The 115,343-nt window shown below is 39.4% G+C and carries 108 protein-coding genes, 9 tRNA genes, 1 other RNA gene and 1 pseudogene (1 of these 119 cut by a window edge); 70 read left to right on the top strand and 49 right to left on the bottom strand.

Translation table 11 applies throughout. The features are described from left to right. Positions 1-1,122, bottom strand: partial view of an amino acid permease gene (locus tag FXN70_RS08005; protein ID WP_324646927.1) — the 5' portion only. 297 nt of this gene lie to the left of the window's left edge; 1,122 of the gene's 1,419 nt are visible here — the first part of the coding sequence; it begins with the start codon at positions 1,120-1,122; its stop codon lies beyond the left edge, outside the window. Positions 1,123-1,375: 253 nt separating this feature from the next. On the opposite strand from FXN70_RS08005, the gene radA reads away from it, so the two are divergent. After that, the gene (gene radA, locus FXN70_RS08000; RefSeq protein WP_324646926.1) at positions 1,376-2,761 is read left to right on the top strand and encodes a DNA repair protein RadA; all 1,386 of its coding nucleotides are present in this window, start codon (positions 1,376-1,378) and stop codon (positions 2,759-2,761) included. Positions 2,762-2,965: 204 nt separating this feature from the next. Further along, the gene (locus tag FXN70_RS07995; protein ID WP_324646925.1) at positions 2,966-3,967 is read left to right on the top strand and encodes a Tim44-like domain-containing protein; all 1,002 of its coding nucleotides are present in this window, start codon (positions 2,966-2,968) and stop codon (positions 3,965-3,967) included. A 137-nt stretch (positions 3,968-4,104) separates the two neighbouring features. On the opposite strand, the gene FXN70_RS07990 is transcribed toward FXN70_RS07995, so the two are convergent. Continuing rightward, positions 4,105-5,280 (bottom strand): S1C family serine protease, encoded by a 1,176-nt coding sequence (locus FXN70_RS07990; protein ID WP_324646924.1) that lies wholly within the window; start codon positions 5,278-5,280, stop codon positions 4,105-4,107. A 165-nt stretch (positions 5,281-5,445) separates the two neighbouring features. Here FXN70_RS07990 and FXN70_RS07985 point away from each other — a divergent pair, with 165 nt between their 5' ends. Together FXN70_RS07985 and FXN70_RS07980 are read left to right on the top strand one after the other, a co-directional pair. Then, on the top strand, positions 5,446-6,204 hold the full coding sequence (locus tag FXN70_RS07985; RefSeq protein ID WP_324646923.1) for a Nif3-like dinuclear metal center hexameric protein: 759 nt from the start codon (positions 5,446-5,448) through the stop codon (positions 6,202-6,204). A gap of 128 nt (positions 6,205-6,332) precedes the next feature. Beyond that, on the top strand, positions 6,333-6,959 hold the full coding sequence (locus FXN70_RS07980) for a superoxide dismutase (protein WP_324646922.1): 627 nt from the start codon (positions 6,333-6,335) through the stop codon (positions 6,957-6,959). Between the two features lie 188 nt (positions 6,960-7,147). Here FXN70_RS07980 and FXN70_RS11985 read toward each other — a convergent pair. Continuing rightward, positions 7,148-7,288 (bottom strand): annotated as a pseudogene (locus FXN70_RS11985) (IS982 family transposase); the annotation flags it as partial. Positions 7,289-7,511: 223 nt separating this feature from the next. On the opposite strand from FXN70_RS11985, the gene FXN70_RS07975 reads away from it, so the two are divergent. Together FXN70_RS07975 and FXN70_RS07970 are read left to right on the top strand one after the other, a co-directional pair. Then, positions 7,512-7,587: transfer RNA gene (locus FXN70_RS07975), tRNA-Asn, on the top strand. Positions 7,588-7,592: 5 nt separating this feature from the next. Beyond that, a tRNA-Asn gene (locus FXN70_RS07970) sits at positions 7,593-7,668 on the top strand. A gap of 78 nt (positions 7,669-7,746) precedes the next feature. Here the strand turns inward: FXN70_RS07970 and FXN70_RS07965 are convergent. Genes FXN70_RS07965 through FXN70_RS07955 form a run of 3 tightly spaced genes read right to left on the bottom strand, consistent with a single transcriptional unit; the run spans position 7,747 to position 10,087 of the window. Beyond that, positions 7,747-8,961 carry an amino acid aminotransferase gene (locus FXN70_RS07965; protein ID WP_324646921.1) on the bottom strand — a complete coding sequence of 405 codons (1,215 nt, stop codon included), beginning with the start codon at positions 8,959-8,961 and terminating at the stop codon, positions 7,747-7,749. A gap of 21 nt (positions 8,962-8,982) precedes the next feature. Further along, positions 8,983-9,612, bottom strand: a complete 630-nt coding sequence (locus FXN70_RS07960) for a YitT family protein (RefSeq protein ID WP_324646920.1) — start codon at positions 9,610-9,612, stop codon at positions 8,983-8,985. Then, on the bottom strand, positions 9,605-10,087 hold the full coding sequence (locus FXN70_RS07955) for an Lrp/AsnC family transcriptional regulator (protein ID WP_324646919.1): 483 nt from the start codon (positions 10,085-10,087) through the stop codon (positions 9,605-9,607). The genes FXN70_RS07960 and FXN70_RS07955 overlap by 8 nt, the downstream gene beginning before the upstream one ends. A 422-nt stretch (positions 10,088-10,509) precedes the next feature. Between FXN70_RS07955 and FXN70_RS07950 the strand changes: the two genes are divergently transcribed. The 3 genes from FXN70_RS07950 to FXN70_RS07940 all read left to right on the top strand — a co-directional run bounded on the left by FXN70_RS07950 (position 10,510) and on the right by FXN70_RS07940 (position 11,596). Beyond that, a tRNA-Asn gene (locus FXN70_RS07950) sits at positions 10,510-10,585 on the top strand. A 104-nt stretch (positions 10,586-10,689) separates the two neighbouring features. Continuing rightward, positions 10,690-11,082, top strand: coding sequence for a DUF2726 domain-containing protein (locus FXN70_RS07945; RefSeq protein ID WP_420714394.1), 393 nt, complete (start codon positions 10,690-10,692; stop codon positions 11,080-11,082). 112 nt (positions 11,083-11,194) lie between these two features. After that, a complete protein-coding gene (locus tag FXN70_RS07940) occupies positions 11,195-11,596 on the top strand; it encodes a DUF962 domain-containing protein (protein WP_324646917.1) in 402 nt (133 codons plus the stop codon). A gap of 95 nt (positions 11,597-11,691) precedes the next feature. On the opposite strand, the gene tsf is transcribed toward FXN70_RS07940, so the two are convergent. Further along, positions 11,692-12,567, bottom strand: coding sequence for a translation elongation factor Ts (gene tsf / locus FXN70_RS07935; RefSeq protein ID WP_324646916.1), 876 nt, complete (start codon positions 12,565-12,567; stop codon positions 11,692-11,694). 135 nt (positions 12,568-12,702) lie between these two features. Continuing rightward, a complete protein-coding gene (rpsB, locus tag FXN70_RS07930; protein WP_324646915.1) occupies positions 12,703-13,449 on the bottom strand; it encodes a 30S ribosomal protein S2 in 747 nt (248 codons plus the stop codon). Between the two features lie 213 nt (positions 13,450-13,662). On the opposite strand from rpsB, the gene map reads away from it, so the two are divergent. Both map and FXN70_RS07920 read left to right on the top strand, forming a co-directional pair. Beyond that, entirely contained in the window at positions 13,663-14,487 is an 825-nt protein-coding gene (gene map / locus FXN70_RS07925) for a type I methionyl aminopeptidase (RefSeq protein ID WP_324646914.1), read from the top strand. A gap of 154 nt (positions 14,488-14,641) precedes the next feature. After that, positions 14,642-14,953 (top strand): hypothetical protein, encoded by a 312-nt coding sequence (locus FXN70_RS07920; RefSeq protein WP_324646913.1) that lies wholly within the window; start codon positions 14,642-14,644, stop codon positions 14,951-14,953. A 107-nt stretch (positions 14,954-15,060) separates the two neighbouring features. On the opposite strand, the gene FXN70_RS07915 is transcribed toward FXN70_RS07920, so the two are convergent. The 6 genes from FXN70_RS07915 to FXN70_RS07890 form a co-directional block, all read right to left on the bottom strand. After that, entirely contained in the window at positions 15,061-16,665 is a 1,605-nt protein-coding gene (locus FXN70_RS07915; protein WP_324646912.1) for an isocitrate lyase, read from the bottom strand. 365 nt (positions 16,666-17,030) lie between these two features. Next, positions 17,031-18,149 carry an acyltransferase gene (locus tag FXN70_RS07910; RefSeq protein WP_324646911.1) on the bottom strand — a complete coding sequence of 373 codons (1,119 nt, stop codon included), beginning with the start codon at positions 18,147-18,149 and terminating at the stop codon, positions 17,031-17,033. A gap of 151 nt (positions 18,150-18,300) precedes the next feature. Continuing rightward, positions 18,301-18,714 (bottom strand): poly-beta-1,6-N-acetyl-D-glucosamine biosynthesis protein PgaD, encoded by a 414-nt coding sequence (gene pgaD / locus FXN70_RS07905; RefSeq protein WP_324646910.1) that lies wholly within the window; start codon positions 18,712-18,714, stop codon positions 18,301-18,303. 14 nt (positions 18,715-18,728) lie between these two features. Next, positions 18,729-19,994 carry a poly-beta-1,6-N-acetyl-D-glucosamine synthase gene (pgaC, locus tag FXN70_RS07900; RefSeq protein ID WP_324646909.1) on the bottom strand — a complete coding sequence of 422 codons (1,266 nt, stop codon included), beginning with the start codon at positions 19,992-19,994 and terminating at the stop codon, positions 18,729-18,731. An 8-nt stretch (positions 19,995-20,002) separates the two neighbouring features. After that, positions 20,003-22,009 carry a poly-beta-1,6-N-acetyl-D-glucosamine N-deacetylase PgaB gene (pgaB, locus tag FXN70_RS07895; protein ID WP_420714387.1) on the bottom strand — a complete coding sequence of 669 codons (2,007 nt, stop codon included), beginning with the start codon at positions 22,007-22,009 and terminating at the stop codon, positions 20,003-20,005. Positions 22,010-22,496: 487 nt separating this feature from the next. Then, positions 22,497-22,835, bottom strand: a complete 339-nt coding sequence (locus FXN70_RS07890; protein WP_324646908.1) for an FKBP-type peptidyl-prolyl cis-trans isomerase — start codon at positions 22,833-22,835, stop codon at positions 22,497-22,499. A 376-nt stretch (positions 22,836-23,211) separates the two neighbouring features. On the opposite strand from FXN70_RS07890, the gene FXN70_RS07885 reads away from it, so the two are divergent. Continuing rightward, on the top strand, positions 23,212-23,475 hold the full coding sequence (locus tag FXN70_RS07885; protein ID WP_324646907.1) for a hypothetical protein: 264 nt from the start codon (positions 23,212-23,214) through the stop codon (positions 23,473-23,475). Positions 23,476-23,610: 135 nt separating this feature from the next. On the opposite strand, the gene FXN70_RS07880 is transcribed toward FXN70_RS07885, so the two are convergent. Continuing rightward, on the bottom strand, positions 23,611-24,141 hold the full coding sequence (locus FXN70_RS07880; RefSeq protein WP_324646906.1) for an acyl-CoA thioesterase: 531 nt from the start codon (positions 24,139-24,141) through the stop codon (positions 23,611-23,613). Between the two features lie 358 nt (positions 24,142-24,499). Further along, a complete protein-coding gene (locus FXN70_RS07875) occupies positions 24,500-25,501 on the bottom strand; it encodes a patatin-like phospholipase family protein (protein ID WP_324646905.1) in 1,002 nt (333 codons plus the stop codon). A 130-nt stretch (positions 25,502-25,631) separates the two neighbouring features. Here FXN70_RS07875 and FXN70_RS07870 point away from each other — a divergent pair, with 130 nt between their 5' ends. After that, a complete protein-coding gene (locus FXN70_RS07870; protein ID WP_324646904.1) occupies positions 25,632-26,423 on the top strand; it encodes a YdcF family protein in 792 nt (263 codons plus the stop codon). Between the two features lie 49 nt (positions 26,424-26,472). Here the strand turns inward: FXN70_RS07870 and eat are convergent, their stop codons facing one another. Then, positions 26,473-27,846 carry an ethanolamine permease gene (gene eat, locus FXN70_RS07865; protein ID WP_324646903.1) on the bottom strand — a complete coding sequence of 458 codons (1,374 nt, stop codon included), beginning with the start codon at positions 27,844-27,846 and terminating at the stop codon, positions 26,473-26,475. A 233-nt stretch (positions 27,847-28,079) separates the two neighbouring features. On the opposite strand from eat, the gene FXN70_RS07860 reads away from it, so the two are divergent. From FXN70_RS07860 to FXN70_RS07845, 4 genes are all read left to right on the top strand, one after another. Continuing rightward, complete coding sequence (locus tag FXN70_RS07860; protein ID WP_324646979.1) at positions 28,080-29,081, top strand: phosphotransferase enzyme family protein; 1,002 nt, start codon at positions 28,080-28,082, stop codon at positions 29,079-29,081. A gap of 107 nt (positions 29,082-29,188) precedes the next feature. After that, positions 29,189-30,523: a haloacid dehalogenase-like hydrolase gene (locus tag FXN70_RS07855; RefSeq protein ID WP_324646902.1), complete on the top strand. Its 1,335-nt coding sequence runs from the start codon at positions 29,189-29,191 to the stop codon at positions 30,521-30,523. Between the two features lie 188 nt (positions 30,524-30,711). Beyond that, positions 30,712-31,746 (top strand): AraC family transcriptional regulator, encoded by a 1,035-nt coding sequence (locus tag FXN70_RS07850; RefSeq protein ID WP_324646901.1) that lies wholly within the window; start codon positions 30,712-30,714, stop codon positions 31,744-31,746. Positions 31,747-32,137: 391 nt separating this feature from the next. Next, complete coding sequence (locus tag FXN70_RS07845; RefSeq protein WP_324646900.1) at positions 32,138-32,356, top strand: hypothetical protein; 219 nt, start codon at positions 32,138-32,140, stop codon at positions 32,354-32,356. Positions 32,357-32,424: 68 nt separating this feature from the next. Here FXN70_RS07845 and FXN70_RS07840 read toward each other — a convergent pair whose 3' ends face one another. Next, complete coding sequence (locus FXN70_RS07840; RefSeq protein WP_324646899.1) at positions 32,425-33,768, bottom strand: aspartate aminotransferase family protein; 1,344 nt, start codon at positions 33,766-33,768, stop codon at positions 32,425-32,427. Between the two features lie 183 nt (positions 33,769-33,951). Here FXN70_RS07840 and FXN70_RS07835 point away from each other — a divergent pair, with 183 nt between their 5' ends. Continuing rightward, positions 33,952-34,728: a DeoR/GlpR family DNA-binding transcription regulator gene (locus tag FXN70_RS07835; protein ID WP_324646897.1), complete on the top strand. Its 777-nt coding sequence runs from the start codon at positions 33,952-33,954 to the stop codon at positions 34,726-34,728. A gap of 39 nt (positions 34,729-34,767) precedes the next feature. Here FXN70_RS07835 and FXN70_RS07830 read toward each other — a convergent pair. The 4 genes from FXN70_RS07830 to coaD form a co-directional block, all read right to left on the bottom strand. Further along, a tRNA-Met gene (locus FXN70_RS07830) sits at positions 34,768-34,844 on the bottom strand. 59 nt (positions 34,845-34,903) lie between these two features. Next, an RNA gene (gene rnpB / locus FXN70_RS07825) (RNase P RNA component class A) lies at positions 34,904-35,260 on the bottom strand. A 20-nt stretch (positions 35,261-35,280) separates the two neighbouring features. After that, a complete protein-coding gene (locus tag FXN70_RS07820) occupies positions 35,281-35,550 on the bottom strand; it encodes a YfhL family 4Fe-4S dicluster ferredoxin (RefSeq protein WP_324646896.1) in 270 nt (89 codons plus the stop codon). 10 nt (positions 35,551-35,560) lie between these two features. Continuing rightward, the gene (gene coaD / locus FXN70_RS07815; RefSeq protein WP_324646895.1) at positions 35,561-36,049 is read right to left on the bottom strand and encodes a pantetheine-phosphate adenylyltransferase; all 489 of its coding nucleotides are present in this window, start codon (positions 36,047-36,049) and stop codon (positions 35,561-35,563) included. A 148-nt stretch (positions 36,050-36,197) separates the two neighbouring features. Between coaD and smpB the strand changes: the two genes are divergently transcribed. The 9 genes from smpB to FXN70_RS07770 all read left to right on the top strand — a co-directional run bounded on the left by smpB (position 36,198) and on the right by FXN70_RS07770 (position 44,891). Next, a complete protein-coding gene (smpB, locus tag FXN70_RS07810; protein WP_324646894.1) occupies positions 36,198-36,674 on the top strand; it encodes an SsrA-binding protein SmpB in 477 nt (158 codons plus the stop codon). 102 nt (positions 36,675-36,776) lie between these two features. Next, positions 36,777-37,424: a TonB family protein gene (locus FXN70_RS07805; RefSeq protein WP_324646893.1), complete on the top strand. Its 648-nt coding sequence runs from the start codon at positions 36,777-36,779 to the stop codon at positions 37,422-37,424. A 148-nt stretch (positions 37,425-37,572) separates the two neighbouring features. After that, a complete protein-coding gene (locus FXN70_RS07800) occupies positions 37,573-38,025 on the top strand; it encodes a BLUF domain-containing protein (RefSeq protein WP_324646978.1) in 453 nt (150 codons plus the stop codon). Positions 38,026-38,524: 499 nt separating this feature from the next. Further along, complete coding sequence (locus FXN70_RS07795) at positions 38,525-39,715, top strand: SfnB family sulfur acquisition oxidoreductase (protein ID WP_324646892.1); 1,191 nt, start codon at positions 38,525-38,527, stop codon at positions 39,713-39,715. Between the two features lie 9 nt (positions 39,716-39,724). Then, the gene (locus FXN70_RS07790; protein WP_324646891.1) at positions 39,725-40,948 is read left to right on the top strand and encodes an SfnB family sulfur acquisition oxidoreductase; all 1,224 of its coding nucleotides are present in this window, start codon (positions 39,725-39,727) and stop codon (positions 40,946-40,948) included. Beyond that, positions 40,948-42,339 carry an LLM class flavin-dependent oxidoreductase gene (locus FXN70_RS07785; RefSeq protein ID WP_324646890.1) on the top strand — a complete coding sequence of 464 codons (1,392 nt, stop codon included), beginning with the start codon at positions 40,948-40,950 and terminating at the stop codon, positions 42,337-42,339. The genes FXN70_RS07790 and FXN70_RS07785 overlap by 1 nt, the downstream gene beginning before the upstream one ends. 70 nt (positions 42,340-42,409) lie before the next feature. Next, complete coding sequence (locus FXN70_RS07780; RefSeq protein ID WP_324646977.1) at positions 42,410-43,177, top strand: MetQ/NlpA family ABC transporter substrate-binding protein; 768 nt, start codon at positions 42,410-42,412, stop codon at positions 43,175-43,177. Positions 43,178-43,186: 9 nt separating this feature from the next. After that, on the top strand, positions 43,187-44,251 hold the full coding sequence (locus tag FXN70_RS07775) for a methionine ABC transporter ATP-binding protein (protein ID WP_324646889.1): 1,065 nt from the start codon (positions 43,187-43,189) through the stop codon (positions 44,249-44,251). After that, a complete protein-coding gene (locus tag FXN70_RS07770; protein WP_420714386.1) occupies positions 44,235-44,891 on the top strand; it encodes a methionine ABC transporter permease in 657 nt (218 codons plus the stop codon). The genes FXN70_RS07775 and FXN70_RS07770 overlap by 17 nt, the downstream gene beginning before the upstream one ends. An 84-nt stretch (positions 44,892-44,975) precedes the next feature. On the opposite strand, the gene pgeF is transcribed toward FXN70_RS07770, so the two are convergent. After that, the gene (gene pgeF, locus FXN70_RS07765) at positions 44,976-45,713 is read right to left on the bottom strand and encodes a peptidoglycan editing factor PgeF (RefSeq protein ID WP_324646887.1); all 738 of its coding nucleotides are present in this window, start codon (positions 45,711-45,713) and stop codon (positions 44,976-44,978) included. A gap of 46 nt (positions 45,714-45,759) precedes the next feature. Next, entirely contained in the window at positions 45,760-46,812 is a 1,053-nt protein-coding gene (gene rluD / locus FXN70_RS07760) for a 23S rRNA pseudouridine(1911/1915/1917) synthase RluD (RefSeq protein WP_324646886.1), read from the bottom strand. Between the two features lie 72 nt (positions 46,813-46,884). On the opposite strand from rluD, the gene FXN70_RS07755 reads away from it, so the two are divergent. Beyond that, positions 46,885-48,075, top strand: a complete 1,191-nt coding sequence (locus FXN70_RS07755) for an outer membrane protein assembly factor BamD (RefSeq protein ID WP_324646885.1) — start codon at positions 46,885-46,887, stop codon at positions 48,073-48,075. Between the two features lie 119 nt (positions 48,076-48,194). After that, entirely contained in the window at positions 48,195-50,081 is a 1,887-nt protein-coding gene (locus FXN70_RS07750) for a DNA primase (protein WP_324646884.1), read from the top strand. 44 nt (positions 50,082-50,125) lie between these two features. Here FXN70_RS07750 and FXN70_RS07745 read toward each other — a convergent pair whose 3' ends face one another. Continuing rightward, the gene (locus FXN70_RS07745) at positions 50,126-50,404 is read right to left on the bottom strand and encodes a hypothetical protein (protein ID WP_324646883.1); all 279 of its coding nucleotides are present in this window, start codon (positions 50,402-50,404) and stop codon (positions 50,126-50,128) included. Positions 50,405-50,663: 259 nt separating this feature from the next. Next, the gene (gene hemA, locus FXN70_RS07740) at positions 50,664-51,953 is read right to left on the bottom strand and encodes a glutamyl-tRNA reductase (protein WP_324646882.1); all 1,290 of its coding nucleotides are present in this window, start codon (positions 51,951-51,953) and stop codon (positions 50,664-50,666) included. A gap of 84 nt (positions 51,954-52,037) precedes the next feature. Here hemA and FXN70_RS07735 point away from each other — a divergent pair, with 84 nt between their 5' ends. The 11 genes from FXN70_RS07735 to panD all read left to right on the top strand — a co-directional run bounded on the left by FXN70_RS07735 (position 52,038) and on the right by panD (position 58,108). Then, positions 52,038-53,777, top strand: a complete 1,740-nt coding sequence (locus FXN70_RS07735; protein WP_420714393.1) for a tetratricopeptide repeat protein — start codon at positions 52,038-52,040, stop codon at positions 53,775-53,777. Beyond that, positions 53,761-54,357 carry a lipoprotein insertase outer membrane protein LolB gene (gene lolB, locus FXN70_RS07730; protein ID WP_324646881.1) on the top strand — a complete coding sequence of 199 codons (597 nt, stop codon included), beginning with the start codon at positions 53,761-53,763 and terminating at the stop codon, positions 54,355-54,357. The genes FXN70_RS07735 and lolB overlap by 17 nt, the downstream gene beginning before the upstream one ends. 12 nt (positions 54,358-54,369) lie before the next feature. After that, the gene (ispE, locus tag FXN70_RS07725; RefSeq protein ID WP_324646880.1) at positions 54,370-55,200 is read left to right on the top strand and encodes a 4-(cytidine 5'-diphospho)-2-C-methyl-D-erythritol kinase; all 831 of its coding nucleotides are present in this window, start codon (positions 54,370-54,372) and stop codon (positions 55,198-55,200) included. Positions 55,201-55,202: 2 nt separating this feature from the next. After that, a tRNA-Gln gene (locus FXN70_RS07720) sits at positions 55,203-55,277 on the top strand. 25 nt (positions 55,278-55,302) lie between these two features. Further along, positions 55,303-55,377 (top strand) — tRNA-Gln (locus tag FXN70_RS07715). 18 nt (positions 55,378-55,395) lie between these two features. Beyond that, a tRNA-Gln gene (locus tag FXN70_RS07710) sits at positions 55,396-55,470 on the top strand. 75 nt (positions 55,471-55,545) lie between these two features. After that, positions 55,546-55,620, top strand: a tRNA-Gln gene (locus FXN70_RS07705). Between the two features lie 38 nt (positions 55,621-55,658). Beyond that, entirely contained in the window at positions 55,659-56,612 is a 954-nt protein-coding gene (locus FXN70_RS07700; RefSeq protein WP_324646879.1) for a ribose-phosphate pyrophosphokinase, read from the top strand. Between the two features lie 98 nt (positions 56,613-56,710). Further along, positions 56,711-57,007, top strand: coding sequence for a 50S ribosomal protein L25 (rplY, locus tag FXN70_RS07695; RefSeq protein WP_324646878.1), 297 nt, complete (start codon positions 56,711-56,713; stop codon positions 57,005-57,007). A 22-nt stretch (positions 57,008-57,029) separates the two neighbouring features. After that, complete coding sequence (gene pth / locus FXN70_RS07690; protein ID WP_324646877.1) at positions 57,030-57,611, top strand: aminoacyl-tRNA hydrolase; 582 nt, start codon at positions 57,030-57,032, stop codon at positions 57,609-57,611. Positions 57,612-57,727: 116 nt separating this feature from the next. Further along, entirely contained in the window at positions 57,728-58,108 is a 381-nt protein-coding gene (panD, locus tag FXN70_RS07685; RefSeq protein ID WP_324646876.1) for an aspartate 1-decarboxylase, read from the top strand. Between the two features lie 248 nt (positions 58,109-58,356). On the opposite strand, the gene FXN70_RS07680 is transcribed toward panD, so the two are convergent. After that, the gene (locus tag FXN70_RS07680) at positions 58,357-58,899 is read right to left on the bottom strand and encodes an HPP family protein (protein ID WP_324646875.1); all 543 of its coding nucleotides are present in this window, start codon (positions 58,897-58,899) and stop codon (positions 58,357-58,359) included. An 85-nt stretch (positions 58,900-58,984) separates the two neighbouring features. Here FXN70_RS07680 and FXN70_RS07675 point away from each other — a divergent pair, with 85 nt between their 5' ends. Next, entirely contained in the window at positions 58,985-59,536 is a 552-nt protein-coding gene (locus tag FXN70_RS07675) for a TetR/AcrR family transcriptional regulator (protein ID WP_324646874.1), read from the top strand. Here FXN70_RS07675 and FXN70_RS07670 read toward each other — a convergent pair. Then, complete coding sequence (locus tag FXN70_RS07670) at positions 59,533-60,018, bottom strand: DUF1289 domain-containing protein (RefSeq protein ID WP_324646873.1); 486 nt, start codon at positions 60,016-60,018, stop codon at positions 59,533-59,535. The genes FXN70_RS07675 and FXN70_RS07670 overlap by 4 nt on opposite strands. A gap of 270 nt (positions 60,019-60,288) precedes the next feature. Between FXN70_RS07670 and FXN70_RS07665 the strand changes: the two genes are divergently transcribed. Both FXN70_RS07665 and tmpT read left to right on the top strand, forming a co-directional pair. Further along, a complete protein-coding gene (locus FXN70_RS07665; protein WP_324646872.1) occupies positions 60,289-61,221 on the top strand; it encodes a rhodanese-related sulfurtransferase in 933 nt (310 codons plus the stop codon). 160 nt (positions 61,222-61,381) lie between these two features. Continuing rightward, positions 61,382-62,035: a thiopurine S-methyltransferase gene (gene tmpT, locus FXN70_RS07660; RefSeq protein WP_324646871.1), complete on the top strand. Its 654-nt coding sequence runs from the start codon at positions 61,382-61,384 to the stop codon at positions 62,033-62,035. Between the two features lie 74 nt (positions 62,036-62,109). Here tmpT and FXN70_RS07655 read toward each other — a convergent pair whose 3' ends face one another. Both FXN70_RS07655 and FXN70_RS07650 read right to left on the bottom strand, forming a co-directional pair. After that, positions 62,110-62,634, bottom strand: a complete 525-nt coding sequence (locus FXN70_RS07655; protein WP_324646870.1) for a YecA family protein — start codon at positions 62,632-62,634, stop codon at positions 62,110-62,112. A 66-nt stretch (positions 62,635-62,700) separates the two neighbouring features. Continuing rightward, a complete protein-coding gene (locus tag FXN70_RS07650) occupies positions 62,701-62,907 on the bottom strand; it encodes a PA3496 family putative envelope integrity protein (RefSeq protein ID WP_324646869.1) in 207 nt (68 codons plus the stop codon). 248 nt (positions 62,908-63,155) lie between these two features. On the opposite strand from FXN70_RS07650, the gene rpoD reads away from it, so the two are divergent. From rpoD to FXN70_RS07620, 6 genes are all read left to right on the top strand, one after another. After that, a complete protein-coding gene (rpoD, locus tag FXN70_RS07645) occupies positions 63,156-65,144 on the top strand; it encodes an RNA polymerase sigma factor RpoD (RefSeq protein ID WP_324646868.1) in 1,989 nt (662 codons plus the stop codon). A 110-nt stretch (positions 65,145-65,254) separates the two neighbouring features. Next, positions 65,255-65,545: a DUF493 domain-containing protein gene (locus tag FXN70_RS07640; protein WP_324646867.1), complete on the top strand. Its 291-nt coding sequence runs from the start codon at positions 65,255-65,257 to the stop codon at positions 65,543-65,545. A gap of 105 nt (positions 65,546-65,650) precedes the next feature. Further along, on the top strand, positions 65,651-66,310 hold the full coding sequence (lipB, locus tag FXN70_RS07635; RefSeq protein ID WP_324646866.1) for a lipoyl(octanoyl) transferase LipB: 660 nt from the start codon (positions 65,651-65,653) through the stop codon (positions 66,308-66,310). A 51-nt stretch (positions 66,311-66,361) separates the two neighbouring features. Beyond that, the gene (locus FXN70_RS07630) at positions 66,362-66,892 is read left to right on the top strand and encodes a hypothetical protein (RefSeq protein WP_324646865.1); all 531 of its coding nucleotides are present in this window, start codon (positions 66,362-66,364) and stop codon (positions 66,890-66,892) included. A gap of 2 nt (positions 66,893-66,894) precedes the next feature. Further along, complete coding sequence (locus tag FXN70_RS07625) at positions 66,895-68,079, top strand: iron-containing alcohol dehydrogenase (protein WP_324646864.1); 1,185 nt, start codon at positions 66,895-66,897, stop codon at positions 68,077-68,079. A gap of 250 nt (positions 68,080-68,329) precedes the next feature. Continuing rightward, positions 68,330-69,721: an APC family permease gene (locus FXN70_RS07620; RefSeq protein ID WP_324646863.1), complete on the top strand. Its 1,392-nt coding sequence runs from the start codon at positions 68,330-68,332 to the stop codon at positions 69,719-69,721. A 99-nt stretch (positions 69,722-69,820) separates the two neighbouring features. Here FXN70_RS07620 and FXN70_RS07615 read toward each other — a convergent pair whose 3' ends face one another. Next, a complete protein-coding gene (locus FXN70_RS07615) occupies positions 69,821-70,375 on the bottom strand; it encodes a flavodoxin family protein (protein WP_324646862.1) in 555 nt (184 codons plus the stop codon). 108 nt (positions 70,376-70,483) lie between these two features. Here FXN70_RS07615 and FXN70_RS07610 point away from each other — a divergent pair, with 108 nt between their 5' ends. Then, a complete protein-coding gene (locus FXN70_RS07610; protein ID WP_324646861.1) occupies positions 70,484-70,858 on the top strand; it encodes a helix-turn-helix domain-containing protein in 375 nt (124 codons plus the stop codon). A gap of 78 nt (positions 70,859-70,936) precedes the next feature. Here FXN70_RS07610 and FXN70_RS07605 read toward each other — a convergent pair whose 3' ends face one another. From FXN70_RS07605 to rplU, 7 genes are all read right to left on the bottom strand, one after another. Beyond that, positions 70,937-71,407, bottom strand: coding sequence for a tRNA (cytidine(34)-2'-O)-methyltransferase (locus FXN70_RS07605; protein WP_324646860.1), 471 nt, complete (start codon positions 71,405-71,407; stop codon positions 70,937-70,939). 37 nt (positions 71,408-71,444) lie between these two features. Next, a complete protein-coding gene (gene cysG, locus FXN70_RS07600) occupies positions 71,445-72,818 on the bottom strand; it encodes a siroheme synthase CysG (RefSeq protein WP_324646859.1) in 1,374 nt (457 codons plus the stop codon). Between the two features lie 64 nt (positions 72,819-72,882). Then, the gene (serS, locus tag FXN70_RS07595; RefSeq protein WP_324646858.1) at positions 72,883-74,154 is read right to left on the bottom strand and encodes a serine--tRNA ligase; all 1,272 of its coding nucleotides are present in this window, start codon (positions 74,152-74,154) and stop codon (positions 72,883-72,885) included. Between the two features lie 99 nt (positions 74,155-74,253). Further along, entirely contained in the window at positions 74,254-75,024 is a 771-nt protein-coding gene (locus FXN70_RS07590) for an RsiV family protein (RefSeq protein ID WP_324646857.1), read from the bottom strand. A 146-nt stretch (positions 75,025-75,170) separates the two neighbouring features. Continuing rightward, the gene (lolA, locus tag FXN70_RS07585) at positions 75,171-75,863 is read right to left on the bottom strand and encodes an outer membrane lipoprotein chaperone LolA (protein WP_324646856.1); all 693 of its coding nucleotides are present in this window, start codon (positions 75,861-75,863) and stop codon (positions 75,171-75,173) included. 205 nt (positions 75,864-76,068) lie between these two features. Then, positions 76,069-76,326, bottom strand: coding sequence for a 50S ribosomal protein L27 (rpmA, locus tag FXN70_RS07580; protein WP_324646855.1), 258 nt, complete (start codon positions 76,324-76,326; stop codon positions 76,069-76,071). Between the two features lie 18 nt (positions 76,327-76,344). Then, positions 76,345-76,656, bottom strand: a complete 312-nt coding sequence (gene rplU, locus FXN70_RS07575; protein WP_324646854.1) for a 50S ribosomal protein L21 — start codon at positions 76,654-76,656, stop codon at positions 76,345-76,347. A 333-nt stretch (positions 76,657-76,989) separates the two neighbouring features. Between rplU and sdsA the strand changes: the two genes are divergently transcribed. The 6 genes from sdsA (at position 76,990) to adeC (ending at position 86,723) form a co-directional block, all read left to right on the top strand. After that, entirely contained in the window at positions 76,990-77,967 is a 978-nt protein-coding gene (gene sdsA / locus FXN70_RS07570) for an All-trans-nonaprenyl-diphosphate synthase (protein ID WP_324646853.1), read from the top strand. After that, positions 77,964-80,009: a site-specific recombinase gene (locus FXN70_RS07565; protein ID WP_324646852.1), complete on the top strand. Its 2,046-nt coding sequence runs from the start codon at positions 77,964-77,966 to the stop codon at positions 80,007-80,009. The genes sdsA and FXN70_RS07565 overlap by 4 nt, the downstream gene beginning before the upstream one ends. A gap of 217 nt (positions 80,010-80,226) precedes the next feature. After that, on the top strand, positions 80,227-80,826 hold the full coding sequence (locus FXN70_RS07560; RefSeq protein ID WP_324646851.1) for a phosphatase PAP2 family protein: 600 nt from the start codon (positions 80,227-80,229) through the stop codon (positions 80,824-80,826). Positions 80,827-80,850: 24 nt separating this feature from the next. Continuing rightward, positions 80,851-82,080 carry an efflux RND transporter periplasmic adaptor subunit gene (locus tag FXN70_RS07555; protein ID WP_324646850.1) on the top strand — a complete coding sequence of 410 codons (1,230 nt, stop codon included), beginning with the start codon at positions 80,851-80,853 and terminating at the stop codon, positions 82,078-82,080. A 12-nt stretch (positions 82,081-82,092) separates the two neighbouring features. Next, on the top strand, positions 82,093-85,272 hold the full coding sequence (locus tag FXN70_RS07550) for an efflux RND transporter permease subunit (RefSeq protein WP_324646849.1): 3,180 nt from the start codon (positions 82,093-82,095) through the stop codon (positions 85,270-85,272). After that, a complete protein-coding gene (gene adeC, locus FXN70_RS07545) occupies positions 85,272-86,723 on the top strand; it encodes an AdeC/AdeK/OprM family multidrug efflux complex outer membrane factor (RefSeq protein ID WP_324646848.1) in 1,452 nt (483 codons plus the stop codon). Before FXN70_RS07550 ends, adeC begins: the two co-directional genes overlap by 1 nt. Positions 86,724-86,778: 55 nt before the next feature. Here the strand turns inward: adeC and FXN70_RS07540 are convergent, their stop codons facing one another. Next, positions 86,779-87,576, bottom strand: a complete 798-nt coding sequence (locus FXN70_RS07540; protein ID WP_324646847.1) for an SDR family oxidoreductase — start codon at positions 87,574-87,576, stop codon at positions 86,779-86,781. A gap of 15 nt (positions 87,577-87,591) precedes the next feature. After that, on the bottom strand, positions 87,592-88,287 hold the full coding sequence (locus tag FXN70_RS07535; protein ID WP_324646846.1) for a hypothetical protein: 696 nt from the start codon (positions 88,285-88,287) through the stop codon (positions 87,592-87,594). A gap of 146 nt (positions 88,288-88,433) precedes the next feature. Between FXN70_RS07535 and FXN70_RS07530 the strand changes: the two genes are divergently transcribed. The 3 genes from FXN70_RS07530 to FXN70_RS07520 all read left to right on the top strand — a co-directional run bounded on the left by FXN70_RS07530 (position 88,434) and on the right by FXN70_RS07520 (position 94,308). Continuing rightward, on the top strand, positions 88,434-91,328 hold the full coding sequence (locus tag FXN70_RS07530) for a valine--tRNA ligase (RefSeq protein WP_324646845.1): 2,895 nt from the start codon (positions 88,434-88,436) through the stop codon (positions 91,326-91,328). A 74-nt stretch (positions 91,329-91,402) separates the two neighbouring features. Next, a complete protein-coding gene (locus FXN70_RS07525; protein WP_324646844.1) occupies positions 91,403-93,637 on the top strand; it encodes a hypothetical protein in 2,235 nt (744 codons plus the stop codon). A gap of 11 nt (positions 93,638-93,648) precedes the next feature. After that, entirely contained in the window at positions 93,649-94,308 is a 660-nt protein-coding gene (locus FXN70_RS07520; protein WP_324646843.1) for a DUF2290 domain-containing protein, read from the top strand. Between the two features lie 11 nt (positions 94,309-94,319). Here FXN70_RS07520 and FXN70_RS07515 read toward each other — a convergent pair whose 3' ends face one another. The 3 genes from FXN70_RS07515 to FXN70_RS07505 form a co-directional block, all read right to left on the bottom strand. Then, a complete protein-coding gene (locus FXN70_RS07515) occupies positions 94,320-95,342 on the bottom strand; it encodes a molecular chaperone DnaJ (protein WP_324646842.1) in 1,023 nt (340 codons plus the stop codon). Positions 95,343-95,407: 65 nt separating this feature from the next. Further along, complete coding sequence (locus FXN70_RS07510; protein ID WP_324646841.1) at positions 95,408-97,066, bottom strand: diguanylate cyclase; 1,659 nt, start codon at positions 97,064-97,066, stop codon at positions 95,408-95,410. Positions 97,067-97,175: 109 nt separating this feature from the next. Beyond that, positions 97,176-98,642 carry a hypothetical protein gene (locus tag FXN70_RS07505; protein ID WP_324646840.1) on the bottom strand — a complete coding sequence of 489 codons (1,467 nt, stop codon included), beginning with the start codon at positions 98,640-98,642 and terminating at the stop codon, positions 97,176-97,178. A 319-nt stretch (positions 98,643-98,961) separates the two neighbouring features. Between FXN70_RS07505 and FXN70_RS07500 the strand changes: the two genes are divergently transcribed. The 4 genes from FXN70_RS07500 to FXN70_RS07485 all read left to right on the top strand — a co-directional run bounded on the left by FXN70_RS07500 (position 98,962) and on the right by FXN70_RS07485 (position 102,618). Beyond that, positions 98,962-99,648, top strand: coding sequence for a hypothetical protein (locus FXN70_RS07500; protein ID WP_324646839.1), 687 nt, complete (start codon positions 98,962-98,964; stop codon positions 99,646-99,648). 10 nt (positions 99,649-99,658) lie between these two features. Continuing rightward, positions 99,659-100,285 (top strand): hypothetical protein, encoded by a 627-nt coding sequence (locus tag FXN70_RS07495; protein ID WP_324646838.1) that lies wholly within the window; start codon positions 99,659-99,661, stop codon positions 100,283-100,285. 225 nt (positions 100,286-100,510) lie between these two features. Continuing rightward, positions 100,511-101,698, top strand: a complete 1,188-nt coding sequence (locus FXN70_RS07490; RefSeq protein WP_324646837.1) for an ammonium transporter — start codon at positions 100,511-100,513, stop codon at positions 101,696-101,698. 137 nt (positions 101,699-101,835) lie between these two features. Then, the gene (locus tag FXN70_RS07485; RefSeq protein ID WP_324646836.1) at positions 101,836-102,618 is read left to right on the top strand and encodes an RIO1 family regulatory kinase/ATPase; all 783 of its coding nucleotides are present in this window, start codon (positions 101,836-101,838) and stop codon (positions 102,616-102,618) included. A gap of 9 nt (positions 102,619-102,627) precedes the next feature. Here the strand turns inward: FXN70_RS07485 and FXN70_RS07480 are convergent, their stop codons facing one another. The 3 genes from FXN70_RS07480 to FXN70_RS07470 all read right to left on the bottom strand — a co-directional run bounded on the left by FXN70_RS07480 (position 102,628) and on the right by FXN70_RS07470 (position 106,505). Beyond that, positions 102,628-103,947, bottom strand: a complete 1,320-nt coding sequence (locus tag FXN70_RS07480; RefSeq protein ID WP_324646835.1) for an ATP-binding protein — start codon at positions 103,945-103,947, stop codon at positions 102,628-102,630. 24 nt (positions 103,948-103,971) lie between these two features. Then, positions 103,972-104,646 carry a response regulator transcription factor gene (locus FXN70_RS07475; RefSeq protein WP_324646834.1) on the bottom strand — a complete coding sequence of 225 codons (675 nt, stop codon included), beginning with the start codon at positions 104,644-104,646 and terminating at the stop codon, positions 103,972-103,974. 410 nt (positions 104,647-105,056) lie between these two features. Next, positions 105,057-106,505, bottom strand: coding sequence for a DcaP family trimeric outer membrane transporter (locus FXN70_RS07470; protein ID WP_420714385.1), 1,449 nt, complete (start codon positions 106,503-106,505; stop codon positions 105,057-105,059). A gap of 615 nt (positions 106,506-107,120) precedes the next feature. Here FXN70_RS07470 and FXN70_RS07465 point away from each other — a divergent pair. The 3 genes from FXN70_RS07465 (at position 107,121) to FXN70_RS07455 (ending at position 109,502) form a co-directional block, all read left to right on the top strand. Beyond that, a complete protein-coding gene (locus FXN70_RS07465) occupies positions 107,121-108,035 on the top strand; it encodes a patatin-like phospholipase family protein (RefSeq protein WP_324646974.1) in 915 nt (304 codons plus the stop codon). Positions 108,036-108,159: 124 nt separating this feature from the next. Then, positions 108,160-108,627 (top strand): NfeD family protein, encoded by a 468-nt coding sequence (locus tag FXN70_RS07460; protein ID WP_324646833.1) that lies wholly within the window; start codon positions 108,160-108,162, stop codon positions 108,625-108,627. Between the two features lie 14 nt (positions 108,628-108,641). Further along, a complete protein-coding gene (locus tag FXN70_RS07455) occupies positions 108,642-109,502 on the top strand; it encodes an SPFH domain-containing protein (RefSeq protein WP_324646832.1) in 861 nt (286 codons plus the stop codon). A gap of 96 nt (positions 109,503-109,598) precedes the next feature. On the opposite strand, the gene FXN70_RS07450 is transcribed toward FXN70_RS07455, so the two are convergent. Then, complete coding sequence (locus FXN70_RS07450) at positions 109,599-110,510, bottom strand: farnesyl diphosphate synthase (protein ID WP_324646831.1); 912 nt, start codon at positions 110,508-110,510, stop codon at positions 109,599-109,601. A 20-nt stretch (positions 110,511-110,530) separates the two neighbouring features. Beyond that, positions 110,531-110,872, bottom strand: a complete 342-nt coding sequence (locus FXN70_RS07445; RefSeq protein ID WP_324646830.1) for a zinc ribbon domain-containing protein YjdM — start codon at positions 110,870-110,872, stop codon at positions 110,531-110,533. Between the two features lie 286 nt (positions 110,873-111,158). Here FXN70_RS07445 and FXN70_RS07440 point away from each other — a divergent pair, with 286 nt between their 5' ends. The 3 genes from FXN70_RS07440 (at position 111,159) to FXN70_RS07430 (ending at position 113,045) form a co-directional block, all read left to right on the top strand. Next, positions 111,159-112,511: an amino acid permease gene (locus FXN70_RS07440; RefSeq protein ID WP_324646829.1), complete on the top strand. Its 1,353-nt coding sequence runs from the start codon at positions 111,159-111,161 to the stop codon at positions 112,509-112,511. 91 nt (positions 112,512-112,602) lie between these two features. Next, positions 112,603-112,678 (top strand) — tRNA-Arg (locus tag FXN70_RS07435). 175 nt (positions 112,679-112,853) lie between these two features. Continuing rightward, the gene (locus FXN70_RS07430) at positions 112,854-113,045 is read left to right on the top strand and encodes a hypothetical protein (RefSeq protein ID WP_324646828.1); all 192 of its coding nucleotides are present in this window, start codon (positions 112,854-112,856) and stop codon (positions 113,043-113,045) included. Between the two features lie 61 nt (positions 113,046-113,106). Here FXN70_RS07430 and FXN70_RS07425 read toward each other — a convergent pair whose 3' ends face one another. Then, the gene (locus FXN70_RS07425) at positions 113,107-114,291 is read right to left on the bottom strand and encodes a sugar transporter (RefSeq protein WP_324646827.1); all 1,185 of its coding nucleotides are present in this window, start codon (positions 114,289-114,291) and stop codon (positions 113,107-113,109) included. 276 nt (positions 114,292-114,567) lie between these two features. On the opposite strand from FXN70_RS07425, the gene FXN70_RS07420 reads away from it, so the two are divergent. Continuing rightward, a complete protein-coding gene (locus FXN70_RS07420) occupies positions 114,568-115,305 on the top strand; it encodes a phosphoadenylyl-sulfate reductase (protein WP_324646826.1) in 738 nt (245 codons plus the stop codon). Positions 115,306-115,343 lie beyond the last annotated feature (38 nt).

The raw sequence follows: 115,343 nt of genomic DNA, 5'->3' as shown, positions 1-115,343 counted from the left end.
AAAGGCTTCAATGGTGTTTGGAACGAAGAATTGTAATGCTGCACCACCCATAATACATGCGCAAGAGAACAATAAACCATTGGTTGGAACTGCACTTTTCGACAATTTACCCATTGCATCAGGTGCTTGGCCATCTTTTGCTAAACCGTAAAGCATACGGCTTGTTGAGAAAATACCACTGTTCATTGATGACATTACTGAAGACAACACCACCAAGTTCATAATCACCGCAGCCGTTGGAATACCTGCCATTAAGAATAATTCAACGAATGGGCTTTTGTTTGGAACAACGTGGTTCCAAGGTACAACAGACATCACGACAACTAACGATAATACGTAGAATAAAATTACACGAACAGGAATTGCATTCACTGCTTTTGGCAAGTTTTTATGTGGATCTTTTGCTTCAGCAGCAGCAGTACCGACTAGTTCAACCCCAATAAAGGCAAAGATGGCAATCTGGAAGCCTGCTAAGAAGCCTTCCAATCCTTTAGGGAAAATCCCACCATGTGACCAAATATTGCTTAATGATGCAACATCGCCATTTGGAGATTGGTAATGCGTAAAGATCATGTATGCCCCCACACAGACCAACGCAATAATCGCCACAATTTTAACAATTGCAAACCAAAATTCAGTTTCACCAAACAGTTTTACTGTGAGTAGATTCAAAACCAAAAGAATCACAACACAACCCGCACTAATCAGTGCTTGCCCGGCTGGAGTAAACTGCATGCCATCGGGTAACCAAAAGGTTAAATAGTTAATGACTGCGGTTAAATCCGCCATGCCTGTTAATACCCAACCAACCCAGTAAGTCCACCCCACGTAGAACCCAGCTTTTGGTCCGATTAAGTCATACGACATATCAACAAAAGATTTATATTCCAAATTAGAAAGTAGTAATTCCCCTAATGCACGCATAAGGAAAAACACCATAATCCCGATGATCATATAAATCAAAAGAATCGATGGGCCTGCCAAACTAATGGTTTTACCAGATCCCATGAAGAGACCTGTTCCAATTGCCCCACCAATTGCAATCAACTGCAAATGACGATTGCTTAAATTACGTTGCAGATCATGTGCTGAATGATCCGTATCTTGATTCGTCATAGTCATCCAGAAGGTTCCTTGTTACATTTTGTATTTCAACTAACAAATAACGTGCCAAGTTATCTGCCCTTCATGTTAATTGCTCATTTTTAACACAAGCAAAATTCCTTTATTTTTTCCGATGCTTAACTCGAAAGCAATTATACATACCCGCTTATTTTCATGTTGTAAAGCACAACTTATACTTTTTAATCCACGCGAATGAATATAAATTCGCTAGAATAATGTGTCAAAATAATCCCACAAGTGAATTCCCTACATGAGTAAAGTCAAGACTGTCTACCGCTGTGAACAATGTGGTGCAAGCCATCCTAAATGGGCAGGACAATGTAGTGAATGTGGCGAATGGAATAGCTTAATTGAAACCAAACTTGAACCTGCGTCCAACCATCGTGCCAAAGTTGGTCTTTCAGGTGGCTACTCAGGCCAAGCTGCAAAAATTACCACATTAAATAAAGTCTCTGTTTCACTCGAAAGCCGACTTGAAACAGGGAGTCAAGAATTTGACCGCGTGCTTGGTGGTGGATTGGTTGAAGGTTCAGTCGTATTGATTGGTGGCGATCCCGGTATTGGTAAATCAACCATTTTGTTACAAACGGCCACGCATATTGCCGAACAACAATCTGCACTCTATGTCACAGGTGAAGAATCGTTATCGCAAGTGGCACTTCGTGCACAGCGTCTTGATTTACCAACCACTCACTTAAAGGTCATGGCAGAAACGTGTGTAGAACGCATTTGTGAAATTTTGGCTGAGTTACGTCCCGCAGTTGCTATTTTAGATTCGATTCAAACCTTATATACCGAAACCTTACAATCTGCTCCGGGTGGCGTATCGCAAATTAGAGAATCAGCAGCCCTACTTACCCGTTTTGCAAAACATAGTGGTACGGCCTTATTTATTGTCGGCCATGTCACCAAAGAAGGTGCTTTAGCTGGGCCGCGTGTTTTAGAACATATGGTCGACTGTGTATTGTATTTTGAAGGTCAGACTGACTCTAGATACCGCATGATTCGTGCAGTAAAGAACCGTTTTGGTGCAGTCAATGAATTAGGTGTATTTGGTATGACCGATAAAGGTCTGCGTGGTGTGAGCAATCCATCTGCCATTTTTTTAAGCCGTTACGAAGAAGCCATTCCTGGTTCTGTGGTTATGATTAGCCGTGAAGGCACACGCCCACTGTTAGTAGAAGTACAGGCTTTAGTGGATGATGCTCAAGGTCAACCGCGCCGCGTTGCTTTAGGTTTAGAGCAGAATCGATTAAATATGCTCTTAGCAGTTATGCACCGTCATGGCGGAGTACAAACTTCAGGGCAAGATGTCTATGTAAATGTCGTTGGTGGTTTAAAAATTACCGAGACAGGTTCAGACTTGGCCGTTTTATTGGCCTGTGCTTCAAGCTTACGCGGCAAAGCGCTTCCACAACAATTAGCGGTATTTGGTGAAGTTGGCCTTTCTGGTGAGATTCGCCCCGTTCCGAATGGTCAAGAGCGCTTAAAAGAAGCGATTAAGCAAGGTTTTAAATCCTTAATTGTTCCCAAAGGCAATGCTCCACAAAAAACGATCGAAGGTGTAGAAGTGATTGCCGTTTCACGCTTACACGAGGCATTAGCACAAGCCATGCAATTAAGTGACGACCAGTAAAAGCCTGATCAAATCGTTAAACACCCACAAATGATGATTAAACACCTGAATCTATTTATATTTATTAAATATGAATAGATTGAGTACCCATCTCAATACTTCTGCGCTAAATTGTTAAAAATTACCTGATTACTCTTGAAATTCCCACTAAAAGGCTGCATAAAAGTAAAGCAAATCGTGATTTCTGTTCTATAGGAAAAATAAATGAATACTCGCCGTCGTGGCTTAGTTGCAAGTATGTTAATGGCAACTTTGGTGGTTTCACCGTTAGTTGATGCAAAACGTGTTGGTGGTGGTCAAAGCCGCGGCATGCAACGTTCTGCAGCACCAAGTCAGTCTTATCAAAAAGCACCTTCTTATCAAACTGCACCTGCTGCTACATACAACAACACTGCACCACAAAAATCAGGTTCAGGCGTTGGTAAAATGGTCGCTGCGGGCGTTGCAGGCGCTGCAGTTGGTGCAATTGCAGCGAATGCAATGGCAGATGATCGCCATTCAGCAACTGCAAATACCAATACAGCAACTGAACAAAGTGATCAGCAAGCAGCTCAACAAAAACAAGAAAAATCGGGCTTACCAGGCTGGATTTGGATTGTATTACTCGGTGGTATTGCTTTCTTTGTTTTCCGTCGTATGGAAGCAAAAAAAAAGTTAGCCACGAATAACCCATATGCACCAAATGCGAGTGGAAATGGCCCGTTTTCACAAGCACCAACAAATGTACGTAACAACGACAGTACGAATATTTTTGGTCAAAATGTAGGTGGCAATAATGCAGCGGCACCTCAAGCACCATTTGGTGGTACGGCCTATACCAACAATGGCAACCAATTACCTGATGGCACTGAACCTGCTGCTTTCTTACGTATTGCACGCCAACGCTTCAACCATGTTCAGTCGATGAACAGCGCAAGTAATATCGAAGAAATTCGCCGTTATTTAACGCCTGATCTTTACCAATCTATCTATCAAGATGTGATGGCAAACCAAGATCAAGACATTGCTGAATTTAGTAATTTAAATGCAATGTTGGTTGAATCGACTACCGAAAATGGACAATACGTTGCCAGTGTTCGTTTTACTGGTCAGGTTTCTGAAGATTTAAATAGTCAGCCAAAACCATTCTCGGAAATTTGGCATTTTGTTAAACCGGCTGGCTCTACTCAAGATTGGGTTGTTGCAGGGATTCAAGTCGAAAGCTAATTTTTTTAACTCATCAAAAAAAGCGCTTGGACAATCAAGCGCTTTTTTATTGCATCGTCATTTATCGGCTTATTGCATAAACTCTTTTATTTCCTGCCCTATAGACGGAGAATAAAAGATATCAATAAGCAATCTATTTAACGATTTGGCAAAGGAATGAATTGTGCATTGTTGTTTTTAACTTTACGCTCACCTACAGTTATATCCAATTTCAATTGTTCATTTTTACGTTGTACCAACAATTGAATAATGCTATTAGGCGCTTGTAATGCAACGTAGTTAATTAAATGCGAAGGTGAATTCATTTTTTCTTGGTTGACTTGCAAAATACGATCACCTGTTTGTAAACCCGCATGTGCAGCAGGACCATTACTTAAAACGTCTGCAACCAAAATTCCCGTCTGAGCCGTTTCAAAACCATCATTATGACGTATACCAACCAAACTAATGCCTAACCAACCACGAATCACACGACCGTCTTTTAAAATTGAGTTAAACACTTGCAAACAGATTTTGGCAGGAATTGCAAAACCAATACCCAAAGAACCACCCGATTGCGAGAAAATAGCCGTATTAATACCCACCAAATTTCCTGCCACATCAATCAATGCACCGCCAGAATTTCCGGGGTTAATTGCCGCATCCGTTTGAATAAAATCTTCGTAAGTATTAATCCCTAAATCGGAACGCCCTAAAGCCGAGATAATACCTTGCGTGACCGTCTGACCAACCCCAAATGGATTACCAATCGCTAAAACCACATCTCCAACCTCATTTCCACTTTGCTTAAATGGCAATACGGGCAAATTGGTTAAATCGACTTTAATTACGGCTAAGTCTGTATCAGGATCGGTACCGATCACTTTCGCTTCCGCACGGCGCCCATCATAAAGTGCCACTACAATTTGGTCGGCTTGTGCAATCACATGATTATTCGTCAGAATATAGCCATCCGAGCGAACGATTACGCCTGAACCTAAACTATTTTCATCTTGGTCTGATTGATCGGGTAATTTATCACCAAAGAATTTCTTAAATGCAGGATCATGTAACAAAGCATGATCATTACGTTTTACTTTTTGCATCGTAAAAATATTGACCACAGCAGGTGCTGCAACCTTAACTGCCGCATTATAAGATACGACAACACCCGATGAGGGCGTATTTAGCAGTGATGCTTGCTTTTCGACAGGCATTTGTACACTATCGGTCGCAATTGGTGCTTTTGCTGTATGAATTTTTTGCCACGTGAGAAAGCCGATAACGACTAAAATAAGCAACAACCAAGGTAACCATGAGAAAACTTTACGCACGTTCTCCCCCTCTATTTTGTTTTAATTAATTGATCAATCTGCCAATTTTGCCTCATTTAAACATAAAAACAAAGCTTAGGTTGCCAAACAATAACTCGGTTTTGTCGAACATTGGTTACAATGGCTTTGTATAAAAACATTGAAATCAATTTTCGGAGATATTCTATGGCTACATTAGCCAATATTTTAAATTGGTGTGATCAGACCTTAAAAACAGCAGAATTTAAAGATTATGCACCGAATGGCTTACAGATTGAAGGTAAGCCAGAAATCAAAAAAATTATGTGTGCTGTCACTGCATCATTAGACGCAATTGAGGCCTGCATTCAACAAAAAGCTGATGTTTTATTGGTTCATCACGGTTATTTTTGGAAAGGTGAAGCTGCTGCAATTACAGGAATGCGTGGACAACGCATTAAAAAATTAATTCAGCATGATATCTCTTTAATTGCTTATCACCTTCCTCTTGATGCTCATCCTGAATATGGCAATAATGCTTCGATTGCCGAATTGCTTAATCTCACTCAACTAGAAGCACTTGATCCAACCGAAAAACATCCGATTGGCAATATTGGTTATTTAGAACAACCTCTTTCTATCGAAGCCTTTCAACAATTATTAGCCCAAAAGTTTCAACGTGACATTGTTCACTTACCGGCAACAAGTCAAACAATTCAAAAAGTCGGTTTTTGCACAGGGGCAGCGCAAGATTTCATCACCAAAGCTGCCGCTCAACAATGCGATGCTTATTTATCGGGCGAAGTAAGCGAACGTACATTTTATGAGGCTAAAGAATTAGGTGTGCATTATTTTGCTTGTGGGCATCATGCAACCGAGCAATTTGGCGTACAGCGTTTAGGTCAAGCTTTGGCACAACAGTTTGATCTTGAATATAGCTATTATGAATTAGAAAATCCAATCTAATTCATTGAAAAAGCATTGTTATCGAGAAATTGTTTGTATTACATTATTGACCATACAGACATTTTATCCAAAAATGTTTTACACTTATGTTCTTAATTGTCTAACCCAGCTAACGCAAGGAATTAAAAATGACAACCATTACTTTACCAGCACTACCATATGGTTACGAAGCACTTGAACCACACATCAGCAAAGAAACTTTAGAATTCCATCACGATAAACACCACAACACTTATGTTGTAAACCTGAATAATTTAATTAAAGGTACAGACTTAGAAGGTCAATCTTTAGAAGCTATTATTAAAGCAACTGCGGGTGATGCGGCTAAAGCAGGTATTTTTAACAATGCTGCGCAAGTATGGAACCACACGTTCTATTGGAACTGTTTAGCACAAAACGGTGGTGGCAAGCCAACGGGTGCAATTGCTGCAAAAATTGATGCTGCATTTGGTTCTTATGAAAAATTTGCTGAAGAATTCGCTGCTGCTGCAACCACTCAGTTTGGTTCTGGTTGGGCATGGTTAGTTGCTGACCAAGTCAATGGTAATCTTTCAATTGTTAAAACTGCAAATGCAGATACACCACTTGCACATGGCCAAATTGCAGTATTAACCATTGACGTTTGGGAACATGCGTATTACATCGACTTCCGTAATGCTCGTCCTAAATACATCGCAACTTTCTTAGAAAGCCTTGTAAACTGGGATTATGCCAATGCAAAACTTGCAGGCGAAGCGGCAGGCGTTGAAAAATAATCTTGTTGACTATTTATAAAATAGATTCAAGGTATTTTTGATGAAAACCGAGTACATTACCGTACTCGGTTTTTTTATTTAGGAAGGAACTATAGCCAAATCCCAAATAAATCATCAGAGCCTGTGATGTATGCTGAAAAAACTGGAGGATTTAACTTGGAAAACCAACATAAGTCCGACAAGAATTTCTTAGAGACTATTCTAAATATTAGCTTATTGGAATTTAAACAATATGCAACAACAGCTGCCATAACATTATTTACCGAGCGATGATGTGAATCTTTAAGCTGATGTAGGCTCTTTAATTAATCGTTCACTGTTTCTATCAAATTTTATCTTGGTAACAATTCTGAGGGTACTCTAAATTAGATGCTGGCTAAAATTCTTGAAAATATTTTCAAGGCTTCATGCTATCTAATCAATATCTGTAATGATTTTGATAATTTCAAAAACCACCTACAACTCATTCTGTTTATAAATAAAACAGTTGATTGTTTTTATTAAAAAAATACTTGACCAAATTTAATGGACTCAATAGAATGCGCATCAGATTCTCCAATAGCTCAGTCGGTAGAGCGACGGACTGTTAATCCGCAGGTCCCTGGTTCGAGCCCAGGTTGGAGAGCCATCTATTCTTCCATAGCTCAGTCGGTAGAGCGACGGACTGTTAATCCGCAGGTCCCTGGTTCGAGCCCAGGTGGAAGAGCCAAGATTCAAAAAGACCATTACATTTGTAATGGTCTTTTTTTACTTAAAATATAACAAAAAGGTAGCGGCACGAATACCATCACCCCAAAGCAACTTCGCTTTGTATGACCTCAGCAATCGCTTGCGCTACATATTCCACATTGCTTGAATTCAAACCTGATATACAAATACGCCCGCTTTTAATTAAATACACTGCGTATTCTTCACGCAAACAATTCACCTGCTCAACACTCAGCCCCGTATAACTAAACATTCCCTGTTGCTCAGTCAAATAATCAAAATTTTGCTCAGGCAATTTTTCAGACAACAATGCTTTAAGCTGTTGGCGCATCAGCACAATACGCTGACGCATCGTTTCGACCTCAGTCAACCACAACTGCTTTAATTCAAGTTTATTTAAGACCACATTAACCAATGCAGCGCCCGTTGTTGGCGGACATGTATAATGACGACGAATCACCGCTTTAAGCTGCCCAAGTACACGTGTCGCTTCTTCTTGATGCTGACACACAACAGACAACCCACCAACACGCTCACCATAAAGTGAAAAAATCTTTGAGAATGAGTTACTGAGCATAAATTGAACTTGAGTATTCGCCAATGCACGAATTAAATATGCATCTTGCTCAATACCATCACCCAAACCTTGATAGGCAATATCTAAAAAAGGAATTAAGCCCCGCTGCTGAATAATTTCAATCACACGATCCCACTGCTCAGGAACCAAATCCATCCCTGTTGGGTTATGACAACAGGGATGCAATAAAACAATACTATGCGCCGACAACACCGATAAAGTCTCACACATACCATCAAAATCAATTTGCCCCGTCACAGCATCATAATAAGGATAATAATGCGTTTTAAACCCCACACCATTAAAAATAGCCGCATGGTTATCCCATGTTGGTTGACTCAACCAAACACCAGAATCGGGGAAAAAGCTTTTTAGAAAGTTAGCCCCAATACTGATCGCACCCGCCCCGCCTAAGGTTTGAATCGTCGCAATTCGCTGATCTTTTATAGCACTATGTTGTTCACCAAATAATAATTCTTGTACAGCATTACGGTAATCAGGCAACCCCTCCATTGGCAAATACAATTTTGCATTTGCATCAATATCGGCTTGTAATTGTTGTGCAGCACGAATCGCAGCTAACTGCGGTACAACACCCTCATCGTTATAATACATGCCAACACTTAAATTGACTTTATTTGGACGTGGATCAACTTTAAATTGCTCCACTAAAGATAAAATCGGGTCACCTGCGTAATGTGGTACTTGATCAAACATTTTATATTTCTCTATTTAAAATTAAACAACATAACGATCGGTACGATGATTGAGGGTTAAAATTAGATTTAGAATAATCACCCCCACAATTGAAAACAGTAGCAATTTGCCACTTACATAAGCCAGAGATGCAAACAAAATACAAATATCAGTTACCATTTGAATTTTACCCGCAGCAATCCCATAACGCTTTTGAATAAACAATGCCAATAAATTAAAACCACCCAAGCTTGAGCGGTGGCGGAATAAAATCAAAAAACCAATTCCCATAAATACATTGGCAAGAACAGTTAAATACAAAGGTGATAAACCTTGTAGATGAATAAAATAAGGATGAAGCTCAGTTAAAATCGACAACAGAGCAACCGCAACAACGGTTTTAATCACCATAGCCACGCCCAATTGCTTATAAGCCAAGTAATAAAAAGGCACATTCAATACAAAAAAAATAATGCCAAACTTCACTCCTGTCACATAGTGAATCAGCAAAGCCAAACCAGCCGTACCACCCGTTAAGGTACCTGCCTGTTGCATAAGCAACATCGAGAATGAAATAATGAATGTCGCAATCAGCATCGCTAAAGCATCTTCAATCAAGGAATGCTTCTGTACATTTGAATTTGCTGCCATTGTTACTACCGTACTACTCATATACATTGCCCACATTCATCATTTGCTGATTTTCTTTGACTCGCTCTAATACAATCGAGGTATTAAAATTACCAATTCCAATATTCAAAGCTGCCAACTGATTAATCAGTTGGCTCATTTCAATCAGATCCTGCACGGTTACTTTTAACATATAGTCATAATTTCCCGTGACTTTATATACTTCGCGAATGGTTACTGCTTGTGCCACAAAATTAAAAAACTGCTCTACAATTTCACGACTATACTGAAGGAACTTAATTTCCATAATCCCCATAATTGAATGAGCTTCAGCATCAGGATGCAACTGTGCAAAATAACCCACAATCATGCCCTGCTGTTCCAACGCAATACGCCGCCGAGAACATTGTGATGTTGATAGACCAACCACCTCAGCAAGCTCCTGATTGCTCAAACGCCCATTCGCCTGCAATTGCTGCAAAATTTTATAATCATATTCATCTAATTGCTGGCGCATACCCATCCCTCCAATTACCCATATTTTCAATTTAAATTTGCTGAATCGCACAGCAAACCAACAGAAATATGGATAAAATAGTTTAAGTGATGCAATAAATTTGCAATTAGCATGCCAAACCAGGATTTAGACGCATTTACTACAGTTATATACACATATATTGCAATATGCTTTATTTTTTGCACCATAATTAATCACCACCAACCCAAAGTGAACCCTTTTAAAGCATAAAAAGAAAAGTATTCAGCACAGTGAGAATAACGATTTCAATAAACTCTATGAAATCCACCACGCCCCTTACACATTCAAAAATAAAACCCCACCAAAAGTCTATTTTTAAAGCATTCAATTCTTTTCTATGGATTTTTTAAAGCAAAACACTTGACCAATATCACTTTGATGTCTAAAATCCCTTTCCATATTCTCCAATAGCTCAGTCGGTAGAGCGACGGACTGTTAATCCGCAGGTCCCTGGTTCGAGCCCAGGTTGGAGAGCCAAAATTCAAAAACCCACTCTTATTGAGTGGGTTTTTTATTGAGTTCAGTATTACCTCGTGTTCAATTTACCTATTTCTCATCCGTTTACACTCACCACTCTTAGCCTGATTCTTGTGGTAATTGGACTGTATATTTACCACAAAAAGCGGCAACAATATTTTGCTAGATCAATTATCACCAAGTTTGAATTACGCATGTTTAAACAATTAAATCTAGCCTTTCCTCAATACCACATTCTCGCCCAAGTCGCTTTTAGTGCACTTATTACAAGTAAAGACATAAAAGTACGCAACAAATTTAATCGCAAAGTGACAGATTTTGTGGTGGTTAATCATAAATTTCAGGTGAAAGCGATTATTGAACTTGATGACCCAAGCCATCTAACCAAAGTAAAAGAAGATCAATTACGCGATAAAATGCTCAATGAGGCTGGCTATCAAGTATTACGCTATACCGAAATTCCATCTATTCGACGACTACAACGCGATATTTCATAAAACACCAAAAACAAGACCAACATTCTTCTCACATAGTGCAACGAATTTTGACCTCTAAATTTTGCTGATTTATATTAAAGACCCACTTGTACTCAGATAAAAGGAATTTATCATGAACAGTACCAAAGAATGGTTTAATGAATACAACCAAAGTCATCAAAATCCGCTCAATAAAAAAATCCACTGGGTTTGTGTTCCTGCTATTTTATTTTCAATCATCGGCATACTATTTCACCTTAGCACCTTACTCACCGCACTATTACTCATTCTAAGCTTTATTTTTTATGCACGATTAGATGTCATTTTAGCCATTGCAATGGGCATATTAATGTTAATCATGGTAGGGCTTATTTATAGTTTACCGCTTGGCATCGGATTTTATTTTGCACTTTTTATTGCCGCGTGGATTGGACAATTTTATGGGCATAAAATTGAAGGTAAAAAACCATCTTTCTTTAAGGATTTACAATTTTTGCTGATTGGCCCGCTATGGTGTATGGATGCCTATCTTTAAAAAGCCTTTCCATCTTGGCAAGGCAGACAAGAAACAACGTAAAATTCAGTCATAAAAAAAGCTCCCGAAGGAGCTTTTTTTCCACACAATAAAACTTATTGCGCAGCGGCTTGAGCAGCAGCAACTTCTTCAGCGAAGCTCATTTCTGCTTTTTTCTCAATACCTTCACCCACTTCGAAACGAACGAATTGAGCTACAGTTGTTGCAGTCGCTTTTAATACATCAGCAACTTTCTTGTCGTTGTCAATCACGTACATTTGACGCTCAAGAACAACTTCGTTCAAGTATTTTTCAACAGAACCAGTCACCATTTTTTCAACGATGTTAGCAGGCTTGCCAGATTCAATTGCTTTTGCTTCAGCAATTTCTTTCTCTTTAGCAATTAAGTCTGCAGAAACTTGTTCAGCAGTTACCGCAACTGGGTTGAACGCAGCAACGTGCATTGCAATACCTTTACCAGTTTCAGCATCACCTGCGAAAGAAACCACAACACCGATTTTTAAACCGTGTTTGTAAACAGCCAAGTTTTCGCCTTCAACGATTGTTGCACGACGAACTTGGATGTTTTCACCGATTTTTTGAACAAGTGCAATACGCGCTTCTTCAACAGTTTGACCATCTTCTAATTTTAATTCAGCAATTTTAGCTGCATCAGTTTCGCCAGAAGCCAAAACTGCTTGCGCAACTGCTTTAGAGAAGTTTGCAAAGTTATCATCTTTAGCAACGAAGTCAGTTTGGCAGTTTACTTCAAGTAAAACTGCTTTGTTGCCTTCTTGAGCAATTGTGATTGCGCCGTCTGCTGCAATGTTACCTGCTTTTTTAGCAGCTTTTGCTTGACCAGATTTACGAAGGTTATCAATCGCAAGTTCGATATCACCATTCGCTTCTGTCAAAGCTTTTTTACATTCCATCATTGCAAGACCAGTACGGTCACGTAATTCTTTTACCATGCTTGCAGTAATTGCAGTCATGTTGTTCTCCAAATAAGGTAGAAAAAATCTTTTAAGAAAAACGGCCCAAAGAAACTCTGAGCCGTTTGCTTTTTCTCGACGCTTAATTTGCCACCATTACATGTCGCAAGAATGACAAGCTTGCGTCAAAACGCATTAAGCTTCAGAAGCAGCAGCTTCTTCGCCTTTAGCTTGTGCATTTGCTTGAGTTTGAGCGTACTCTTTACCCGCAAGAATTGCATTCGCCATTGCAGAAGCATAAAGGGTTACTGCACGAATCGCATCGTCGTTACCAGGAATGATGTAATCAACATTGTCTGGGTTAGAGTTTGTATCAACGATACCGATTACAGGAATACCTAAGTTTTTAGCTTCTTTGATTGCAATCGCTTCGTGGTCAACGTCGATTACAAACAATGCGTCAGGTAAGCCACCCATGTTTTTCACGCCGCCTAAAGCACGCTCAAGTTTTTCCATCTCACGGGTACGCTCTAATGCCTCACGCTTAGTCAGCTTAGCAAAAGTACCGTCTTGAGATTGAGTTTGAAGGTCTTTTAAACGGTTGATAGATTGGCGAAGTGTTTTCCAGTTCGTCAACATACCACCTAACCAACGGTGGTCTACATATGGTTGACCAGCACGTTGCGCTTGTTCACGGATGATGCTAGAAGCAGCACGTTTTGTACCAACGAACAAAACTTTGTTCTTTTTGCTTGCTAATTGGTTAGCGAAGTTCAAAGCATCATTTAACGCAGGAACAGTGTGCTCAAGGTTGATGATGTGAATTTTGTTACGCGCGCCAAAGATGTATTGACGCATTTTTGGATTCCAAAAACGAGTTTGGTGACCGAAGTGTGCGCCAGCTTGAAGAAGGTCGCGCATGCTTACGTTGTAATCTGCCATTTTCATTACCTTAATATTTGGGTTAGGCCTCCATATGTCCTCATCCTCCACCCTTTAGGGCACCCAGAGCAATGTGTCGACATATGTGCGGATTTTTAAATAACCATTTTAACAATCAATCATGAATTAAAATTATTCACGAAAAGCATTTGATAAAATGGGTGCATATTTATACCATAGTTGCATATAAATTACCAAAAGTTTTTAGGTCTTATGAACAGTACTTACGAAGCGCCACGTCGACTCATTAAAACCCCAGATGAAATTGAAAAAATGCGTATTGCAGGGCGTTTGGCGGCAGAAATTTTAGATATGATTAAACCGCATATCAAAGCTGGCGTAAGCACTTTAGAATTAGACACGATTTGTCACGACTATATTGTGAATATTCAAAATGCCATTCCCGCTTGCTTAGGTTACGGTGGTGCACCTGGTCGCCCTGCTTTTCAACACACTATTTGCACGTCAGTCAACCATGTGGTGTGCCACGGCATTCCATCTGAAGCGAAAATTTTAAAAAATGGCGATATTTTAAATATTGATGTCACTGTGATTAAAGATGGTTACCACGGTGACACCAACATGATGTATGTGGTTGGCGGTGAAACCTCAATTTTAGCCAACCGTTTATGTAAAGTTGCTCAAGAAGCCATGTACCGCGGAATTGCTGTAGTAAAACCAGGTGCATATATTGGCGATGTCGGCGCTGCGATTCAAAAATATGTTGAATCTGAACGCTTTAGCGTAGTCCGTGAATATTGTGGTCATGGTATCGGTACTGTTTTTCATGATGAGCCACAAGTCTTACATTATGGCACAGCGCAAACCGGTATGCGTTTAGAAGCAGGCATGACCTTTACCATTGAACCGATGGTAAATGCTGGCGTTTGGCAAACCAAAACCCTTGGCGACAAATGGACAGTAGTAACCAAAGACCATAAGCTTTCTGCGCAATATGAACACACCATTTTAGTCACTGAAACAGGCGTAGAAGTTTTAACTGCGCGCCCAGAAGAAGATTTATCTCGCTTTCAATAAGTGATTTTCAAACACAAAGGGCTTACATCGCCCTTTGTATTGAATTGTAATTTTTGCTTAGAAATAGATCTAAAAATAAAAATGTGCCCTATGTCACACTATACCTTATGGTAAAATTAAAACCTCTGTAATCATTTTTCTTTCGACCATTCACATGAAATTCTTGGCTCTGCTAGGTTGCACCTTTTTTTTAACAGGCTGCCTTTTTGGCACATCAAACGAAATTAAAAAATCTGAACAACTCTTAAAGCAATTTCATTGTGAAAATATTGAACAACAAGGTTCAAGCAGTCCAATTAATAGCTACCATGAACAAACCTTAAATATCGCCAAGCAAAAATCTGAAGATTATGTTCAAAGCTATAAAAATGGCGATCAACTGTTTAAAATGCCTTTAGATGAAGTGGTTGGTCAACAATATCAACTGTATAAAGATGCCTGCCAATCGTTAGGTGGCATTTTATAATCGAATTTTTTATTTGATAACTTAAGACGCTTCACAACTCAATCAAATTGAGTTATTAAATCCAAAAAAAATCACCCGAATCGGGTGATTTTTTAGTTTAACTTGACTTAGTGTGCGGAAAATTGATTCATCGTATTTTTAGAATCATCACCAGCTTTGAGTGCATTTTCACCTGCAAAAATTTCTTTGTGATCATCACCAATATCCGAACCTGCCATCGCCTGATGTTTCACACAGGCAATTCCACCACGGATTTCTTTACGCTGCACGCCTGCAACATAAGCCAACATGCCTTGGTCGCCAAAGTAGCCTTGTGCCAATTCATGAGTAGACAGCGCCGCAGTATGGTAGGTTGGTAAGGTAATTAAGTGATGGAATACCCCCGCTTCACGTGCCGCATCGGCTTGGAAAGTCCGAATTTTCTCGTCAGCATCTGCTGCAAGTTCTGTAGCATCGTACTCGGCACTCATCAATTTTGCACGGTCATATGCCGAGACATCCTGACCTTCTGCTGCCCAGCGGTCATACGTTTGCTGACGGAAGTTTAAGGTCCAGTTAAATGATGGGCTATTGTTATAAACCAGTTTGGCATTAGGCACGACTTCTTTCACACGGTTCACCATGTGTGCAATTTCTTTAACATTTGGTGTTGGGGTTTCAATCCAAAGTAAGTCCGCGCCATTTTGCAAACTGGTGATACAATCCAATACCACACGGTCAATTTGAGTACCTTCACGGAACTGATATAAGCCTGAAGCCAAACGAGTTGGACGATGTAATTTACCATCACGTTTAATTAAAATCTCATCATCACTTGCTTCAGAAATGTCAATCTCTTTGGTATCTAAATAGCTGATGTATTGCGATGCAATATCACCTGCTTCTTTTACCACTGGAATACTTTGCGTTAAATCAGCCCCTTCTGAGTCAGTACGTGCCACAATCACACCCTCTTCAACACCCATTTCTAAGAATGCGTAACGAAGTGCATGAATTTTAGCAATAAAGTCGGCATGTGGTACGGTCACTTTGCCTGCTTGGTGACCACATTGCTTAGCATCAGATACTTGGTTTTCAATTTGTAATGCACAGGCACCTGCTTCAATCATCTTTTTCGCAAGTAAATAAGTTGCTTCCTCATTACCAAAGCCTGCATCAATATCGGCAATAATTGGCACAACATGCGTTTCAAAATTATCGATTTGTGCTGTAATTTCGGCAACTTTTGCAGCTTCACCAGCTTGTTTCGCTTTATTTAAATTACGGAATAAATCATTCAATTCTTTAGCATCAGCTTGGCGCAAGAAGGTATAAATTTCTTCAATTAATGCAGGTACAGAAGTTTTTTCATGCATTGACTGGTCTGGCAACGGCCCAAACTCAGAACGCAATGCAGCAACCATCCAACCCGACAAATAGATATAACGTTTACTGGTTGTACCAAAATATTTTTTATTGGCGATCATTTTTTGCTGTGCAATAAAACCATGCCAACAGCCGAGCGATTGAGTATATTTACTGTGGTCTGCATCGTAATCCGCCATATCTTGACGCATAATTGCCGCAGTATATTTTGCAATATCTAGCCCCGTTTTGAAACGATTTTGCAGTTGCATACGTGCTGCATCTTCAGGACTAATATCTGCCCATGTATGGCCGAATTTTGCTTTTAATTCACGAATAGCGTCAACTGCTGTTTGATATGTTGTCATGGCGGCTTCCCTTTTTAGTTCTTAAAACCAGTCGATATGAAATTCGATCAAGATTATTTATTGATCACTTCGTTTCTTACACTCAGATTAAAACCGAAAAGCATTTAAATCCAATACTTAGCAAGAATCCTCAGTATTTATTTATAAAATACGTAGATTAAAGTCGTAGATATTATTTCTAATGAAATTTTAAGGTATTGATTTAATTAATTTTTATTTTTAATAAAATGATCAAAATTAGTTTTTAAGTAAATAGTCTGATCAGTCATTTTTCATTTTAACCAACAGAAAAAATATAAAATGCAGCCCAATTTAATTTGAGGCTGCATTTTTAGAACAAATCAACTTAGATCAAACACATAGCACTAGCGAATAAATAACTTTGAAAATCGATTACTCACTTTGACTGCAAATTCATCTACATAACGACTATATAGTGCTGCACTGATAAAAATCGCCATCAAATACATCAGCACTGCCAACAATACTGACAAATCATAACCAAGCCGCACACCCATCAACATATTAAAAACAGGCATGCAAACCAAATAAAGTAGCATCATATGCAATAAATAAATCGAGAACGATAATTTACCCAAATAAACCAAAGCCGGACGATCAAAGACCTGAGAAACCCGACCACAAAGTAAAATACTATAGACAATAAAAATGCCTGAAAAGAAATTACAGTAGTCGTATGTTCGCCAACCTAGCAGCTTGTAAATCCAATGATAAGCATGACTACTATTGTGTGCACCAGCCAAATATAAGCCAAATACAAACATCAACCAGCCTAAAGGTGCTGAAATTTTACGACCATATAAGTACATGTAACAGCCGATCACAAAGCTCAATAGCCCCAAGAAAAATCGCTCATTAATATAAAAACCAAGTAGCGGCAAAACTAAAGAACCAATATAAAAACCAATTTTTTGGTAATGATACAACAGTAATAATACGAACAATAAAATCGAGCCAAAAAGTTCGATTTGCATCGTCCACAACACCCAATTACTACCACTTTCAGCGAATAAAAATGCGCCTATACTACCCTCGTATGCAGCTTGCTTTAAAGTTACAGTTTGGGTCGCATAAGACTGAAACCAGCCATTCATTAAATCACTGTTAAAATGAGTAAAATATAAAGCCGCCCAAGCCAAGATACAGGACCAAAAGGCAGGAATTGCCAAGCGGGGATAACGCTTCAATGACATTTCCGCAACTTTTTTAGGAATATTGGTATGTTTTAGAATCGCATAACTCAGGACAAAACCACTGAGAACAAAAAATACAAATACAGCAGCCGTACCTGAATACCAAAATGCAAATGGAGAATGATGAACAAAATAGTCCCATTTCCCATGTGCTTGGTCATCAGCATTAAAGTGATGTAAATAAGGATAAAAGCTTAGTGATAAATGCGAGAATACAACAGCTAAACAAGCCAATCCTCGGATACTTTCTGCTGCGTTTAACTTGGCCATACAGTAGACTTAGGGGAGATGAAAAACTTGCAAAGAATAGGACTGAACCCTAGTAGATGCAAGTACAATTCAGTCAAAAATAAAAAAACACAACCTAATCTTACAATTTATTAGATTGTTTAATAAGTAAACTTAAAGTGAGCGCAAATGACTATTCAAGATGCTCAATTTTACCTTGTTCATTATGATGAACAACGGTAATTTTTTTGCTACGCCCTTCAGCAATCTCTTGCTCAGGAATATCAAAATAACGCGCATAATCTGTTATTTCTTTGCGTCGTGTCTGTTTCACTGTATGTGAAGGAATTAACTTACACCATAAACACAACACCACTGCACAGGCAATAAGCGTCATCATATCCATTTGCAAACCTGTCCAAAATGCATTGAACAGCTTATGAAACGCATAAGGTTTGTCGTAGGCAATTAAGGTATATAGCACAACAATTGGACGCCAAAGCAAAAACCAACAGCCCCATAACAGTGCTGTTGTCGTTGTGGTCATATAACGCCTATGCCAAGGAAGTTTCGACCTTAAATCAATAATTAACGAATTTGTACCCATACTTATACCTATAATTATGAATCTGAACGTATACCACGATCTGGGCTCACCCAACGGGCACGTTTATCATCGCCTCTGGCAAGTACTTTCGGAAAAGCAATGATGCTGGCTGTTACGGTAATTAACCAAAAAACAAATGGATACCAAATCATCCAATAATAGTTTTTAAATAAGGTTTTTTCGTAACGGCTATCCATCCACTTACTAATCATAAATTGGAATAAACAGGTCGCACCCAATAAAATGCCTGTGCCATACGGTAAAAATGGTGAACTCATTTCTGGTAAGAAAGAGTTTGGAACCAGTATATTCACCAACCAAATGAAAGCTAAAATAAGCATTAAATATGACCACACTAATGTAAGGCATAACTCAAGCATTAATGGCCATAAAAAATTCAAACTTGGGCGAAATAGCACATCAAAGTTTTTAATCAAGACCTGTGCGCCACCCATTGCCCAACGTAAACGCTGCTTATACAACCCCGTTAAGGTTTCTGGCATTAAAATCCAAACCAATGCATTTGGCTCAAACTCTACATCCCAACCTGCACGTTGTAATTTCCAAGTAATATCAATATCTTCTGTAAGCATATTCGGAGACCAATAGCCCACTTCATGAACTGCGGTTTTACGAAATGCTGTAACTACACCTGAAACTGTAAACAACCGACCAAACACACGTTGTGCACGTTTGATCATACCCACAATCGATGAAAACTCACCAACTTGAATCCGCCCAAGCAAAGTTGAACGGGTTCGAATACGTGGATTACCTGTCACAGCAGCAATTGTTTCATCGCGAAGAAAATGTCGCATCATCCACTTTGCTGCATGTGGGTCAAGCAGTGCATCGCCATCAATACCAATTAAAAACTCGGCATCAGTCAATAAACTGCCTGCCTGTAAAGCCATTGCTTTACCTTGGTTTTGTGCTAAATGCACGACTCGTAACTTTTCATATTTCGCCGCAAGTCGATCTAGTACTTCAGCAGTGTTATCAGAGCTTCCATCATTAATTGCTATCACTTCAAAATCTGGATAATCCAGCTTTAAAGCATGGCTGATGGTTTCATCGGCATTATCACCTTCATTAAAACAAGGCACTAAAACTGCAACCTTTGGATATTCAGGCAACGCTTTAGGTTGATCAAAAGGCGGGTCTTTGCGTTCTTTCATATTGAACAACAACGCGCCCATCATCCATAAATACGACATGAATAACGGATAATAAAAAACAAAGGCTAAGGCTGAATGCCAGAAGTGTTGCAATGCCGACATAAAAACTCCTATGGCACGATACGATCAGGCTTTGAATCAAATGCCTGACGCATAAGGTCTACATCGGGCAAACCTTTAATTGGATCATCTGGATAATAACCCACATGAATCGCACCTTGCTTATACAACGATTTAATCGTGTCTGAAAGCTCTTGCGAATCTACAGGCTGATTGGTTCGCCAATTTTGTGCTTGCAACTCAAACACTGTTTTATGTAATCCATCTGGATATTGTTTTACACGTTTTACAATATCAGCATAGAACTTGTCTTTATTTGACGCTTGTTCCATATATGGCATTGCCATAATTGCAGTGAAGTCATAGCGTTTAATTGACTGCTCCAAAGATTGAGCATACCAATTTTCTGCATACGGATTGAGTGCAACCTGCGCATATAAATTACGTGCAGTCATTAAAAATGGTTGATATTGACGAACTTCTCCCGCTAATTGTAACGCAAAGTTATCAATATAATCGGTTTTAAATTTAGTCCACTTACCTAACTCAGCATCATTATGACGTACTTCTTCTAAATCCGTTGATAATCCTGCTTTTTTATAAGCAGCGAGCGCAAAACTACTGTTATCTTCGTAATCTGAAAGCGTTGTATCATCATGGAATAAAATACCATTAAAGGTCGATGACTTCGCTAAGTCTTGGTAAATTCCCGCAATAACACGGCGTGCTGGTTTTGAAAATGGACTTAAACGAATATAGCCCATGTTTAAATGGTCAGAATCTTTTGGCTGCTGTGTAACCACTAAATCTTTTGACACAGGATTACTCTTTGGCAATTCCCAAGCTAAAAGTGGCATCCAAGCATATAAACGCGTAACCGAAGTACGTGATTGAATTTGCCATGCAACACGGTTGAACAAATCTGAACGCATTGGTAAATAGCGGTTTGGGAAATACACCATATCAGCTGAACCATTTGCATCTGGGTCAGAGAATGCTTGTAAGTAAACCGTTGTGATATGCATTTGTTGAATACGATCAAGCAAGTTACCCAAATTACGTTCCTGCTGTGCTGGGTCTGGATCGTAAATATAGTCTAAATCGACATGCATAATTTTTTGCGGTCGATGATTATCACCTAAGTTTTTATCGCGAACTTCAATTTCACGCGCCAAACTATTTAGGGTCATATCTTTTTCAACCAAGATACGATTAATCGCACTCAGTGATTTTTTTAAGTAAACAGGACCATCATCTAAGCTTACCGTGATTGGCATACCTAAAGACTTGGCAATATTCACAGTTTGTAAATTATAACGCCCATACGGCCAAACCATTACGCGTGGTGCAGGTACACCATGTGCTTTAATTTCATCACTATTTTTCTTTAAATCATCATAAATACGTTTTGCATAAGCCGCATCACCTTCATAGGTTTTGGTTTTTGCATCATACAAACGTGTAGTTGCCGCAGGTTCTGAGTTACCTTGTGGATTCCCTAAAATACCACGGTGCAAATTGTAACTATGGCTCGCAATTTCAATATAGCCACTTTGGCTCATTTCCTTAATTTGCGCCCACGTTAAAATTTTATTGCGCGCAATATAATCATCGCCAAAATGGACTTGTTTGTTTGCTGGTGTATCAACCCAAGAACCAACAATTGCTAAAACAACAGGAATTTTATTTGCTTTTGCAAAAGGATAAACATTGCTATAAAAAGACTCATAGCCATCATCTACAGTCAATAAAACCGGCTTTTCAGGCAGTTTATATTTTCCCTGATGCGCTTTAATGAGTTGGTCTACGCTAATAAAGTTAAAACCGCTTTTTTGAAGAAAACGAACTTGTTCTTCAAAATGGGCAGTATCCACCCCATACTCTGGAATTAAGGCATCATTACTGTTTTGAGTAACTTCATGATAACCAATAACTGTAAGGGCTGTTGGATTAATTTTAGGCTTTTTCGCGGTTGCAGCATATGCTGTGTGCGCCATACTCGCAACTGAAACACTGACACATGTTGCAAGTACTGAACCAATAAAACGATTAAACATAAGCGTTCCGTTTACAATCTGACTTCTTAATTGATTGATCTCATATCACCATTGGTTTTGTAAATCTCTACAACGAAATCAAACCATTGCTGCTTTAGACCGATGATAGTGCGCATTTTTGAGACTTAAACTGAAAACAAGCTTAAAAGCAAAAAATCTCCACAAAATATTCATAGGTATATGCTATAAATATAGCACTACATTTTATCACCTTTTATTAAAATTATCTTCATATTTCACATCATGTTATCGACACTGCATCATTTTCAATACATTTGGTAACACGCATATCTAAAAAATTATTCAAAGAAAAAACCGATTAATTGAAGCGTCGCAGTCTCATTTAATTTTGACCAATTTTGGTGCATGAATCAAAATAAGGAACACAAAAAATCAATTCACCGATTTAATCTCAAGCCAAACTGAAATACTCACCGAAACAACCAGTATTCAACTTGACCATTCACTCAGCAATGATGAAACATATTTACTCATCACGCGTTTTCACATCAAACAATTCAATTTCAAAAATAAGGTTTGAGTTTGCAGGAATAATTTTACCCATTTTGCGTTCACCATAAGCCAAATGTGCAGGGACAATTAACTTGCGCTTCCCACCAACTCTCATCCCAATAATACCCTGATCCCAACCTTTAATCACACGCCCTGTACCAATCACACATTCAAAGTAATTACCACGGTCTAGCGAGGCGTCAAATTTAGTTCCATCTTCAAGCCATCCAACATAATGTGTAGTAATTAAGGCACCTTTAACTGCTTCTTTACCTTCACCCACTTTTAAATCAATAACTTCTAACTCTTTCATGACAACGTAACTCAATGCTATTTATTTAGTACACATAATATCGAACTCCAATTTTTTTATCAAAAGCATAATGCAGCCATCTAATTGAGTAAATTTCACTCAAAACTAAACTATAACGACCAACCGAACGTATCTGTTATGTAAATTTAGGCCGTAAAAACTCCGCTAAAAACACTAGATTTCTCCACAATTGAACTATAGATCGTCACATAGTGCAACTAAGCCTTAACAAAAAATGGCGCCACGTAGTTTACAAGTAACCCCAGAGTTACAAATTGTCAGATTGATTGCCGATACTACCAAGTCATTTTACTATTTCGCTTGTCTTGATCTTCCTATGATTTAGACATTAATGAATACATTAAAGGATGCCAAAATGAAACTTGTTAAATTATTAATGCTTGCTGGACTAACTTCTGCAACAGCGGCAACTTTTGCTGCAACCAATTCAACACCGAACACAAACCTATCTTCAGACCAAAGTAATGTACCAACCGTTGTTTCAACCCAAGAACAACCTCAAAGTACTGTTGCAACAGATGCGAGTATCGCACCAACAGCCAATACGCAAGGCAACAACATAACTGCACCAAGCTCAACACAAGTGAGCAAACATCAACAAATGCAAATGCAGCATTAATTGGTACATTTAAAATAAAAAAAGACTGTGGTTGCTACCCACAGTCTTTTTATTGCAAATAGAGCAATATAACCCTATTTTGCTTTCTATATTTTTATTCCCTATCCCAAGGAATAGCAAGCATTGATCAAATGCTTATTCAGCTGTTTTTTTCGCACTTTCTTTATAGATACTGCATGAAATTTGATGATTTTCCTGCAATCGCAATTGTTTACGCTGTTCTGCTGCCTCAAAACGACAACGCTTCCAATCATTATCTAATTTTAATGGCGGAACTTGTTGTGGCTGTCCATTTTCATCTACAGCCACCATGGTAAAGAAACAACTATTGGTATGACGTTTGGTGCGCTTACGAATATTTTGTGCTTCTACGCGAATGCCAATTTCCATTGACGTGCGCCCCACATGGTTCACACTTGCCAAGAAAGTAACCAACTCACCCACATAAATTGGCTCTTTAAATGTCACTTTATCTACCGACAAGGTCACTACATAGCTACCCGAATAACGGCTTGCACAGGCATAGGCAACTTGATCCAGTAATTTTAAAACCGCACCACCATGTACATTGCCTGAAAAATTGGCCATATCTGGTGTCATCAAAACAGTCATTGTCAGTTCAGACTGATCTTCTGATGGTTGTACGACTTGATCTAACGGAGACATTTTAGCATCCATGACTAAAGGAGTATTGACGCGCAATTATATATGAATTTTAAATTTTTTGTGCAATTTAGCATTTTGTACTAAAAATTTTACATAAAAATAAAATATCAAACCAGAAGAAATTGCCCACGCTTCATTTAGATTGCATTATCTCTACACTCATTTATACAATTGCAGGCCTACTTTTGAGTCCTGTCGCTATAATCGTTTATTTATGATATGCCATTACAATACCCTCTATTAAAATCGTGGCGACAACCTATCCTCCTTGTTCTTTTTTAGGCTATCTTTTTCCAAAACTCGCACCCCAATTTTCTTAACCTCTAACCGCCATAATTTACGGTTATATAAACCTTATTTAATTTTGTCGATGCGTTTGCGCCCGTGTTTCATCCCAAGATGATGGACGATATTCAGCAGTTTTTTTTGCGATGGCTTGTTCAATATTCATAAGTTTAGCTTCTGTCGCAAGCTCGCCCTCCGACATTGTATTTACACGTTCTTTTACATCAAAGATGTGGGCTTTTTCACGAATATCAGGTCGAATAACCACATCTGCTTGCTTTAACTCAGCTTGCGACAAATGCTGCTGCATAATATTAATATTTTGGTTAAACAACCCCCAAATATTGTCTGTTTCGGTATATTTCGGCTGTGCCAAAATATCAACAGCTATAACAATATCTGCACCCAATTGACGTGCCACTTCAACAGGTACAGGACTCACCAAACCACCATCGACATATTCCGTCCCCGCAATATTGGCAGGAATAAACATGCTTGGAATAGCAGCAGATGCACTCACGGCCTGCCCTGTGTTGCCTGTATTAAATACCACTTTTTTACCATTATTGAGTTGAGTTGCCACCACAAATAAAGGAATCTTCATGTTTTCTAAAGGGGTGTTTTGCACTTGCTGATTAATAAAATCTTGTACTTTTTGCCCATCTAAAAAGCCTTTTTTTCGAATTTTAAATTCACGGACATCTTTCACCTTCATATTTAAGGCAATATCTTTGATTTGATCGGCAGTTTTGCCACTGGCATATAATGCACCGGCAATGCTGCCTGCACTGGTTCCTACAATAAAATCAGGGCGAATGCCATTTTTTTCCAATACATCGATTGCACCAATATGCGCATAGCCCCGTGCGCCACCACTACCCAAAACCAATGCCACAATAGGACGATGCTGTTGTTCACGAATCGCTTTAAAATCAAACCGATTAGGTTGTTCAGTCGCATTCGCGACAACAACCGTTGATGCTGCCGCTGTCGACTGTGCTGCATAAGTGCTTGGCAACCACAGACCATTCAACATAAAACCACTACACGCAGCAGCAACTATCCACTTTTTCATTTAAAACTCATCACAGCATCATTTCCTCACATCTTACTGTGAAAAAAAATAATCAATACGAGGGTTTGTTTACAATATTGTTTCAAAGCTTTTATGATGCAATACCAAAATTGCTACATGACAACTGCTTATGTCATCTTTACTCACGCCTTGCTGTCGGATTTTCTTATTTGTCATTGGCAGTCTGCTTTGTATAGATAGTCTATATTTGCTCGCACTTGGTAAAATTCACATTGGAATTCTTCTACCGCTATTGCTTGGCAGCCTATGGCTTTTGGTTGCTCTAAAATGGAAAGCATTACAGTATTTTTTAGCACAACACCCAAAATACAAACACGGGTATCGGCTTGGATGGTGTCTTTTATTACTTTGGTTATGCTCCTTTGCACTATTTGGCTATATGCTACAAACACAAAGTCAGAATGATTACCAAACTCCAAAACTTAAAGCCATTATTGTACTTGGAAGTGGTACAATTAATGGTCAACCCAGTCCGACATTGGCTTTACGGCTAGACCGTGCAGCACAAATTGCAATGGAGCAACCACAAGCACGGCTAGTTCTTTCGGGTGGAATTGACTTTGCAGAACAGCAATCAGAAGCACGTGTGATGGCAAATTATTTACAGCATAAATATCATCTTTCACCTAAGCAGATGATTTTGGAAGATCAAAGCACCAGCACCGCATTAAATTTAAGTAATAGTGCAAAACTCTTACAACAACATCATGTCACTACAGCCATGCCGATTGCGATTGTCACCAGTGATTTCCACACCATTCGAGCACATGCGATTGCACAAAAACAAGGTTATAGCAATGCTGTGATGCTTGGTGCTGAAACGCCCCTGCAAACTCGCTATAACGCATGGTTACGCGAATACTTTGCATTTATTAGTGGCAAAATTTTACAAGAATACTAAACACCATAAAGCCCGAACAAGTCGGGCTTTAACGTGATCATTTTACCGGTTACTCAATACTGGTTTTTAATAATTGTTGTGCTTCTTCACTCGAATCACGTTGAACTTTCGTACATAAGAAATATACATAACCGACCACAATAAAGCCAATAAAGATTGCACCAATCATTGGGTTAAAGTAGAACATTGCCACAAAACAGATGCTCGCAATGGTTAAAGCAACTGCTGGAATAATTGGATAACCCGGCGCCATAAAAGAGCGCTCAAGTTCAGGTGCTGAACGGCGTAATTTAAATAAACTTAACATGCTCATAATGTACATCAACAATGCACCAAAACATGACATCGTCACAATTGCAGCGGTTAAACTCATGCCTTGAATATTGATAAAGCTATCACTAAAGATGGCGGCAATACCAACGACACCACCTGCCAGAATAGCACGATGTGGTGTTTGAAAGCGTGAAAGTTTGGCTAAACTACTTGGTAAAAATCCTGCACGACCTAGCGCAAAAATTTGGCGTGAATACCCTAAAATAATACCGTGAAAGCTTGCAACCAACCCAAACAATCCAATCCACACCAACATGTGCATCCATGATGAATTATTACCGACCACCATTTTCATTGCTTGTGGTAATGGATCGTTAATATTTGCAAGTTTACTCCAATCGCCCACCCCACCAGCAAAGACCATAACCACAAGTGCCAACGACACCAATGTTAAAATACCAGTAATATACGCACGTGGAATAGTTTTTTTCGGGTCTTTGGCTTCTTCGGCAGCCATTGCAGCACCTTCAATTGCTAAGAAAAACCAAATTGCAAATGGAATAGCGGCAAAAATACCAGACATTGCAGCACCGCTAAAATGATTTGAACCTGCCCAACCATTCAATACAAAATTGCTAAAACTAAAGCCTGGTTTCACCACCCCAACAAAGACCAGTAGTTCAATCACAGCTAAAATTGTCACCACCAACTCAAAAGTTGCAGCAATTCTCACTCCTACAATATTTAAGCCCATAAACACAACATAAGCGCCAAGTGCAATCAGCTTAGGATTAATTTCGGGGAATTGCACATTCAGGTATGCCCCTATCGCCATGGCAATCGCAGGTGGTGCAAACACAAATTCAATTAACGTGGCAATCCCCGCCAAAAAGCCGCCCGTTTCTCCAAAGGCTTTACGACTATAGGCAAATGGCCCACCTGCATGTGGAATGGCGGTGGTCAACTCGGTAAAACTAAAAATAAAACAGGTATACATGGTGGCAATAATTAAGGTCGTGACCAAAAAACCCAGTGTTCCTGCAACGCCCCAACCATAACTCCAACCAAAATACTCGCCCGAGATGACCAATCCAACGGCAATCCCCCACAAATGAAAGGTACCTAACGTCGGTTTTAGCTGACTACTCATCGCTCTCTCCTCTCAATAGAAGAATTTTAATATTGTTTAAGCAACATCATGTGCTGCATGCTTACTTAAATAATGCGTCTGCATAACCGTGAAAACTTGACATTAAAAGACAAGTTTTCATGCTTTATTGTCAAGTCGGCAAAATTCAATCTCGCATACGCTGTATCTCAAGGATAGATGGCAAATACTCAAAGCCATTTGCAATGACAAAAAATGAACGAGGTAGGCGTATGATTTCTGTTGAACAAAATGAATATTTAGATACAACCACTTTGTTTGCACTCGCAGAACAAGCAGTTGCGCAATATCCAAAAAACTATCACGGACAAATCAAATTACTGTGCCAATCTGAAAATGCAACTTTTATAGTTCGTACCGCAGAAGCGCGTTATGCACTGCGTTTGCACCGCCCGAATTATCACAACAAACAAAATATCGAAAGCGAATTACATTGGTTAGATGCACTGACTGAACATGGTATCGCCGTACCTCAAGCAATTTTAAGCACCCAAAACGAACGGGTTTTAACCTTGCAACTTGAGGATGGTCAAATCCGTTACGCTGTTTTATTTAATTGGGTTGAAGGCGATATGCCAACCACTGAAGTTGACCCAACCGCATTTCAACAATTAGGTCAAATCACGGCACAGCTACACCATCACAGCAAAACATGGCAAATGCCCGCAACATTTGATCGTATTGTGTGGAATCACGACACCATGTTAAGTGCAGAAGGTCACTGGGGTGATTGGCGCAATGCCACTCATCTTGATGCGAAAGATCATGGCATAATTGAAGAAGCAATTGGGGTGATTGGTAAAAAACTGGCAAACTTTGGTAAAACCCCCGACCGTTATGGCCTGATTCATGCAGATTTACGCTTAACCAATTTGTTGCTACAACAAAACCGCATTGGTGTAATCGATTTTGACGACTGTGGCATGAGTTGGTTTATGCACGACCTAGCCGCCGCAATTAGCTTTAATGAACATTTAGCCCCTGCACCACAGTGGATGGAAAATTGGATTGAAGGCTATGAACGTGAAGCACATATCAGTAATGAAGAATATGCACTTATCCCGACCTTTATTATGCAGCGCCGCATTCAAATGATGGCTTGGGTTGGCTCACATGCTCAAACAGAAATGGCGTTAAGTCTTGGTGATCAATGGTCTAATGAAAGCGTGCGCTTATGTCAAAAATATTTGAATGGTGAAATGCCTGTCGGCCTTTAATTCAGCCATAAAAAAGATCATGCGATTACTGAATGTCGCCAAGACTTATTTTGGTCATATTCAGTCGCTAAGCTCAGCGCACGAACAATTAAGGACGACTCATCCAAATGCAGCACAATATCCACCAAAACAATCGAATGCAAAAATTTATACTTGGAACACTCGTTGCAAGCCTACTCGGATTAAGTGCTTGTAGTACCCATCAGTCCATTTCTGTATCATCGCAAAGTAGCAGCATGCCTGTAAAAGCTGAGTATTTGGCAGCAGGTCATTGGGATGCGTTTAACCGCGAACAGCTAAATCAACTCATCAAAACTTATGGCAAAGACAGTCCAAATTACAACCCTCAAAAACGCCCGTATATGGTCACCGACTTTGACAATACTTCGGTGTTTTTAGATATTGAAGAAGCCACTTTAATCTATCAATTAGAACATTTGGCTTTTAAGGTGACACCTGCACAGCTTAATCAAATTATTCGCAAAGGCATTAATAATCAAAACTTTGTCGCTGAATATAACAATCAACAAGGCCAATCCGTCAATATTGATAAAATCGCCCCCGATATTATTAGCAGCTACACTTGGCTGTATCAAAATTATCAGGGTTTAAATGGCAAAAAAAGTTTAGTCGACATCCAAAAAGACCCACACTATTTAGACTTTGTCACCAAAATGCGCTACTTGTATGCCGCAATTGGCGACACCTTTGACCATGAGGTGGCTTACCCGTGGGTAACTTATTTATTTACTGGCATGACCGAAAGCCAAGTGCGTGATTTGGTCAAAGCCACATTTGCATGGCAACAGCAACAACCAATTGGCCCTGTCAAATGGATATCCCCCGCAAGCCTTGCAGGCAAAGCAGGCGTGGTGAGTATTGAATGGGAAAATGGCTTACATCCTTATCAGGACATGCAAAATCTGTTTAAAACCTTGCAAGACAATGGTATTGATGTCTATGTCTGTTCAGCCTCGTTTATTGATGTTATTAAAGAAATTATTTCTAATCCGGACATGGGCTATAACATTGATGCAAGCCATGCCTATGCCATGGAACTTGAACGCGATGTACAAGGCAAAATTTTACCTGAGTTTCGTCATGGCTATGCACAAACCCAAGGTAAAGGTAAAACCCAAACCATTCAACGCTTTTTAGTGTCGAAATATGGCTATGGCCCAATTTTGATTGCAGGCGATAGCGAAGGCGATCAAAATATGATGCAAGATTTTAGCGATACAAAAAAAGTCATTATTGTAAACCGCTTACGTAAACCAAGCACCGATATTGGCAAGTTTTCACAGCTTGCAGTACAAAGTTATGGCAAAACCGATGCCAAGTTTTTATTGCAAGGTCGTGATGCCAATACAGGGCTATTTACAGGTTCAATTAAAAGCTTAAGTTTTGGTTCAACCACAGCAAAAACGCTCAAAGGCGAATAATTTTTTACCCTTAAGGTGTAGTAAATTGCTATTTTGCTACGCCTCGGTTTATGCTTAAAATGGCATTGCAATGGAATGCAAACAACAAAATATGACCTGCAACAAATTAACCAAAATGGATTTGGTGAATAATTAAATTGGTACGTATTTTGCTTAAGAACAAGGATAGATGAGGCAGGAGAATTGCCATGTTTCAGCTCAACGCAGCTCAATTATTATCAAATAATATGTGTAATCAAGGCGTTCTTTCTTCTGCCGCATCAGGTTTAAGTGAGTTTATTACCATAAAAGGCGCAGATGCAGACCGAGTTTTTGGTATTAGCGGGATTAATAGTGAATTACTCAGCAGCCCAACACTTAGCCTACAACTTCCAAATTATTGTAAAGTATTAGAACAAGCGGCCGTACTTTCTGGCTGTGATAATTTTGGCTTACATTATGGTCAGCAGTTCCAACCGAAGGCTTTGGGTTTAATTGGATATATTGGCTTATGCTCTGCAACCTTAGAAAGTGCACTATTTAACATGACCCATTACTTCCATTTGCACCAAAAGGACACGCTCACCCGCATGGTCGATTTAGGCGATAGCTGGCGAATTGACTATCAAATTCATCACGGTGCGATTTTAACTCGTCGTCAGGATGCAGAATTAACTTTAGGCATGTTTATGAATGTGATTCGTGAAGTTTTAGGGCCTCATTATTCACCACGTGGCATTCATTTTGAACATACCCGCCCTGAATTTTGGCAAGAACATAGTAAACTATTTAATGCGCCAGTCTATTTTGATCAACCTTTTAATTCAATTTTAATTACCAAAAAAGACACGCAACATCGCATGCCGAATCATGACCCGATGTTACTGACCATGATGCTCGACACCCTGCGCTTACTTAATTTAAGTGTCCAAAGCCAAACCCTTACCGATCAAGTTCGCTCGCATATTCAACTTGAACTCAGTGAAGGTGAACCTAATTTAGAAAAAATCGCCCAAGATATTGGACTCAGTGGTTGCACACTTACTCGTCGTTTAAAATCGGATGGTTTTACCTTTACCGCACTTGTAGATAAAGTCCGCTCAGAACTGGCCGAACAGTATATGAAACAAAGAAATATTCCGATTTCTGAAATGGCATTTTTACTCGGCTATTCAGAAGCCAGTGCTTTTTCTCGTGCTTTTAAACGTTGGTTTGGGGTAAATCCAAGACAGTGGCGTAATTAAAATGCTGACTGTTGTTTTTAATCCACTCAATAAAAAGTTTGAGTGCAGTTGACTGATATTTTTTACTGGCATAATACAAATAAAAAGGTGTTTTAGGACAAGCATATTGACTTAAAATGGGTTGTAGCTAGCCTCTTTCTACGTATTGTTGCACCAAGTTTTCATAAACATAAATAATCCCTAAATGTGCTAAACCAGCATCAATCATCATTTGGTCGGTATTAAAAAATCAGGTCTCCCATCACCTTCTTCTCAATTCGCTTGCCCTCAAGCATAAACTCCCATGCATACAATGCATCACTTGGAAATTTCCGCTGAATACAATTAAAGTTAATTAATTCTTCAATACGCTGTGGTTGACCAAATTTTGCAATAAATTGCGGTGTCGCAAATGGATGTTATCGTACGGCTTAAGCAAAGGGTAAAGCAATCATGTCATCTACTAACAACTTCTGAGATTCACAAAGTTGAACATTTGCAAGATAACGTACAAGCGGTTGATTTAATTTTGTCGAGTGAAACTTTACAACATCTGAATGATCTTTTTGTTCCTCAAGCGATTTGTGGTGAACGCTATACAGAAAAAGATTTGGCTTTTTTAGACAACTAATTTCATTTTTATATCGACTAAAAACCCCATAAATTGTGTTCAACTTATGGGGTTCAGTTTCAAAATAATTAAGCTTTAAGTTTACGAATCGACTGATCCAAAGCACTCACCAACCAATCAATATCATGTTCTTGGAAAGCAAGTGGTGGACGAAGTTTCAACACATTTCCATACGGCCCTGCAACTGAAGTTAAAACACGATGGGTGTTACGCAATTCTTCAATTAAGTCCAACGCCAATTGTTTGTCTGGCGTTTTACTGTCACGGTCTTTAACCAGTTCAAAGCCAATAAATAAACCTGCACCACGTACATCGCCCACGCATTCATGCACATCCATCAGCTTGGTCAGTTCAGCTTGTAATAACGCACCGACGCGTTTGCTGTGTGCTTGTAATTCCTCTTCCTGAATCACCTTTAACACTGCTTGCGCTGCCGCCATCGAAACTGGGTTACCACCAAAGGTATTGAAGTAAGGAATATTGTCGCTAAATGCAGCTAAGACATCACTTTTTGCCAATAAACCTGACACAGGAATCCCGTTACCCATTGGCTTACCGGTGGTAATCACATCAGGTACGATCCCATGTCGACCAAAGCCCCAAAATGAATCGCCTGTACGAGCAAAACCAGGTTGCACTTCATCGGCAATGAAAATACCTCCATTGGCATGGACCACATCAACCGCTTTTTTCAAGAAACCTGCTGGATTTGGCATCACACCATCTGACGAGAAAATTGAATCCGCCATAAAGCCCGCAAATTTAATGCCTTTGGCATTCATGTCATCAATTTGTTGTTGAATTTGACCAGCAAACCACTCGCCTAAATCATCGGTTTGAATACGGTAATGATCGGGTGCTGGCACTAAACGTGTGGTTGCATCCAAAGCCTGACCTGTACCCAAAGCTGGCGAACAACCCGAGGTTAAGCTACTGGTGCCATGATACGACTCTTGCGAGACAATAATGCCTGTACCACCGCTAAATTCACGTGCAATCCGAATCGCCAAATCATTCGCTTCTGAGCCTGTGCACATATACATAGCGCGGTCAATTTCAGCAGGCGTGGTTTTTAATAATTCTTCAGTATAGTTCAAAATATTTTCGTGCAAATAACGGGTATGCGTATTCAGCATTTGCATTTGCTCGTTTACCGCTTGAATGACCGCAGGATGACAATGTCCAATGCTGGCCACATTGTTATACACATCTAAGTATTTATTGCCTGCAGCATCCCAGAGATACTGCCCTTCACCCTTAACCAAATGCACAGGATTACGATAAAACAAACGATAGGACTCGCCCAAAACTTTACTGCGCTTATCAGTCAATTTACGGGTTTCAGCATCCAAAGCATCGGCATGTTCTGCACGAAAACTGTTGGTATCCATAATGGTTGAACGTGTTGCCATGTGCGTCTCCTTGGGGAAAGTCCTAATCTGTATGCTAGGTTAATTTTTCTGCATACCCTGATCATAATCCGAGTTTTTTTAAAATGCAATAAAATACACAAATACTTTTTTATACACATTTATGATTCGATTTTTTTGCTATTTGGCTTTACTATATCGGTTAAATATTCATTGAGAATGGCCATGTTGCAACAAGAACGCCTACATCGCATTCAGGCATTATTAAAAAAATTACAGCGTTTAAGTACTGAGCGCGTCATGAATGAATTGGAGATTTCGCGAGAAACTGCCCGCCGAGACATGATTGAACTTGAAGCGCTTGGTGTTGCCAAACGCGTTCATGGTGGCTTAGTTGCAACCGAAAGTATTGCTGTTGAAGCGCCGCTGCATATTCGAAATACCCAATTTGCCAAAGAAAAACGTGCCATCGCACGCGCCGCGATTCAGCATTTACAATCAGGTCAAACAATTTTTATGGATGCAGGCAGCACAACCTCCATTTTGGCAGAAGAACTGCGCACGCTTTCGGGTCTAACCATCCTCACAAATAGCTTGCAAGCGGTATTTAACCTCACCATGGCCAACGATGCCGAACAAATGAGCCATGAAATTATTTTATTAGGTGGGCGTGTTCAACAGCGCGCACAAACCCAAGGCGAGTTGCTGATTCAAGAAATTTATCGTTATCAGGCAGATATTGCACTGTTATCGCCAGTAGGTATTCATCCTACATACGGTGCGAGTAGCTTTTACACCGAAGAAGCACATATTGCCCAAGCCATGCTCAAACAAAGCCAACAAACAATTATTTTGGCAGATCAGAGTAAATTAGATATCATCAGCCGTGTAAATTATGCCAAACCAAGCGAAGTTAGCGCTTTAATTAGCAATAAAGATGATAAATCAGAGATTGATTACAGCGCTTATCAAAAAGCGTTTGCACAAGTTGAATGGGTTTAAGGCATAAAAAAAGACCACGCGTGTGCGTGGTCTATAAAATGGTGGCTATGACGAGACTTGAACTTGTGACCCCCGCATTATGAGTGCGGTGCTCTAACCAACTGAGCTACATAGCCGAAAACTGTGCGCGCATTATCTTTAAATTTTAATGCAACGTCAAGCATTTTTTTAAATTTAGTGAAGTGAGCCTGTAAGCCGGGTTCTGTCGAGAACGATCATTCTTCTAGGCGTACAATCACTCGTACGCTCAAGCGACCTACCCGAATCCAGTACGGGCCGTACCTATTGGATTCCTATTTGGTCTTGCTTCTGGTGGGGTTTACCTTGCCGTGAACTGTTACCAGCCACGCGGTGCGCTCTTACCGCACCCTTTCACCCTTACCTCACGAATGAGGCGGTCTACTCTCTGCTGCACTTGCCGTCGGTTTACACCGCCCAGGCGTTACCTGGCACCCTGCCCTTTGAAGCCCGGACTTTCCTCCCCTGCTTTAGTCACGAAGACCTCCACAGCAGCGACCGTCCAGCTCACTTCGGCGCGTATAATAGCAACTTTTATTCAGAATTGCTTGTATTTTTTTGCGCAGTTAAACGCTCATACTTTGCAAATAACTGATTTTGGCTTTCTAAATGGTTTGGGTCGAGCGGAATACAATCGACCGGACAAAAAAGTTGACACTGTGGTTTGTCAAAATGCCCCACACATTCAGTACATAAATCTGGATCAATTTCGTAAATCAGCTCACCAAAATAAATTGCTTCATTCGGACACACCGGTTCACAAACATCACAATTGATACATTCATCGGTAATATATAAAGACACCTGCTTAACCTTATTTAGATTGATATTTTAGATTAAAAGCATCTACCACATGCTGTGGCACAAATTTAGATACATCACCATGTAAACGTGCAATTTCACGCACCATGGTCGATGAAATAAATGAATATTGTTCGGCAGGCGTTAAAAATACCGTTTCAAAGTTAGCATCTAAAGTACGGTTCATATTCGCCAATTGAAACTCATATTCAAAGTCAGATACGGCACGTAAACCACGCAAAACTGCAGTGGCTTTTTGTTCTTGAAAAAAGTTCACCAACAAGCCATCAAAACCAATAAATTCAACATTATTTAAATGGCTTAATGCTTCTTTTGCCAAGGCAACACGTTCATCTAAAGAAAACAAAGGATTTTTATGGTGCCCAATCGCAATTGCCACCACTACTTCATCAAACATTTTTGATGCACGAACCACTAAGTCGACATGCCCTTTGGTAATTGGATCAAAGGTACCCGGATAAATGACGCGTGTTTTAAACATCCAAATGTTCTCTAATTTGAGCTCGAATTTTTCCATTTTAGCAAAAACTTGTTTTTTTAGCGAAGGAACTACACTTGAAATTATGGAAAATACTTCACCTCTGCCCAAGTTTACGGCACAATAAGCACAGATTTGGAATGATTTGATTATGGCGAAAGCAACTGTAGTTAAAAAAAATAATGGCGGTACCATTGCACAGAACAAACGTGCCCGTCACGATTATTTTATTGAAGAAAAATTTGAAGCTGGCTTGTCTTTACAAGGCTGGGAAGTCAAATCTTTACGTGCTGGGCGTATGAGCCTTGTCGAAAGCTACATCCTATTTAAAAATGATGAAGCTTATCTGTTTGGTGCTCAGATTCAGCCATTGTTGTCTGCTTCAACCCATGTTGTACCTGAAGCCACCCGCAGCCGTAAGTTGCTCCTTTCGCGCCGTCAGCTTGAACAGCTCATGGGTGCTGTGCAACAAAAAGGCTATTCATGTGTACCACTGGCCTGTTATTGGAAAGGTCATTTAGCCAAGCTTGAAATTGCTTTGGTTAAAGGGAAACAATTGCACGACAAACGCGCCAGTGAAAAAGATCGCGACTGGCAACGTGACAAAGCACGTATATTTCATAAATAAAAAACTCACATTGGTTGCTCAAAGACTTGGGCAATCAATGCTTCGATAACAAAAACTCGTTAATCATCCTGCATATCTTGCTTATTTTTATATGGTTTATTTATGAACACCTTAATAAAAAAAATCGTCTGGTGTTGTATTCCACTGTTGTGCAGCTTTAGTTTTCAAAGTTATGCCGCCGAGCCAAGCATCGCCAATTTGACGCAGAATCAAGTAAAATGGTTACGTAGCCCACATGTGAATATCAATGATAAAATGCTTTTAGGCTACGACAGAAGCGCACAAATACAATTTGAAACCAGTCCCAATGGGCAAATCACAGATGCCAAAATCATTAAAAGTAGTGGACTAGATCAAATAGATAACATCCTACTCAAGGCCATTAAAAGCGCGAAACTAAGCCCTTATCAAGAAAATGGCATATATTATCCAGTACGTGCAATCCAACCCTTTACAATACTGGCTGATCGAACACCAAAAATTCTTTATGAACCTAACATTATGGTTTCTAAACGAATGCTTCAAGGTCAAGAACGCACCATGACACTGTATGCAACAGCAGATGATAACGGCAACATTAACCAAGCTAAAATTATTAAAAGCAGCGGTGTGGCTGAATTAGATGAATATGTATTGCAAGAATATCGCCAAAAAGTCAAATTTCATCCACTGATTATTAATGGCAAGCCATATCCAATTGAAGTAACTCGTAGCTTTATCTTTTCACAAACGCTCAACACTATCGATTAATTAAATAAAGCTGGCAAACTTATTTCAAATGCGAAGAATGAAAAAACTTATCTTTATAAAATAAACTCATGTATGATCAATATCAGTAGAAATTCCCATGATTTTCAAAATATTGATTATTACAACATATTTATTTGAGTTATTTTTGATGCAAAATATAAGATTGCTTTATGCAAGTAAAAAAACAAATCAAGATATTGATGTAAAAGCTGATTTGATGCAAATCCTAAACACCGCAGTTGATTTTAACTATCGAAATCAAATTACAGGGGTTTTATATTATGGTTATGGCTATTTTGCACAATGGATAGAAGGGTCAAAAGAAATTATCGACTATCTATTTTATCAAAAAATTATTCTTGATTCTCGCCATCAAGACTGTGAAATACTCCTATATCAAGAATGTGAAGAGCGTTTTTTTAAAGATTGGAGTATGAAGTTTGCCCCTATCAATCAAAATCTAAAACAATTTTTTGCAGACCATCACGCTTCTCAATTTAATCCTTACTTAATTTCCAAGCAAAGTATCGATCCTTTTATTCACCTCTTAGTGAATCAACCCAATACACTCTTACACAACACCACATTATCTAACCCATAAAGTTTAATAAGGATAATGCAATTATTTTATTGAATTTTCACTCAATAACTAAATATTCATTTCTATACCTTTATCTAAAAAATAGAAGAGTGAATGATTTATTTTAAGTTTTAATTTAGCCTAAATTTCCTACTTTAGGCTTTAATATTTAATTCATAAAGATGTATTTTTATTGGAGTCATAGCAATTTTAATCTCTGCCTCCAATAAATATGTATATCCGATTAACGCTGATTGATTTTCACATTTTAGATTCGACTTCTTCTTACAATAATGATCGCAACTTATATCTTTTGCAGCAATCTTTATCTCAATTTTGGCATTTAAGCTTCACAGCAACATAAAAATAAATTAATTTTCAATAACTTAAATAAAAATAATTTTTCATTTCATTGGTAAAACCGTCATTGTGATTTTTTTCATATTTATTGCATTATTCCTCATTTCTGCTGCCTGCCATTTTTGGCTATGGTTTTCCTATTGAGTTTTAGGAGTACATCATGCCAACCAACAAGAGTCCGATTCAAAACGACCAAACCGCCTTAAATGCAGCCTATCAATTGGCTGACTTAGCTTTGGAACAGCGAAATTTACGTGATCAAAAACGAATTTTACCGCATGAAATCATCAAAACATTAGTAGAAAAAGGATTGGCGGCGATTCGTGTGCCAAAACAATATGGGGGTGCTTATGTTTCTAACCAAACCTTAGCGCAAATTTTTCGAATTTTGGCCAAAGCTGATGCCAATATTGGGCAAATTCCACAAAATGGCTTTGGAGTACAAAACATTATTCGCTTGGTTGGCTCAGAACAACAAAAAGAATTTGTATTTAGCGAAATTTTAAAAGGCAAATTTATTGCCAATGGTGGCCCTGAACGTAACAGCCAAGACACCAAAAGTATTCATACCCGTTTAGATATTGAAAATAACCAATACTTTGTCACAGGTGAGAAATTTTATTCTACAGGCAGTCAATTTGCAGACTGGTTAGCGATTAAAGCACAACATCCCGAAGGTTATTTGGTGTTGGTATTGATTGATCGCCATGCCAAAGGTGTGACTGTAGTTGATGATTGGCATGGATTTGGGCAACGCACCACATCTAGCGGCAGTGTAAAACTAGAGCGTGTAAACGTAAATCCCTTACTTATTTTTGATGAACGTGGACTCACAGCACAAAATTCTGCCCGTGGTGCTTATTCGCAATTATTACAAGTCGCGATTGATGTTGGGATTGCCGAAGCTGCCTTTCAAGATACGCTCAGTACGATTCGTAAAGCCCGCCCAATTGCAGATGCTAATGTCGAACGCGCTTCACAAGAACCTTACACATTACAAGAGGTCGGTAAACTCGACGTCTTACTCAGTGCGGCAATTTTACTACTTGATGATGCTGCGGCATATTTAGATGAACTTGAATCTGCCAATCATATCAGTGATGCACAAATTGCCGAAGCGTCAATTAAAGTCGCTGAGGCAAAAATTTATGCACATCACGCTGCGCTCACTATTTCAGAAAAATTGTTTGAATTGGGAGGAAGCCGTTCCTCTTTAAGCCAACACAACCTTGACCAACATTGGCGCAATGCCCGTGTACACACCTTACATGACCCTGTGCGGTGGAAATATTTTGCCCTTGGAAATTATTACTTAAATGGCGTTCATCCTGCTCGCCATGCGTGGATTTAAGGAGCAGCTATGACTTCATATCAAGAATTTTGGACACAAAAGAGCATTCCACAACCCTTAGCACACCGCATTCAGTCCGACCAAGAAGCTTTAGAGATTGCGCAAACTTTAAGTCAGCAATTTAAACAGCAAGCACAGCAACGCGACCAAAACCGCCAGCTTCCTTTTCATGAAATTGAACAATTTAGCCAATCGGGTTTATGGGGCATTACCGTACCAAAGCAATTTGGCGGTGCTGAAGTGTCTAGCTATACAGTGGCACAAATTATTGCCCTATTTAGTGGCGCAGATGGTTCAATTGGGCAAATTCCACAAAATCATTTTTATGCACTTGAAGTGCTACGTAACACGGGCACATTCGAACAACAGCAACATTTATATGGCGAAGTTTTAAGTGGTGCGCGTTTTGGCAATGCTTTAGCCGAATTTAAAACCCGAAATTCCACTCAAAAACATGCTCAATTACAAAAAATTGAAAATGGTTATTTAATTCAGGGCGAAAAGTTTTATTGCACAGGCAGTTTATTCGCCCATCGCATTCCCACCTTAGTTAAAGATGAATTTGATCGTGAGTTTTTAGCTTTTGTACCACGACATCGCCAAGGCATTGAAATCATTGATGACTGGACAGGATTTGGCCAACGTACCACAGGCAGTGGTTCAGTCAAATTTAACCAAGTTTTTGTCGATACGATGGATGTGATTCCCTTTGATGAAGCCTTTTTAGGCCCCACTTTGGTTGGCCCCTTTGCACAGCTCATGCATGCAGCCATTGAAACAGGGATTGCCCGTGCTGCTTTTGAAGAAACCAAACAGCGTATTCGCCAAGCCCGTCCATGGATTGATTCAGGCGCTGAGCTTGCAACCCAAGACCCACTCACGCTATATGAACTTGGGCAAATTGCAGTCGATGTAAAAGCTTCCGAACTTTTGCTTAAGCAGTCAGCTAAAACAGTCGATGATGCAAAAGTACAAAATAATGCCGAACAAATAGGCAAAGCATCAATTGAAGTGGCTAAAGTCCGCGCCCACAGTACAGAAACTGCACTTAAAGCAGCATCAAAATTAATTGAATTGGCAGGCAGTCGTGGCAGCCAACTTAAAGATGGGCTAGATGTGTATTGGCGCAATGCCCGTGTGCATACCTTGCACGACCCAGCACGCTGGAAATATTACTTTATTGGGAATTATGCGTTAAACCGCGTCTTACCACCACGACGGGGGACGCTGTAATGACCAAGCAGATTTTACTCAATGCTTTTGACATGAATAGTGTCGGACATATTAATCATGGTTTGTGGACGCATCCACGTGACCAATCGCACCGTTTTAATGAATTAAACTATTGGACAGACCTTGCTCAGACCCTTGAACAAGGTCTATTTGATGCTTTATTTATTGCCGACATTACAGGCGTGTACGATGTCTATCAGCACAATTTAGATGTAACACTAAAAGAGTCTGTGCAATTACCTAGCCACGATCCCTCAACCTTAGTCTCGGCGATGGCACATGTAACGCAACATTTAGGCTTTGGTTTAACGGTCAATTTAAGTTATGAACACCCCTACCAATTGGCACGGCGTTTTGGCAGTTTAGACCATTTAACCCAAGGGCGTATTGGTTGGAATATTGTCACAGGCTATTTAGACAGTGCCGAGCGTTTAATTGGGCAACAAAGCTTAACTGAACACGATTTGCGTTATGACCAAGCCGAAGATTTTTTAGAGCTGTGCTACAAATTTTGGCAAGATTCTTGGGAAGATGATGCCGTTCAAATCGATAAAAAACGGCGTATTTTTACCGACCCCAAAAAAGTTCACCAGATTCAACATCACGGTCGGTTTTTTCAAAGCCAAGGTGTCTTTCAAGTTGCACCTTCACCACAGCGCACGCCTGTTTTATTTCAAGCAGGTGCATCACCACGTGGTATTGATTTTGCCACCCAACATGCCGAATGCGTGTTTATTGGTGGCGATCATCCCGAAAAAATTAAACAACAAGTACAACAATTACGCACCCAAGCACAGCGTAATGGCCGTGATGCGAGTGCACTGAAAATTTTTGTGGGCATTAGCGTGGTCAGTGATGAAACTCATGCCAAGGCACAACAAAAATTTGCTGAATATTGCCAATATGCCAGTCCCGAAGCAGGACTTGCCCATTATTCAAGCTCCATCGGTCTAGACTTATCACAATATGCCGACAATGAAGTGATTCCATATCGGCACAGCAACAGCATTGTTTCGGTTAATCAAAAATTTAAAGAACAACGTATCACCCCTGCCAATTTAAAAGCACAACATGTTTTAGGTGGACGCTATCCATTATTTATAGGCAGTGGCAGTGAGGTTGCAGAACAACTGATTCAATTTTTAGATGACACAGGCATTGACGGTTTTAACTTAACCCGAACCGTTACACCTGAGTCACATCAAGACTTTATTCGCTGGGTAATCCCTGAACTACAACAATGTGGGCGCTATAAAACAGCATATGACACAGGTACGTTACGCCATAAAATTTTCCACAATGGCGATCGTTTACCAAGCAACCATCCCGCACAGCAAAACCAAGTAAAAAATCGAATACAACAACCGCATAAACAAGATCAATTTATTTAGGAGAATAAGCATGACTCAACAACATAAACTTCGAAACTTATCCCTTATTGGGGGCGTTTTTCTGCTTGCGATGATCGGTTTTTTTGTATGGAATAAACAACAAGCCCAAAAAGAATTGGTAATTGGAATTACCCCTGCCTTTGCAACCACACTCAAAGTGGTGGCAGATGAAGCTAAAAAACAAGGGCTGAACGTCAAATTGGTGGAATTTTCCGACTGGAAAACACCAAACTCAACTTTAAACAGTGGCGATATTGATGCCAACTTTTTTCAACATCAACCCTTTTTAGACAATGCAATTAAAGAAGGTCATTATCAGCTTAAACCTTTTGCAGTGGGTGCGGCATCTTTAGTTGGTTTATATTCCAAAAAATATAAAAATTTAAATGACTTACCACAACAAGCACGAGTTGCGGTACCGAATGACCCTGTCAATGAAGGTCGAGCATTGCTGTTATTACAACAAGCCAAACTGATTACCTTAAAAGACCCCAAAAATTATTTATCGACCTTACAAGACATTACTAGTAATCCTAAACAACTCAAATTTATTGAAGTTGAAGGCCCACAAACTGCCCGTGCGGTTGATGATGTCGATTTAGCCTTTAGCTATCCACATTACTTACATCTTGCTAAAACCATCGACCCCAAAGACGCTTTGGAATTTAACAGTAAAGAAGACAAACGCTATGCGATTTTATTTGTGGTACGCAAAGACTACCAAGACCAAGGCGGCCGCTTACAAAAATTTGTCGATCTCTATCAAAACTCACCTTTAGTCAAAGCATCGTTAGATAAAGAAATTGGTGCAGGACTTTGGTATGCGGGCTGGAAATAGGAGAATCTTATGGTTAGTTTTGGTTCAAGCACTGCATTTTCAGCGCCACATATTCGAATTCGCAACTTAAATAAACAGTATATTGGACAAAACCAACAGCCAATTCAGGCTTTAAAAGAGATTAATTTAGATATTCCTCAAGGGCGTATTTTTGGGATTATTGGACGCAGTGGTGCAGGAAAATCCTCACTTATCCGTAGTTTAAATGGCTTAGAACAACCCACTTCAGGGACGGTACATATTCATCAACAAGAATTAAGTGCACTCAGTCATGCCGAACTCATCCAACTACGGCAACGCATTGGTATGATTTTTCAGCACTTTAATTTAATGTCTGCTAAAACGGTATGGGACAATATTGCCCTACCACTCAAAATTGCAGGCGTGAAAAGAACCGAAATTGAGACTCAAGTGACTCAAGTTTTGAACTTGGTGGGGTTAAGCCATAAAGCGCAGCATTATCCATCGCAACTCTCGGGTGGTCAAAAGCAACGCGTTGGGATTGCACGTGCCTTGGTGCATCACCCTGAAATTTTACTGTGTGATGAAGCAACCTCAGCACTTGACCCCGAAAGTACCGCAAGTATTTTAGCTTTACTAAAAAAAATTAATCACGAGCTTGGCATCACAATTGTATTAATTACCCATGAAATGCAGGTGATTCGCGAAATTTGTGATGAGGTCGTGGTGATTGATCAAGGTGAAATTGTAGAGTCGGGTGCGGTATGGTCAATTTTTTCACAGCCCCAACACACCATTACCCAAGAACTATTAGACGTCAAGCAACACAAATACGACCTTCAATTAAATCGTAGCAATGATGAAGCGATGCCCTATCAAGTGTTACAGCTTAAATATGTGCATGACACCCAAAGCAATTTTGATTTAACCGCGTATTTACATCAACTCAATACGCCTGTGCAAATTTTACAAAGCCAAATCGATCAAATCCAACAACATACGTTAGGTCATGTAGTCTTTGCAATTGCAGCAGAAACCAAACTTCTAAGCCAATTGCCAATGCATGCAGCAGTTCAAAATATTCAGGTGCTCGGTTATGTCAGAACTCTTTAATTTACTCACCAATGGCACGATCGACACTTTATTGATGGTCGGTATCTCCGCGTTCATTGCCTTTATCCTTGGTCTACCGCTTGCAGTTGCATTGGTATGTACCTCTGCTCAAGGCATTTATCCATCTTTAAAAATTCATCAACCATTGGGGTGGCTTATCAATATCACCCGTTCTATTCCTTTTTTAATTTTAATGGTCGCGCTTATTCCATTGACCCGATTTTTAGTTGGAACAAGTTATGGCGTTTGGGCAGCGATTGTACCGTTATCGCTTGCAGCCACACCTTTTTTTGCTCGAATTGCCGAAGTGAGTTTAAGAGAAGTCGATTACGGCTTAATTGAAGCCGCACAAGCCATGGGCTGTAATCGAAAACAAATTATTTGGCATGTGTTATTACCCGAAGCCTTGCCCAGTATTGTGGCAGGCTTTACGGTGACAATTGTCACTATGATTAATTCTTCTGCCATTGCAGGTGCAGTCGGTGCGGGTGGTTTGGGTGATGTGGCATATCGCTATGGTTATCAACGCTTTGATACCCAAATTATGCTTACCGTCATTATTTTATTGGTCATTTTGGTCATGTTTGTGCAAACCATGGGTGATCAAATTGCACAACAGCTAGATAAACGTAAAATTTAAATCCTTGCAGTAAAAAAAATGTAAAACCGACTGTATTAAGCCAGTTTTACATTTGCATCTTGTTCATTTAAGTAAAAAAAGACCCTATTGCATAAATACAAATGTAGCCATCCGCCCTGTTTTGGCATTTCGGCGATACGAAAAATAATCCTCTGTTTGAGCATAACTACATGCATCGCCACCCAAAACCAAGCTTAGACCTTGCTGCTGTAAAATATAGCGTGCGATGGCATATAAATCGGCATGGTACTTCCCATCTTGCTGTCCTGCTTTAAAGGCAAACTCAAGTGGATATTTGCTACAAAAGGCAGCTTTAACTTCTGCGCCAATTTCAAAGTTTGGCTGACTAATACACGCACCAAGCCATGCCCAAGTCGGCTGACTCTGCATAGTGGCAACCGTATTTTCAATGATACCACCTGCCAACCCACGCCAACCTGCATGCAAATTAGCAACTTCAGTACCGTCTGCATTACCTAAAACAACAGGCAAACAATCTGCTGTCATCATTAATAGTGCATGGGCTTTTTGCTGTGTCACCAAGCCATCGCCAACCAAAGGTTCAAAATACACCTGTTCATTTACGGTATGACAAATAGTGCTATGGGTTTGGGTCATCCACGTGAGTTTCTGTACACCAAACGGCATAAAATCTTGCAACAATTGCATACGGTGCTGCTGTACCCGTGCAGGATCATCTTGCACATGTAACGCTAAATTGAAACCTGCCAAATCGGGTTGCAGACTTGGCAAACACTGTGGATGTTGCAGTTTAGTTTGTCCCACATACACCCCTGTTGGAAGCCCTGCGACAAATTGCATATTATTTCCCTTTAATTCAGCAGATTTCAGTTTTCATCGATATGACTTAATAGGCACGGTCTTCTTCACGTAATACCGCAACTAAATTGGCAAAATCTTCAGGCCACGGTGCTTCAAAAGTCATTTCTTCACGAGTACGTGGATGCATTAAACCCAATTTAGCCGCATGCAAAGCTTGACGGCGGAAACCACGTAAGGTGTTCGCGAGCAATTCAGAAGCGCCCGCAGGAACACGCACACGGTTCATATAAACAGAATCGCCAATTAAGCCATAACCAATATAGGTAAAGTGCACACGAATTTGATGGGTACGCCCTGTTTCAAGCTGTGCTTGCACGCGGGTAAAATGTTGGAAACGCTCTTTAACGTTGTAATGGGTCACAGAATCACGGCCACCTGGTAAAACCGCCATTTTAATGCGGTCTACAGGGTGACGTTTGATTGGTTCATCAATCGTACCACCTGCCACAATATTGCCGTAAACAACCAAGTCATATACACGATAGACCGATTTATTTGCCAATTGTTTGGTCAATGAAAATTGAGCTTCAAGGTTTTTAGCAACCACAAGTAAGCCACTGGTGTCTTTATCGATACGATGTACCAAACCTGCACGCGAAAGTTCTGCTGCTTGTGGGAAATGATATAACAATCCATTGACCAAGGTTCCTGATGGATTACCCGCACCGGGATGCACAATCATGCCCACAGGTTTGTTAATCACCAAAATATCATCATCTTCATAAACAATATCAAGTGGGATATTTTCAGGTTGGCTTTTGGTTTGCACCTCAAGTTCAACATCAAGGGTGAGTATTTCTTGACCTTCACAGCGATATTTCGGTTTAATTTTGTTACCGTTCACCAATAAGTGGCCGTCTTTCATCCACTGTTTGAGTTTTTCACGTGAAAATTCCGACCAAACCATTGCTGCGACTTGGTCTATGCGTGATCCGATATACGAATCATCCAACTGAAATTGCAACGATAAATGTGTTGCAGTTGCTGACGAATTATGATTATCTGCATCGTCAGCATCTTCAAGTAAATTGAAATCTGTTTCAGTGGAATTAGAATGAGAAGATTGTGTTGAAGTCATTTGGCTCATTAAGACAATAATGGTTTAATATTGCCATTGTAGCTCATTGCCCGTATTAACTGAGGAATTTTTATGTCGCTACCACGTTATAAAGTTACTATGCTTGCTCTTTCTTTAGGCATTGCAAGTACATTTGTGGGCTGTAGCAGCAATCCAGCAAAAAAAGAAGTGACCGATCTTGGCCCTAAAAGCTCTGAACAAGTCTATTTTGACTCAGCAGAAAAAGCGTTAAATAAAGGTCAATATACTGAGGCTGCCAAAAACCTCCAAGCGATTGACACCTATTTCCCAACTGGATCACATGCAGAACAAGCACAGCTTGATCTGATTTATGTAAAATTCCAACAAAAAGATTATCCAGGTGTGGTCACCGCAGCAGAACGTTTTATTCGTTTAAACCCTGAGCACCCACAGCTCGCTTATGCTTACTATGCACGCGGCGTGGCAAACATGGAACAAAACTATGACGGTATTATTCGTTATACCTCATTAAAACAATCGCATCGTGATGTCAGCTATTTAAAAGTTGCCTACCAAAACTTTGTGGATTTAATTCGTCGTTTCCCATCTAGCTCATATTCGGTTGATGCGGCACTGCGCATGAAATATATCAACCAAGAATTGGCTGAACATGAAATGGAAGCTGCGCGTTATAATATTGAGCGTAGTGCGTGGGTTGCAGCAGCGCAACGCGGTCAATGGGTGATTGAACATTATCCACAAACGCCACAAACGCCAGAAGCGTTAGCCACTGTTGCATATAGCTATGGCAAATTGGGTGATAATGCAACTGCACAGCAATATACACAAATTTTAAAACTCAACTACCCACAATTGGTCAAAGCCAATGGCAATGTAAATTTAGCTGCGGCACGTAATGAAGGTAGTTTTGTTAATAAACTGACCTTAGGTATTTTTGGGCGTAGTGATGAAAATGCCGTACAGTCAAATGATGCGAATTCAACCGAATCACAACGTAGTTTAACCAACCGTTTATCATTTGGTTTACTCGGTAAGTCTGGAACTGACTCAGAAGCATCTGCACCAACACCAACAGCACCTCAGGCAGAGCAAACAACGCCTAAACGTAGTTTAACCAATCGCTTGTCATTTGGTTTACTCGGTAAATCTGGGGACGAAGCAGAAACTGCACCTGCGGCAGAGCAAACGACACCAAAAGTTGAAACAGATACGGCAAAACCAAAACGTAGTTGGACCAATCGCCTAAGCCTTGGTTTACTCGATAAATCTGAACAAAACTAAGCGCGTTTTGCACAGCAAAGGGCAAGTGATTCACTTGCCCTTTTGCATTTTATCTCTATATATTCGAGATATGATACCATGATGAATGATGCAACCCTTTTTAAGATGGCTTAAGTTTTATGGCGATTCCTCAACAAACCATTGATCAAATCTTAGATCGCACCGATTTAGTTGATCTGATTGGTCAGCGCGTGAAACTTAAAAAAACAGGACGCACCTATTCAGGCTGCTGCCCGTTCCATCAAGAAAAAAGTCCATCTTTTCATGTCTACCGCGACAAGCAGTATTATCATTGCTTTGGCTGTCAAGCCAATGGCAACGCCATTAAATTCTTAATGGACATCGATAATCGTAATTTCATCGAAGTGATGAAAGATTTAGCAGGTCAAGCTGGCATTGAGTTGCCCAAAGATAATCAAGACAGTAAGAAACTTACTTATAAAAAATCGCTACCACAGCAGGCCAAAGCAGACCAAGCACCATCGAGTGAAGCACCGCCACCGAACCACGATAATCCTATCCCCTTTTATGCCGATTTTGACCTACCGAATGATTTTGGCTTTGATGCTTCTTTTGCCGACCCACAGTTTTATACAGATGAAATAGCCCATCAAGAAGGCAATTTATATGACCTCCTTGAAAATATTGCGCTGTTTTATCAACAACAATTACCCAAAAGCCAAACTGCACAACGCTACTTTAAACAACGCGGTTTAAATGCGACAACCATCCAAAATTGGCGTTTGGGCTATGCGCCCGAAGATTGGCAACACCTAGAACATGCTTTCCCTGCCGATATTGATGGCTTGAAGCAGCTTGGACTGATTCGCACCAGTGACACAGGACGTGATTTTGATTTGCTGCGCGATCGGGTCATTTTTCCCATTCGAGACAGCAAAGGTCGTGTGGTCGGCTTTGGTGGGCGTGCCTTAAATGACGAAATTAAACCCAAATACATTAACTCGCCCGACTCCGAAGTATTTCATAAAAATCAGTTACTTTATGGCTTGTATGAAGGCACAAAAAATAAAGCCCAAGATTGGTTTTTGGTCGAAGGCTATATGGACGTGATTGCCTTACAACAAGCAGGCATTTCAGGTGCGGTTGCAACACTCGGAACAGCAAGTAATACCGAGCATCTAAATTTATTATTTAAGCGTAATCATCGCATTACCATTGCTTTTGATGGTGATGCCGCAGGGCAAAAAGCGGCTAAACGCACACTTGAAATTGCGCTGCCGTTACTAAATGATGGCCGTGAATTGAAATTTTTTATTTTGCCCAATGAACATGACCCTGACTCCTTGATTCGTCAAGAAGGCATTGAAAAGTTTCAACAACTTTGGCAACAAGCCCCACTACTGTCGGACTTTTTGTTTGCACTACTGACCCAACAGCACGATGTTTCGACCCCCGAAGGCAAAAGTCAGGTGATGGGTGAATTACGTAACTTAACGCAGTTACTGCCGCAGCAAGGTTCGTACCGTTATTTACTGTCACAAGCGTTTCGAGAAAAACTGGGCTTAGGCAAACGCTTTACCCCACAAATTAGTCACGATGCGTCGCTTTCTTTTAATATTCGCACTCGTGATGAAGATTTTGTTATAGGCTTATTAGTCTATTACCCATATTTATACCCACAATTTGAAAAACTCCGTGCTTATATTCATACCGATGAATTACTTGCCGAAGTTTTGACAACGCTCGATCAAATTTTTGAACAGCTACCCGAAGATCAAGAACGTGCGATTTATTATGCACTTGGTGCTTGCTATAACTTTCGCGACACCTTAGCGGATATTTTACAGCGCACTGAAATTCTCTACACTTTTGAAACACCAGAGAAAACATTTAGCGCAGCAAAAGAACACGCATTATCATTAGAAGAAAAACACTTAAAACTAAAAATGAAAAACCCACAGTCGCTACAAGAATCAGTCAATTTACGCATGCAATTGAATGAACTGACCAAAAAAATTAGTTTAAAACTAGTGTCTTCAACCTAAAAAAGGTGAACCAAAGTTCACCTTTTTGCTCAGCATGTTCAATCTTAATGAAAGAAAATACGTTGATACGCAGGAATGAGTAGTTTATGTACACCTTGGCGATGTAAAGATTGACGCTGAGTTTTACGATTTTCAAACTCGCCATCAAATACACCAACAGAAATCGCTTTCACGTCAATTTTAAGTTGTTCAGGCACATGCTCTAACACATTTTCGGTAGTCAACATGACTTTGTTGAGTACACGTTGTTGATAAACACGGCTACGTTTTACAAAAGGTGATGCGTGCGCCAACAGCTGACTAAAATTTTGTGGGGTCTTCATTATCATCTCCTCGGACTTGATCATATCGATGATGCATGACAGCGCATGCGACGACAGTTTAAAATCAACCAATATCCTTTTCGGAGATTTTACTCGGTACAGAAATCATTATACTTAAGTCGAATAAATAACCAAGATCCTGCTTATTACACACAAGCCCCAATCAAATTATTTTAATTTTTACCCTTACAAATCAAAAGTTTAAATTATAAAATTTCAGAAAAACTTTGTGACTTTACAGTCATAGTTTTTAATATACTTATTTATTCACTTTAGCCTTACGTCGATTTTGTAAAATATCAGTCAAATGCGCTTGCATCCATTCAAATTGTTCAGGGTCGTCCGCTTGTGCCGCATCTTTTAACAAAATAGAGGTTGGATGAAGTAGCTTTTGGGTTAAACGATGTGAAAAAGCCTGTAAAACCTGAGCTGCATCCTGACCATCATTTAACAATTGCATGGCATGTGCTAGTTCTTGTTGTTGAATCTGTTCGGCTGTTGCCCGATATTGCTGAATAATTTCAGAAGCAGCGTGAACCTTCTCTTGGCTCAGCATTTGGGTGGCAAGCTGATTAACCATAACTTCAGCTTCAACCGCTGCTTGGCGGCGCTGGGCTAAGTTTTCATCGATTACGGTTTGTAAGTCGTCAACACCATACAGATAAACACCATCAAGCTCATCCACTTTGGCATCAATATCTCGTGGCACAGCCAGATCGACCATGAGCATTTGTTGATAACGGCGTTTTTTTAATGCAGTTTTAACATCTGTATAAGAAATAATCTGATGCAAACTACCCGTACAACTTGAAATAATATCGGCACGGTACAAATTTTCGCTCAAGGCATGAAATGGAATAATTTCAACTTCAACAAAAGGTGTAATTTCTTGGGCAAGTTTTTCTGCACGCTCATGTCCTCGGTTGCAAATCAACACTTTTGCAACACCTAAATCGGCCATATGTTTGGCAACAAGGCTATTCATTTCTCCTGCTGCAACCATCATCACAACCAGTTTTTCAGGATGACTAAAGACTTGCAAGGCCAGTTGCGCCACCGCATAGCCCATTGAAACTGCATGTGCGCCTACTGCCGTTTCTGAACGCACTCGCTTAGCTGCATAAAATGCATATTCAAAAATACGATTTAATTGGGTCGTCACTGTTCCTGCTGTTCTAGCTAATGACAATGCCGACTTTACCTGACCTAAAATTTGTGGTTCGCCCAACATCAATGAATCTAAACCACTGGCAACGCGCATTAAATGCGTCACAGCTTGAATATTTTCGTAGCGGTATACATGATTAAACAATTGACTAACATCAATACCATTGGTTTGTGCGAGCCAGTTCAATAAGATGTCGGCATGTTCTGCCATGGCATAAATTTCAGTGCGATTACAAGTGGAGACCACCACCAAGTCATTGAGTTGTAGTTTTTCGCTTTGTTCAGACAGCAAAAGGCTTAGGCGCTCTGCATTAAACGCAACGCGCTCACGTAACTCCACTGAGGCTGTTTGATGGTTGACACCGATAGCATAAAAGGTCATGTCAGATCATCATTTCACTAAGATTATGCAAGTGCTATTGTGCATTAATGGTGTCATAATAAACTTAAAAATTTGGATAAAGAAATTTTGCAGCAAACGATTCGGCAACATTCCGCCCTATTTATTCAACGCTATTCTAGCACAATCTTGATGCTAGGGAGTATGATGTTGTTCGCCTATCCTGATAGTTATGCGCAAAAGCTTTCTACACCTTATAATCCTGAACCGCTAAAACAAGCCATGATTGCGGAATTCGCCCTTCAATATCAGCAACCTGCAACGGCATTACATAATTATACTGTACTTGCAATTCACACCAATTCAACAGCTGCAAAACAACGTGCGCTCGATATTGCACTGGATGAAAATGACTTATATGCAGCGCTTGACATTGCCTCGCAGTGGGTGACACAAGACCCAACCGATGTTCCTGCCTTATTTTATTTGGCACATATCACCCTAAAAACCCACAAATATGAAATGACCGCAGCGACACTCGATAAAATTTTAAATATCGACCCCGATGCAGATTTAGCTGAAATTTTAGCGGGGATTGCACCTGATGATCCGAAAGACCGCCAAATCTTACTCAATGCACTTCGTCAAAGCAAAGCGCGTTACAACCCTTCTATTTTAGTGCTTATTGCAAGTTTAGAAGCCCAAAATGGGGAGCTAGAATCAGCACTTAAAAACATTCAAAAAGCACTACGTAAACGTCCGAATGTCACAAGCTTCATTCTACTCAAAGCAAACCTACTTGAAGCCTCAAACAATCAAGCCGCAACTCTTGAGTGGTATGCAAAATCGAGTAAAAAACATCGTGACAACTTAGAAGTGCACTTAGCTGAAGCCAAATATTTAATTAAAATTGGGCAGCCCGAACAAGCTTTAAATAAATTTGAACATATTATTCGCACATGGCCCAATGCAGATGAGCCAATTTTTATTGCAGGCTTAACCAGTATTGACTTAAAACATTACGATCAGGCCGAACAGTTTTTATTACAGCTTAAAAATTCTTCACAATATCAAAATGATGCCTATTATTACTTGGCGATTAATGCCGAGCGTAAACAGCATTACGAAACTGCAAAAACTTATTATCGGTTGGTCGATGGTAGCTTATATACGGTTTCACGCAGAAATTTAGTCAACATTTATGAAAAAGAAGATAAATTGGGCGATGCTTTACGATTTTTAACCCAAGAGCGTGTGAATTATCCACAACATGCAAGCTTTTTATATCAGCTACAAGCCGACATTTTAGTCAAAACAGCACAAAAAAAAGCGGCAGTTGAATTGTTAGATGAAGCCATTCACAACTTACCTGATGATCCGGATTTAATCTATGCGCAAGTTCTCTTGCTTGATCCATATCAAGACCGTGAGCGCCTAGATAAAGACTTAAATCAATTATTAAACATTGAACCCAATAGCCCAACCTATTTAAACGCCTACGCATATACTCTGGCATTACAAAACAGACGCTTAAATGATGCCCGTAAATACGTTGAGCATGCACTAGAATACGCCCCCGATCAGTCCTCTATTTTAGATACCTTTGGTTTTATTGCCTTTTTACAAAATGACTTTAAGGCAGCAATTCCTGCATTAACCCAAGCCTTTGAAGCCAATCACAATATCAATACAGGCGTTCGTTTAGCCAAAGCTTTGTATCTACAAGGCTCAACTAAACGCTTTAATAGTTTGCTACAACAATTACTACACCAATTTCCAAATGACCCTCAAGTCATACAGCTTAAAAATTTACTCTTAGCCGCCCCACATAAAACGAGTTTGGTTCACCATGCAACGATTCACTAAATTTTGCGTTGGTTTTTTGACCAGTAGCAGCCTATTTTTAACAGGTTGTCAGCACTATCAAAAGCCGACTACCCCATCAACACCATTACCTGAACAAGTGACAGGCGAGGATGCTCAGCCACAATTTGAGCTACAAGGTAAAATTGGTGTACGTACGCCACAGCAATCGGGTAGCGCATTTTTTACTTGGCTACAACAACAAGATCATTTTGAAATTGATCTCTCTGGGGCGCTTGGAATAGGCAAAACCCATATTGAGGGCCAACCCGGTCAAGTGACGCTCACCAGTGCCAAAACAGGTACAATTACAGCAGCAAGCCCAGAAGAACTACTTGAAAAAGCCACAGGCTGGCAAACTCCGATTACCCATTTAATACATTGGGTAGAAGCTAAACCTGCCACAAATGAAGCTCAAATTCAACGTGATGACGCACAACGCGCCATTCAAATCATTGAAGATGGTTGGACTGTTAGTTTAAATTATAAAGACGAGACCATATTACCAAACAAACTTATTTTGCAGCAAAATCTCGAAAATGGACAACAAAATCGTATTACAATGGTGATTCAGAATCGTTAAATTCTCTTATTTATGATCCGAGTTCCTTCCCCTGCCAAACTTAACTTATTTTTACATATTACAGGTCAACGCGCCGATGGTTATCACGAACTTCAAACCATTTTTCAGCTCATTGACCTGTATGATTGGTTAAGTTTTACACCCAACTCAAGTCATGCAATCGTGATTGATGGCCTAGATAACGTCGATCAACAGCACAATTTAATCTATAAAGCCGCACAATTACTCCAGCCTTTTGCTACCCAGTATTGCGGTTTAAATATTCAAATCGAAAAAAACATTCCGATGGGTGCAGGCTTAGGTGGTGGTTCATCTAATGCGGCAACCACCCTGATTGTGCTTAATCAACTGTGGCATTGCGACCTAAACAACAAACAACTCAGCGCACTTTCCATACAACTTGGTGCTGATGTGCCTGTTTTTATACAGGGTCAAAATGCATGGGCAGAAGGCATCGGTGAACAACTCAATTTCATCAAATTGCCTAAAAAACAGTTCATTGTGCTTAAACCCGACTGTTTTATCAGCACTCAACTGCTTTTTTCACAAAAAACATTGACAAGAGACGCCAAGCACACTAAATTTTGCGCCTATCAGCAAACGCCATCTGATTTTGGAAATAACTTTGAGCCATTAGCAAGAAGTTTATATCCTGAAGTCGATGAAGCAATGCAATATCTTGATCAGTTCGGAGTTGCAAAGCTTACAGGTACAGGTGCTTGTGTTTTTGTTGAAGTGATGGAAACGATGAATATTGAGTTCATTTTAAATCATTCACCATGTAAAGCTTACTTGGTTAATAGTTTAAATGAGTCTCCATTAAATCAGTTTTCAATTACTTAGTTAGGGGCGTCGCCAAGTGGTAAGGCACCGGGTTTTGATCTCGGCATCCGTTGGTTCGAATCCAGCCGCCCCTGCCATCATCTGTATAGAGTTTTGCATATTAGGGGCGTCGCCAAGTGGTAAGGCACCGGGTTTTGATCTCGGCATCCGTTGGTTCGAATCCAGCCGCCCCTGCCATTGCAAAAGTCTAAATTTAGGGGCGTCGCCAAGTGGTAAGGCACCGGGTTTTGATCTCGGCATCCGTTGGTTCGAATCCAGCCGCCCCTGCCAGTTTTTAAAAAGACAGAACACAACAAGATTATCTTGACAATACAAGATAAACCCTTTAAAGTTCTGCCACATATTAGGGGCGTCGCCAAGTGGTAAGGCACCGGGTTTTGATCTCGGCATCCGTTGGTTCGAATCCAGCCGCCCCTGCCATATTCTTCTAAACACATCTCAACCGCCAAGGGTGCTTCATGCCCAATCTTGTCGTTTTTAGTGGAAATGCTCATCCACAATTCGCTCAAAAAGTCGTAAGTCACTTACACATTCCTTTAGGCTCTGCTTCAGCGTCGCGCTTTTCTGACGGCGAAATTGCAGTAGAAATTACTGAAAATGTGCGTGGTAAAGACGTTTTTATCGTGCAACCTACTTGCGCCCCAACCAATGATAACCTAATGGAAATCTTGGTGATGGCTGATGCATTGCGTCGTGCAAGTGCGGGTCGTATCACTGCTGTCATTCCTTACTTTGGCTACGCTCGTCAAGACCGTCGTCCTCGTTCTGCACGTGTTCCAATTACTGCAAAAGTTGTGGCAGATATGCTGACAACCGTTGGAATTGACCGTGTGGTGATGATCGACCTTCACGCCGACCAAATTCAAGGCTTCTTCGATATTCCTGTAGATAACATCTACGGTACACCTGCATTACTTGCAGACCTTCGTCAGCAACAACACGACAATCTTGTCGTTGTTTCGCCAGACGTTGGTGGTGTGGTACGTGCGCGTGCAGTAGCGAAGCAAATGGGTGACATCGATTTAGCGATTATTGACAAACGTCGTCAAAAAGCCAACGAATCTCAAGTGATGCACCTAATTGGTGATGTACGCGATCGTGACTGTGTCATCGTAGATGATATGGTGGATACCGCAGGTACATTGTGTAAAGCTGCCGATGCACTCAAACAATTTGGTGCGCGTCGTGTTGTGGCTTATGCAACGCATCCTGTTTTATCTGGTAAAGCGATTGAAAATTTACGCAACTCTGTAATTGATGAATTGGTTGTAACTGACACCATTCCTCTTTCAGATGAAGCAATTGCATTAGGTAAAATTCGCCAAGTTTCGGTTGCAAGCATGGTTGCTGAAACGATTCGTCGTATTAATAACGAAGAATCAATCAGCGCAATGTTTGATAGCTACATTTAAACAACGCGTTTTTTCTATAAGCCCTGCTCTATTGCAGGGCTTTTACTCAACTAGATTGGTCGCAGATCTAGTTTTATTTCACTTAATGAGGATATCTCATGTCTAACTTCGTATTAAATGCTCAAGCACGTGCTGAAACTAACCAAGGGAAAGGTGCGAGCCGCCGCCTTCGTCATGCTGCACAAGTTCCTGCAATCATTTATGGTGGTGAAGCTGCACCTGTAGCAATCACTTTAGAACTTCGTGAGCTTGTAAAAGCTTTAGAAAACAACGCATTCTTTGAAGAAGTTGTTCAAATTAAAGTAGGCGAAACTGTTGAAAGCGTTAAAATCCAAGCGTTACAACGTCACCCTGCTAAAAACACACCAATGCACGCTGACTTCAAACGCGCGTAATTGGTTCTGAGCGTATTTTGTTGTGAATAACATCTCGCTCATTGTCGGCTTGGGCAATCCTGGAAAGGAATATGCCCAAACCCGACACAATGCTGGCTTTTGGTTTGTTGAACAACTCGCCAACCGTTACGGCATTTCCTTAAAAGCTGATCCCAAATTTCATGGAATTAGCGGCAGAGGCAATATAGAAGGTCAAGATGTCCGTCTATTACTTCCTACAACCTTTATGAACCGTTCGGGTCAAAGTGTTGTGCCTTTTGCTAAATTTTATCAAATTAGTCCTGAAGCGATTCTTATCGCTCACGATGAACTGGATATGAATCCTGGTGTCATTCGCCTAAAAACAGGTGGTGGACATGGTGGTCATAACGGTTTACGTGATATTGTCCCCCATATTGGTGCCAATTTTCATCGCTTACGTATTGGGATCGGGCATCCTGGTGCAAAAGATCGCGTTTCTGGTCATGTTTTAGGTAAAGCACCTAAAAGTGAACAAGACCTTATGGATGCAGCACTTGATCATGCAGTTGCTAAAATTGACCTATTGGTTGATGGGCAAATCTCTCAAGCCATGAATCAAATAAACGCATACAAACCCACTTAAACTTTTCGTGATTTTACTCTTGTCTGTTGTTTAATTTTTTAGACAGCACGCTCACTGCATTTTGCTTAAAGAGAAAATCAGCACATCCGAATGATGTGTTTTTAGGAGACGCTTTCATGTTATCGCGTTTATTAAAATGTAAAATCCATCGTGCAATTGTCACTCATGCAGAACTACATTATGAAGGCTCTTGTGCGATTGATGGGACACTGATGGATTTAGCCGGCATTCGTGAATATGAAGAAATTCATGTTTGGAATGTCACCAATGGGAAACGTTTTACCACCTATGCCATCCGAGGTGAAGATAACTCGGGCATGATTTCTGTTAATGGCGGCGCAGCACACCAAGCAGAAGTCGGTGATATTGTGATTATTGCAACTTTCGGTGATTTTACCGAACAAGAGGCAAATGCACACCACCCTCGCTTGGTCTATGCCAACCCTGACAATACTGTAAATCACACAGCGAACTGCATTCCAGTTCAAGTGATGTAAAAAATCCCGCATTAAAATATGCGGGATTTTTTTGTTTTATTTATCAAAATAATTAAATTCTTTGAATGTAATATGGCAAATATCTTAAAGAGCTATATACCTATTTCAGCAAAAACTATCACTATCCCTCAAACGATTATTCAAGATACGCTCATTACAACCATTCCAAATCATCTGGATTATGTTTTTTGATTATATAGCTACAGTAACGATGTACTAGCAGTTATTAAATAGTCCAACAATACACCTTAGTTAATATTTTTTTTGTGCACTAAAATAGCTAAGCCATAGTTTGGCCATTTTTGTTGAGCTTTAAAGTTATTTACACAATAAGCAATAGCCACCAATGTGATTGTTCCAAGTAATACAGGAAAAATAAGAAATGACCAACTGTAATGGGTGATATTTGCCGTGAGTAAAATCACCAAAGGATTTGCTCCTGCAGGTGGATGTACACAGCGCATCCATTGCATTAACGCAATTGCAACACCAACAGCAGCTGCAATACTCAAAATATGTACCCCAAATACCTTTAAAAAGACCAAACCAACCAAAGCTGAAATAAAATGTCCGAAGATCACATTTCGTGGCTGTGCTAAAGGTGACTGTGAAACAGCATAGAGTAATACACAACTTGCACCAAATGGCGCCATAATAAAAAGATGCCCTGACCACTGACCTAATAGCAATAGCGCCAATATACTCAGCATCCCACCAAAGAAACCACGTAAAATTTCAATATAGGATGGTCTTACTGCTAATTTTTCGTTCCCTGCAAACCAACTTAGCATTCGTGTCTTCTCTCTTGATTTATTCAGCATCTAAAATTAGACTACAAAATAGTACAGATCTGTACAGTTTTCAAGGACCAATTGAATGTCAAAAGCATCACAGAAAATTTTATATACCGCTGAAAGCTTATTTAACCGCGATAGCTTTAGCCGTATAGGTGTAGATTTAATTCGCGATGAATCAGGATGCTCAAAAACCACTCTGTATACGCATTTCAAAAATAAACAACAACTTGTAGAAGAAGTACTTAAAACACGTGATCTAAATTTTAGAGAAAGCTTGAGTCTATTTATTGGAAATGCACAAGATTTAACTGCACTTGAACTCATTTTTGATTGGCATGTTGCTTGGTTTAAACAAGATAATTTTAAAGGCTGTTTATTTATCCGAGCCGTTAGTGAATCGACATCAGAAGAACAGACAATCATTCATATTGCACAACAACATAAACAATGGCTCTATCAGTTTATTAATATAAACATTGTCGAAATGAAGAATAAAAATGAAGTTACAGAACTTTTTTATACCTTTTTAGAAAGTATGATTAGTCGTATTTTGGTTGAAGGTTTAAACCAAGATTTCATTCAGACCCAAAAACAATTGTTGTTTAGATTAATTAGCTTATTACAAGTTTAATCTTCCAACTCAACTTGTAACAAACTATTTTGAATGCCATCCGCCCGTAGCCAAGCCAAATCATAACTGGCTTCAGCTAAAGATAAAATACGGCGCTCAAACTCACGCCATAACGGTTTAATTTGTTCAGCAGATAAACCCAAACCACTTTCATCGGCTAAGTGTTTATTTTTTTCGCACACGCGTAATGCATAATATAATTTACGTCCTGTACTGGCCTGTTCTAAAAATCGAATACGTTTAGAAACTAAAAACTGCATTGTGATATGCAAATTTGCATGGGCTAGCATTGGAATTAAAATTTGATCTAGCTGCATATCTAGTCGCTTCCAAATCGCCAATTGCTGTGCTTCGGTATAGCTATTCCAACGAATAATCTCGTGATTAAAGCGCCGACAACCACGACAAACATGGTCGCCAAAAGTGGTTGAGCAACGCCCTGCACAGGGTGTGACAGTAGGGATTCGACCAGCACTACTCAAAATAATGACCTCACATTTGCACCTCTAAAACACACAGACACTATATCTTGTGTAAAAAGATATTTTATCAACTAGATTTGGTGTTTCAAAGCAGATTTTCAATTTATTTAATTTTACTTGAACCTTGCGTTTAAGGATTTATCTTCAAGGATAATCACAATTATTTTTTAGAAACAATTCCCTATAAATTGTATTGATTTGTCGCTTAAAACTGATTTTCACGCTAGAATATGCCACTTATTTTTGATTACTGATACTTTTGGAGTTTCCATGAACGCTACTGTAGAACAGCTTGCACCTGTAGAACAGCAAGCGACCACTGACTGGGTTGTTGCCGCACTATATCAATTTAAAGAAGTTGCTGATGCTACAAATTTGCAACAGCGCTTATTGGCTTTAGTGAAAAGCATCAATTTATGTGGAACTCTAATTGTGGCCAGTGAAGGAATTAACGGCACGGTTGCAGGTGATCGCCAAGCTGTCGATACGATCCATCAATTTTTATTGAACGAAGGTTTTAATGCGATGGAATACAAAGAATCGCAAAGTTCTGAAAAACCATTTCGTAAAATGAAAATTAAACTAAAAAGTGAAATTGTTACTTTAGGCGTAGAAGTTAAACCACGCGACTTAGTCGGGCATTATTTAGATCCGAAAGAGTGGAATGATTTGATTGCCCGTGACGATGTCATTTTGATTGATACCCGTAACGATTACGAATACAAAGCAGGCACATTTAAGGGTGCGATTGACCCTAAAACTGAAACTTTCCGTGAGTTCCCAGAATACGTTAAGCAAAATTTAGAACAGCATAAAGATAAAAAAATTGCCATGTTCTGCACCGGTGGTATCCGCTGTGAAAAATCGACCTCTTTATTGCTACAAGAAGGCTTTAACGAGGTTTATCACCTTAAAGGCGGTATTTTAAAATACCTAGAAGAAACACCAAGCGAAGAAAGCATGTGGGAAGGTGAATGTTTTGTCTTTGATGGACGTACTGCGGTCACGCATGGCATGGAAGAAGGCGAAAATATTAAATGTCACGCCTGTGGTTGGCCGCTAGTTCCTGAAGAAGTAGCCTTACCAAGCTATGAACATGGTGTGTCTTGTGTATATTGCATCGACAAAACCACAGAAAAGCAAAAAGAAGGCTTCCGCATGCGGCAGTCACAAATTGCGGCTGCAAAACGTAAACGTCTTTAATTTAAAACAAAGCCAAAACTAGCCTGCTCTAGTTTTGGCTTTGTGCAAAAAATAAAAATTCTAGCCATTAGCTTAAGTTGTCGTAACCACCCGATACTATCTTTATTTATTTTCATCAGCCATGATAGATATAATAACTCAGCACATCTAAAGAGATATTATGCAACACGAATTTTGGCATCAACGTTGGCAAGACAATAAAATTGGTTTTCATCAATTCATTCCTAGTCCGCTTTTAGTGGAACATTTTAATCAACTGAATTTAAATGCACATGCCCGCATTTTTGTTCCTTTAAGTGGAAAAACACTGGATATTGGCTGGTTTTTACAGCAAGAATACAAAGTTGTCGCAATTGAGCTCAGCCATATTGCTGTAAAATCATTGATTGAACAATTAGCTAAAGACTTTGAAATACATTTTGAGGTCTCCCATCATCATGATCTGATCTATTATCACCACCCTCAGATTGATCTTTATGTCGGAGATTTTTTTAATCTGTCACACACAGAGCTAGGACATGTCGATGCCATATATGACCGAGCTGCTCTGATTGCATTACCTGATGCGATACGTTTTAATTATGCCAAACACTTAGTTGAAATCACCAATACAGCGCCTCAATTTCTCATTAGCTATGAATACGATGCAGGAAGCCATGAAGGGCCGCCTTTTTCAGTCAATCAAGCTGAAATTCAAATGCTTTATGCGAAGACCTACAATTTAAAACGTATACAAGAACAATGGGTTGATCCTATAAAAAACAAAGGCAATAACCCTAAAAGTACAGTTTGGCAACTTACAGCCAAGCTTTAAAGAAAAAAACACCGCATCAAGCGGTGTTTTGCAATCTATCGAGCCTTTTTAGACTCAAAGACCATCATGACAAATTAGTTTGGTGTATGGTACATCAAATACAATTCATTCAAGTTTTCAGGAATCTCTTCTGCAAGTTCATCCATCAACTGACCATTGCGACGGAAAGATTCCATTTGTGGATCTTCTTCATCAATGCCACTAAACACCATAATTGGCAAAGTTAAATCGACCAATTGTTCTTCAAATTCAGGGGTAAACCATGCTTCTTCATTTAAGAACATCGCATCGACGAAGCCTACACTCCAATCGCCTAAACTTGATTCAACATCGGCTTCTTCAATTTCAAAAGGAAATTCAATTCCTTCTTCATTGGCTAAACACTGACGTAAATACTCTAACCATAATTTAATTTGGGTGATGATTTCGGCAGGGACTTTTTTAACATTACTGTCAAATAACTCATTCAACCAATTGTCAAATGTTGGCCCAACAGCAATCGCACTTAAAAAACCATGGGTTGCTGCGAAATCTAGACCGTACTCGTTTTGGTCACCGTCCAAATAATCACTTAATTGATCTAAATTTAATGCGCTCATGGTAATTCTACTCTTGGTTAACTATGCGCGAGCATAACACTGATTCAAGCGACTGTTTAGCCGCTTTTATTCAGCATCATCCTCAAAATCGTCATCATCGTCCAAATCGTAGTCAAAATCTTTTAACTCACGCTCTAAACGACGTTGTGCAAGCAAATCATCAATTAAACGACGCTTCTCTAATGACTCTTTTGCACTGATTTTACTTGATGCTTCGTCAAAACTGACATCATCATCATAACTCTCATCTAGTTCAAAATCTGTAGAAGACACTTAAACTACCTCAACATAAAAATATAAATGTTTTATCGGCTATTTAGCGTGCTGAGATTTTTTTGTCAAGTATTATCTGATTTTATATTTTTTAGCGATCAAATAAACAGCCCTTTTTTTATTCCTCTTTTTTGTGTATTTATATAAAAGTGCGGCATGAAAAATACAAAAGTATCGTATGCACGCTTGAAAAAAGATAAAACAACCCGATATTAATAAAACTTTGTTTTGTTCTCCCAACAAATGGGATGGATAAAACACAAGAAGGAAAAAAACCACGTAAAGTATGCTATAATGCACGGTTTTTCACTGCCACAGATTCAACTGAGAGTAAGCAAAAGATGAGCGATATGAATTCCCCTACTTCTCAAGTAGCGGCTCTGATTAGCCGAGGCAAAGAGCAAGGTTATTTAACTTACGCTGAGGTTAACGATCATCTCCCAGACTCGATCACAGAAAGCGAACAGATTGAAGACATTATTCAAATGCTTCAAGACGTGGGTATTCCTGTGCATGAACGTGCACCTGAAACCGACGACACGATGTTTGGTGAATCAACTGAATCGGGCGATGAAGTTGCAGAAGAAGAAGCGGCTGCAGTTTTAGCATCGGTTGAAAGTGAACCTGGCCGTACCACCGACCCTGTGCGTATGTATATGCGTGAAATGGGTACAGTTGAGCTACTCACCCGTGAAGGTGAAATTAGCATTGCAAAACGCATTGAAGAAGGTATTCGTGACGTTTTAAATGCAATTGCTTACTGGCCAAATGCCGTGGAAGTTGTTTTAAAAGAATATGAAGATTTCAATAATGGCGAACGCCGTTTAGCTGATATTTTGTCAGGCTATTTAGACCCAGAATCTGACGATGATATCCCTGAAGTAGTTGAAGAAGACGATGCTGAAATTAATTCAAATGATGAAGATCAAAGCAGCTCGAAACCAAGTAAAGATGTAAAACTTGACGATGATGACGAAGAAGAAGAGTCAGAAAGTGATGACGATTCTGAAGGTGAATCTGGGCCAGATCCTGAAATTGCCAAAGTTCGTTTTACAGAATTAGAGCAAGCTTGGACACACACGAAAGTTATTTTTGAAAAACATGGTCGTACATCACCAGAAGCAGACGAAGCGATTAGTGCGCTTGCAACTGTATTTATGATGTTTAAATTCACGCCGCGCTTATTCGATATCATTTCAGAAATGATTCGTGCTACACATGAGCAAATTCGTACCGCAGAACGCGAAATTATGCGTTATGCGATTCGCCGTGGTCGTATGGATCGCACTTTGTTCCGCACCACATTCCCAGGTCAAGAATCAAATCCGGCTTGGTTTGAAGAACAGCTTGCCAAAGCACCTGCCGAAACACGTGGCTACTTAGAAAAAGTTCGTCCAGATGTGTTGGCGTTCCAACAAAAAATTGCTGACATCGAACAATATCTTGGCTTAAATGTTAAAGATATTAAAGATATTGCAAAACGCATGTCGATTGGTGAAGCCAAAGCTCGCCGTGCGAAAAAAGAAATGGTCGAAGCCAACTTACGCTTGGTAATTTCAATTGCCAAAAAATACACCAACCGTGGCTTACAATTCTTGGATTTAATTCAAGAAGGTAACATTGGCTTGATGAAAGCGGTAGATAAGTTTGAATACCGCCGTGGTTATAAGTTCTCAACTTATGCAACATGGTGGATTCGTCAGGCAATTACCCGTTCAATTGCAGACCAAGCACGTACCATTCGTATTCCTGTGCATATGATTGAAACGATTAATAAAATTAATCGTGTTTCACGTCAGCTGTTACAAGAAATGGGCCGTGAACCAACCCCTGAAGAATTAGGCGAACGTCTAGAAATGGACGAAGTCAAAGTTCGTAAAGTGTTGAAAATTGCCAAAGAGCCAATTTCAATGGAAACCCCTATTGGTGATGATGAAGATTCGCACTTAGGTGATTTTATTGAAGATTCAAACATCACCTCACCTGTTGATGCCGCAACTTCAGAAGGCCTAAAAGAAGCGACACGTGAAGTATTAGAAAACCTGACTGAACGTGAAGCCAAAGTTCTAAAAATGCGTTTTGGTATTGATATGCCAACCGACCATACACTTGAAGAAGTGGGTAAACAGTTTGATGTAACGCGTGAGCGGATCCGTCAAATTGAAGCTAAAGCTTTACGTAAACTGCGCCATCCTTCACGTTCAGAACACTTACGTTCGTTCTTGGAAAATGACTAAGATCATCTAATCTGTGGGAGCTTGATTTTTTCATTCACTCCCCCATTATAGATGTATCAACAGAACGCCTGCGCTGATTGCAGGCGTTTTTATTTAAAAATGAGGCTATTATGTTAGAAGACCGCACACCTTCTCGTGAACTTCGTGAAGATCTTTGGGTATTCCCAATGGACTATCCAATCAAGCTCATCGGCAACGCAGGTGAAGAACTTCGTGTTGCGGTGGTTGGAATTTTAGTGAAACATTTTCCTGAGTTTGATGAAACAAGCTTAGTGATTACCCCGTCTCGCACAGGAAAATACCACTCACTCACTGCACAGTTACGCTTTGACGAGTTAGAGCAAGTACATGCTTTGTATGCAGACTTAGCTGCTTGTTCACTGATTAAAACAGCACTTTAATCAAAACACGCTTTAGGGCGTGTTTTTTATGTCAAAGCAAATCTTCTATCTCATGCACACTGTTTTATAATAATATTATATTTCTAATTTTTAAGGCAGATTGCAGTGACTCACTCAATCGTAAAACCCACCCTTCTAATCCGCCAGTATTCGTGCCTTACGCCCTATGCCGAACGATTTATAGAAATGAAAAGTTTTACAGAACAACGTGATGCAACATCACCCGATCAAATTTGGATTTTGCAACATCCTGCCGTCTTAACACAGGGACAATCGGGTAAACCTGAACACATTCTTATTCCAACCGACATTCCTGTCGTACAATCCGACCGTGGTGGACAAGTGACTTGGCATGGGCCTGGGCAAATGGTCATGTACTTTATGTTTGACCTTAACCGTTTAAAATGGAACGTGCGCTCATTGGTCAGCTTTGCTGAACAACTCATGATTGACCTACTCAAAAAATATGACATTGAAGGTTATGCCAAACCCGATGCGCCCGGTGTTTATGTCGATGGTCGAAAATTTGGCTCTTTAGGTTTTAAAATTAGAAAAGGTCGCAGTTATCATGGCTTGGCATTGAATATTGATTGTGATTTATCAGGTTTTCAAAGCATTAATCCCTGTGGTTACGCAGGTTTAGAGATGGTACGTTTCTCCGACCTTCTCAATGATTATCCTAATTTTGAGCAACTTAGTTTAGATGTGATTGATTATTTGAAACGCACAGATTACTTTAGTGATATACAAATCATCAATCCATAACCACATTCATGTATCACCCACACAATAAATCATGCTAAAAGGGATCACGACATGACCAAAAGCTCACCTAAATTTAACTTCCAATATCGCTATGTTAGCCTGATGATGGATGTGATTGGCCGTGGTCTCGTCACTGCAAGCCAAATCGACCCAGAAATTCAAGCGGAAATTGCCAAATTTCCAGCACAGTTTATTCTGTCGATGAATGTGTTCCCAAATGGCCCTGCGTTTATTGCTCAAGTGACTGACAATAAACAATTGCAACTTTTACAACACAGTACAAGAAAACCAGATTTAACCATTACCTTTAAACATTTGAGTCATGCATATTTGGTTTTTTCATTTAAAGAAAGTACTGCACAAGCCTTTGCCAATGACCGTATGATTGCAGATGGTGACCTATCCTATGCAATTCGCTTAGTGCGCTGCTTAAATAAAATGGAAGCTTTAATTCTACCTAAATTCATGGCTTCAATGGCTGTTAAAGAATATCCAAACCAATTAACATTCAAAGAAAAAATTTCGACTTCAAGTCGCATTTATCTCAAAATTGCACAATCATACCTTAAAGGGAGTGTTTAACCATGAGCAAGGCTTATTATGAATTTTTCTGTCCTGTTAAAATTATTGCAGGGCATGCAGCACTTGAACACATTCCCTTTGAACTCGCAACTTTAGGTGCAAAACGCCCACTGATTATCACTGACAAAGGCGTGCGTAATAACGGCTTACTTGCACCGCTTGAAGCAGCCTTTATTAGCGCAGAAGTTCATGTTGGCGGTATTTTTGACGATGTCCCTCCCGACTCTAGCTTAGAAACCGTACGCTTAGCTGCCAAGCTTTATCGTGAACATCATTGCGATGCGATTATTGCTGTGGGCGGTGGTTCCGTCATTGATACAGCCAAAGCCACCAATATTTTAGTGTCTGAAGGTGGTGATGACCTGCTTAAATATTCAGGCGCACATAACCTACCAAAACCGTTAAATCCTTTTTTTGTGATTCCAACCACGTCTGGCACAGGTTCAGAAGTCACTATGGTGGCTGTCGTATCAGATCCTGAACGCAATGTGAAAATGGCATTTGCATCGTATTATTTAATGCCACACGCTGCAATTTTAGACCCGCGCATGACCTTAACTTTGCCACCGCACCTCACTGCAATGACTGCAATGGATGCGATGACCCATGCCATTGAAGCCTATAGCTGCATGGCCGCTAATCCCATGAGTGATGCCTATGCCACTGCTGCAATTAAAAAAATTAGCCAAAATTTATTCCAAGTTCTAGATAATCCCAAAGATACTGCTGCGCGTTTAGAGCTCGCTCAAGCCTCCACCATGGCAGGCATTGCATTTTCAAACTCAATGGTCGGTTTAGTTCATTCGCTTGGGCACTCTTTAGGTGCAGTCGCACATTTACCACACGGTTTATGCATGAATTTATTTTTGCCTTATGTGCTTGAATATAATCAGAGTGTTAATGGTGACAAGATTGCTGAATTGTTATTACCACTTGCAGGAAGTGAAATCTATGCACAAACCCCAGCAGAAGAGCGTGCAGCCAAAACCATTCGTACACTTTACGAGATTCGCGACCGACTCTTTGAACAAACCAAATTGCCACGCACTTTAAGTGAAACAGGAAAAGTTCAAATCGATCACTTTGATGAAATTGCAGAAAAAGCACTCAATGATGGCTCAATTATTTACAACCCCAAAGAGGCTACACTCATGCAATTAAAAGAAATTTTGCAAAAAGCTTGGTAGCGATATGACTGGTTCGCTCAAAATGCATAATAAGATATGAATATTATGCATTTTTGTTATATAAGAAAGAGATGGCAACATAAAAATCAAAATTGGCAGATTTTTTGCTAAAAGAAAGCTTAATAACTGTTAAATCATATTAAATTGATATAAAGTTGCGCTCTTTGTTTTATCGTAGGCGGGGTCGTTCGTCCTAAACGATCCTAAAAATTTAGCTGATCCTTGATCAACGATTATGAGGATAACGCCGTTGACACATTCATCTGGGACTCAACAGGCAGCATCACTGCAAAAAACCCTTCTTCTTGGCCATATTATTATTATCGGATTGGCCTACATTCAACCCATGACCTTATTCGATACCTTCGGTATGGTATCGGAAGCAAGCGTTCAACATGTGCCAACTTCGTACTTCTTTGCTTTATTGGCTGTATTATTTACAGCATTAAGCTATGGACACATGATTAGACGCTATCCTTCTTCGGGCTCGGCATATACCTATGTACAGCGCTCGGTACACCCAAATGCAGGTTTTATGGTCGGTTGGTCATCATTATTGGACTATATTTTAAGTCCAATGGTGAATATCTTATTGGCCGTCATTTACTTAACAGATATGTTCCCTGGTGTTAACCATTGGATTTGGGTCATTAGCCTGACCGCATTTATGACATGGGTAAACTTGCGCGGTATTAAGTTTGTTGCCAATTTCAATGGTTTAATTGTCTTATTCCAAATTCTGGTGATTGTGATTTTTGTTGTATTAATTATCAAGCAATTAGCACTTGGTAATACTGCAATGAATACACTTGGATTAGCACAAACACATGATGCAACACTTTGGTCAACAACGCCTTTCTTTAGCGATCAAGCTAAGGTTGGTACACTGATTACAGGTGCAACTATTCTTTGTTTCTCGTTTACAGGCTTTGATGCACTGAGCTCATTGGCTGAAGAAACCAAAGATACCGATAAAGTACTTCCACGTGCAATTTTCTTAACTGCATTAATTTCAGGGATTATCTTTATTGTTGCCGCTTACTTCATGCAATTGTTTTTCCCAGGTAATCCAGCACAATACTTCCATGATGTAAATGCAACTCAACCCGATATTCTGCGTATTGTAGGCGGAGAGATGTTCAAGTCAGTGATTCTTGCTTTTGCAATTGTCACAGTAATGGCTTCGGGTATTTCAGCGCATGCGGGCGTTTCGCGCTTAATGTATGTAATGGGTCGTGATGGCGTATTCAACAAAAAATATTTTGGTAGTTTAAGTTCAAAGAACCATTCTCCATCATTTAACATTATTTTAGTTGGTGTAATTGCACTTTCGGCAGGCTTTACTGACCTTGACCATGTGGTGTCGTTAATTAGCTTTGGCGCATTAACTGCATTTAGTTTTGTGAATTTATGTGTAATTTCACAATATGCCTTACGTGAAGGTCGCACAAAAACACCAAAAGACATTTTTAACTATGTCGTTATTCCGATGTTAGGCTTTATTGCTGTTGGTGCATTATGGTTGCAAATTGACCATGTTGCACTAAAATGGGGAATCATTTGGGCAGTTGTGGGTATTTTGTTCTTAGGTTATAAAACCAAAGGCTTTAAAATTCCACCACCACAATATAAACAAGATTAATTCCATATATAAAAAAACCAGCGTTTACGCTGGTTTTTTATTGAATGACCGTCTCAATTAAGGTTGGAACGATCAATTTGTTTGCTTATCTACTAAAAATTAATCCGCTAATTTTTCAGCAATTGCCAATACGCGTTTTGCATAGGCTTTTGCTGTATCTAAATCGCCTGATGGGATTTCATCTACACTTGCGTCAGATGGACTTTGTACCAATAGACCAACTGAACCACCTAAATTATTGACATCTTGACGTGTTGCATTTTTAGCATTTGACGGTGGTAAACCTAAGCTTACCCAAACACCGCCATGTTGTGATGCTAATGTTTGTAACTGAATTAAAGTCACTTGCTTGTCGCCATTTAAACTTGCACTATTGGTGAAACCTGCAAAGACTTTATCTTGCCAACCGCGAGTGAACCAAACCTTCGACGTTGCATCTGCAAACTTCTTAAACTGCCAAGGTGCTGTGCCCATATATGTTGGCGCACCAAATACAATCGCATCGGCCTGATTTAATGTTTCCCAATCAGCATCTTGAATATCACCTTGTTTATCAATCGCAATTAAGGTTGCATCAATTTCATTTGCAAACACTTCTGCAATTACTTTGGTGTGCCCATAACCTGAATAATAAACCACTGCAACTTTTGCCATTTTTCAACCTATTGTCATTTTAACAAAGAATTCCTCTATAATATATTTTAGATATTAGCTGTCAATTAGTTACCTAAAGGTAACCATAAGCGTAGAGCCATCATCAATATGAATACTTTTTTATCTTATAATGTCTATCGTTCAAATTGCCCTGCCCGTGTTTTCTTCGAAACACTTGCCAACAAATGGGTCTTGCTACTTATGAATGCGCTTGAACATGAACCACAACATTTTAATTTGCTTAAAAAAAATATTGAAGGTATTTCACCTAAAGTATTGTCACAAACGCTTAAAAATTTAGAACGCGATGGCTTTATTAAACGTACTGTAATGGATACTCGACCTGTGCGCGTTGAATATTCACTCACACCATTTGGTGAAGATTTTTCAAAAACCACCTATTTAATCAAAAATTGGGCTGAAAAAAATATCGATCGGGTTTTAAGCGCACAACAAATTTACGATGCTGAACAGTTCAAATAACCTTTAAATCGCTGATTTTTTGTTGATATAAAAAGAAAAAGCCATGTCTAATACATGGCTTTTTTAATCATTGCACCATTAAAGTGCTTTGAAACCTTGTTGTCGCCATGCTTCATATACAATCACTGCTGTGGCATTTGACAAATTCAAACTACGCGAGTTTTCTGTCATTGGCAATCGAATCCAGTTCGACTCAGGAAACATCAAACGTACAGATTCAGGCAAACCACGCGTTTCAGGCCCCATCAATAATGCAACTGATCGATTTAAATCCACCGTATGTGGCGTCGCACTACCTTTGGTCGTGAGTGGGAAAACCTCATAAACACCCTGCGCTTTTAAATCCTCAAGGCATAATTCAATCGTATCCCAAATTTTCATATTGGCATATTCATGATAATCCAGACCTGCACGCTTGAGTTTTTTATCATCTAACTCAAAACCCAAGGGTTTCACCAAATGCAATTGAGCGCCAGTATTGGCACATAAACGAATGATATTACCCGTATTGGCAGGAATTTCTGGTTCAAATAAAACAACGTGGATCACAAATACTCTCGACTTTTTTATAACGGCGCAATTATATTTAACGCCATTTTAGTTGCTCACGTAAACGAACAACTTCACCAATAATGGTTAGGGTGGGTGCATGAATTTGATGTTCAGTCACTTTGGTTGAAATATCAGACAATGTTCCAACCACAACTTTCTGTTCAGGTGTAGTACCTTTTGAAATTAAAGCCACAGGCATATCGGCACGTTGCCCATGCTGAATCAATTTTTGACAAATATGTTCGAGTCCAACCAAACCCATATAAAGAACAAGAGTCTGATTTTCATAGACTAATTCTTGCCAAGGTAATTCAGGTGAACCTGCTTTTAAATGCCCAGTTAAAAATCGAACACTTTGTGCATAGTCACGATGCGTTAAAGGAATACCAGCATAAGCCGAACAACCCGATGCAGCAGTAATACCTGGTACAACTTGAAAAGGAACACCCGCAGCAAATAGTTCTTGGATTTCCTCACCACCACGGCCAAAAATAAACGGATCGCCGCCTTTTAAACGACAAACTCGCTTACCCTGCTGTGCGTACTCAACCAATAAGGCATTAATATCTTGTTGCGGTACACTATGATTAGAACGTGCCTTACCTACATAAATTTTAGTCGCATCACGACGACATAAATTTAAAATTGGAGTAGATACCAGTCGATCATAAATCACCACATCCGCCTGTTGCATTAAGCGCAAAGCTTTTAAGGTTAATAACTCAGGATCGCCCGGCCCGGCCCCCACCAAATAGACTTCACCCTTAGGTAATGTCCAGTCGGCTAATGCCTGTAACATCATTTCATTGGCAGTTTCAAGATTCCCTAAGAATACCTGTTCTTTTAAAGGACTGGCATATATATCTTCCCAAAAAACACGGCGCTGATCAGGATTAATAATTTTTTCCTTGACTCGGCTACGCCATTGCCCTGAAAAATCGGCTAATGCACCCATTTGTTGCGGAACAAGTGTTTCAATTTGGGTTCTAAGCTGACGAGATAAAACCGGAGATGCACCATTAGATGCAACTGAAATAACCAAAGGCGAACGATCAATAATCGCAGGCATCATAAAGCGGCAATTGGGAATATCATCAACACTATTCACCAACAGATTACGCTGCTCACACAGCAGAAAAACGCTTTGGTTGACATCAGCCACATTTGTTGCAGCAATCACTAAACGATACGGAAAATCCAAATGAAGTGCGGCAAAAGGCTGCTGCACATATTGACCTGCACTTTTATGTACCAACTCTAGTAAGTTCGCATCAATTTCAGGTGCAACCACATGAATGATTGCCCCTGCTTGCTGTAACAATACTGCTTTACGATAGGCAATATGCCCACCACCTACAATAAGACAGGGTTGCTGCTGCAACTTAAGCGAAATTGGAAAAATTTCCACAGCCGACCTCTAAATCAAAACTTTGAGTGGGGTAAAGCAAAAAGCATGCACAATATCGACTAAATTAGTCGATATAGGCTGCACCACCCATATATGGGCGCAATACTTCTGGAATTTCGATCGAACCATCTGCACGCTGATAGTTTTCCATCACAGCAAGTAAGGTACGACCAACAGCCAAACCTGAACCATTTAATGTATGTACAAGCTCAGTTTTCTTATTCTCGCCACGGTAACGTGCCATCATACGTCGGGCTTGGAAATCCCCCATATTTGAGCAAGATGAAATTTCACGGTAAGTATTTTGACTTGGCACCCACACTTCTAAATCATAAGTTTTGGTTGCACCAAAGCCCATGTCACCACCACAAAGTAAAATTTTACGGTATGGTAAGCCAAGTGCTTGCAAAATACCTTCGGCATGACCTGTTAATTCTTCAAGCGCTTGCATTGAATCTTCAGGTTTTACAATTTGCACCATCTCAACTTTGTCAAATTGATGCTGACGAATCAAACCACGGGTATCGCGCCCATAAGAACCTGCTTCACTACGGAAACACGGCGTATGTGCAGCATATTTAAGTGGTAAACGCTCTGCATCAATAATTTCATCGCGTACAAAGTTAGTAACAGGCACTTCTGCGGTTGGAATTAAATAATATTCTTTTTCGCCTTGTAGTTTGAATAAATCTTCTTCAAATTTAGGAAGTTGCCCTGTACCACGCAATGAGTCTGCATTGACCAAATACGGCACATAGGCTTCGGTATAGCCATTTTCAAGCGTATGTGTATTTAACATAAATTGAGTTAAAGCACGTTGCAAACGCGCCAAAGGCCCTTTTAACACGCTAAAACGTGAACCTGTTAATTTAGTTGCAGTTTCAAACTCTAAACCACCCATCCATTCGCCAAGGTCGGTATGGTCTTTAATTTCAAAATCGAATTGGCGCGGTGTGCCCCATTTTGAAATTTCCAAATTATCGCTTTCATCTTTGCCTGCTGGCACAGATTCATCGGGTAAGTTTGGAATCGACAATAGTTTTTGCTCAAGCGTTGCTTGCAAATCGGCAAGTGCTACCTCTGCTGCTTTAATTTCATCGCCAATCGCTTGCATGCGTACCATAATGTCGGATGCATCACCACCCGCTTTTTTAATTTGACCGACTTGCTTTGCACCACTATTACGCTCTGCTTGCAAGTTCTCTGTTTTGGATTGTAATTCTTTACGCTCTGCTTCTAAGGCTGCCCACTCTGCAACATTTAATTGCACACCACGTTTTGCCAAAGCTTGATTGACTGCTTCAATATTGCTTCTAAGTAATTTTGGGTCGATCATAACCAGTCTAATTGCATAAAAAAGATTGGCTAATAGTGTAAGCGCTTCACGCTAAAAAATATAGTCACCACAACAACTCACGACCCCAAATTACTGCTTTTAGTGAGGTAAATACTCAGTTTTGACTAACTCACCCGCAAGGCGATATGGCAAAGTGAGTTCAGGCATTCCATCGGCATAAGAGGCTATTTCATATAACGGATATACAAACACAATGCCATGCACACCATAATAAAAATTATCACTCAATTGCAATTTGTCTTTACTGATTTGATGTTCAGTTAACCATTGTTGATTTGACTCATATAAAGCATCAATGACTTGCTGCTGTTTACCATCTTGAAACAGTTGATCGACCATAATTCGTTGCTTGGTTTTTAGATCGAATACAACATAATCTGCATGATACATTCCGTGCGCAGCGCCTGCATTATAGGTCGATGAATCCAAAACAAAACTTGCCAAACGATCATTTTGTCCCAAATAGCGCACCTGATATTGGCTCTGATTCACCGCATTCGGATTAGGCTCCGAAGCGACTTGCACAGGTGGTTTAAATGCAAGTGGCGAATCTGTTTGTAAACGCTTTAGAAAATAGGCATCAATCCAATCCACATTGCTATGAACGGTTTGCAAATCATAATTGGTACACTCATCACTTTCACATACAATACTGTGCGCAAGCTTAATAGGAATGGTTTGTGCTGTAATTAAAGGCGTGTGCGCTATTGTTGCAACATCAGAAGCATCTTGTGCCGCGGTTTGGTCTTTATCTTTTGATGTCGATGCAGGTTGGCATCCCGCCAACAATCCTAAGCATAGTGTGCCAACAAGCAGCATTTTAGCAGGATGATTTTTCCACGAAAACATGATCAAACGTCCCAAAATTTCAATAACTTTAGTATAAAAATTTCTGAAACATGAAGAAATAACAAAAATGTATCTTAAATATTGTATAAAAAATACCGCAAAGCATGCGGTATTTTTTATTTCATGGCACGCGGTATGTAGCCCAGTTATTGATCAATAATATCTGTGCCTTTTGGTGGCGCAAAATTAAATGTTGACACAGGAATGGTCACATTTTTATTTACTTGGCTAAAACTGACCGTCGTCGTTTGCCCTAAAGAATCATTTAACACCATAGATGTTGGCGTGCCATTGGCTGCAAAAGCAATACTTAAATTTTGAAATGCACTGTCTTTAGCTTTAGGTGTTAAAGTATATACTGCCTTTTGGCTATCTGACTGTGTCACACGATACGACTGCATAATCTGACTGGTATTGCCTGATAGCAATAACGCTGGCGTATTTGAAACCTGATCACTCAAACTTTGACGTACTGCTTGCTGTAAATCGGGGTCATAAATCCATACAATTTTACCCGAAGTCACAATGGTTTGTTTCGATGGTGATGTCGTTTCCCAGAAAAATTTACCAGGGCGCTCAACCTTCATTACCCCTTGAAAGGTTTGGTTTAAATGCTGTGAGGTCAAACCTTTTTTCGGCGCTAATTTTTTGCCATTCGCCTTGGTCGTTTGGCTAAAATTCGCAGAAAAACTATGCAAGCCTGTTAACTGTTTCACTAGGTTTTGTGTTGCCTGCTGCTCTGCCACAGGTGCAGCAAAAACATTCATACTGAACATTGGTGCGCTAATCATTGCCGCACCTAAAACCGTTGCGCTGATTTTTCGACCAAGCACATTCATAGATTCACCTTCATTATCGTTTTAAATCAAAACTATTCATTCACCATACTAATCGACAGCGTCCAATCTAAAAATATAAAAAGTAAGAAATTTTGTATGTTTATCTCTTTTATTTGTTCAAATTTGCGCAAAATGTGGAGCTTAGGTAACGCACAAGCATAAAAAAAGCCTGCATACGCAGGCCTTCTTTTGCACAGTTTAAGGCTTATTCAGCATCAACTGATACATAGCGACGGCCAAATTGACCCTTCACTTCAAACTTGATTACGCCGTCAGCGGTAGCAAATAAAGTATGGTCACGGCCCATACCTACGTTTGCACCAGCGTGGAACTCTGTACCACGTTGACGAACGATAATGTTACCAGCAGTCACTGATTGACCACCATACATTTTAACACCTAGCATTTTAGGATTCGAATCACGACCGTTTTTAGTCGATCCACCAGCTTTTTTAGAAGCCATGTCTAATACTCCTCGTGATTAGCCTGAAATCGCAGTAATTTTCAACTCGGTAAACCATTGACGGTGACCTTGTTGCTTACGATAGTGTTTACGACGACGCATTTTGATAATACGGATTTTGTCGTGACGACCATGGCTAACTACTTCTGCAGTTACTTTAGCGCCAGCAACAACTGGAGCACCAATTTGAATGCTTTCACCGTTTACAAGCATCAATACGTCATCAAACGTAATTGTTGTGCCAGTTTCAGCTTTCAATAATTCTACTTTAAGGGTTTCACCCTCAACAACACGGTGTTGTTTACCACCGGTTTGGATTACTGCGTACATATTGTACTCCACACTACCCGTGTCGTCGTGCCAATACAAGGATATATTGAGCTTAAAACGAACGCCACTGGGGGTTATTCAAAGGCGGTTATTTTATGTAAAAAATCGCCAAAGCTCAAGCAATGTTTAGGTTTTTTTAGTAAGTTGACTGAACTTACGTTAAAGAACATACAATTCGCATTAAAACCAAGCGCTTGTTTAAGAAAGTTACTTTGTTTTATGGTATAAATCATCCATTCGAGTATAGCAAAATGCTCAAATCGACAGATAATCCTGCGTTTTTGTTCAAATCAAAACGCATTAATTTTTAATGGATCTAAGGTTTCTATTGATATGGCCATTGATTTTAAGCAAGACATTCTCTCACCTGTTGCTGCAGATTTTTCAGCAATGGACACATTCATTAATGAAGGGATTAGCTCTAAAGTCGCTTTAGTCATGTCAGTCAGTAAACATGTGGTCGAAGCTGGCGGCAAACGCATGCGCCCGATTATGTGCTTACTTGCAGCCCAAGCCTGCGGTGAAACTGATCTATTAAAAACACAGCGCCTTGCTGCGGTCATTGAAATGCTACACACCGCAACCTTAGTGCATGATGATGTTGTTGACGAATCTAATTTACGCCGTGGTCGCCCAACCGCAAATGCAACATGGAACAATCAAACTGCTGTTTTGGTTGGGGATTTTTTGATTGCGCGCGCATTTGATTTATTGGTTGACTTAAACGACATGAGCTTGTTAAAAGAGTTTTCAACAGGTACTTGCGAAATTGCTGAAGGTGAAGTCTTACAATTACAAGCCCAGCACCAACCTGACACCACAGAAAATACTTATCTAAGCATTATTCATGGTAAAACCTCACGCCTCTTTGAACTTGCCACAGAAGGTGCGGCAATTTTGGCAGGCAAACCTGAGTATCGAACCGCATTAAAACAATATGCAGGACATTTTGGTAATGCCTTCCAAATTATTGATGATATTTTAGATTACACCTCTGATGCCGAAACATTAGGTAAAAATATTGGTGATGATTTGATGGAAGGCAAACCTACCTTGCCGTTAATCTCTGCTTTACAACATACGCATGGCGAAGAACATGACATCATTCGCAAAAGTATCGCAACTGGTGGTTTAACTGAACTTGATCGCGTCATTCATATCGTTCAAAGCTGTGGTGCTTTAGAGTATTGCCATAAACGAGCACAGCAAGAAACCCAAGCCGCACTCGATGCTTTACAGGTATTACCTGAAAGTACTGCTCGCCAAGCGTTATATAATTTAGCCATGCTTGCATTAGACCGAATTCAATGATCAATTCAAAAAATTTACCTTCATATTTACAGCAAATTCGAAGCAACCTTTTACAGCAGCTTGAACAACCACAAGCTACTGTAAATGAACAGCTCCTAATTGACTTTGTGCAAGCCTTACGTCCTAAAAATGCCAAAGATCCACAAGAAATTCATCAAAAAATTCAAGATGTGCTGAAAATTGCATTAGAACTACCCGATTTTGCAGATTTATTTAAAAAATATACCCTTAAACTGATCACCCAATACAAACATACCAAGCTCTATGCCGATAGTGGGATTTTATCTTTAGATGGTTTTTGGGATCAGCTCAGTCAACGTATTGTTTCACATATTTTGCCACCGCTTGAAGATGACACCCAGCTACAAGACCTTATTGCCAAAGTCTTTTACCAGCCAAATGATCGTCATTGGTTAGAACAGATTGACTCACAAGATTGGCAATTATTATTTGCTTTCTTTGAGCATAGTGTCGATCAAACCAACCAAAACCACATTAAACAAGATTTGGTTAAAGCGATTAATATCTTGAGTTATCGGATTAGTGGCATTGGACTCTTCCCTGAACTGATTTATGCCGAACCTAAACTTAGCGAACATGAGTCGCCTTTTATTGCACAGAATCGAGAAATTATTCAGTTCATCCAAGCATTTCATGATGCACTTACACAAGATGAATTAGCTACTGCACCTGATGCAGCTCCAGCATTTGTGATGATTGCACAGTGTCAAGATGTGGTTGCAAGTATTCGCCGTGCCACTAAACGCATTGGGGTAAGCTTAAATTTAACCTATTTACTCACCGTTTTAGAGCAAAGTTTAGATCGTTTAGAGCTATTATTACAACTTGTCGATCATAGAACTCAAAACCATGCCGATGCGACCAAAGAATTGCTTTACGATTTAGTCAAAGCTTCACACAATGAAAAAAGTGTTGGTGCATTACTTTCGGCAAATAGTGAATTACTGGCACTACAAGTAACTGAAAATGCAAGTAAAACAGGTGAGCACTACGTCAGCACCGATAAAAAAGGTTTTTTTGGCATGTACCGTGCCGCCGCCGGCGCAGGTTGTATTATTGCCGTCATGGCAACACTGAAATTACTTACGTCACGTCTTGCCCTTTCACCATTTATGTATGCTTTTAGCTACAGCATGAATTATGCCTTAGGCTTTGTGTTTATTCATTTGCTCCATTTTACTGTTGCAACCAAACAACCCGCAATGACAGCCGCAGCACTTGCTGCAACGGTTCAACACCGTAAAGGCAGTAAAATGGCACAATTGGCAGAACTTGCCGAACTGATTGTCAATATTATTCGAACCCAGTTTATTGCTATTTTAGGTAATATTAGTCTTGCCATTCCAACCGCAGCCCTCATCACTTATGCGTGGGCAAAAATTTGGCATGAACCCTTACTTAGCAACACTAAAGCAGCTTACACCTTACATGCACTAGACCCATTTACCTCATTAGCTGTTCCACATGCAGCAATTGCAGGTGTCTGCCTATTTTTATCAGGCCTTATTGCAGGCTATTTCGATAATATGGCAATTTACCGTAAAATTGGGCTGCGCTTAAAAGCGCATAAACGCTTACTTCATTTACTTGGTGAAGAACGCCAACATAAATTTGCAGATTATGTCGAACGTAACTTAGGTGCTTTAGCAGGGAATTTCTTATTTGGGATTATGCTCGGCAGCATGGGTACAATTGGTTTTATTCTTGGACTACCACTCGATATTCGCCATATTGCTTTTGCCTCCGCAAATTTAATTCAAGGTCTAATGACCATTCAAAGCCCAGATATTGGTCTGATTTTAATTTCAACACTTGGTGTCTTACTGATTGGTTTAACTAACCTGTTTGTAAGTTTCACGCTCACCATTATTGTGGCGTTACGTGCTCGCCGTGTACGCTTTGAACAATGGAAGCCCTTGGCTAAATTAGTACTCACGCACTTCTTCACCCGACCAAGCGATTTTTTTTGGCCGCCTAAAACCCCACACAACCAAGACACAAGCGACACATCACAAAAATAACGCATCCTCCGTATTTGCACAAAACATGCAAATGCGGGGCAATAATTTGAAAAATAATTACATTGTATTATTTGGTAACTAAGTTCTGATTTTTGGTTATCAGATCAGTTAAGCTAATGGAAATAGTCCAAATTTCCACCTTGAAATAAAGTGTACTGATGAGTACACTTAGCAAATTAACGAAACTTAGCCCCTATCACAGTAAAGGATTTTTATTATGCCAAACCTTTATTTATATATCGGTGGCAGCTTTTTAGGATTCAGTGTCGTTGCAATGCATATGAGCTTAATTAGCTCACTTGATCTGATCGTCGTTCAATACTTCAGCGAACATCGGTCAATTGTGCTGAGCCAACTGACACAACTGCTTTCATTGATAGGTGGCATGCCTTTTGTGTTACTGTTGACAGGCGTTTGGTGTTTGTTTTGTATTTTGAAACAACAGTATAAAACTGCACTATTTATAGCGCTGGGCATTATCGGTTGCATTGTTATTGGTTGGTCACTCAAATGGATGATTGATCGACCAAGACCCGAATTGATGTACGCCTTGGTCAAAAGCTATGGCCCATCATTTCCAAGTGCACACAGTGCCTATGCTGCCACCCTAGCCAGTATTGCAAAATGCCTTCATCGACAAACTTATTTTACAGTTATCTGCATCATAAGTTGTTTAATCATGGGACTCTCTAGGGTCTACGCAGGGGTTCACTTCCCAACCGATGTATTTGCAGGATGGGGCGTGGGGCTACTATGGGTTTCATTATTATGGCAACTGATGTTACGGATAAATCAAAAAAGTGTTAGATCTGTTTGAAAAATCTATAAACGAGGTGAAACAATGAGGTCAGCTAAGCTTTGGGCACCCGCCCTTACTGCTTGCGCATTAGCAACAAGTATTGCACTTGTTGGCTGTAGTAACGACAAAAAAGAAGCTGCCCAAGCAGCGGCTGCTCAGCAAATGCCCCTACTTGAAGTTGGTGTACTGGTTGCCCAAGCAAAAAATGTTGAAAAAACAGTAGAATTATCCGGTAGAACTTCGGCCTATGAAGTTTCCGAAGTCCGCCCACAAACTAATGGCGTTATTTTAAAACGTCTTTTTGCCGAAGGCAGCTATGTCAAAGCAGGACAGGCTTTGTATCAACTTGACCCACGTACCAATAATGCGTCATTTGAAAATGCCAATGCCGCATTACTCCAACAACAAGCCAATTTAGCTTCATTAAAGACCAAAGCCAATCGTTATCAACAATTGATCGGTATTAATGCCGTATCTAAACAAGATTATGATGACCTTACTGGACAGATTCGTGTTGCCCAAGCACAAGTTGAAGCCGCGAAAGCGGAAGTCAAAAATGCGCAAATTAATTTGGGTTATTCAACTATTCGTTCACCAATTTCTGGACAAAGTAATCGTTCTACAGTCACTACAGGTGCGCTAGTTACAGCAAATCAAACCAATGCTTTAGTAACGATTCAACGCCTCGATCCGATTTATGTCGACATTAGCCAATCAAGCAGTGATTTATTGCGTTTGCGTCAAGAATTGAAACAAGGGAGCTTAGGTAATAGCAACAATGCCAAAGTCAAATTAAAGCTTGAAGATGGTAGTTATTATCCAATTGAAGGGACACTGGCTTTCTCTGATGCAAGTGTTGATACCAATACTGGCAGTGTTTCAATTCGTGCAGTTTTCCAAAATCCAGATCATTTGTTACTTCCTGGCATGTATGCAACAGCACAAATTGTTGAAGGTGTATTGTCAAATGTGTATTTGGTGCCACAAGCTGCTGTTTCACGCCTACCAACAGGGCAAGCAACAGTATTTGTCGTCAACACCAAAGGTAATATTGAAGCACGCAATGTGACAACTTCAGGTACACAAGGTTCTGATTGGGTAATTACCCAAGGTCTTATCAATGGCGATAAAGTTGTAGTCGATGGCGTTGCAAAGGTACAGGCTGGTCAACAAGTAAAAACCAAGCCTTATCAACCACAAGCCACCAACCCAACAACAGCTAAACCTCAGAACGCATCCACCGAAGCAAAAGCCAAAGCGCATGCTGAATAAGGGGTAGACTGAATGGCAAAGTTTTTTATTCATCGCCCAATTTTTGCTTGGGTAATTGCATTGGTCATTATGTTGGCGGGGATTATTACGCTAACACAAATGCCTATTGCACAATACCCAACAATTGCACCACCAAGTATTAGTATTTCGGCAACCTATCCGGGTGCATCTGCAGAAACACTAGAAAACACAGTCACTCAAGTCATTGAACAGCAAATGAATGGCTTAGATGGTTTGCGTTATATTAGTTCACAAAGTACTGCAAATGGTACGGTGTCCATTAGTGTAAACTTCAAACAAGGTGTTGATGCCAATACAGCACAAGTTCAGGTTCAAAATAAACTTGAAACAGCGAAAGCCTCCTTGCCAGAAGCTGTTCAGCGCCAAGGTATTACCGTTCGAAAATCAGGAGCAAGTTTCTTACAAGTTCTTGCCTTTTATTCCCCAGACAATAGTCTGTCTGAGGCTTATATTAAGGACTATGTCAACTCGCACATTAAAGACCCGCTTAGCCGTGTTCAAGGTGTCGGTGAAGTCACTGTTTTTGGTGGCCAATATGCCATGAGAATTTGGCTTGACCCAGCCAAATTAAATAGTTACCAACTCACACCAAGCGATGTTAGTGCTGCAATTAACGCACAAAACACCCAAGTTGCAGTCGGCCAACTCGGTGGTGCACCATCTGTAAATGGTCAAATTTTAAATGCAACTGTGAATGCACAAAGTATGCTGCAAACACCTGAGCAATTTGGCAATATCATTCTTAAAAACACCACATCTGGTTCACAAGTTCGCCTTAAAGATGTCGCACGTGTTGAACTTGGTGCTGAAAATTATTCGGTTCAATCGAAGTTTAATGGTAAACCTGCAGGCGGTATCGCTATTCGATTATCAACAGGTTCAAATGCACTTGATACAGCTAAAAATGTGGAAGCTGCTTTAGCAAAACTACGTCCAAGCTACCCAGCGGGACTCAAAGATGATATTGCATTTGACACTACACCATTTATTCAACTTTCAATTGAAAATGTTGTACATACGTTGATTGAAGCAATTGTGTTGGTATTCATTGTCATGTTCTTGTTCTTGCAAAACTGGCGTGCAACCATTATTCCAACACTTGCCGTTCCGGTCGTGGTTTTAGGTACGTTTACCGTTATTAATTTATTCGGTTTTTCCATCAACACTTTGTCAATGTTTGCAATGGTGCTTGCAATTGGTCTATTGGTCGATGATGCGATTGTCGTTGTGGAAAACGTCGAACGGATTATGCAAGAAGAACATCTTGATCCTGTGCAAGCAACAGAAAAGTCGATGGGACAAATTACAGGTGCATTGGTCGGTATTACCAGCGTATTAACTGCTGTATTCGTTCCGATGGCATTTTTTGGTGGAACAACAGGTGTGATTTATCGTCAGTTCTCTTTGACGCTTGTCACAGCAATGCTGCTTTCATTAATCATTGCACTGACCTTTACACCAGCGATGTGTGCAACCATTCTGAAACAGCACAATCCAAACCAAAAACCAAGTAACAATATTGTGGCACGCTTCTTCCAAGGCTTTAATAATGGCTTCGAGAAACTGTCACAACGCTATCAAAATGGCGTCAATCGTATGACCCATAGCAAGGTGTTCTCTGCGATTTTGTATTTGGTTGTATTTGGTATTTTTGGTTATATCTTTAAAGCACTGCCAACTTCATTCTTACCTGATGAAGATCAGGGTGTTGTTATGACTTTGGTACAATTACCAAATAATGCCACCTTAGAACGAACCACCAAAACCCTTGATACGATTACACAGCATTTCCTGAATCAAGAAAAAGCCAGCGTATCATCGGTATTTAGCGTGGCAGGCTTCTCCTTTACAGGACAAGGGCAAAACCAAGGTCTCGCCTTTGTAAAACTGAAAGATTGGAAAGATCGCACCACACCAGACACGCAAATTTCTGCGCTTACAGGTCGTGCAATGGCTTTAAATGGGATGATCAGCGATGCATCTTTGATTTTCCCATTACAACTGCCTGCAATGCCTGAATTGGGTGTTAGTCAAGGCTTCGACTTCATGCTAAAAGACGTTAATGGTCAAGGACATGAAAAATTGCTTGCTGCACGTAATACAATTTTAGGTTTAGCTGCACAAGATAAGCGCTTAGTCGGTGTCCGACCAAATGGTATGAATGACACGCCACAATATAAAATTACCATTGATGAAGCAAAAGCAGGCTCGATGGGTGTCAGTATTGCAGATATTAATAGCACCATGGGCATTGCTTGGGGTGGCAGCTATGTGAATGACTTTATTGACCAAGGTCGAATTAAAAAAGTTTATTTACAAGGTCAAGCAGATAGCCGCATGATGCCTGAAGACTTGAACAAATGGTACGTGCGCAACGCTGCTGGCACTATGGTTCCATTCTCAAGTTTTGCAACGGGTCAATGGACATATGGTTCGCCACGTCTTGAGCGCTACAATGGTGTTTCATCTATGAACCTTCAGGGTTCAGCTGCGCCAGGTGTCAGCTCAGGGCAGGCAATGCAAGCCATGCAAGAAATTATGCAAAAACTTCCTGCCATGGGCTTGTCAGGCTTTAGTTATGAATGGACGGGGCTTTCTTTAGAAGAGCAAGATTCAGGCAAACAAGGCCCTGCACTTTATGCACTGTCTTTATTGATTGTATTCCTTTGCCTTGCAGCACTATATGAAAGTTGGTCAATTCCCTTTTCAGTACTCTTGGTTGTTCCATTGGGCTTAGTCGGTGCAGTATCACTAACCTTCTTTGGTATGAGCATCTTGCACAATCCAAATCTGTCCAATAACATTTACTTCCAAGTTGCACTCATTGCTGTGATTGGTCTTTCTGCTAAAAATGCAATTTTAATTGTAGAATTTGCAAAAGAACTGCAAGAAAAAGGCGAAAATCTATTTGACGCAACCATGCATGCTGCAAAACAACGTCTACGTCCAATTGTTATGACAACCCTTGCCTTTGGTTTTGGCGTACTTCCTCTTGCACTTTCTACTGGTGCTGGGGCAGGAAGCCAACATTCTGTCGGCTATGGCGTTATTGGCGGCGTACTCAGTTCAACCTTGCTCGGTATTTTCTTTATTCCCGTATTCTTTGTCTGGATCCGTAGTATTTTTAAATACAAACCGAAGAATACAAATCATCAGGAGCATACATCGTAATGCAACAGGCAAAATCTACTTTTGCACGTGGCTTTGCAGTTTCTGCACTTGCGCTTGCTTTGACTGCATGTCAAAGCATGCGTGGGCCAGAACCCGTAACCAAAGCAGAAATTCCAAACAGCTATTCTTATAAAGGCAATAACGCCACATCGATTGCCGCTCAAGGATATAAGGACTTTTTCTCTGATGCTCGCTTAGTCCAAGTGATTGATTTAGCGTTGCAAAATAACCGTGATTTACGCACAGCAGCATTGAACATTCAAAAAGTTCAGCAGCAGTACCAAATTACTGAGAATAATCAACTTCCAACCATTGGTAGTTCGGCAAGTTTCACCCGTGCAGCAAGCAGCAACACCAACTATAAACCAGTCAATATTTATCAAGTTGGTTTAGGTGTGACCTCGTATGAACTTGATTTTTGGGGGCGTGTTCGCAGCTTAAAAGATGCAGCGTTAGACAATTATCTTGCAACGCAAAGCGCACATGACTCGACTCAAATTAGCTTAATTAGTCAAGTTGCAGAAGCTTGGTTAAGCTACTCGTATGCGAATGCAAACTTGCATCTTGCCGAGCAAACCTTACAAGCGCAGCAAAAATCTTATGATTTAAACAAGCGCCGGTTTGATGTTGGAATTGACAGTGAAGTACCTTTACGCCAATCACAAATTTCGGTTGAAACTGCACGTGGTGATGTAGCTAACTACAAAACCCAAGTTGCCCAAGCACAAAATGTATTGAACTTGTTGGTTGGTCAGCCCGTGCCAAGCACATTACTACCAACACAGACTGTACAACAAATTACCCGTCAATCCATTTTTGGCATAGGCTTACCAAGCGACTTATTAAACAATCGTCCAGACATTCAGCAAGCACAGTATCAACTGAGTGCCGCAGGTGCAAATATTGGTGCAGCAAAAGCACGTCTATTCCCAACGATTAGCTTAACAAGTTCAGCAGGCGTTGCGTCTACAGATTTATCTAATCTATTTAAATCAGGTTCATTTGTTTGGTCACTCGCACCAAGTTTAGATCTACCTATCTTTGATTGGGGTACACGTAAAGCCAATGTGAAGATTTCTAAGACCGATCAGCAGATTGCTTTAGCATCTTATGAAAAATCTATTCAAACTGCGTTCCGTGAAGTCAGCGATGCTTTGGCTATCCGCCAAAATATTGGTGACCGCCTAGCTGCACAGCGCCGATTGGTTGAAGCAACGAATAAGAACTATCAACTTTCAAGTGCGCGTTTTCGCTCAGGAATTGATAACTACTTAACAGTGCTTGATGCACAGCGTTCAAATTATACGGCTTCGCAAGGTTTACTAACTTTGCAACAAGCCCATTTGAACAATCAAATTGAGCTGTATAAAACATTGGGGGGCGGTGTTAAAACCAATACTTCAGACCAAGTTCAGCATCAACCTTCTAGCCAAGAATTAAAAAATAATTAATTCTGATGCAAATAAAAAATGCTCACTTAGGTGAGCATTTTTTATACATAAAAACTTATTTCACCTTTACCTTACGAATCATTTTATACAAAAGCTGTGGTGCAACCCGAGACAATGCCACGCCTAATTTCTCCTTCATTCCACCAATCACAATATAATCTTGCCTTGCTAAAACCGCAGAGATGGCACGTTTAGCAAAGCTATTCGCATCTAAACCCTGTTCAATAGCAGAATCTTGCTGTGCTTGTGGATTGCCTGCACCATTTAACGCATTTAAGGATACATTGGTATGTACAAATCCAGGGAAAATGACGGATACAGCAATACCCTGATCTGCAACTTCGGCTCTTAAACTATTTGCCCACATATGAATTGCCGCTTTGGCTGCGGCATAGGTCGCACGATATTGAGTCCCCACCAGCCCTGCCACACTTGAAATAAACACAATTTTTCCATACCCTTGCGCCAAAAGTGTAGGTAAAACCGTTTTGGTTAAAAACACTTGGCCAAAATAATCAACTTCCATAATTTTGCGTTCGGTTTGCATGGACGTTTCAGAAATTAAAGCACGCTGACTCACACCTGCATTATTGATCAACCAATCAATCCGACCTTTTTTCTGCAATACGGTTTGATGTGCCGCAAGTACTTGTACTTCATTGGTCACATCCATCAGTACATAATCATGTCGTTCAGGCTGCACTAAACTTTGCAGTACTTTTTTAAGTTCATCTTCACGGCGTGCCGACAAGATCACCTGCGCACCTTGCGCTGCACAAAACACAGCCAACGCCTGCCCAATACCTGACGATGCACCTGTAATCCAAACCACCTGATCTTGTAAAGTTTTCATTGCGATTGTATTCCCTTACCCTTCAAGCCACGGCTCAGACTTTAAAAATGTTAAAAAATGTGCAATATAATCTTCTGCAACGTCTAAACTGACTTCATTACCCAATTGCGTTAGACGTTTATAAGCCAAATTACAACACACTTGAATCACACCATTTAAAGTTTTATCTATGACCAGATTAAATTTTAGAATGTGCTTCGGTTGCAGAATAAATTGCTGTACGCCTAAATCAATGATTTGAATCAAATACCCAAACGCGATTGAAATAGCTTCTTTTTCACCTGCACGCACTTGTGTAATTGCAGTTTGGGTTTTAGCGACCAAATCATCTTCAACAAAATATTTTAAATAAATTTGGTTCGGTGTTTTAAGCAAAAGCGCATCAAAATAATCAACCACCGGCTTTAAGCGGGCGTTACTTAACAAGGCAATCGACCACGGTAAATATTTTTGAATCGCGTGCAGTACATGTGCAATGACTTTTTCAGCGTCATCGGCAATAGCATAACCGTGCGCCAAACGAATACGGCGTTTTTGCTGTTCAAGCAATTCAATAAATGCTTGCTGCACAATTTGTACCGCAACATCAGCAAAAACCGCACCTAAAGCATGTGCCTGTTTGGCTGTAGAATCGGTGTTGAGTGCAGTTTGAATTGCTAAAAATTTCTGATAAGACTCGGTATTTACCTTTAAATAAACCGCATACGCCATACAAAACATCGTCCTTAATCTTTGCTATACCCTAACATTTTATAGCAAAAGATGTGAATCTGAATCTGTTTACCACCTTCACGCAAGGATTGTTTTTTTTGCTACAATGAATGCAATTTTTTATTCACTTTTGATCTGTTTAGACTATGACTGACTCTGCTCAAAATATTGCAACCACCTATGACCCAACCGATATCGAACGCAAATGGTATCAAACATGGGAAGAAAAAGGCTATTTCAAGCCATCAGGACAAGGCGATTCATTTTGTATCATGATTCCACCGCCAAACGTCACGGGCAGTTTGCACATGGGTCATGGTTTTAACAATGCCATTATGGATGCCTTAACCCGTTATAACCGTATGTCGGGTAAAAATACCTTATGGCAACCGGGTACTGACCATGCAGGGATTGCCACGCAAATGGTGGTTGAGCGTCAATTGGCAGCGCAACAAGTCAGCCGTCATGATTTAGGTCGTGAAAAGTTCATTGAAAAAGTCTGGGAATGGAAAGAAAAATCGGGCGGTGCGATTACCCAACAGATTCGCCGTTTAGGTTCATCGGTAGATTGGTCACGTGAACGCTTTACCATGGATGATGGTTTATCCAATGCAGTCAAAGAAGTCTTTGTAAAATTACACGAGCAAGGCTTAATTTACCGTGGTAAACGCTTGGTGAACTGGGATCCAAAACTACAGACTGCCCTGTCTGACTTAGAAGTTGAGTCTGATAAAGAAGAAGCAGGTTCATTGTGGCACTTTAAATATTTCTTTGAAGATAAAAGCTTACGCACGCACGACGATAAAGATTACATCGTAGTCGCTACCACACGTCCTGAAACTTTATTGGGCGATACAGCAGTTGCGGTTGCACTAGATGACGAACGCTATGCGCACTTGGTCGGTCAAAAACTGATTTTGCCAATTACAGGTCGTACAGTTGAAATTGTGAAAGATGAATATGTCGATAAAGCATTCGGTACAGGCTGTGTAAAAATCACCCCTGCACATGACTTTAATGACTACGAAGTCGGTAAGCGTTGTGAACTCGCGATTATCAACATCTTTAACAAAAATGCCGAAATTTTGGCAGAGTTTGAATATATCGCCAAAGCGGGCGAGCAAATCTCTCAAACCATTGCTGCCCCTGCGGAGTATATTGGTTTAGAGCGTTTTGAAGCACGTAAAAAATTAGTTGAACAAGCCGAAGCTGAAGGTTGGTTAGAACAAATTCAACCGTATACGCTTAAACCACCTCGTGGTGACCGTTCAGGCGTGATTGTTGAGCCATTATTGACGGATCAATGGTATGTAAAAATTGCACCTTTGGCACAGCCTGCCGTTGAAGCCGTACAAGATGGTCGGATTAAATTTGTGCCTGAACAGTACAGCAATATGTATATGGCATGGATGAACAACATTCAAGACTGGTGTATTTCACGTCAATTGTGGTGGGGTCATCGTATTCCAGCTTGGTACGATGCTGAGGGCAATGTCTATGTGGGTCGTGACGAAGCCGAAGTCCGTGCTAAACACAATCTTGCACCTGAAGTTGAACTCAACCAAGATGAAGATGTACTTGATACATGGTTCTCATCAGGTTTATGGACTTTCTCAACCTTAGGTTGGACAGGTGATGAAGCCAAAGACAAAGCCAACTATTTCTTAAATACCTTCCACCCAACCGATGTGTTGGTGACAGGTTTTGACATTATCTTCTTCTGGGTGGCGCGTATGATTATGCTGACCATGCACTTTATGAAGAATGAAGATGGCACGCCACAAATTCCGTTTAAAACCGTGTATGTGCATGGTTTAGTCCGTGATGGCGAAGGTCAAAAAATGTCAAAATCGAAAGGTAACGTGCTTGATCCTTTAGATTTGATTGACGGTGTCGACCTTGAAACTTTAGTACAAAAACGTACCACAGGTTTGATGAACCCGAAACAAGCGGCAAAAATTGAAAAATCAACCCGTAAAGAATTCCCAGAAGGCATTCAAGCTTATGGTACAGATGCGGTCCGCTTTACCTTCTGTGCACTTGCCAATACAGGTCGTGACATTAAATTTGATATGAAACGTGTGGAAGGTTACCGTAACTTTGCCAATAAAATTTGGAACGGTACACGTTTTGTCATGATGAATGTTGAAGGTCAAACTGTGGCGCAAAGCGCACAGCCTGAGCTTTGGGAATTACCAGAGCAATGGATTGTCAGCCGTTTACAAAAAGCAGAAGCTGCGGTACAGCAAGCATTTTCGACCTACCGCTTAGACTTAGCTGCACAAGCAATTTACGAATTCATTTGGAACGAATATTGCGATTGGTATGTTGAACTGACCAAGCCTGTTTTAAATGACGAAAATGTGAGTGAAGCACGTAAAGCTGAAGTACGCCGTGTGTTATTGGCGGTGATGGAAGCATCGTTGCGTCTTGCACACCCAATTATGCCGTATTTGACTGAAGAAATTTGGCAAACACTGGCACCAAAAATTGGTTTGGGCGGTGAAACCATCATGATGGCGGAATACCCTGTTGCCAATCCTGAAAAAATCAATGAGCAAGCCGAAGCCGACATGCAATGGCTACAAGGCTTAATTGGTGCGGTGCGTAATATTCGTGGTGAAATGGGCTTAGGTAATGCACGTTTATTGCCTGTGTTATTGCAAAACACCACCGATGCCGAAAAAGCACAAATTGCCCGTATTGAACCGTTGTTTAAAGCCTTGGCAAAAGTTGAAAGCATTACCTTCTTGGCTAATGCTGAACAACCGCCATTGTCGTCTTCTTCGGTTGTCGGTCATGTGTCGGTATTTGTACCAATGAAAGGTTTGATTGACCCGAAAGCTGAGTTGGGTCGTTTGCAAAAAGACTTAGACAAAGTGCAAAAACAGCATGACCAAATTGCCACTAAATTGGGCAATGAAGGTTTTGTGGCAAAAGCACCTGCGGCTGTGGTTGAAGGTGAAAAAGCTAAGTTGGCTGAATTTGCGGATCAGTTAATGAAGATTAAAGCGAATATGGATCAGATTGCGGCGCTTTGATTATATGGAATGAATAGTTGCTTTTATAGCAACTATTCATTATTTTTGGCTTAATAATAGATAAGAGTTTACCTATGCCCAAGTTTCAATTTCTCCCTGGTAGCATTGATTTAGAAGATAATGTTTACGCTAAAAATTTAGTACCATATATTCAGCGTACTTTTGGAGATTGTGAGGGTTATTTTGGCTATAAGTTAACTTCCTTAGGACGAGATAGTGATGAAGAAATCCCTGCTTTTATTATTCTTACTAAACAATATGGTATTATTTTAATTGATATTGTTGATAGTAAAATTAAAATAATTGAAGAGCAGAATGAACTAGAAATCTGGATACAAGAAAATAATGATAAAATAGTATCAAAAGATTATTTTGTTGATTTATTTTGCGATGAAATTAAAAGTAGATTAAAGAATGAACCTACTTTTTACTCTAGAAAGAAAAAGGATATTACCATTCCTATTCATTCTTGGCTTATTTTTTCTTCTAACACTTCTTCAGAGATCAAAAAATTATTTGATAATGAATTATTTTGCTCAACTTTAAGTACTGACGAATTAACTCCAGAATTACATCAGATAAAATCCAAATTAAATATTACAAATTTAAACGATGATGAATTTGATAAAGTAATTAGTTTACTAGAAGGGACTTATGTTTTTGAAGATAAATATAAAATAAGAGAAGATAAAAAACTAGAAACTATAAATGATTTTATTGAAGAATCTCTACAAAGAACATTTAAACAAGACGAAGCTCAACGTATTATTTCAATGCAAATTCCTGATGGTCCACAAAGAATTAGAGGATTAGCAGGTACAGGTAAAACTATTGTTTTATCTTTAAAGGCTGCTATTACCCACAAAAGACTTTCTGATTATAAAATTTTATATTTATTTAATACACAAAGTTTATATGGAACAATTACTCAGCATATAAGTAAATATTATGTAGCTGAAGCAAAAAAAGCACCTGATTTCGAAAATAAATTAAAAATTCTTCATGCTTGGGGTGGAAAAAATAGAGCCGGGTTGTATTCCGATTTATGTAATGGGTTAGGTTTAGTACCAAAAACTTTTATGGAAGCTAAACATTATAGTGATCCACTAGAGTTTATTTATAGAGATCTTTTAAATAAAGTTGGAGAACTATTAGAACCGATCTATGATATGGTTCTAATAGATGAAGCTCAAGATTTACCACCAGCTTTATTTGAAACTATTTATAAAATCACTAAAAATCCTAAAAGAATTATTTGGGCTTATGACGATTTTCAATCGTTGCGAGCAATGAAAATTAAAGAACCAGATATTTTATTTGGTAAAAACCAAAAAACTGGTCTACCAAACATTTCTATGGACATGTTACAAGGTAAATACTATGGAGAGATTGATAAAGATTTTGTATTACCTAATTGTTATAGAACACCACGTCCTGTACTAATGACTGCTCATGGTATAGCAATGGGACTTTATAATAAAGATAAAATAATGCAACCTTATGATGATAGAGAGGATTGGAAAGCTATAGGTTATGATATGATTTTCCCTGAAAAAGATAAAATAGTTGAAGGCGACCATGTTCAATTGACTAGACCTTTTGAAAATTCAAAAAATAAACTTGAAAAAATTATTAAAGATGCTGGTTATCAACCTACAGATTTAGTCCTATGTAAATCTTTTAGTAATATTCATGAAGAACTAAAATGGATAGCCTCAAAAATAAAAAATCTGATAAACAGTGAGAATGTTTCGCCTGAAGAAATTATAGTTGTAAATATTAATAATAAAAGACAGTCTTCAGAAGAACTTTCAGAGCTCCGATCTTTATTAAATAGTTATTCAATTCGAGCAGTAACCCCTGGATATATTGAAAGTAATGATATATTTAAAGTTAATGGCTGTGTAACACTTTCAACACCATTTAGAGCTAAAGGAAATGAATCCAATATTGTTTTTGTATTTAATTCTCAAAAAGTTATAAATGACTCTTCTTTAACTGCACGAAATGCTTTTTTCGCTTCATTAACGAGATCAAGAGGCTGGTGTTATATTACAGGTAATTCATCGTCAATGATTACTTTAAAAGAAGAAATTGAAGCTATTAAAAGTGATTTTCCATTCTTTAACTTTATTCGTCCAGATGATAAAAAAATTGCTTCCGTCAATAAATTAATTCACACTTCGAGCAAAGAAATTAAAGAATTAGAAAAATCATTTGATAGGCTTAAAGAGAATCCTGAACTTTTATTACAAGAGTTAAAAAATAATCCTGACCTAATGAAGTATATTAGTGAGGGATTAAAATGAGAGTTAGGCAAATGAGCCAAAGTTTAAAGAACATTGAATCAATATTCGCTAAAATTATATTAAGCAGTAACTATCTACAAGATGGTAACTGTATTTCATGGAGAAACTACAAATCTGGAATATTAAAAAACTTATCATACCCACGTGAATATCAGATATTATTGGATCATTTTCAATATTCCTTTTTACTCAAAGATAATTCATTTATTCAATTTTATTATGAATTTGATGATGAGGATAATCTTATAAGCTGCAGATTAGCTTATTATCCCGTACCAAAGTTTTCTAATGAACGTATTGAAGATTTTGAAACTTATAGTGAAAATTGTAATGAATGGTTAGCAGAATTTTATTATGAAATTATGCTAGACATGCTACAAAATGAAAAACCTTTTTTTAATAACTCCCATGTACGTTTTGATTATGACAAAAACGTAACCTCACATTCAAAATGTCATCTACAATTTGGAGGAATAAATGACTTTCGATTAACTTCAAAGTATATAGCTTCCCCCTTTTGTTTTTTTCACAAAATTGTTAATGATTTTTTTGAATCAAGTTTTGATCAAGACTTTTTTGAAAAGCAAAATTTTATAGCATACTCAAGACACTCTATTAATAATAAAATTCACTTTGAAGATGAGAACGATATTTTTCTTATTAAAGATTAAATTTGCATCTTTCATGTAAAGTTATAACTCTCCAACAACATCTCCACTCCACTCGCTTTCCCCATAAACTGCAACCGCTTCTTTTCAGCCGTTAATTGTTGTTTTAACTCAGTACAGTCAGCATCAATACTTTTATACACCTGCGCTATGTTCACCTGCTTTGCCACATGCAAAGATTGTAAAATCTCATCCATTTGACTGTCCAATCTTACGCTTTGTGCTTGTAAAGCCAATTGATAAAACTTCACTTGCTCGGCAGAAAGTGGCTGATTGTTGAAAGACTTATTTTGCTCCAGCTGTAATTGCAATTTTAGCAAATAAAACAAATCTTGCTGTTCATAGGCTTGGCTAACCTGTTGGAACAATGCTGTTTTCTCAACTTTTTTGGTTTCATCTTGCTCACGGTCAGGGTGAATCAACGCAGTGATTTTTAAATAGACCGTTTTCAGCGATTGTGTTGCCATAAGCTCAGCTTTTTCACGTTTTTGTTGTAGGCGTTGCTGTTTGGCTTGTTCTTTGGCTTGTTGGTGCTGATGAGCATGGTACTCAAAATCTTCGTTAATAGCTTCAGTACTTGCCTTGTTTTGATTTAGTTCAACATCATCAAAAGATTGATCATTTTTTTGCTGTACAGTTTTGTTTTTCTTATTTTGACTGGCATTAAATTGCTGATAAAACCTATCTAAGTGTAGAACATCTTCAAGCTGAACCGATGTTAATAGTTTGGATGACTTTAATATTTGAACCAACTGCATCATTTTTGCATCTAACTGCAATATTTCGGCTTTGCTAAAGCTATAGCTTTGCATCAACTTAGATAGCTGTTGTAGTTGCTGAAACAACACCTCATGCAATTCCCGATAGATCGGCATGAGTTTTTGTTGCACATATTGCTGAATATCTGCCTGTGCATGTTGCCATTGCTTGAGCGTGATTTTTTGCTGTTCAATCTGCTCAATTAAAGTATTTAACTTTTTGTGTTGTAGCGAAAGTTCAGCTTTAGGCTGTGAGCGTATTCTCACCGAAAAAGACATCGTCGCAACCCCTGTAAAATAAAGCACAGTGTAGCAGATCACTCGCTTCTGCCACACTGCTATAGCTACAGCATGCTCACCACACAATTGCGTCCTTGTGCTTTGGCAGCATATAAGCCTTGATCGGCACGACGAATCGCATCATTGGCATTTTCATCCTGTGTCTGAAACACACTTACGCCAATACTTATAGTAATCGGGTGCTGTTCTAAAATAACTGCCTCTGCAATACGCTGTCGTATACGCTCTGCCAAAACCATTGCACCGTCAATATCGCTATCTGGCAATAAAACTAGAAACTCTTCACCACCAAAACGCGCCACAATATCACTACTTCTTAAATCTTGCGGTAATGATTGCGCGACCTGTTGCAACACTTGATCGCCTACATCATGCCCATAATGGTCATTAATGCGCTTAAAGAAATCAATATCCATTAACAGCACCGCATAGCTTTGCCCTTCTTCATATAAATATTGCAAATAATCATTACTGGCACGGCGGTTATATAAGCCTGTCAGCACATCATAACGCGCTAGTTTTTCAAGATGTTGATTTGCAAGCTCTAATTCACTGGTACGTTCCTGCACTTTTTGCTCTAAAGTGCCATTGGCTTCTTGTAATTGATTTTTCTGTTGTAACAAGGTTTCTTTCATGCTTTCCAAAGAATTAGATAAACCTTGAATTTCCTGAATCCGCGTTCTGGTTTTAAAATGAATATTTTCTTTGCCTTGCTCAACCTCATAAGCTTTCATGGCAAGCTTAACAATTGGACGACTAAAACTATTGGCCAGTTGATAGGTCAACCACAACAATAACAAAGACAACACTGCACTAATCAGCATAATTTTGTGTTGCAAGGTATAAACATCTGCCAAAGCAATTTTTACAGGTTGGCGAATCACCACACGCCAGCCCAAATCCATTGCCGTTTTAGCAACCACAGGCACATCACTGGTTAAATATTGCTGATCGGTATCCCATGCATCCATAAAATAATTGGCATGATTGGCTTTAAAATTGGGCGGTGTCACTTGGTCAATACTTTGGAAGGGATATAAAATATCGCCCTCTTTATTGACAATAAACACATCAATGCCTTGTTGCTTGGCATCTTGGGGCAATACTGTTTTTAATACATCTGCCGCCCAACGCCAATCTGCATGTGCTGCCAACACGCCTTTAACTTGATGCGTGATCGGATCATAAATCGGTGATGCAAAATCAATAAAACGCATTGGCTCATTCGGATCGTTTGATTTTAATAATTTCGCCAATAAAACCGCTTTGTGTACATCACCCAAATATACGTGCTGTAAACCATTGGCAAACCACGGGCGTTCCGATACATCGGCACCTTTTAGTAACTGATCGGCTGCAACAGCCACATGCCCGGACATATCCGCAATGCCAAGCCATGCGTAGTATTGATATGATTTTTTGACTTGATCAAGCTGTTGTTGCACCCGAGGATTATTAAAATCGGCTTCGGCAAAAAAAGGCGACTGACTCAATAAAATAATTTCGCGCTCGCGCTCACCCAAAGAGTTGGCTAAGGTCTGACTGGTACTTCTGGCAGTTTCATAAAGTGCTTCACCACTGCTTCGCTTCATTTGTGCAGAGGCAATCTCACCAATATATAAGGTAATACATAACCCTAAAATTAAAGACATACCCGCAAATAAAATCAGTAAGCGATTACGCAAAGAATGGACTTGAAGCATGTGATGTTCCGTTATATGAGTTTTAAATTATAATATTTATGCTCAAAAAAAGGTAAAAAAGACTGAGAATTCAGTCTTTTTTACCGATATGGCTTTTGCTTTTACACAATCATTTCGGCCCTGCATTCGCTAAAACATACTGTTTTACTGAATTTACACTCATTGGTTTCGTACCACCAACAAAATCTTTTATTGCAAGACCATATTGGCTAGACAATGCCCCACCATTAAGTTCAAACGCATCGCTACTACTAAAATTGGTATAGAAGTTCGCTTCACAATTACGCCCAAGCTTACTACTACAATAGGCATTGGCTTGTGCAATATTGCTAGAATATGGCGCAAAGACTAAATCACTTGAAGTTTTTTTGAAAATTGGTTGGAAACTACCTTTTAAATTTGCAGCATTATCAAAATAGTTTGCTTCAACAAATGCCAATACTTTCGGGCTAGTGCGAACGCCCATGTAATAATTTGATTGATATAAGTTATTCACCACATGTACCAGCCCAAGCCCAGATACAGAGTCAGATTGACCCAATTCAGGTGCACGACCAGATGTATTATGAATCCAGTTTTGCTTTAATGTAATCGTTTGATTGGCACCTAAAAACAAGAAATTCCAGTAATGGCGATTATCACAATAATGTCCATAACCTGTTGTACCATCAAAATTATTATTACTAATCACCACATTTTTTGCAGCACCCCAACCTGTTACCACAAACTGGCGACCAATGCGGGCAATATAATTGTGATCAATGACGACATTCGATGCATTATCAATAGTAATGGCATCTCCCGCCCAAATCACTTGCTCGTTAATATCAGTAATATTTAAATTCTTAATGGTGATATTACTCACACCCGCCTTAAGCATTAAACCCTTACCTTTAATTCCCGAGCTTGCCCCCAATCCAATAATGGTTTTATTTGAACCCACCAAAAGTGGATTTTGTCCTGCTTTTTTAAAGGAAATATTAAATAATGACTTTCCTTTACAATAGTCATCCACGCTTAAGATTTGCTCTTGGCCTTTGGTGTCTTTACATTGATTTTCTGAATAAATACAACCCACACTCGATGTTTGCCCATCAACATTTGTAAAATCAATAACACCATTAATTTGAATAACGCGTGGTGTGGTATCTGCACATGCTGTTGTGGTAGTCGACATCGTCGAGCACAGTGCTTTTTCCAGTTGCTGCTTTGCATCACTGCTAGACGCATTAATCACAACCGTACTACTTGTTGCAGCTAAATTTGCACTCAAGGCTTTTGTAGATGTCGCCTGTGCAAGTGATGTTAACGCTAAATTTTGCGTTTCTGCATTTTCACTCTTTGAACGAGTAGTATTGACAGATGTTGTACTGTATTGCGTCGAGTTCTCGCGACTTGAACCATTGAACGACCCAGCAGTATTTTGCTGACGCTCAACACTATAATTATGACTAATATTTGCTCCTTTACTTGGCAATGCTTCATCTGTTTTGCAAGCAGACAACACCACTAAGCATGAACATAGAGTAATCGTTTTTAAATATAATTTTTTTGACACAGAAATGCGATAATGCATAGATGGATCCAACCTTTGATATGAAATCCGGAGATACTAAGCTTGAGCAATTATTCGATTTGCATCTAATTGATTGAAACAAATAGCAGTAAATCGAGTTTAAGATTACCAACCACAAGAAAAGCAATCACAATTCTACTGTTTAATATATTAAAATTACATTAAATAACAAAAAATAATAAATAATTTAATATTTTGTTAATAATTTCTACTTATTTTATTCATGTTTTCTAGAAGAAAACGAGATTTTTTATTAAAATTTCAAAGTAAACATAAGTTTACTTTGAATTTAAATATTTTAAACTTTCAAGGAATTTCAATGAATAAGCGTTTACGTATGCCTGTTCTATATAGTGCGCTATGTCTTGTGACATCGGCATTGGTTGGCTGTGGTGGTAGCGATGATTCTTCATCAAATCAAAGTACCAATACTGTAACAACTTCTGCATCTGCAGCATCAAATGCAGCACTTGCCACTTCTCTTGCAGCAACAACTGCTTCAACAGATAAAACCAGTGCACTTGCCAATAGCTCAGCAACAGCACCGCAAAATACTGTTTCAATCGAAGGTAAAACTTTAGATAATCGTCCAAAATTATTGGCAGCATCGACAGTTGAAGGCACTATTGCTAAAGAAGTTAAAGCAGGATTAGCCGTTGGGAATTCAATGAATTACGATGTGCTATTACTCGATCAACGTGATGCACTAGATGGCAGCAATAAAACAAAAATTATGACGGCTTTAAATGAAAATAAAAAAGTCCTGATTGATCTTGGCCCTGCTGGTGCAACAAGAACAGCACGTCAAACAGCTGTACAGAACCTAGTGGGTATGTCTGTAAATGCCGATGCAATCATGATTCAAAACAGCTCAGACAAAACAGGCTACATCATCACACCTGTAGAAGCAGCAAAACCGACTGCGCTATCAACACTTTCAGACACAGATGCAACAAGTAATCCTTCTGCACCAGTGAATACCACCAAAAATATTTTTGGCCTTTAAGGAGAATACAATGTTTGCATTCAAAAAAACTGCTGCTCTTGCATTGTCAATCTCTGCTGCCTTTGTATCGGTTCATGCCACAGCCGATGCATGTTTCCGTGATGACTATTCACATAATGCAAGTAGAATGGGTGATCAAGACTCTTGGGCGATTGGGAAAACACAAGCAAGTACAACTTGGGATGACTGGATTTGGCGTGGTCCAATCTTTAAGTGCACATCAACAGGAACAATTAGCTGTGCTTATGCATGGAATGAAACCAAAACAACTGGATATTCTTGGGGCGTAGGAACATCCTTAGATATGCCTAAAGGGCTACCTATCGTAGGTGACATTTTATCTTTAGTGCACTTTAATGCAAATTATAGTCGCAACCAATCTTTCTCTACAGCCTTCACTTGGACTGTCAACATCCAACCTGGTTACTACGCTCAGCCTGTTCAAGTTGTGGTACGTCGTTGGACAAGTGGTGACTTCCAAGGCATGCAAGTTAATACAGGCCGTAAGTGTGTTTGGGGTGGCGGCTCTGATGTTCATGATGGACATTGGTATACTTGGGATGGCTCTTTACGTTATGGCAGTTGGCATACAAACAAAGAGGAATCACGTTATGCCACCTATTATGTGCATAAATAATATATTCACGTAATACAATGTGCACTGTTAAATGAATTTTACAGTGCACTCTTTTTATCTATTTGCATAATTAACTACAAATTGGTGCGTTTTTTGCTTTAAATGAGCCAATATTTCCATCATTGTACTTATAGCGCTCATTTTTTATTTATTTTGAACTATTTTGATGCACTAACATCGCATAGTTTGATGCAATAAAAATTTAGCACTCAGTTTGAGCATATTATGCAAAATATCGATCTCCTATTTTTACTTCTAGGCGCAGTTCTCGTTCTTGCCATGCATGCTGGCTTCGCTTTTTTAGAACTTGGTACAGTTCGACATAAAAATCAGGTCAATGCTTTAAGCAAAATCTTATCAGATTTCTCTATCTCAGCGATCGCTTATTTTTTTATCGGCTACTATATTGCCTATGGTCAACATTTTTTCCATAGTGGTACTGAGTTAGCCGCACAGCATGGCTATAACCTTATGCGCTGCTTCTTTCTTCTAACTTTCGCCGCAGCAGTACCTGCTATTATTTCAGGTGGAATTGCAGAACGCGCCAAAATGCGACCACAAGCAATTGCAACCTTATTTTTGGTGGGCCTCGTTTATCCTTTTATTGAAGGTCTCATTTGGAACAATAATTTTCATTTCCAAGATCAATTACAACGTTTTTTTGGTGCGCCATTCCACGACTTTGCAGGCTCTGTTGTCGTGCATGCTGTAGGTGGATGGATGGCATTGGCCGCAGTTTTATTATTGGGTGCACGCCATGGCCGCTACCGCAAAGATGGTGCAGTTTCTGCACATCCACCCTCATCTATTCCATTTTTAGCCTTAGGTTCATGGATTTTAATTGTCGGCTGGTTTGGCTTTAATGTAATGAGTGCACAACGCGTTGATGCAATTTCCGGTCTAGTGGCAATTAACTCTTTAATGGCAATGGTCGGTGGTACGCTTACTGCAAACCTAATGGGTAAAAATGACCCGGGCTTTTTACATAATGGCCCACTTGCAGGCTTAGTTGCAATTTGTGCAGGTTCAGATATTGTGCACCCTATTGGTGCACTTGTAATCGGCGCAATAGCAGGAATCCTATTTGTAAAACTTTTCACTTACACCCAAAACAAACTTAAAGTCGATGATGTGCTTGGTGTATGGCCAATGCATGGTGTTTGCGGTGCCTTTGGTGGCATTGCAGCTGGAGTCTTTGGACAATCATGGCTTGGCGGCTTAGGACATGTGTCATTTTTAGCACAATGTATTGGTACTCTCATCGCCATTATCATTGCATTTAGCGGTAGCTTCCTCATTTATGCTGTTTTAAAAGCCAGCATCGGCATTCGACTCAGCCAAGAAGATGAATACCGTGGTGCAGACTTGTCCATTCATCGTATTTCTGCCAATGCAGAAGAAAGTAAATTCTAAATCTCATGCTTTAAGATGATGTACTTTCCTACATCATCTTGACAAAATTCATCTGAATAACTGTATGCCACACATAGCAGAGCAATCTTTTTTCACGTAAGATAAGTCGCTCATTTAGATGTGATTTACGCTTTAATATGGAAAAATATCAACTTTTTTTAGCCAAGACCGCCAGTCAGCAAATAGATTCAATCCAATCGTATAATATTGATGGCATAAAAGTTTGGTTAAAAAAAGCATCCAAGCGACATCCTAAATGGTTATATATGCTTGCCACTTGGGCAACACGTCTATTTAACGTTCAGCTACTCACGCCTGTACCCAATTATGGTGGTGCAGCATCAATTCAGTGCGAAGCTGCACGTATTGAAAGTTTAGCTGCCATTGGTGTACATGTTCCTAAAGTTTTAGCTGTGTCTGATCAAGGTTTACTTATTCAAGATATTGCGTCAGATGATCATCAGCTTATGCAGCTTGACCAAACCTTAGCAATTGCAGAAGATTTTAATCGACGTTTTACCCTATTTAAAAAAGCAGCCGAAGAAATTAAAAAAATTCACTTACACAATGGCTATTTAAGTGAAGCCTTTGGACGCAATATTTTAGTCGATCGTGATTTAAATATTTCATTTATTGATTTTGAAACAGATCCAATTACCGTTCTAGATTTGGCCACTTGCCAAGCCCGAGATTGGCTATGTTTCTTATTTTCTACTGCATTTAGATTTCAAGAGCATGAACGTCCACAGGTCGAGCAATACATCAACCAACTCTTACACGACCAACCGACTAGTCTATATCAACTAAGTAAACTTGGACGCCGTTTTGGATGGCTCAACAAAGTTAAAGTTGAAAAAACAGGCAATGATGGTAAACGAATGAAAATATTTTTAATGCTTTTACAAGGCTTAAAAGTCTAAATTAAATTATTACGACAAACTCAAAGGAAGTTTAACCATCACTTTCAATCCTTTAAGTTCAGCACTTTGTGCAAAAGTTAATTCTCCACCTACACGCTGAATAGCCTTTTGCACAATTGACAATCCCAAACCACTCCCCACCTCTAAATGATGATGCACACGGTAAAACCGTTTTAATACAGCATCATATTGCTCGGCAGGAATACCGGGACCACTATCTTCAATCACAATAAACGCATCCTGCGCTATGCCTGCATAGACTGAAATATTAATCACGCCGGCTTCTGGAGTATATTTAATTGCATTATCAATCAAATTATAGATAACCGAATGCAAGGTAGGTTCATAGCTATGCAAAAAGACTTGATCATTACGCTCAAAGCCCAAATCAATTTCTTTTTCCATCGCCAAATTCATCAATTGTTCAACACAATTTAACGCCACATGATTCAAGCAAATTTTTCTCGGCATCTCCACAACATTCATCGATGCATCTTGTTTCGCCAACGACAAAAGCTGACTGACCAAATGTTGAATTCGCGCCAAACCTTTACTTAAATTAATTAATGCGGCATTTTCAGGAAAATCACGTAATAAAATTTTAGTTTGTAAATTAAGTGCTGTAATTGGCGTTCTCAATTCATGTGCTGCATCAGCAATAAATTGTTTTTGTTCCTGCTGTGTTGCCGAAATCCGATCGAATAAATAATTAATTTCATGAATTGCGGGCAATAATTCAATTGGATATTGTGCTTCTTCAATCGGACTTAACTCATTAGAGTCACGCTGCGCCAGTTCATTTTTCATATCGTCCAGTGGTTTTAACCCACGGCGAATCATCCAAAAAATCATTAATAACACAAAAGGCATAATGATAATATAGGGTAAAACCATGCTTCCTGCGAGTTCTAAAGCCAGAACTTGACGTACTCGTTCATGCTGACTCACCTGTATTTGAAAGTTTGGGGTGGGTAGCACATAGGTATACCACGTGCCATTTGGAGTTTCGCGTTGATAAAAACCTGCTGTTTTTACTTTAGGACTCAACAACGGATTTTCACGAATATCGCTTAAATCTTGATAAGACCAAATATCAATGAGTAACTCTTGATCGACATCATTTTTATCTAAATTAAATGCACTGTGCATTTTTTTCAAATTAAATACAGTTGCACGTTTGGCAAGAAACTCCATTTGTGTATCTAAAATACGGGTAAGTTCTTTATTGGCAATATGATAAGTTGAGAACATCAAAATACACGCCATCACAAAACTTAACAGCGAGGTCAACAGAACGAGACGTGTATTTAACGATGTACGTTTTGACATAAGCTATCCAAAACCGAGCTTGATTTAGTGATGTCCTAAACGATACCCCAAACCACGAATGGTACGAATAAAATCTTTGCCTAATTTTGCCCGTAAATGATGAATATAAACCTCGATGGTATTACTCGAAACTTCACTATCAAAATCGTACAACTTATCTTCTAGATTTGCTTTAGAAAAAATTTTGTTCGGATGCATCATCAGCGGCGTTAAAATTGCCCATTCACGATTTGATAATTCAACCATTTGCCCCTTATATTTCGCAATATGCTGCTCAATATCTAACACTAAATCGCCATTTACCAAAACTTTATCATTTTGTGTATTTTGTGCTTCAATGCCTGCACGGCGCAACAGCGCTTGAATACGGGCAAAGAGTTCTTCAAACTCATACGGTTTAACCAAATAGTCATCTGCGCCTTGGTTTAAACCATCCACACGATTTTCCAACTGATCTCTTGCTGAAATAATTAACACAGGAATTTGGGTTTTTTGTCGAATTTGTTTAAGAACCTGCATACCATCCATCATGGGCAAGCCAAGATCTAGCAAAACAATATCAAAGTTGTGCTTGCCTAATGTTGCTAAGCCATCTACACCATTATTCACCCACTCCACATCAAAACCATGATATTTCAATAAGGTAATGGTGGACTCAGCAATCATAAAATCATCTTCGATAATTAATATCTTGGCCATGCCTCACACTCTAATTCGATTTAAAAGTGAATAAACTCACTCTTTTTGTAAAATGAATAATGCTAATCGCTCGACGAGAATACTCATCAAAATCAATATATACAGAATTTATCTATAAAGGAAAGTCTTGCACTGCTCGGTCAAAAATGGATACAACCGATACCTATATCTTAACTGAATGCAGATCGTTTTATATATAACCGGACAATCACAAAATACGGTATGCGCTTTCATCCTCGCAATGTATAAGGATTAACTTAAAAAACACTTAAACAATCGGTTAGATTAAAACATAACACTAAAGTCAACAAAAGCTATCAATATTTTTATTGTTATTTTTGACTTATTCCAAAAGAAAAACCACCTAACAAATAGGTGGTTTTTTAAACTTTATGCAATGATAGAATCAATTAGAAGCTATATTTCGCCATTAAGTTAACACGTGAGTAATCACCTTTGTTGTCTGTTGTTGCAGTACTGCTTGCAAAGGTTTCACGTTGACCATAAGTATATTCCATACCTAAGTCTAAGTTTTTAACAGGGGTGTAGAAGCTATTAACAAGAATATTGTATAAATTTTTATTAAGTGATGGAGCCTTTGCAGCATAATCAGTATCATCTTTGTACCAAATTGCACCTGCTGCAATATTCGAACGCCATTTTGGTGACCACTTATGTCCATAACCAATCAGGCCTGTGTCATATTCACCTTCATAAATAGAAAGGTCACCTGTTGTTGGATTCTGATAAGCAACATAAGCAGCATTTGCATAAAGTAAATACTTGCTGTCACCTTTAATATGATAATAGTTAGCAAAAAGCGTATCATTCGGAGTTAAATTATACTTACCACCAACACCAACACCCCAACCCAATTTAGTTTCGTCAACATTATCATTTAAAGAAATACGGTTCTCATGCAACATCCCATGTACTTGCAATAAACCTTTTTTATCAGCTGTTGTAACATCGTAGCGAGCTGTCAAAGCAGGTAAGCGGTTACCACCGCTTGTATTTGCTGTTTGAGTAGATGTCGTAGTCGCCACACCATTAACTGTAGTAGTTTTCGAGAATACAGTTGAAGCTGTTGAATTGTTAATGTTATCAACATCACCGCCTTCTAATGCCACCAATAATTTTTGGTTTGCAGTTAAAGGTTGAGTATAGCGGACTTGAACTGTACGCGTTGAACCATAGCCCATTGCACCGTTAAAGTCGACTGTATCTGGTGATGTATCCGCATTTACAAATGGAGAAGTGGTTTGACCAACCAACCAGTTGCCTAAAGACATATAGGCATGACGAATACGGAACGAACCGTTACCATTTGTCGTTTGTGAACTGCCTGTTGCAGAACCAGCAAAGTCAGCTTCAATTTTACCGGTTAAGTCGCCATATTCAGTTGGACGAACAATGTCTAAACCAATGCGCGAAGTAGCAGCTGAGACATTTAGGTTGTTTTTAGTTGCATTTGCAGAGTTTAATGGCACTGAATTGCTGTTATTTGAAATACTTGGTGATGGGTTGCCTTTTAAGTCATACGTACCATCTACACGCACGCTACCATAAATTTTAACTTGGGTTTGACCATCTGGCAAAGTCAACCATCCTGGCTTTCCACTTGCAACAGTTGGTGCAACTGGCGCAGGTTTAGCTGCTGCAAGTTCAGATGTTTGTTGCAATTGTACCGCTTGGTTCTGTTGTTGGTTTGACAGTTGTTGTACCAACTGCTGTAACTGTGCAACTTGTGCTTTAAGTGATGCAACATCTTGCGTTGTTGTTGCCGCTTGAGTAGACCCCACTGCACCAAAAAGTAACGCTGCGCCAATTGAAGCAGATAAAACATTAACTTTAATCACGTATTTTCTCCATAAAAATAGCTTATAGTTTTGGAAGTTCCGACACTATATCTAAACAAAGATAACAAAATGATGACAATCCTTGTATAAACTTAATCTTTCTTACTTATTCCATATACTTCTATACAAGCAAGTGAAAGATTTACACAAAAACATAACGGTAAATCCTTACTTTTCCAATAGTCTGTTACATCTTTTTTAATCATTTTTTTAATATTTTGATTAATTTTAAAACAAAGTTTGAAATCTATTCGACTTTAATCGGACATAATAACGTCAAATTAAATTAAAATTCAAAATTAAATCGAATAAAACGATGTTAAATTTATAAAATCAATTTTATTCAGTCGCTTTTAGAATAGTATCAGTAAATAAATCTAATCAACTCACACCCAACAAAGACCCAGTGTGATCATTCTTATTTATCATATAAAATAATCTTTCCCAAGTAAAAAACATACAGCAATAACGCACCATATTTATACATTTTTTCATCTTCACAAAGATGCCATACATGGCAAAAATCACACAAAAATCTTTTGTAACACGACTAGCCATTATGGGCTAAATCTGTTCTGATGCAGGATTATTTTTACCCTCAATGATAAAGCTATGATGTTAAAGTTTGCACAATGGTCAGGTCTTGCGCTACTCAGTGTCGCTTTATTTGGCTGTGACACCACTGGTACAAAAACACCCGCTCCAACTTTAAAAGCTCGCGAACCTGTTATTGCACTTGCATTAGGTGGTGGCGGTGCAAAAGGATTTGCTCATATTGGTGTAATTAAAATTTTAGAAGCCCATGGTATCCATCCACAAATTGTCACAGGCACAAGTGCAGGAAGTTTTGTGGGGAGTTTATATGCTAGCGGAAAAACACCGTATCAACTGCAACAAATGGCAGCACAGCTCAAAGAATCCGACTTGCGCGATTTAACTTTAAGCCGAGAAGGTTTTGTTGTTGGACAAAAATTACAAAACTATATTAACACTCAAGTCAATAATAAACCGATGCAGCAATTTCCCATTCGCTTTGCAGCAGTTGCTACACGCCTAGACAATGGTGCAAAAACGACCTTTATTAAAGGCAATGTTGGACAAGCGGTACGTGCTTCGTGCAGTATTCCAAACGTCTTTTTACCCACAACAATTGCAGGGGTAAAATATGTCGATGGCGGTTTGGTGAGTCCAATTCCAGTCAAAACTGCTCGTAGCATGGGTGCAGATATTGTAATTGCAGTCGATATTTCAGCACGCCCAACAGGTGGATCAAGCAATATGCTTGGGCTACTTGACCAAACCATCAATATTATGGGGCAACAAAGTATTAATGATGAACTTAAACAAGCGAGTGTTGTGATTCAACCTAAGGTTGGGAAAATCGGCGCTTTAGATTTAAATGCGGGACAAGCGGCAATTTTAGAAGGTGAGCAAGCCGCACAACAAAAAATTATTGCAATTCAAACAGCAATTGCAAATTTCAAAAAATCACCAGCAGCATTTAAACCTGCACCACGTCCAAGCATTTAACACGAATGTGATACTTCTTTCTTTAAGATGATCCTAAACCGATCATCTTTTTTTATATTTTCTAATTATGTTATAGTCATTTCAGCACAATAATTCAATAAACGAACATCACTAGAGGCGCCCTATGACGCTTATTTTAGAACCTTGGCATTGGTTTGTCGTCGGTATTGTACTCATGCTATCCGAACTTATTCTTACAGCCTTTGCTGCATTATGGTTTGGTATTGCCGCGGTTATGGTCAGTATTTTACTGTGGTTATTTCCTTGGATGAGTTTAAGTTTACAACTGATTACATGGATCATTCTTTCAATTGTATGCACCATTTTATGGTTTAAATTTATAAAACCCTTATCAACAGATAAAACCAAAGCAGGCTTAGCCCGAGAAGCCACCATTGGTCAGGTCGGTATGGTCATCCAAACGGGACTGAGTCATGAACAAGTTAAAGTTCGCTTTCCTGTACCTGTATTAGGTGCAGATGAATGGATCTGCCGAACAATGACCCCAGTCGCTGTGGGCGATCGGGTGAGTGTCGTTGATATTCTTGGCAACGATTTAGTGATTCAACCCTATCGCTCTACACCTCTTTAAATAAGGAAAATAAAATGAATTTTACAATCATCATGTTTGCCCTGCTCATTTTTGTCGGGATCACCATTTTTAAAGGTGTGCGAATTGTTCCACAAGGTTATAAATGGATTGTACAACGCTTAGGTAAATATCACGTCACTCTCAATCCGGGCTTAAATTTTGTAATTCCTTATATAGATGAAGTCGCCTATAAAATTACCACCAAAGACATTGTGCTTGATATTCCATCACAAGAAGTCATTACCCGTGACAATGCGGTTTTGGTGATGAATGCCGTAGCCTATATTAATTTAACTACGCCAGAAAAAGCGGTTTATGGCATTGAAAACTTTAACTGGGCGATTCAAAATTTGGTGCAAACTGCATTACGCTCTATTGTTGGGGAAATGGATTTAGACGATGCGCTTTCATCACGTGACCATATTAAAGCCAAGCTAAAAGCCGCAATTTCTGATGATATTGCCGATTGGGGAATTACCCTAAAAACCGTCGAAATCCAAGATATTCAGCCATCTCCAACCATGCAAGCTGCAATGGAAGCACAAGCTGCGGCTGAACGTCAGCGCCGTGCAACTGTTACCCGTGCCGATGGCGAAAAACAAGCAGCTATTTTAGAAGCCGATGGCCGTTTAGAAGCTTCTCGCCGTGATGCTGAAGCACAAGTAGTTCTTGCCGATGCATCTCAACAAGCCATTAGCATGATTAGCAGTGCCGTAGGTGATAAAGAAACCCCTATTGCCTATTTACTTGGCGAACAATACATTAAAGCCATGCAAGACATGGCGAAGTCGAACAATGCAAAAACAGTGGTTCTCCCTGCCGATGTATTAAGCACAATCCGTGGAATTATGGGTAAAGTTCCGCCTTCGGCTTAAAAGATACTAAAAAGGGTTTGATACATTTATATCAAACCCTTTTTAACAATGCAGAAGGTCAAAATAATGATGAATGACGACTCATATCACATACAATTAATAATGTCGTGACAATAAAAACTGTGTAATTTCATACAGTGATTTAGCATCTTCACCAAAATAAGCCAAAGCCTCTAAAGCTTGGTCATGCAGTTGCTGGGCATAGTTTTTGGCTTCATCTAGACCCAACAAAGCAGGATAAGTCGATTTCTCTACTTGCACATCTTTTCCCGCGGTTTTGCCTAGTACCTCTGTATTGGCAGTAATATCTAAAATATCATCTTGCACTTGAAATGCTAAACCGATTGCCTGTCCAAACTGACGCAACTGCGTGATTGCAAGGTCTGTTCCTTTAAATACAGTCACGGCAGACATCATTATCGCGGCTTGAATTAAAGCACCTGTTTTATTGCGATGAATATTTTCAAGAGTAGACTGATCAATACGTTGACCTTCGGCAGCCAAATCGAGGACTTGCCCACACACCATTTTAGAACTTGAAGTCGCTAACAGTTGCATTTGTTTAAACATAATCTGCTGATCTACCGCAACACCTTGGTCAAACAAACGGCTCGATAACACTTCATACGCCATCGATTGCAAAATATCTCCCGCAAGCAATGCTGTACTTTCACCAAATACGATATGACAAGTTGGTTGACCACGGCGTAAGGCATCGTTGTCCATACAAGGTAAATCATCATGTACCAGTGAATAACAATGGACTAATTCAACCGCAACCGCAGCGCGACGCACTGCTGCCATATTTGGGTTATTCGGTTGTAGAGCTGCCGTTGCATAACACAGCGCAGGACGCACGCGTTTGCCACCAAGCATGACTGCATGATGTACCGCACTTTTGATTGGCTCTGGCAAACCAAAAGCATCGAGAGCTAAAGTTAAGTCTTGTTGAATTTGTTGCTGAGCAGATGTTAAAACCTCTGCAAAAACCGATGTAGTTGCTGACACGCTTGCCTCTGCAAAGATAATTAAGCTTTTTTCACAAATTCTGATTTGAGCTTCATCGCCCCAATACCACTAATTTTACAATCAATATTATGGCCATCGGCTGCATCTGCTAGCAAACGAATACCCTTTACTTTCGTTCCGACTTTTACAACCAAAGATGAACCTTTAACTTTTAAGTCTTTGATTACACTGACCGTATCACCATCTTGTAGCGGATTACCATTAGCATCTAAAATAATGCTATTTTGCTCTGCTTGCGCTTCGCCTTCTTTCCATTCATGACTACACTCAGGACAAATTAGAAGTTCGCCATCGGCATAGGTATATTCAGACTGACATTGTGGACAAGCAGGAATGGTCATGCCATTTTCTCAAAAATAAAAATATTATCGCCTGTATACACATTTTTTTCAAAATTATCTTTATCATCCATAATACAGCGATTTAATGCGAATCGAATAAAGCCTTAAAACAAGCATTGCGATATAACAATTGCACTGGATTGATGCAATAATATGCTCAGTTAAAGTGCGGTTTTTACAAGTAAAAAAATAAACCACCAGTCAAGATAAAAACTGTATCGATTACTAGGCGAAATATAACCAATCGATTACAATCCAAGTGATTTCATCTCGAGCTGTAAGACACGTGAGCAATAAAACACAACTTCAGCGAGGCCTAAAAAACCGTCACATCCAGCTCATTGCGATGGGTGGAGCCATTGGAACGGGGCTATTTTTAGGTTCTGCGCAAGTCATCCAGTCTGCTGGACCATCAATTATTTTAGGTTATGCCATTGGCGGTTTAATTGCATTTTTAATTATGCGCCAACTAGGGGAAATGATTGTTCATGAACCGACTACAGGTTCATTTAGTCATTTTGCCTATCAATATTGGGGTAAATTCCCAGGCTTTATTTCAGGTTGGAATTATTGGATTTTATATATTTTAGTGGCGATGTCTGAGCTAACCGCAGTCGCAAAATATATTAATTATTGGTGGCCATTTATTCCTGCATGGGTATCTGTACTGTTTTTCTTTGTGGTCATTACCTTGGTTAATTTAGGCAACGTCAAGTTTTATGGCGAATCAGAGTTCTGGTTATCGATTATTAAAGTCACCGCTGTCATTGCTATGATTATTTTTGGTATCGTGCTTTTGGTAACGGCAGAGCCAAATTCTATTTCTAGCGTAAGCAACCTATGGACACACGGTGGATTCTTTCCCAAAGGCTTTGACGGGCTGTTTTATATGCTTGCCTTTATTATGTTTGCCTTTGGTGGGATTGAACTCATTGGTATGGCAGCAGCTGAAGCCGAACAACCTGAAAAAACCATTCCAAAAGCCATTAACCAAGTGGTCTTTCGGGTTTTAATTTTTTATGTTGGCTCATTAGCTGTATTGCTGTCTTTAGTCCCTTGGGATCAACTACAACTCGGCAGCTTAGACAAAAGCCCATTTGTGATGATTTTCAGCCAACTTGGAATTGGTTGGGCCGCAAGCATTTTAAACTTTATTATTTTAACCGCTGCGCTTTCTGTTTATAACAGTGGCATGTATGCCAATAGTCGGATGCTGTTTGGTTTAGCCGAACAAGGGAATGCACCTAAAGTTTTTGCCAAAGTGAATAAACAAGGTGTACCTATTCCTGCTGTTCTTTTTTCAGCACTGTTAATTTTTGGCTGTGTCTTGCTTAACTATTTTGTACCAGAAGATGCTTTAAGCCATTTGATGTACATTGTTGTCGGTGCTTTGGTTTTGAATTGGGCAATGATTTCGTTAACCCATTTAAATTTCAAGAAAAAAATAATTGCAGAAGGTATTAAAACTACCTACCCATCTTTTTTATATCCAATCACCAATTATATTGTACTAATTTTTATTGCAATTGTGCTTTATATTATGTGCAAACAAGGCTTTCAAGAATCTGTAATTATGATTCCTATTTGGATAGTATTGATGTTTATTTTGTTTAAGCTGCTAAACAGCAAGAAAAACTAAATTTACAATCAATACTTTCTTTTTTAAAAAGTTATTGCACTGCAATAACTTTTTTTTTGCGCCAAGTTCAGCTAGAGTAGCGACTATGATTGCGGTCTTAGCTTAACTGGATAGAGCAGTTGCCTCCTAAGTGACCGACGTGGGTTCGAGTCCCGCAGACCGCACCAAATAAACTGCTTATTTTAAGTATTTAAAAAGAATAATTAACTTACAATATATAAATATAACGAAAGGTCAAAAAAATACAGAAGTGCTACAATGACCCACAGCAACAATACTTAGTCTCTAGTTAAATAAATATACACTAAAATACAACCCTATAATGTAACTTTGGAGAAAACTATGTCTGATGTTATTGAACTAATCAGCCCCGTAACCTTAGAAAAAGAAGGCTACCCACCACTGCACTTCACTAAAGGAACCTTGTTTAAAGTTGAACAAGACTTCCCGAATTGCTATTTAGTCCGCACTGACCAAGGTTTTACCTTTACTTTAGACAAAAACAACGAAAATAAAACTTGGGTTAAACTTTAATCATTTTTATAAAAAAATAAGCCGCTTCTATTTGCGGCTTATTCTGAATATTTTATAATTTTTACGAAGATTTAAATTCGGGACGTAGAATCATTACGGTACATAAGCATAGCCCCACTATAGCAACACTCATCCCAACCCAGCCAATTGCAGTTAAACCAATCTGTAAACTGATAAAACTGCCAAGCAATGCACCTGCACCAATGCCAACATTATACAAACCAGAATAAATCGACATCGCGACATCTGTTGCGTCAAAAGCAAACTGTAGAACTTTGGCTTGCATGACCAAACCAAAACTCATAATCGCCATCCCCCATACTATAGTAACAGCAGCAAGGCTGATGAAGCTAACCGAAAAAGGCAACAATAATGCCATACTCACAGCTATGGCGAAGCAGGAACCGACTACAAACCAACGTTGTTTATTCCGACCAAAACGACTAAATAAGATTGATCCTAAAATACCCGACCCACCATATAGCAAGAGCAATGATGTTGTTTGCTCTGAACTTAAATGCGCAATACGGATTGCGAATGGTTCAATATAACTATACGCCGTAAATTGTGCAGTAATCACAATTACGGTACTTGCAAATACCAGTAATAATGCCGGTCGCTTAAATAATAATGCAAGACTTTGAATTGAACCTGAATTTTGACTCGGTAAAACAGGTAAAGTTTTGGCTAAAACCAAGGTTGTGATTGCTGCTAATAATGCAATTAAACCAAAAGTATTGCGCCACCCAAACATTTCGCCGACCACGCGCCCAAATGGAATTCCAAGTACCAGAGCCAGCACCGTTCCTGTAGATAATAAACCCAGTGCTTGCATCCCTTTTCCTTCAGGTGCAACGCGCACAGCTAAAGATGCGGTAATCGACCAGAAAATTGCATGGGAAAAAGCAATTCCAATTCGACCAAGCAATAAAACAAGAAAACTTGAGGCAAAACTCGATAAAATATGGCTAAAAATAAACACCACAAAAATCGAAAGAAGTAACTGTTTACGCTCCATCGTTTTGGTAAGCAACATTAGTGGCAATGAAACCAATGCAACAACCCAAGCATAAATTGTCAGCATAATGCCTACTTGTGTGGGTTGCATTGAAAAACTCGTAGCAATATCCGACAAAAGTGCAACAGGTACAAATTCAGTGGTATTAAAGATAAAAGCAGCTAAGGCCAGAGCAATGACACTTGTCCAACTGCCCTGAATATGAGGTACTGGAGAAGAAACAGTCATAAAATGTAGATAAAAATCCAAAGAGCATAATGAAAATATTATATGATGACTGTTTCAATAGGGCTATGCCTCATCTGTATTCAATTGATACATGATTAAATTTTTACAATGATGCAATCAAAGGCTCAAATATCATTTTACTGCAAGTTGTAAAGCATTTTTAGCGATAAGCTTTGAACTTTTAATGCTAAGTCAGTTTTATGATTTACTTTACAATATTTAAGCTTTAGCCCGATCTTTGCACCTTAGCCTCCAAGCTGACCGCCAGGAATAATCATGACGACCACCATTCCATCTATTGACCATATTGATGCACTTGCTGCTGAATATACCGATAAATCGCCCTCAGAAATTTTAGAATTGGCACTGAATCAACAAGGTGAAGTTGCAATTTCTTTCTCTGGCGCAGAAGATGTCGTGTTAATTGATATGGCTTATCGCCTACGTAAACCATTTCGGGTATTTAGCCTAGATACGGGTCGCCTGCATCCCGAAACCTATCAATTTTTAGAAAAAGTACGTGAATTTTATAAAATAGAAATTGAAATTTGTTTCCCTGAAGCTGAGGCTGTACAGCAATTTGTCAAAGAAAAAGGACTATTTAGCTTCTTTAAAGATGGACATCAAGAATGTTGTGGCGTACGCAAAGTACAACCATTACGTAAAAAATTAGCCACTTTAGATGGTTGGGTGACTGGACAACGCAAAGATCAAAGTCCAGGTACACGCAATGATATTCCCGTCATTCAGGCCGATGTTGGTTTTTCAGGTCCAAATAAACAATTAATCAAATATAATCCATTAGCAAATTGGTCAAGTGCCGATGTATGGAATTATATTCGCATGATGGAGATTCCATACAACCCATTACATGAACGCGGTTTTATTTCAATTGGCTGTGAACCGTGCACTCGTGCTGTTTTACCCAACCAACATGAACGTGAAGGTCGCTGGTGGTGGGAAGAAGCGACGCATAAAGAATGTGGCTTGCATGCAGGTAACTTAAAGAAATAAGTAAATTAGCACACATAAACGTGCTGGTTCAGCAATTG

The organism is Acinetobacter sp. MD2 (assembly GCF_035615575.1).
In the GTDB taxonomy this organism is placed as follows: domain Bacteria; phylum Pseudomonadota; class Gammaproteobacteria; order Pseudomonadales; family Moraxellaceae; genus Acinetobacter.
This window is presented reverse-complemented; position numbering and strand designations above follow the sequence as displayed.

What these genes read in the sequence shown, in the direction of transcription:
- radA (WP_324646926.1), top strand. Translation starts at nt 1,376, where the DNA reads ATGAGTAAAGTCAAGACTGTCTACCGCTGTGAACAATGTGGTGCAAGC.
- FXN70_RS07995 (WP_324646925.1), top strand. Translation starts at nt 2,966, where the DNA reads ATGAATACTCGCCGTCGTGGCTTAGTTGCAAGTATGTTAATGGCAACT.
- FXN70_RS07985 (WP_324646923.1), top strand. Translation starts at nt 5,446, where the DNA reads ATGGCTACATTAGCCAATATTTTAAATTGGTGTGATCAGACCTTAAAA.
- FXN70_RS07980 (WP_324646922.1), top strand. Translation starts at nt 6,333, where the DNA reads ATGACAACCATTACTTTACCAGCACTACCATATGGTTACGAAGCACTT.
- FXN70_RS07965 (WP_324646921.1), bottom strand. Translation starts at nt 8,961, where the DNA reads ATGTTTGATCAAGTACCACATTACGCAGGTGACCCGATTTTATCTTTA.
- FXN70_RS07960 (WP_324646920.1), bottom strand. Translation starts at nt 9,612, where the DNA reads ATGAGTAGTACGGTAGTAACAATGGCAGCAAATTCAAATGTACAGAAG.
- FXN70_RS07955 (WP_324646919.1), bottom strand. Translation starts at nt 10,087, where the DNA reads ATGCGCCAGCAATTAGATGAATATGATTATAAAATTTTGCAGCAATTG.
- FXN70_RS07940 (WP_324646917.1), top strand. Translation starts at nt 11,195, where the DNA reads ATGAACAGTACCAAAGAATGGTTTAATGAATACAACCAAAGTCATCAA.
- tsf (WP_324646916.1), bottom strand. Translation starts at nt 12,567, where the DNA reads ATGACTGCAATTACTGCAAGCATGGTAAAAGAATTACGTGACCGTACT.
- rpsB (WP_324646915.1), bottom strand. Translation starts at nt 13,449, where the DNA reads ATGGCAGATTACAACGTAAGCATGCGCGACCTTCTTCAAGCTGGCGCA.
- map (WP_324646914.1), top strand. Translation starts at nt 13,663, where the DNA reads ATGAACAGTACTTACGAAGCGCCACGTCGACTCATTAAAACCCCAGAT.
- FXN70_RS07920 (WP_324646913.1), top strand. Translation starts at nt 14,642, where the DNA reads ATGAAATTCTTGGCTCTGCTAGGTTGCACCTTTTTTTTAACAGGCTGC.
- FXN70_RS07915 (WP_324646912.1), bottom strand. Translation starts at nt 16,665, where the DNA reads ATGACAACATATCAAACAGCAGTTGACGCTATTCGTGAATTAAAAGCA.
- FXN70_RS07910 (WP_324646911.1), bottom strand. Translation starts at nt 18,149, where the DNA reads ATGGCCAAGTTAAACGCAGCAGAAAGTATCCGAGGATTGGCTTGTTTA.
- pgaD (WP_324646910.1), bottom strand. Translation starts at nt 18,714, where the DNA reads ATGGGTACAAATTCGTTAATTATTGATTTAAGGTCGAAACTTCCTTGG.
- pgaC (WP_324646909.1), bottom strand. Translation starts at nt 19,994, where the DNA reads ATGTCGGCATTGCAACACTTCTGGCATTCAGCCTTAGCCTTTGTTTTT.
- pgaB (WP_420714387.1), bottom strand. Translation starts at nt 22,009, where the DNA reads ATGTTTAATCGTTTTATTGGTTCAGTACTTGCAACATGTGTCAGTGTT.
- FXN70_RS07890 (WP_324646908.1), bottom strand. Translation starts at nt 22,835, where the DNA reads ATGAAAGAGTTAGAAGTTATTGATTTAAAAGTGGGTGAAGGTAAAGAA.
- FXN70_RS07885 (WP_324646907.1), top strand. Translation starts at nt 23,212, where the DNA reads ATGAAACTTGTTAAATTATTAATGCTTGCTGGACTAACTTCTGCAACA.
- FXN70_RS07880 (WP_324646906.1), bottom strand. Translation starts at nt 24,141, where the DNA reads ATGTCTCCGTTAGATCAAGTCGTACAACCATCAGAAGATCAGTCTGAA.
- FXN70_RS07875 (WP_324646905.1), bottom strand. Translation starts at nt 25,501, where the DNA reads ATGAAAAAGTGGATAGTTGCTGCTGCGTGTAGTGGTTTTATGTTGAAT.
- FXN70_RS07870 (WP_324646904.1), top strand. Translation starts at nt 25,632, where the DNA reads ATGTCATCTTTACTCACGCCTTGCTGTCGGATTTTCTTATTTGTCATT.
- eat (WP_324646903.1), bottom strand. Translation starts at nt 27,846, where the DNA reads ATGAGTAGTCAGCTAAAACCGACGTTAGGTACCTTTCATTTGTGGGGG.
- FXN70_RS07855 (WP_324646902.1), top strand. Translation starts at nt 29,189, where the DNA reads ATGCAGCACAATATCCACCAAAACAATCGAATGCAAAAATTTATACTT.
- FXN70_RS07850 (WP_324646901.1), top strand. Translation starts at nt 30,712, where the DNA reads ATGTTTCAGCTCAACGCAGCTCAATTATTATCAAATAATATGTGTAAT.
- FXN70_RS07845 (WP_324646900.1), top strand. Translation starts at nt 32,138, where the DNA reads ATGGATGTTATCGTACGGCTTAAGCAAAGGGTAAAGCAATCATGTCAT.
- FXN70_RS07840 (WP_324646899.1), bottom strand. Translation starts at nt 33,768, where the DNA reads ATGGCAACACGTTCAACCATTATGGATACCAACAGTTTTCGTGCAGAA.
- FXN70_RS07835 (WP_324646897.1), top strand. Translation starts at nt 33,952, where the DNA reads ATGTTGCAACAAGAACGCCTACATCGCATTCAGGCATTATTAAAAAAA.
- coaD (WP_324646895.1), bottom strand. Translation starts at nt 36,049, where the DNA reads ATGTTTAAAACACGCGTCATTTATCCGGGTACCTTTGATCCAATTACC.
- smpB (WP_324646894.1), top strand. Translation starts at nt 36,198, where the DNA reads ATGGCGAAAGCAACTGTAGTTAAAAAAAATAATGGCGGTACCATTGCA.
- FXN70_RS07805 (WP_324646893.1), top strand. Translation starts at nt 36,777, where the DNA reads ATGAACACCTTAATAAAAAAAATCGTCTGGTGTTGTATTCCACTGTTG.
- FXN70_RS07800 (WP_324646978.1), top strand. Translation starts at nt 37,573, where the DNA reads ATGCAAAATATAAGATTGCTTTATGCAAGTAAAAAAACAAATCAAGAT.
- FXN70_RS07795 (WP_324646892.1), top strand. Translation starts at nt 38,525, where the DNA reads ATGCCAACCAACAAGAGTCCGATTCAAAACGACCAAACCGCCTTAAAT.
- FXN70_RS07790 (WP_324646891.1), top strand. Translation starts at nt 39,725, where the DNA reads ATGACTTCATATCAAGAATTTTGGACACAAAAGAGCATTCCACAACCC.
- FXN70_RS07785 (WP_324646890.1), top strand. Translation starts at nt 40,948, where the DNA reads ATGACCAAGCAGATTTTACTCAATGCTTTTGACATGAATAGTGTCGGA.
- FXN70_RS07780 (WP_324646977.1), top strand. Translation starts at nt 42,410, where the DNA reads ATGATCGGTTTTTTTGTATGGAATAAACAACAAGCCCAAAAAGAATTG.
- FXN70_RS07775 (WP_324646889.1), top strand. Translation starts at nt 43,187, where the DNA reads ATGGTTAGTTTTGGTTCAAGCACTGCATTTTCAGCGCCACATATTCGA.
- FXN70_RS07770 (WP_420714386.1), top strand. Translation starts at nt 44,235, where the DNA reads ATGTCAGAACTCTTTAATTTACTCACCAATGGCACGATCGACACTTTA.
- pgeF (WP_324646887.1), bottom strand. Translation starts at nt 45,713, where the DNA reads ATGCAATTTGTCGCAGGGCTTCCAACAGGGGTGTATGTGGGACAAACT.
- rluD (WP_324646886.1), bottom strand. Translation starts at nt 46,812, where the DNA reads ATGACTTCAACACAATCTTCTCATTCTAATTCCACTGAAACAGATTTC.
- FXN70_RS07755 (WP_324646885.1), top strand. Translation starts at nt 46,885, where the DNA reads ATGTCGCTACCACGTTATAAAGTTACTATGCTTGCTCTTTCTTTAGGC.
- FXN70_RS07750 (WP_324646884.1), top strand. Translation starts at nt 48,195, where the DNA reads ATGGCGATTCCTCAACAAACCATTGATCAAATCTTAGATCGCACCGAT.
- FXN70_RS07745 (WP_324646883.1), bottom strand. Translation starts at nt 50,404, where the DNA reads ATGAAGACCCCACAAAATTTTAGTCAGCTGTTGGCGCACGCATCACCT.
- hemA (WP_324646882.1), bottom strand. Translation starts at nt 51,953, where the DNA reads ATGACCTTTTATGCTATCGGTGTCAACCATCAAACAGCCTCAGTGGAG.
- lolB (WP_324646881.1), top strand. Translation starts at nt 53,761, where the DNA reads ATGCAACGATTCACTAAATTTTGCGTTGGTTTTTTGACCAGTAGCAGC.
- ispE (WP_324646880.1), top strand. Translation starts at nt 54,370, where the DNA reads ATGATCCGAGTTCCTTCCCCTGCCAAACTTAACTTATTTTTACATATT.
- FXN70_RS07700 (WP_324646879.1), top strand. Translation starts at nt 55,659, where the DNA reads ATGCCCAATCTTGTCGTTTTTAGTGGAAATGCTCATCCACAATTCGCT.
- rplY (WP_324646878.1), top strand. Translation starts at nt 56,711, where the DNA reads ATGTCTAACTTCGTATTAAATGCTCAAGCACGTGCTGAAACTAACCAA.
- panD (WP_324646876.1), top strand. Translation starts at nt 57,728, where the DNA reads ATGTTATCGCGTTTATTAAAATGTAAAATCCATCGTGCAATTGTCACT.
- FXN70_RS07680 (WP_324646875.1), bottom strand. Translation starts at nt 58,899, where the DNA reads ATGCTAAGTTGGTTTGCAGGGAACGAAAAATTAGCAGTAAGACCATCC.
- FXN70_RS07675 (WP_324646874.1), top strand. Translation starts at nt 58,985, where the DNA reads ATGTCAAAAGCATCACAGAAAATTTTATATACCGCTGAAAGCTTATTT.
- FXN70_RS07665 (WP_324646872.1), top strand. Translation starts at nt 60,289, where the DNA reads ATGAACGCTACTGTAGAACAGCTTGCACCTGTAGAACAGCAAGCGACC.
- tmpT (WP_324646871.1), top strand. Translation starts at nt 61,382, where the DNA reads ATGCAACACGAATTTTGGCATCAACGTTGGCAAGACAATAAAATTGGT.
- FXN70_RS07655 (WP_324646870.1), bottom strand. Translation starts at nt 62,634, where the DNA reads ATGAGCGCATTAAATTTAGATCAATTAAGTGATTATTTGGACGGTGAC.
- rpoD (WP_324646868.1), top strand. Translation starts at nt 63,156, where the DNA reads ATGGATAAAACACAAGAAGGAAAAAAACCACGTAAAGTATGCTATAAT.
- FXN70_RS07640 (WP_324646867.1), top strand. Translation starts at nt 65,255, where the DNA reads ATGTTAGAAGACCGCACACCTTCTCGTGAACTTCGTGAAGATCTTTGG.
- FXN70_RS07630 (WP_324646865.1), top strand. Translation starts at nt 66,362, where the DNA reads ATGACCAAAAGCTCACCTAAATTTAACTTCCAATATCGCTATGTTAGC.
- FXN70_RS07625 (WP_324646864.1), top strand. Translation starts at nt 66,895, where the DNA reads ATGAGCAAGGCTTATTATGAATTTTTCTGTCCTGTTAAAATTATTGCA.
- FXN70_RS07615 (WP_324646862.1), bottom strand. Translation starts at nt 70,375, where the DNA reads ATGGCAAAAGTTGCAGTGGTTTATTATTCAGGTTATGGGCACACCAAA.
- FXN70_RS07610 (WP_324646861.1), top strand. Translation starts at nt 70,484, where the DNA reads ATGAATACTTTTTTATCTTATAATGTCTATCGTTCAAATTGCCCTGCC.
- serS (WP_324646858.1), bottom strand. Translation starts at nt 74,154, where the DNA reads ATGATCGACCCAAAATTACTTAGAAGCAATATTGAAGCAGTCAATCAA.
- FXN70_RS07590 (WP_324646857.1), bottom strand. Translation starts at nt 75,024, where the DNA reads ATGTTTTCGTGGAAAAATCATCCTGCTAAAATGCTGCTTGTTGGCACA.
- lolA (WP_324646856.1), bottom strand. Translation starts at nt 75,863, where the DNA reads ATGAATGTGCTTGGTCGAAAAATCAGCGCAACGGTTTTAGGTGCGGCA.
- rpmA (WP_324646855.1), bottom strand. Translation starts at nt 76,326, where the DNA reads ATGGCTTCTAAAAAAGCTGGTGGATCGACTAAAAACGGTCGTGATTCG.
- rplU (WP_324646854.1), bottom strand. Translation starts at nt 76,656, where the DNA reads ATGTACGCAGTAATCCAAACCGGTGGTAAACAACACCGTGTTGTTGAG.
- sdsA (WP_324646853.1), top strand. Translation starts at nt 76,990, where the DNA reads ATGGCCATTGATTTTAAGCAAGACATTCTCTCACCTGTTGCTGCAGAT.
- FXN70_RS07565 (WP_324646852.1), top strand. Translation starts at nt 77,964, where the DNA reads ATGATCAATTCAAAAAATTTACCTTCATATTTACAGCAAATTCGAAGC.
- FXN70_RS07560 (WP_324646851.1), top strand. Translation starts at nt 80,227, where the DNA reads ATGCCAAACCTTTATTTATATATCGGTGGCAGCTTTTTAGGATTCAGT.
- FXN70_RS07555 (WP_324646850.1), top strand. Translation starts at nt 80,851, where the DNA reads ATGAGGTCAGCTAAGCTTTGGGCACCCGCCCTTACTGCTTGCGCATTA.
- FXN70_RS07550 (WP_324646849.1), top strand. Translation starts at nt 82,093, where the DNA reads ATGGCAAAGTTTTTTATTCATCGCCCAATTTTTGCTTGGGTAATTGCA.
- adeC (WP_324646848.1), top strand. Translation starts at nt 85,272, where the DNA reads ATGCAACAGGCAAAATCTACTTTTGCACGTGGCTTTGCAGTTTCTGCA.
- FXN70_RS07540 (WP_324646847.1), bottom strand. Translation starts at nt 87,576, where the DNA reads ATGAAAACTTTACAAGATCAGGTGGTTTGGATTACAGGTGCATCGTCA.
- FXN70_RS07535 (WP_324646846.1), bottom strand. Translation starts at nt 88,287, where the DNA reads ATGGCGTATGCGGTTTATTTAAAGGTAAATACCGAGTCTTATCAGAAA.
- FXN70_RS07530 (WP_324646845.1), top strand. Translation starts at nt 88,434, where the DNA reads ATGACTGACTCTGCTCAAAATATTGCAACCACCTATGACCCAACCGAT.
- FXN70_RS07525 (WP_324646844.1), top strand. Translation starts at nt 91,403, where the DNA reads ATGCCCAAGTTTCAATTTCTCCCTGGTAGCATTGATTTAGAAGATAAT.
- FXN70_RS07520 (WP_324646843.1), top strand. Translation starts at nt 93,649, where the DNA reads ATGAGCCAAAGTTTAAAGAACATTGAATCAATATTCGCTAAAATTATA.
- FXN70_RS07515 (WP_324646842.1), bottom strand. Translation starts at nt 95,342, where the DNA reads ATGTCTTTTTCGGTGAGAATACGCTCACAGCCTAAAGCTGAACTTTCG.
- FXN70_RS07510 (WP_324646841.1), bottom strand. Translation starts at nt 97,066, where the DNA reads ATGCTTCAAGTCCATTCTTTGCGTAATCGCTTACTGATTTTATTTGCG.
- FXN70_RS07505 (WP_324646840.1), bottom strand. Translation starts at nt 98,642, where the DNA reads ATGCATTATCGCATTTCTGTGTCAAAAAAATTATATTTAAAAACGATT.
- FXN70_RS07500 (WP_324646839.1), top strand. Translation starts at nt 98,962, where the DNA reads ATGAATAAGCGTTTACGTATGCCTGTTCTATATAGTGCGCTATGTCTT.
- FXN70_RS07495 (WP_324646838.1), top strand. Translation starts at nt 99,659, where the DNA reads ATGTTTGCATTCAAAAAAACTGCTGCTCTTGCATTGTCAATCTCTGCT.
- FXN70_RS07490 (WP_324646837.1), top strand. Translation starts at nt 100,511, where the DNA reads ATGCAAAATATCGATCTCCTATTTTTACTTCTAGGCGCAGTTCTCGTT.
- FXN70_RS07485 (WP_324646836.1), top strand. Translation starts at nt 101,836, where the DNA reads ATGGAAAAATATCAACTTTTTTTAGCCAAGACCGCCAGTCAGCAAATA.
- FXN70_RS07480 (WP_324646835.1), bottom strand. Translation starts at nt 103,947, where the DNA reads ATGTCAAAACGTACATCGTTAAATACACGTCTCGTTCTGTTGACCTCG.
- FXN70_RS07475 (WP_324646834.1), bottom strand. Translation starts at nt 104,646, where the DNA reads ATGGCCAAGATATTAATTATCGAAGATGATTTTATGATTGCTGAGTCC.
- FXN70_RS07465 (WP_324646974.1), top strand. Translation starts at nt 107,121, where the DNA reads ATGTTAAAGTTTGCACAATGGTCAGGTCTTGCGCTACTCAGTGTCGCT.
- FXN70_RS07460 (WP_324646833.1), top strand. Translation starts at nt 108,160, where the DNA reads ATGACGCTTATTTTAGAACCTTGGCATTGGTTTGTCGTCGGTATTGTA.
- FXN70_RS07455 (WP_324646832.1), top strand. Translation starts at nt 108,642, where the DNA reads ATGAATTTTACAATCATCATGTTTGCCCTGCTCATTTTTGTCGGGATC.
- FXN70_RS07445 (WP_324646830.1), bottom strand. Translation starts at nt 110,872, where the DNA reads ATGACCATTCCTGCTTGTCCACAATGTCAGTCTGAATATACCTATGCC.
- FXN70_RS07430 (WP_324646828.1), top strand. Translation starts at nt 112,854, where the DNA reads ATGTCTGATGTTATTGAACTAATCAGCCCCGTAACCTTAGAAAAAGAA.
- FXN70_RS07425 (WP_324646827.1), bottom strand. Translation starts at nt 114,291, where the DNA reads ATGACTGTTTCTTCTCCAGTACCTCATATTCAGGGCAGTTGGACAAGT.
- FXN70_RS07420 (WP_324646826.1), top strand. Translation starts at nt 114,568, where the DNA reads ATGACGACCACCATTCCATCTATTGACCATATTGATGCACTTGCTGCT.